The organism is Bowdeniella massiliensis (assembly GCF_023634005.1).
Classification (GTDB): domain Bacteria; phylum Actinomycetota; class Actinomycetes; order Actinomycetales; family Actinomycetaceae; genus Bowdeniella; species Bowdeniella massiliensis.
The window spans coordinates 22,706-138,048 of the sequence record NZ_JALIQR010000004.1 but is presented as its reverse complement, the minus strand read 5'-3'; the positions used below and the strand labels follow the sequence as shown (position 1 = coordinate 138,048).

At 63.7% G+C, this 115,343-nt stretch carries 104 protein-coding genes, 2 tRNA genes, 1 pseudogene and 1 CRISPR repeat array (1 of these 108 cut by a window edge); of the genes and pseudogenes, 60 read left to right on the top strand and 47 right to left on the bottom strand.

What is annotated here, in order from left to right:
- The 4 genes in view from MUN85_RS03880 to pknB are tightly spaced (at most 8 nt apart) and all read left to right on the top strand, a layout consistent with a single transcriptional unit that may run on beyond the window.
- A protein-coding gene (locus MUN85_RS03880) for an FtsW/RodA/SpoVE family cell cycle protein (RefSeq protein WP_250505462.1) crosses the window boundary here: on the top strand, positions 1-1,439 show its 3' portion. It extends 1 nt beyond the left edge of the window; 1,439 of the gene's 1,440 nt are visible here — the last part of the coding sequence; only part of the start codon is in view: it crosses the left edge, with 2 bases visible at positions 1-2; it ends in the stop codon at positions 1,437-1,439.
- A complete protein-coding gene (locus MUN85_RS03875; protein WP_284500883.1) occupies positions 1,436-2,893 on the top strand; it encodes a peptidoglycan D,D-transpeptidase FtsI family protein in 1,458 nt (485 codons plus the stop codon). Before MUN85_RS03880 ends, MUN85_RS03875 begins: the two co-directional genes overlap by 4 nt.
- Positions 2,890-3,786, top strand: coding sequence for a serine/threonine-protein kinase (locus MUN85_RS03870; RefSeq protein WP_250505461.1), 897 nt, complete (start codon positions 2,890-2,892; stop codon positions 3,784-3,786). Before MUN85_RS03875 ends, MUN85_RS03870 begins: the two co-directional genes overlap by 4 nt.
- An 8-nt stretch (positions 3,787-3,794) precedes the next feature.
- The gene (gene pknB, locus MUN85_RS03865; RefSeq protein WP_250505460.1) at positions 3,795-5,639 is read left to right on the top strand and encodes a Stk1 family PASTA domain-containing Ser/Thr kinase; all 1,845 of its coding nucleotides are present in this window, start codon (positions 3,795-3,797) and stop codon (positions 5,637-5,639) included.
- Between the two features lie 109 nt (positions 5,640-5,748).
- Here the strand turns inward: pknB and MUN85_RS03860 are convergent, their stop codons facing one another.
- The 4 genes from MUN85_RS03860 to MUN85_RS12870 are packed head-to-tail and all read right to left on the bottom strand — an operon-like array spanning position 5,749 to position 8,051.
- Positions 5,749-6,363: an anthranilate synthase component II gene (locus MUN85_RS03860; protein WP_250505459.1), complete on the bottom strand. Its 615-nt coding sequence runs from the start codon at positions 6,361-6,363 to the stop codon at positions 5,749-5,751.
- A gap of 22 nt (positions 6,364-6,385) precedes the next feature.
- On the bottom strand, positions 6,386-6,547 hold the full coding sequence (locus MUN85_RS03855) for a hypothetical protein (RefSeq protein WP_092565037.1): 162 nt from the start codon (positions 6,545-6,547) through the stop codon (positions 6,386-6,388).
- On the bottom strand, positions 6,547-7,320 hold the full coding sequence (locus tag MUN85_RS03850; RefSeq protein WP_250505458.1) for a class E sortase: 774 nt from the start codon (positions 7,318-7,320) through the stop codon (positions 6,547-6,549). The genes MUN85_RS03855 and MUN85_RS03850 overlap by 1 nt, the downstream gene beginning before the upstream one ends.
- The gene (locus tag MUN85_RS12870; protein WP_250505457.1) at positions 7,317-8,051 is read right to left on the bottom strand and encodes a DUF881 domain-containing protein; all 735 of its coding nucleotides are present in this window, start codon (positions 8,049-8,051) and stop codon (positions 7,317-7,319) included. Before MUN85_RS12870 ends, MUN85_RS03850 begins: the two co-directional genes overlap by 4 nt.
- Positions 8,052-8,142: 91 nt before the next feature.
- Between MUN85_RS12870 and MUN85_RS03840 the strand changes: the two genes are divergently transcribed.
- Together MUN85_RS03840 and MUN85_RS03835 are read left to right on the top strand one after the other, a co-directional pair.
- Entirely contained in the window at positions 8,143-8,391 is a 249-nt protein-coding gene (locus MUN85_RS03840) for a cell division protein CrgA (protein WP_250505456.1), read from the top strand.
- Positions 8,392-8,460: 69 nt separating this feature from the next.
- Entirely contained in the window at positions 8,461-9,303 is an 843-nt protein-coding gene (locus MUN85_RS03835) for an aldo/keto reductase (RefSeq protein WP_250505455.1), read from the top strand.
- Between the two features lie 89 nt (positions 9,304-9,392).
- Here the strand turns inward: MUN85_RS03835 and MUN85_RS03830 are convergent, their stop codons facing one another.
- Complete coding sequence (locus MUN85_RS03830; RefSeq protein WP_250505454.1) at positions 9,393-10,259, bottom strand: rhomboid family intramembrane serine protease; 867 nt, start codon at positions 10,257-10,259, stop codon at positions 9,393-9,395.
- 11 nt (positions 10,260-10,270) lie between these two features.
- Positions 10,271-10,792 carry a peptidylprolyl isomerase gene (locus MUN85_RS03825; RefSeq protein WP_250505453.1) on the bottom strand — a complete coding sequence of 174 codons (522 nt, stop codon included), beginning with the start codon at positions 10,790-10,792 and terminating at the stop codon, positions 10,271-10,273.
- A gap of 450 nt (positions 10,793-11,242) precedes the next feature.
- Between MUN85_RS03825 and MUN85_RS03820 the strand changes: the two genes are divergently transcribed.
- Entirely contained in the window at positions 11,243-12,223 is a 981-nt protein-coding gene (locus MUN85_RS03820) for a hypothetical protein (RefSeq protein ID WP_250505452.1), read from the top strand.
- A gap of 61 nt (positions 12,224-12,284) precedes the next feature.
- On the opposite strand, the gene MUN85_RS03815 is transcribed toward MUN85_RS03820, so the two are convergent.
- Positions 12,285-13,355, bottom strand: a complete 1,071-nt coding sequence (locus MUN85_RS03815; RefSeq protein ID WP_250505451.1) for a PQQ-dependent sugar dehydrogenase — start codon at positions 13,353-13,355, stop codon at positions 12,285-12,287.
- Positions 13,356-13,486: 131 nt separating this feature from the next.
- On the opposite strand from MUN85_RS03815, the gene MUN85_RS03810 reads away from it, so the two are divergent.
- Entirely contained in the window at positions 13,487-14,653 is a 1,167-nt protein-coding gene (locus MUN85_RS03810) for a glucose-1-phosphate adenylyltransferase family protein (protein ID WP_250505450.1), read from the top strand.
- A gap of 160 nt (positions 14,654-14,813) precedes the next feature.
- The gene (locus MUN85_RS03805; RefSeq protein WP_250505449.1) at positions 14,814-15,146 is read left to right on the top strand and encodes a class I SAM-dependent methyltransferase; all 333 of its coding nucleotides are present in this window, start codon (positions 14,814-14,816) and stop codon (positions 15,144-15,146) included.
- 10 nt (positions 15,147-15,156) lie between these two features.
- Here MUN85_RS03805 and MUN85_RS03800 read toward each other — a convergent pair whose 3' ends face one another.
- A complete protein-coding gene (locus MUN85_RS03800) occupies positions 15,157-16,857 on the bottom strand; it encodes an alpha-glucosidase (RefSeq protein ID WP_250505448.1) in 1,701 nt (566 codons plus the stop codon).
- 216 nt (positions 16,858-17,073) lie between these two features.
- Between MUN85_RS03800 and MUN85_RS03795 the strand changes: the two genes are divergently transcribed.
- A complete protein-coding gene (locus MUN85_RS03795; protein WP_250505447.1) occupies positions 17,074-18,930 on the top strand; it encodes an exo-alpha-sialidase in 1,857 nt (618 codons plus the stop codon).
- Between the two features lie 89 nt (positions 18,931-19,019).
- Here the strand turns inward: MUN85_RS03795 and MUN85_RS03790 are convergent, their stop codons facing one another.
- Together MUN85_RS03790 and MUN85_RS03785 are read right to left on the bottom strand one after the other, a co-directional pair.
- Entirely contained in the window at positions 19,020-20,021 is a 1,002-nt protein-coding gene (locus MUN85_RS03790) for a polysaccharide deacetylase family protein (RefSeq protein WP_250505446.1), read from the bottom strand.
- A gap of 46 nt (positions 20,022-20,067) precedes the next feature.
- The gene (locus MUN85_RS03785) at positions 20,068-20,262 is read right to left on the bottom strand and encodes a hypothetical protein (RefSeq protein ID WP_250505445.1); all 195 of its coding nucleotides are present in this window, start codon (positions 20,260-20,262) and stop codon (positions 20,068-20,070) included.
- Between the two features lie 100 nt (positions 20,263-20,362).
- On the opposite strand from MUN85_RS03785, the pseudogene MUN85_RS13030 reads away from it, so the two are divergent.
- Positions 20,363-20,518, top strand: a pseudogene (locus tag MUN85_RS13030) (nucleotidyltransferase domain-containing protein); the annotation flags it as partial.
- Between the two features lie 144 nt (positions 20,519-20,662).
- A complete protein-coding gene (locus MUN85_RS03780; protein ID WP_250505444.1) occupies positions 20,663-21,160 on the top strand; it encodes an aminoglycoside adenylyltransferase domain-containing protein in 498 nt (165 codons plus the stop codon).
- Positions 21,161-21,292: 132 nt separating this feature from the next.
- On the opposite strand, the gene MUN85_RS03775 is transcribed toward MUN85_RS03780, so the two are convergent.
- The gene (locus MUN85_RS03775; protein WP_092565081.1) at positions 21,293-21,814 is read right to left on the bottom strand and encodes a TetR/AcrR family transcriptional regulator; all 522 of its coding nucleotides are present in this window, start codon (positions 21,812-21,814) and stop codon (positions 21,293-21,295) included.
- A gap of 134 nt (positions 21,815-21,948) precedes the next feature.
- Here MUN85_RS03775 and MUN85_RS03770 point away from each other — a divergent pair, with 134 nt between their 5' ends.
- The gene (locus MUN85_RS03770; protein ID WP_250505442.1) at positions 21,949-23,025 is read left to right on the top strand and encodes a GNAT family N-acetyltransferase; all 1,077 of its coding nucleotides are present in this window, start codon (positions 21,949-21,951) and stop codon (positions 23,023-23,025) included.
- 111 nt (positions 23,026-23,136) lie between these two features.
- Here the strand turns inward: MUN85_RS03770 and MUN85_RS03765 are convergent.
- The 10 genes from MUN85_RS03765 to dnaA all read right to left on the bottom strand — a co-directional run bounded on the left by MUN85_RS03765 (position 23,137) and on the right by dnaA (position 33,522).
- Positions 23,137-23,209, bottom strand: a tRNA-Ala gene (locus MUN85_RS03765).
- A 14-nt stretch (positions 23,210-23,223) separates the two neighbouring features.
- Complete coding sequence (locus MUN85_RS03760; protein WP_176780778.1) at positions 23,224-23,376, bottom strand: DLW-39 family protein; 153 nt, start codon at positions 23,374-23,376, stop codon at positions 23,224-23,226.
- A 23-nt stretch (positions 23,377-23,399) separates the two neighbouring features.
- Positions 23,400-23,476: transfer RNA gene (locus MUN85_RS03755), tRNA-Ile, on the bottom strand.
- Between the two features lie 65 nt (positions 23,477-23,541).
- The gene (locus MUN85_RS03750) at positions 23,542-24,075 is read right to left on the bottom strand and encodes a DUF3566 domain-containing protein (RefSeq protein ID WP_250505441.1); all 534 of its coding nucleotides are present in this window, start codon (positions 24,073-24,075) and stop codon (positions 23,542-23,544) included.
- On the bottom strand, positions 24,075-26,540 hold the full coding sequence (gene gyrA, locus MUN85_RS03745) for a DNA gyrase subunit A (protein WP_250505529.1): 2,466 nt from the start codon (positions 26,538-26,540) through the stop codon (positions 24,075-24,077). The genes MUN85_RS03750 and gyrA overlap by 1 nt, the downstream gene beginning before the upstream one ends.
- Before the next feature lie 94 nt (positions 26,541-26,634).
- A complete protein-coding gene (gene gyrB, locus MUN85_RS03740) occupies positions 26,635-28,659 on the bottom strand; it encodes a DNA topoisomerase (ATP-hydrolyzing) subunit B (protein WP_250505440.1) in 2,025 nt (674 codons plus the stop codon).
- A 150-nt stretch (positions 28,660-28,809) separates the two neighbouring features.
- On the bottom strand, positions 28,810-29,364 hold the full coding sequence (locus MUN85_RS03735) for a DciA family protein (protein ID WP_250505439.1): 555 nt from the start codon (positions 29,362-29,364) through the stop codon (positions 28,810-28,812).
- The gene (recF, locus tag MUN85_RS03730) at positions 29,361-30,509 is read right to left on the bottom strand and encodes a DNA replication/repair protein RecF (protein WP_250505438.1); all 1,149 of its coding nucleotides are present in this window, start codon (positions 30,507-30,509) and stop codon (positions 29,361-29,363) included. The genes MUN85_RS03735 and recF overlap by 4 nt, the downstream gene beginning before the upstream one ends.
- 15 nt (positions 30,510-30,524) lie before the next feature.
- Positions 30,525-31,652, bottom strand: a complete 1,128-nt coding sequence (gene dnaN / locus MUN85_RS03725) for a DNA polymerase III subunit beta (protein WP_250505437.1) — start codon at positions 31,650-31,652, stop codon at positions 30,525-30,527.
- A gap of 391 nt (positions 31,653-32,043) precedes the next feature.
- A complete protein-coding gene (gene dnaA, locus MUN85_RS03720) occupies positions 32,044-33,522 on the bottom strand; it encodes a chromosomal replication initiator protein DnaA (RefSeq protein ID WP_250505436.1) in 1,479 nt (492 codons plus the stop codon).
- Between the two features lie 491 nt (positions 33,523-34,013).
- Between dnaA and rpmH the strand changes: the two genes are divergently transcribed.
- The 8 genes from rpmH to MUN85_RS03685 all read left to right on the top strand — a co-directional run bounded on the left by rpmH (position 34,014) and on the right by MUN85_RS03685 (position 40,025).
- The gene (rpmH, locus tag MUN85_RS03715; protein ID WP_092565554.1) at positions 34,014-34,151 is read left to right on the top strand and encodes a 50S ribosomal protein L34; all 138 of its coding nucleotides are present in this window, start codon (positions 34,014-34,016) and stop codon (positions 34,149-34,151) included.
- 14 nt (positions 34,152-34,165) lie between these two features.
- Positions 34,166-34,549: a ribonuclease P protein component gene (rnpA, locus tag MUN85_RS13025; RefSeq protein ID WP_431603542.1), complete on the top strand. Its 384-nt coding sequence runs from the start codon at positions 34,166-34,168 to the stop codon at positions 34,547-34,549.
- Positions 34,546-34,836 carry a membrane protein insertion efficiency factor YidD gene (gene yidD / locus MUN85_RS03710; protein ID WP_250505435.1) on the top strand — a complete coding sequence of 97 codons (291 nt, stop codon included), beginning with the start codon at positions 34,546-34,548 and terminating at the stop codon, positions 34,834-34,836. The genes rnpA and yidD overlap by 4 nt, the downstream gene beginning before the upstream one ends.
- Positions 34,837-34,839: 3 nt before the next feature.
- The gene (gene yidC / locus MUN85_RS03705) at positions 34,840-35,982 is read left to right on the top strand and encodes a membrane protein insertase YidC (protein ID WP_348647939.1); all 1,143 of its coding nucleotides are present in this window, start codon (positions 34,840-34,842) and stop codon (positions 35,980-35,982) included.
- A gap of 71 nt (positions 35,983-36,053) precedes the next feature.
- Positions 36,054-36,590 carry a Jag family protein gene (locus tag MUN85_RS03700; RefSeq protein WP_250505434.1) on the top strand — a complete coding sequence of 179 codons (537 nt, stop codon included), beginning with the start codon at positions 36,054-36,056 and terminating at the stop codon, positions 36,588-36,590.
- Between the two features lie 6 nt (positions 36,591-36,596).
- On the top strand, positions 36,597-37,226 hold the full coding sequence (rsmG, locus tag MUN85_RS03695) for a 16S rRNA (guanine(527)-N(7))-methyltransferase RsmG (RefSeq protein ID WP_348647938.1): 630 nt from the start codon (positions 36,597-36,599) through the stop codon (positions 37,224-37,226).
- 852 nt (positions 37,227-38,078) lie between these two features.
- Complete coding sequence (locus tag MUN85_RS03690) at positions 38,079-38,936, top strand: ParA family protein (protein WP_284500893.1); 858 nt, start codon at positions 38,079-38,081, stop codon at positions 38,934-38,936.
- Between the two features lie 3 nt (positions 38,937-38,939).
- Positions 38,940-40,025: a ParB/RepB/Spo0J family partition protein gene (locus tag MUN85_RS03685; protein ID WP_250505433.1), complete on the top strand. Its 1,086-nt coding sequence runs from the start codon at positions 38,940-38,942 to the stop codon at positions 40,023-40,025.
- On the opposite strand, the gene MUN85_RS03680 is transcribed toward MUN85_RS03685, so the two are convergent.
- The 3 genes from MUN85_RS03680 to MUN85_RS03670 all read right to left on the bottom strand — a co-directional run bounded on the left by MUN85_RS03680 (position 40,022) and on the right by MUN85_RS03670 (position 42,807).
- Entirely contained in the window at positions 40,022-40,951 is a 930-nt protein-coding gene (locus MUN85_RS03680) for a D-alanine--D-alanine ligase family protein (protein WP_250505432.1), read from the bottom strand. The two genes, MUN85_RS03685 and MUN85_RS03680, sit on opposite strands and share 4 nt — an antisense overlap.
- 12 nt (positions 40,952-40,963) lie before the next feature.
- Positions 40,964-42,220 (bottom strand): aminotransferase-like domain-containing protein, encoded by a 1,257-nt coding sequence (locus MUN85_RS03675; RefSeq protein WP_092565574.1) that lies wholly within the window; start codon positions 42,218-42,220, stop codon positions 40,964-40,966.
- A gap of 134 nt (positions 42,221-42,354) precedes the next feature.
- On the bottom strand, positions 42,355-42,807 hold the full coding sequence (locus tag MUN85_RS03670; RefSeq protein WP_250505430.1) for a nucleoside deaminase: 453 nt from the start codon (positions 42,805-42,807) through the stop codon (positions 42,355-42,357).
- A 146-nt stretch (positions 42,808-42,953) separates the two neighbouring features.
- On the opposite strand from MUN85_RS03670, the gene MUN85_RS03665 reads away from it, so the two are divergent.
- From MUN85_RS03665 to MUN85_RS03640, 6 genes are all read left to right on the top strand, one after another.
- Positions 42,954-43,643: a FadR/GntR family transcriptional regulator gene (locus tag MUN85_RS03665; RefSeq protein WP_250505429.1), complete on the top strand. Its 690-nt coding sequence runs from the start codon at positions 42,954-42,956 to the stop codon at positions 43,641-43,643.
- On the top strand, positions 43,624-44,502 hold the full coding sequence (locus tag MUN85_RS03660; protein ID WP_250505428.1) for a dihydrodipicolinate synthase family protein: 879 nt from the start codon (positions 43,624-43,626) through the stop codon (positions 44,500-44,502). The genes MUN85_RS03665 and MUN85_RS03660 overlap by 20 nt, the downstream gene beginning before the upstream one ends.
- A gap of 29 nt (positions 44,503-44,531) precedes the next feature.
- Complete coding sequence (locus MUN85_RS03655; protein WP_092565534.1) at positions 44,532-45,857, top strand: ABC transporter substrate-binding protein; 1,326 nt, start codon at positions 44,532-44,534, stop codon at positions 45,855-45,857.
- Between the two features lie 28 nt (positions 45,858-45,885).
- The gene (locus MUN85_RS03650) at positions 45,886-46,833 is read left to right on the top strand and encodes a carbohydrate ABC transporter permease (RefSeq protein WP_250505427.1); all 948 of its coding nucleotides are present in this window, start codon (positions 45,886-45,888) and stop codon (positions 46,831-46,833) included.
- Positions 46,826-47,680: a carbohydrate ABC transporter permease gene (locus MUN85_RS03645; protein WP_176780776.1), complete on the top strand. Its 855-nt coding sequence runs from the start codon at positions 46,826-46,828 to the stop codon at positions 47,678-47,680. The genes MUN85_RS03650 and MUN85_RS03645 overlap by 8 nt, the downstream gene beginning before the upstream one ends.
- Positions 47,681-47,748: 68 nt before the next feature.
- A complete protein-coding gene (locus MUN85_RS03640) occupies positions 47,749-48,882 on the top strand; it encodes a hypothetical protein (protein WP_250505426.1) in 1,134 nt (377 codons plus the stop codon).
- A gap of 4 nt (positions 48,883-48,886) precedes the next feature.
- Here the strand turns inward: MUN85_RS03640 and MUN85_RS03635 are convergent, their stop codons facing one another.
- Complete coding sequence (locus MUN85_RS03635) at positions 48,887-49,813, bottom strand: LysR family transcriptional regulator (RefSeq protein ID WP_092565526.1); 927 nt, start codon at positions 49,811-49,813, stop codon at positions 48,887-48,889.
- 72 nt (positions 49,814-49,885) lie between these two features.
- Between MUN85_RS03635 and MUN85_RS03630 the strand changes: the two genes are divergently transcribed.
- Positions 49,886-50,248: a CBU_0592 family membrane protein gene (locus MUN85_RS03630; RefSeq protein ID WP_250505425.1), complete on the top strand. Its 363-nt coding sequence runs from the start codon at positions 49,886-49,888 to the stop codon at positions 50,246-50,248.
- Between the two features lie 101 nt (positions 50,249-50,349).
- Positions 50,350-50,535 carry a hypothetical protein gene (locus MUN85_RS03625; RefSeq protein WP_092565522.1) on the top strand — a complete coding sequence of 62 codons (186 nt, stop codon included), beginning with the start codon at positions 50,350-50,352 and terminating at the stop codon, positions 50,533-50,535.
- 119 nt (positions 50,536-50,654) lie between these two features.
- On the opposite strand, the gene trxA is transcribed toward MUN85_RS03625, so the two are convergent.
- From trxA to MUN85_RS03600, 5 genes are all read right to left on the bottom strand, one after another.
- Positions 50,655-50,978 carry a thioredoxin gene (gene trxA / locus MUN85_RS03620; protein WP_092565520.1) on the bottom strand — a complete coding sequence of 108 codons (324 nt, stop codon included), beginning with the start codon at positions 50,976-50,978 and terminating at the stop codon, positions 50,655-50,657.
- 14 nt (positions 50,979-50,992) lie between these two features.
- On the bottom strand, positions 50,993-51,967 hold the full coding sequence (gene trxB / locus MUN85_RS03615) for a thioredoxin-disulfide reductase (RefSeq protein WP_092565518.1): 975 nt from the start codon (positions 51,965-51,967) through the stop codon (positions 50,993-50,995).
- A 73-nt stretch (positions 51,968-52,040) separates the two neighbouring features.
- Complete coding sequence (locus MUN85_RS03610; RefSeq protein ID WP_250505424.1) at positions 52,041-55,850, bottom strand: lipid II flippase MurJ; 3,810 nt, start codon at positions 55,848-55,850, stop codon at positions 52,041-52,043.
- Positions 55,850-57,769: a DUF6049 family protein gene (locus MUN85_RS03605; RefSeq protein WP_250505423.1), complete on the bottom strand. Its 1,920-nt coding sequence runs from the start codon at positions 57,767-57,769 to the stop codon at positions 55,850-55,852. Before MUN85_RS03605 ends, MUN85_RS03610 begins: the two co-directional genes overlap by 1 nt.
- The gene (locus MUN85_RS03600) at positions 57,766-58,284 is read right to left on the bottom strand and encodes an NUDIX hydrolase (RefSeq protein WP_250505422.1); all 519 of its coding nucleotides are present in this window, start codon (positions 58,282-58,284) and stop codon (positions 57,766-57,768) included. The genes MUN85_RS03605 and MUN85_RS03600 overlap by 4 nt, the downstream gene beginning before the upstream one ends.
- A gap of 115 nt (positions 58,285-58,399) precedes the next feature.
- Here MUN85_RS03600 and MUN85_RS03595 point away from each other — a divergent pair, with 115 nt between their 5' ends.
- The 4 genes from MUN85_RS03595 to MUN85_RS03580 all read left to right on the top strand — a co-directional run bounded on the left by MUN85_RS03595 (position 58,400) and on the right by MUN85_RS03580 (position 64,417).
- Positions 58,400-59,815 carry a CCA tRNA nucleotidyltransferase gene (locus MUN85_RS03595; RefSeq protein ID WP_250505525.1) on the top strand — a complete coding sequence of 472 codons (1,416 nt, stop codon included), beginning with the start codon at positions 58,400-58,402 and terminating at the stop codon, positions 59,813-59,815.
- A complete protein-coding gene (locus MUN85_RS03590; protein WP_250505421.1) occupies positions 59,816-61,105 on the top strand; it encodes an MFS transporter in 1,290 nt (429 codons plus the stop codon).
- 95 nt (positions 61,106-61,200) lie between these two features.
- Entirely contained in the window at positions 61,201-63,483 is a 2,283-nt protein-coding gene (locus tag MUN85_RS03585; RefSeq protein ID WP_250505420.1) for a transglycosylase domain-containing protein, read from the top strand.
- 16 nt (positions 63,484-63,499) lie between these two features.
- Complete coding sequence (locus MUN85_RS03580; RefSeq protein WP_250505419.1) at positions 63,500-64,417, top strand: NaeI family type II restriction endonuclease; 918 nt, start codon at positions 63,500-63,502, stop codon at positions 64,415-64,417.
- A 17-nt stretch (positions 64,418-64,434) separates the two neighbouring features.
- Here MUN85_RS03580 and MUN85_RS03575 read toward each other — a convergent pair whose 3' ends face one another.
- On the bottom strand, positions 64,435-65,430 hold the full coding sequence (locus MUN85_RS03575) for a DNA cytosine methyltransferase (RefSeq protein ID WP_250505418.1): 996 nt from the start codon (positions 65,428-65,430) through the stop codon (positions 64,435-64,437).
- Between the two features lie 79 nt (positions 65,431-65,509).
- On the bottom strand, positions 65,510-67,486 hold the full coding sequence (locus MUN85_RS03570; protein ID WP_250505417.1) for a thioredoxin domain-containing protein: 1,977 nt from the start codon (positions 67,484-67,486) through the stop codon (positions 65,510-65,512).
- 208 nt (positions 67,487-67,694) lie between these two features.
- Between MUN85_RS03570 and rpsF the strand changes: the two genes are divergently transcribed.
- The 4 genes from rpsF to rplI are packed head-to-tail and all read left to right on the top strand — an operon-like array spanning position 67,695 to position 69,304.
- Complete coding sequence (gene rpsF / locus MUN85_RS03565; RefSeq protein ID WP_092565500.1) at positions 67,695-67,982, top strand: 30S ribosomal protein S6; 288 nt, start codon at positions 67,695-67,697, stop codon at positions 67,980-67,982.
- Positions 67,983-68,022: 40 nt separating this feature from the next.
- Positions 68,023-68,547 (top strand): single-stranded DNA-binding protein, encoded by a 525-nt coding sequence (locus MUN85_RS03560; protein WP_092565498.1) that lies wholly within the window; start codon positions 68,023-68,025, stop codon positions 68,545-68,547.
- A 47-nt stretch (positions 68,548-68,594) separates the two neighbouring features.
- Positions 68,595-68,831: a 30S ribosomal protein S18 gene (gene rpsR, locus MUN85_RS03555; protein ID WP_092565496.1), complete on the top strand. Its 237-nt coding sequence runs from the start codon at positions 68,595-68,597 to the stop codon at positions 68,829-68,831.
- A 23-nt stretch (positions 68,832-68,854) separates the two neighbouring features.
- Positions 68,855-69,304 carry a 50S ribosomal protein L9 gene (rplI, locus tag MUN85_RS03550; protein WP_250505416.1) on the top strand — a complete coding sequence of 150 codons (450 nt, stop codon included), beginning with the start codon at positions 68,855-68,857 and terminating at the stop codon, positions 69,302-69,304.
- Positions 69,305-69,438: 134 nt separating this feature from the next.
- On the opposite strand, the gene MUN85_RS03545 is transcribed toward rplI, so the two are convergent.
- On the bottom strand, positions 69,439-70,959 hold the full coding sequence (locus MUN85_RS03545) for an ATP-binding protein (protein WP_250505415.1): 1,521 nt from the start codon (positions 70,957-70,959) through the stop codon (positions 69,439-69,441).
- 337 nt (positions 70,960-71,296) lie between these two features.
- Here MUN85_RS03545 and MUN85_RS03540 point away from each other — a divergent pair, with 337 nt between their 5' ends.
- The 9 genes from MUN85_RS03540 (at position 71,297) to MUN85_RS03500 (ending at position 79,810) form a co-directional block, all read left to right on the top strand.
- A complete protein-coding gene (locus MUN85_RS03540) occupies positions 71,297-72,208 on the top strand; it encodes an alpha/beta fold hydrolase (protein ID WP_092565490.1) in 912 nt (303 codons plus the stop codon).
- A gap of 5 nt (positions 72,209-72,213) precedes the next feature.
- Entirely contained in the window at positions 72,214-73,944 is a 1,731-nt protein-coding gene (mhpA, locus tag MUN85_RS03535; RefSeq protein WP_250505414.1) for a bifunctional 3-(3-hydroxy-phenyl)propionate/3-hydroxycinnamic acid hydroxylase MhpA, read from the top strand.
- Between the two features lie 10 nt (positions 73,945-73,954).
- A complete protein-coding gene (locus MUN85_RS03530) occupies positions 73,955-74,905 on the top strand; it encodes a 3-carboxyethylcatechol 2,3-dioxygenase (protein WP_250505413.1) in 951 nt (316 codons plus the stop codon).
- Positions 74,906-75,748, top strand: a complete 843-nt coding sequence (locus tag MUN85_RS03525) for a 2-keto-4-pentenoate hydratase (protein WP_250505412.1) — start codon at positions 74,906-74,908, stop codon at positions 75,746-75,748. It abuts the gene before it with no gap.
- Between the two features lie 2 nt (positions 75,749-75,750).
- Entirely contained in the window at positions 75,751-76,680 is a 930-nt protein-coding gene (locus MUN85_RS03520) for an acetaldehyde dehydrogenase (acetylating) (RefSeq protein WP_250505411.1), read from the top strand.
- Between the two features lies 1 nt (position 76,681).
- On the top strand, positions 76,682-77,698 hold the full coding sequence (dmpG, locus tag MUN85_RS03515) for a 4-hydroxy-2-oxovalerate aldolase (RefSeq protein WP_092565482.1): 1,017 nt from the start codon (positions 76,682-76,684) through the stop codon (positions 77,696-77,698).
- 14 nt (positions 77,699-77,712) lie between these two features.
- Entirely contained in the window at positions 77,713-78,336 is a 624-nt protein-coding gene (locus MUN85_RS03510; RefSeq protein ID WP_250505410.1) for a cysteine hydrolase family protein, read from the top strand.
- Positions 78,333-79,094, top strand: a complete 762-nt coding sequence (locus tag MUN85_RS03505; protein ID WP_250505409.1) for an SDR family NAD(P)-dependent oxidoreductase — start codon at positions 78,333-78,335, stop codon at positions 79,092-79,094. Before MUN85_RS03510 ends, MUN85_RS03505 begins: the two co-directional genes overlap by 4 nt.
- 74 nt (positions 79,095-79,168) lie before the next feature.
- Positions 79,169-79,810, top strand: a complete 642-nt coding sequence (locus MUN85_RS03500; RefSeq protein ID WP_250505408.1) for a VOC family protein — start codon at positions 79,169-79,171, stop codon at positions 79,808-79,810.
- A gap of 14 nt (positions 79,811-79,824) precedes the next feature.
- On the opposite strand, the gene MUN85_RS03495 is transcribed toward MUN85_RS03500, so the two are convergent.
- The 3 genes from MUN85_RS03495 to MUN85_RS03485 form a co-directional block, all read right to left on the bottom strand.
- Complete coding sequence (locus MUN85_RS03495; RefSeq protein WP_250505407.1) at positions 79,825-81,249, bottom strand: ATP-binding protein; 1,425 nt, start codon at positions 81,247-81,249, stop codon at positions 79,825-79,827.
- A gap of 377 nt (positions 81,250-81,626) precedes the next feature.
- Positions 81,627-82,007 carry a hypothetical protein gene (locus tag MUN85_RS03490; RefSeq protein WP_250505406.1) on the bottom strand — a complete coding sequence of 127 codons (381 nt, stop codon included), beginning with the start codon at positions 82,005-82,007 and terminating at the stop codon, positions 81,627-81,629.
- Between the two features lie 21 nt (positions 82,008-82,028).
- Positions 82,029-82,397, bottom strand: a complete 369-nt coding sequence (locus MUN85_RS03485) for a hypothetical protein (protein WP_250505405.1) — start codon at positions 82,395-82,397, stop codon at positions 82,029-82,031.
- A 246-nt stretch (positions 82,398-82,643) separates the two neighbouring features.
- Between MUN85_RS03485 and MUN85_RS03480 the strand changes: the two genes are divergently transcribed.
- Together MUN85_RS03480 and MUN85_RS03475 are read left to right on the top strand one after the other, a co-directional pair.
- Entirely contained in the window at positions 82,644-83,342 is a 699-nt protein-coding gene (locus MUN85_RS03480) for an SDR family oxidoreductase (protein WP_250505404.1), read from the top strand.
- A gap of 4 nt (positions 83,343-83,346) precedes the next feature.
- Positions 83,347-84,273 (top strand): ribokinase, encoded by a 927-nt coding sequence (locus MUN85_RS03475; RefSeq protein WP_250505403.1) that lies wholly within the window; start codon positions 83,347-83,349, stop codon positions 84,271-84,273.
- On the opposite strand, the gene MUN85_RS03470 is transcribed toward MUN85_RS03475, so the two are convergent.
- From MUN85_RS03470 to MUN85_RS03425, 10 genes are all read right to left on the bottom strand, one after another.
- The gene (locus MUN85_RS03470) at positions 84,270-84,992 is read right to left on the bottom strand and encodes an aminoglycoside 3'-phosphotransferase (protein ID WP_250505402.1); all 723 of its coding nucleotides are present in this window, start codon (positions 84,990-84,992) and stop codon (positions 84,270-84,272) included. The two genes, MUN85_RS03475 and MUN85_RS03470, sit on opposite strands and share 4 nt — an antisense overlap.
- Entirely contained in the window at positions 84,973-86,433 is a 1,461-nt protein-coding gene (locus MUN85_RS03465) for an MFS transporter (RefSeq protein ID WP_250505401.1), read from the bottom strand. The genes MUN85_RS03470 and MUN85_RS03465 overlap by 20 nt, the downstream gene beginning before the upstream one ends.
- 197 nt (positions 86,434-86,630) lie before the next feature.
- Positions 86,631-87,065: a PaaI family thioesterase gene (locus MUN85_RS03460; protein WP_250505400.1), complete on the bottom strand. Its 435-nt coding sequence runs from the start codon at positions 87,063-87,065 to the stop codon at positions 86,631-86,633.
- A gap of 9 nt (positions 87,066-87,074) precedes the next feature.
- Complete coding sequence (locus tag MUN85_RS03455; protein ID WP_250505399.1) at positions 87,075-87,539, bottom strand: hypothetical protein; 465 nt, start codon at positions 87,537-87,539, stop codon at positions 87,075-87,077.
- Positions 87,540-87,551: 12 nt separating this feature from the next.
- A complete protein-coding gene (locus MUN85_RS03450) occupies positions 87,552-89,159 on the bottom strand; it encodes an acyl-CoA synthetase (RefSeq protein ID WP_250505398.1) in 1,608 nt (535 codons plus the stop codon).
- Positions 89,156-89,965 (bottom strand): SDR family NAD(P)-dependent oxidoreductase, encoded by an 810-nt coding sequence (locus MUN85_RS03445; protein WP_250505397.1) that lies wholly within the window; start codon positions 89,963-89,965, stop codon positions 89,156-89,158. Before MUN85_RS03445 ends, MUN85_RS03450 begins: the two co-directional genes overlap by 4 nt.
- 3 nt (positions 89,966-89,968) lie before the next feature.
- Positions 89,969-90,550, bottom strand: a complete 582-nt coding sequence (locus MUN85_RS03440) for an aromatic-ring-hydroxylating dioxygenase subunit beta (RefSeq protein ID WP_092565458.1) — start codon at positions 90,548-90,550, stop codon at positions 89,969-89,971.
- 18 nt (positions 90,551-90,568) lie between these two features.
- The gene (locus tag MUN85_RS03435) at positions 90,569-91,798 is read right to left on the bottom strand and encodes an NAD(P)/FAD-dependent oxidoreductase (RefSeq protein ID WP_176780775.1); all 1,230 of its coding nucleotides are present in this window, start codon (positions 91,796-91,798) and stop codon (positions 90,569-90,571) included.
- A 3-nt stretch (positions 91,799-91,801) separates the two neighbouring features.
- Complete coding sequence (locus tag MUN85_RS03430) at positions 91,802-92,146, bottom strand: bifunctional 3-phenylpropionate/cinnamic acid dioxygenase ferredoxin subunit (protein ID WP_250505396.1); 345 nt, start codon at positions 92,144-92,146, stop codon at positions 91,802-91,804.
- Positions 92,147-92,148: 2 nt separating this feature from the next.
- Positions 92,149-93,510: an aromatic ring-hydroxylating dioxygenase subunit alpha gene (locus MUN85_RS03425; RefSeq protein WP_250505395.1), complete on the bottom strand. Its 1,362-nt coding sequence runs from the start codon at positions 93,508-93,510 to the stop codon at positions 92,149-92,151.
- Positions 93,511-93,702: 192 nt separating this feature from the next.
- On the opposite strand from MUN85_RS03425, the gene MUN85_RS03420 reads away from it, so the two are divergent.
- The gene (locus tag MUN85_RS03420) at positions 93,703-94,677 is read left to right on the top strand and encodes a zinc-binding dehydrogenase (RefSeq protein ID WP_250505394.1); all 975 of its coding nucleotides are present in this window, start codon (positions 93,703-93,705) and stop codon (positions 94,675-94,677) included.
- Here the strand turns inward: MUN85_RS03420 and MUN85_RS03415 are convergent.
- Positions 94,674-95,408 (bottom strand): hypothetical protein, encoded by a 735-nt coding sequence (locus MUN85_RS03415; protein ID WP_092565450.1) that lies wholly within the window; start codon positions 95,406-95,408, stop codon positions 94,674-94,676. The genes MUN85_RS03420 and MUN85_RS03415 overlap by 4 nt on opposite strands.
- Before the next feature lie 146 nt (positions 95,409-95,554).
- On the opposite strand from MUN85_RS03415, the gene MUN85_RS03410 reads away from it, so the two are divergent.
- From MUN85_RS03410 to cas2e, 11 genes are all read left to right on the top strand, one after another.
- The gene (locus MUN85_RS03410; RefSeq protein WP_250505393.1) at positions 95,555-96,430 is read left to right on the top strand and encodes a formate/nitrite transporter family protein; all 876 of its coding nucleotides are present in this window, start codon (positions 95,555-95,557) and stop codon (positions 96,428-96,430) included.
- A 30-nt stretch (positions 96,431-96,460) separates the two neighbouring features.
- The gene (locus MUN85_RS03405) at positions 96,461-96,964 is read left to right on the top strand and encodes a hypothetical protein (RefSeq protein ID WP_250505392.1); all 504 of its coding nucleotides are present in this window, start codon (positions 96,461-96,463) and stop codon (positions 96,962-96,964) included.
- Between the two features lie 3 nt (positions 96,965-96,967).
- On the top strand, positions 96,968-97,456 hold the full coding sequence (locus MUN85_RS03400; RefSeq protein WP_250505391.1) for a GNAT family N-acetyltransferase: 489 nt from the start codon (positions 96,968-96,970) through the stop codon (positions 97,454-97,456).
- 106 nt (positions 97,457-97,562) lie between these two features.
- Positions 97,563-100,433, top strand: a complete 2,871-nt coding sequence (locus MUN85_RS03395; protein WP_092565442.1) for a CRISPR-associated helicase/endonuclease Cas3 — start codon at positions 97,563-97,565, stop codon at positions 100,431-100,433.
- The gene (gene casA, locus MUN85_RS03390; RefSeq protein ID WP_284500889.1) at positions 100,426-102,081 is read left to right on the top strand and encodes a type I-E CRISPR-associated protein Cse1/CasA; all 1,656 of its coding nucleotides are present in this window, start codon (positions 100,426-100,428) and stop codon (positions 102,079-102,081) included. Before MUN85_RS03395 ends, casA begins: the two co-directional genes overlap by 8 nt.
- Positions 102,032-102,682: a type I-E CRISPR-associated protein Cse2/CasB gene (gene casB / locus MUN85_RS13020; protein WP_092565438.1), complete on the top strand. Its 651-nt coding sequence runs from the start codon at positions 102,032-102,034 to the stop codon at positions 102,680-102,682. The genes casA and casB overlap by 50 nt, the downstream gene beginning before the upstream one ends.
- Positions 102,679-103,806, top strand: coding sequence for a type I-E CRISPR-associated protein Cas7/Cse4/CasC (cas7e, locus tag MUN85_RS03385; protein ID WP_250505389.1), 1,128 nt, complete (start codon positions 102,679-102,681; stop codon positions 103,804-103,806). Before casB ends, cas7e begins: the two co-directional genes overlap by 4 nt.
- The gene (cas5e, locus tag MUN85_RS03380; RefSeq protein ID WP_250505388.1) at positions 103,803-104,510 is read left to right on the top strand and encodes a type I-E CRISPR-associated protein Cas5/CasD; all 708 of its coding nucleotides are present in this window, start codon (positions 103,803-103,805) and stop codon (positions 104,508-104,510) included. Before cas7e ends, cas5e begins: the two co-directional genes overlap by 4 nt.
- Positions 104,510-105,169, top strand: coding sequence for a type I-E CRISPR-associated protein Cas6/Cse3/CasE (gene cas6e, locus MUN85_RS03375; protein ID WP_250505387.1), 660 nt, complete (start codon positions 104,510-104,512; stop codon positions 105,167-105,169). The genes cas5e and cas6e overlap by 1 nt, the downstream gene beginning before the upstream one ends.
- Before the next feature lie 9 nt (positions 105,170-105,178).
- Positions 105,179-106,105: a type I-E CRISPR-associated endonuclease Cas1e gene (cas1e, locus tag MUN85_RS03370; protein WP_250505386.1), complete on the top strand. Its 927-nt coding sequence runs from the start codon at positions 105,179-105,181 to the stop codon at positions 106,103-106,105.
- Positions 106,093-106,473, top strand: coding sequence for a type I-E CRISPR-associated endoribonuclease Cas2e (gene cas2e, locus MUN85_RS03365; RefSeq protein ID WP_092565428.1), 381 nt, complete (start codon positions 106,093-106,095; stop codon positions 106,471-106,473). The genes cas1e and cas2e overlap by 13 nt, the downstream gene beginning before the upstream one ends.
- Positions 106,474-106,542: 69 nt before the next feature.
- Positions 106,543-115,306: a CRISPR direct-repeat array (repeat unit 29 nt; unit sequence GTGCTCCCCGCGTGAGCGGGGATGATCCG).
- Positions 115,307-115,343 lie beyond the last annotated feature (37 nt).

Sequence of the window (115,343 nt, the reverse complement as noted above, 5' to 3'; positions counted from 1 at the left end):
TGGCTACCGTCGCGATGCGTCCGGCCCGCTCCGGCCGGCTGACCGAGCTCCTGCTGCTGCTCCCGGCACTCGCGCTCGGGCTATACGCCTACGTCCAGGTCGGGCTCGCCGTCGACGGCGCCGTGCCCGCGCGGCTGACGACGTATGCCGCGGGATTTAGCGTCCTCGCGATCATCACGCACCTCGTCGTGCGGTGGCGGGCGCCCTATGCCGATCCGGTCATCTTGCCCATCGCCGTCGCGCTCAACGGGATCGGGCTCGCGATGATCGCCCGGCTCGACATCGCCTACAAGGCGAAGGACCCGAACGCGCACGCCTTTGCCTCGGGCCAGCTGCAATGGACGATCCTCGGGATCGCGCTCGGCCTTGCCGTCATCCTGCTGCTACGCGATCACCGCACGCTGCGGCGCTTCACCTACCTCTCGCTCATCGGCGGCCTCATCATGCTGCTGCTGCCGCTCGTGCCGGGCCTCGGCAAGACGATCAACGGCTCGCGCATCTGGATCGGCGTTTCCAGTTTCTCCTTCCAGCCCGGCGAGATCGCCAAAATCCTGCTCGCGATCTTCTTCGCCGGCTACCTCGCAACCCAGCGCGATAACCTCTCGCTCGCCGGCCCGAAGATCCTCGGGCTGCAACTGCCGCGGATCCGCGATTTCGGCCCGATCCTCATCGCGTGGGGCGTCGCGATCGCCGTGCTCGTCTTCGAAAAAGACCTCGGCTCCTCGCTGCTGTTCTTCGGGCTGTTCGTCGCGATGCTCTACGTCGCGACCGAGCGCGTCTCCTGGATCATCATCGGGCTCGGCATGTTCCTCGCCGGCGTCATCCTCGCCGGCAACCTTTTCAGCCACGTCTACGCCCGCTACGAAATCTGGCGCGACCCGCTATCCACCGAGCTGTACAACCGCAGCCCGGGCGGCTCCTTCCAGCTCGTCCAGGGCCTGTTCGGCATGGCGCAGGGCGGCCTCATGGGCACCGGCTGGGGCTATGGCCACCCCGAACTCGTCTACGCCGCGCACTCCGATTCCATTACGGCCTCCCTCGGCGAGGAACTGGGGCTGACCGGCCTCATCGCGATCCTGCTGCTCTACCTCATCCTCGCGCTGCGTGCGATCCGCATCGGGCTCAACATCCGCGACGCATTCGGCAAGCTGCTGTGCGGCGGCCTCGGCTTCATCCTCGCCTTCCAGGTCTTCGTCGTCGTCGGAGGCATCACGCGCGTCATCCCGCTGACGGGCCTGACCCTGCCGTTCCTCGCGCAGGGCGGTTCCTCGCTCATCGCGAACTGGATGATCATCGGGCTGCTGCTGCGGATGTCGAACGGCGCGCGCCAGCCCGGCATGAGCTCGCCGACCCCGCAGATCGTCGACGGCCCGCTGCCGCCCACCATCGGCGACCTGTCCGATGACCAGCAGCGAACCGAGGAGGTGCGGCTGCGATGAACACCCCCCTGCGCCGCCTGTCGATCGTCATGATGGCGATGTTCGCCGCGCTACTCATCTCCACCACCGCGATCCAGTTCTTCCAGGCGCCCGCCCTGAACGCCGACGCCCGCAACGTTCGCGAAATCTACCGCGAGTACGGCCGCGACCGCGGCCCGATCATCGTCGGCGGCGAGGCGATCGCCACCTCCGTGCCCGCCGACGACGTCTACCGCTTCCAGCGCACCTACGCCGACGGCCCGCTGTATGCGCACGCCACCGGCTACTTCGCGACGGCCTTCAACTCGGCGACGGGAATCGAGCGCGCCGAGTCCCAGGTGCTGAACGGCACCGCCGATTCGCTCCTCATCTCACGCATGCAGGACCTCATCACCGGCAAGCAGCCCAAGGGCGGCTCCGTCGAACTCACGCTCGACCCGGCCGCGCAGAAGGCCGCCGCCGAGGCGCTCGGCAACCAGAGCGGCGCCGTCGTCGCGCTGCGGCCCACAACCGGCGAGATCCTGGCGATGGTCTCCACCCCGAGCTTCGATCCGAACGCGCTCGCCACCCATGTAACGAAGGACGCCCGGGCGGCCTGGGAGACGCTGTCGAAGGATCCGGCCAAGCCGCTGACGAACCGCGCGCTCGGGCCCGACACCTTCGCGCCCGGCTCCGTCTTCAAGGTCATCACCGCCGCGGCCTACCTGGAGGAACACGGCGGCGACGCCGCCCAAGAGGTCCCCACGCAGGCGACGTTCCAACTGCCCGGCTCCTCCCACATCCTGCACAACCCCGGGCGCGGATCGTGCGGCAGCGGCGACGTCGGCCCGCTCAGTTACGCCTTCGCCCACTCGTGCAACACAACGTTCGCCCAGCTCGCGATGGACGTCGGAACCGAGGCGCTGACCGCCCAGGCCAAAGCCTTCGGCTTCACCGACTCGCTCGAGGTCCCCATGCGCGCCGCCCCCGGCACGCTCGGCACCATCGGCGATAACGCGCAGCTCGCCCTATCCGGCATCGGCCAATTCGAGGTCCGCGCAACGCCGCTGCACATGGCGATGGTCGCCTCCGCCGTCGCCAACAACGGCAGCCTCATGCGCCCCTACCTCGTCAAAACCATCCGCGACGCTGACCTCGCTGCCATCTCCGAGACGAGCCCCAGCCAGTACTCCCAGCCCATCTCGGCGCAGACCGCCGCAACGCTGAAGGACCTCATGCGCTCCGTCGTCACCGACGGCACGGGTGGGCCCGCCGCCATCTCGGGCGTGCAGGTCGCGGCCAAGACGGGCACCGCGCAAACCGGCAACGAGTCCCACCAGCACGCGTGGATCGTGGGCTTCGCCCCCGCCGACGACCCGCAGGTCGCCGTCGCCGTCTTCGTCCAAAACGGCGGCGACGCGGGCTCCGCGGCCGACGGCGGCCGCACCGCCGGCCCCATCGCCAAGCGCGTCATGGAGGCGGTGATCGCCAAGTGATCGCCTCCCGCACGCTCATCCACCCCGGCCGCATCCTCGCCGGACGCTTCCGGCTCGATTCCCCCATCGCCAGCGGCGGCATGGGCGAGGTCTGGCGCGGCTTCGACCTTGACGAGCCCGACCGCGAGCGCCGCACCGTCGCGATCAAGATCCTGCGGCCGGACCTGCGCTGCGAGACGGTGTTCCTGCGCCGCCTCGCCGCCGAAGCCACCCACCTGGCCGCCCTCGATCACCCATCGATCGCGCGCTTCGTCGCGCACGGCCACAGCGGTAACGTCGACTACCTCGCGATGCAGTTCGTGCCGGGCGTGCCGCTGCACACCCTGAGCGAGGCGGGCCTCGTGAGCTTTCCGGACGTCGCGCGCATCCTCGGTAAAGTCGCCGACGCCCTCGCTCACGCCCACAATCGCGGCGTGGTGCACCGGGACGTCAAGCCCGCCAATATCCTCGTCGACGCACCCACCGGGGGCGTCTGGGTGACGGACTTCGGCATCTCCTTTGGCTCCGGCTCCTCCAATCTGACCGAGGTCGGGCGCGTCATGGGCACGGCGGAATACCTCGCGCCCGAGCGCGTCAAGGGCGCTGCCTCCTCCCCCGCGACTGACCTGTACGCCCTCGGCGTCACGGCCTTCGAGGTCGTTGCCGGCTACCGGCCCTACGACGGCCCCAATCCGCTTGCTATCGCGATGAAGCACGTCTCCGATCCGATCCCGCGCCTGCCGGCCCGCGTGCCGCCCACCTTTGCGCGCGTCATCACTCGGCTGCTTGCCAAAGATCCGGCCGCCCGGCCCGCGAGCGCCGCGGCACTCGCCGCCGAGTTCTTCGCCCTTGATACTGTTGCACATCCAACCCCACCTGAGCCGCCGGCCCCGCCGGCGCCAGCGGCCCTATAGGAGGACACGTGGTAGATCGAGCCCCGCAGATGCTGGCGGGCCGTTACGAGATCGGTGAGTTGATCGGCCGTGGCGGCATGGCCGAAGTTCACATCGGGTACGACACGCGCCTATCGCGGCGCGTGGCGATCAAGCTGCTGCGCGAAGACCTCGCCCGTGATCCCGTCTTCCTCGCCCGCTTCCGCCGCGAGGCCCAATCCTCCGCGGCCCTGAATAACGCCGCCATCGTCGCGGTCTATGACACCGGCGAGGAAGAGGTCATCTCCCCGCGCTCGGGCGAAAAGGTCGCGCTGCCCTACATCATCATGGAGTACGTCGAGGGCCACACGGTGCGCGACCTGCTCAAGGACGGCACCGCCGTACCGATTAACGAGGCCGTCGAGATCGTCGACGGCGTCCTCATCGCCCTCGAATACGCCCACCGCGCCGGCATCGTCCACCGGGACATCAAGCCCGGCAACATCATGCTCACACCGCAGGGCGACGTGAAGGTGATGGACTTCGGCATCGCGCGCGCGATGGCGGACTCGCAGGCGACGATGACGCAGGCCAATGCCGTTGTCGGCACCGCGCAGTACCTCAGCCCGGAGCAGGCCCGCGGCGAGGTCGTGGACGTCCGCTCCGATCTGTACTCCACCGGCTGTCTGCTCTTCGAGCTGCTGACCGGCCAGCCCCCGTTCACCGGGGATAGCGCGGTCGCGATCGCCTACCAGCACGTGCGCGAGACCCCGCGCACCCCATCATCAATCGCCTCGGATATTCCGGAGGCCCTCGATCGGGTCGTGCTGAAGTCGCTCGCCAAGGATCGCGATCAGCGGTACACGGACGCCGCCCAGATGCGCAAAGACCTCCTCGCCTCGGTGCGCGGCGGCACGGTCAGCGCGCCATCCACCGCCGTGTGGGGCGTCGCGGGCGGCATCGCCCCCGGCGCTACGACCGCCATGGCGAGCCCAGTCCCGCCGCCCACGCAGACGATGCCGCGCGACCCGGGCACCTCCACCCAGCCCGCGATCGCCACCCAGCAGCGCAGCTCCAAGGGCTGGCTGTGGGGCCTCCTAGCGTTCCTCGTCGTCGTGCTATCGGTCGCTGCCGCCTACCTCATCATGAATCGGGATACGGCACCGCCCGAAACCCCCAAGGTCGAAGTCCCCGTCCTTACGGACATGAACCAAAACGGCGTCCGCGTCGCCCTCGAAGCGGTCGGCCTGTCCATGGTGATCGGCGACGACGTTCCGCACGATTCGATCGAAGCCGGCCTCTTCGTCTCCTCCGAGCCGCCCGCTGGCACCTCGGTCGATAAGGGCAGCGACGTCACCGTGCACTTCTCCTCCGGGCCGGGCGAGGTCGAAGTCCCCGACGTTACGGACCAAACCCAGGAGCGCGCCCGCGAAGCCCTCGAAGCCGCCGGGCTGAAGGTTTCCAACGTCTCGACGGAGGACGCCCCCGGCAAGCAAAAGGACGTCGTCCTCAGCACCGATCCGAAGGCCGGCTCGAAGGTCCCCAAGGACTCGAGCGTCACGATCGTGGTCGCCTCGGGCTTCGTGAACGTGCCGGACCTGAAGAACAAGACGCTCGAGGAAGCGACGAAGATCCTGCAAGAGGACCTCAAGCTGACGCTGCGTATCAAGGAACAGGAAACGGGCGACGTTGATCCGGGCCTCGTCATGAGCCAATCGGACTCCGGCAAGGTGGAAGTTGGCTCGACGATCGAGCTCGTCATCTCCAAGGAAGCGCCCGCCATCATCGTCCCGACGGAAACTCCTTCGCCGACGGACGGCATCACGCCGAACCCGACGGGCACCCCGAGCGAAGGCAACGAACTGCCCTCCCCGCCCAAGGACGACAACAACTAGCGCCGCGCAAGCCGCCGGCCGGCGGCCTAACCCACATATAACCGCCCCCATCCCGACCAAAACCGGAAATGGGGGCGGTTATGGAGGCTTAGGTAGGCAGCCCCCAGCCCTAACTCTCCCTAGCGTCACCGTTCGCTCCACCAACGCGGGACGGCACGGATGCGAGCCAGTTAGCAAGGAGCGTAGCCCCGCCCTCGGTGAGGACGGACTCGGGGTGAAACTGCACGCCCACGAGCGGCAGCTCGCGGTGTTCGATCGCCATGATCGTGCCGGACGGCGTCGTCCCAGTGACGCGCAGCTCGCCGGGCACGGAGTCCGCTGCGATCGCGAGCGAGTGGTAGCGCGCCACCGGCAGCGGGCTGGCAAGCCCCGCGAAGATGCTGCAGCCATCGTGCTCAACAACGTCCGCCTTGCCGTGCATGAGTTCGGGCGCATGGGTGACGCGCGCCCCGAAGACGGCGCCCAGGGCCTGATGGCCCAGGCACACCCCGAGCATCGGAACCGCATAGCGCGCGCACTGCCGGATCGCCGCCATGGAGACGCCAGCGTCTTCGGGCGTGCCGGGCCCCGGGGAGACGACCACGGCGTCCACGTCGCGCGGGTCGGTGGGCGCGCGATCGGCTCGCACGACCTGAACGTCAGCGCCAAGCTCACGCAGGTAGGACACGATCGTGTAAACGAAGGAGTCGAAGTTGTCGATCATTCGGACGCGCACGGGGTTCACGTCCACATCGTAATGGGAGCGGCTACTCGATATCGACGGCGTCCTGCTGGAAGGGCATGTACGGCTCGATCACGGGGAAGACGAACTCGAACAGGACGTAGATGACGGCCGCGAGCAGCAGCAGCGCCAGGATGGCCCGCAGCCAGGTGGGGCCGGGCAGGATTCGCCAGATTGCGCCGTACATTACTGCGCCTCCAAGATTGCCTCGGGCATGCCCGCATCGCGCGGGATCCAGTAGTCGAGCGTCGTGTAGACGATGTAGCGCTCGCGGGTGGACATGAGCGGGTGGCACGTCGTGAGCGTCAGCATCGCCTCGGTGGCCTCCACGCCCGGCTGATGCGGCACGGGGTAGAGCACTTCGCCCGCATCGGGCAGGACGATCTCGTGGCTCTTGACCTTAAACACCATCCACGCCTTATCCGTCTCGACGATGACCTCATCGCCGTCTTGCAGCGTATCGATGTGCTGGAAGACGGAGCCGCGCGTCATCCGGTGCGCGGCGAGGCCCGCGTTGCCGATCTCGCCGATCAGCGATGTTTGCGGATAGTGACCGATGAGCCCGTGGTTGAGCACCTCGGAGTAGCTCAGCCCCTCCGCGATGCCGACTTTGTAGTCCGAGCCCCACCGCGGCACGTACAGCGTCGCAAAGCCCTGGTTTTTGCCGACGGGCTCGGCGGCGGGCGGCAGGTCGGTGCGGCGTTGTTCGGGCTCGACGGTCTTTTCGACGCGCGGCTGGAACTTCTCTTCGATGACGGCGACGGCCTGCTCATTGTTCGCCGACGCCTCAAAGTTCGTGTACCACATCTGCCACAGCAGGAAGAGGCCGATAAACGCGCCGGCGGTAAACAGCAGTTCGCCGATCACGAGGGTGATGATGTCGCCGGCGCTGCGCCGCCGCTTGGCGGTGCGACGTGCCCGCCGCGTCGGGGGCAGCGGGGGCGAGGTGTCGTGCGTCATCCAGTGCCTTCCAGGATCTTGGCGTAGTTCAGCTCGATTGTGCCTTCATAGGCGGGCATTGTCACGGACGCCTTGTCGGTCACGGATAGTCCTAGTCCGGCAGCGGCGACGTATTGCCGGTAAATATGCACCTGCGGGGAGTCGTCCAGCGCGGCCTTGAGCCGCGCTGGATCGCCGATCGCCGTGATGACGTAGGGCGGGGAGAAGCGTTGATCGTGCACGAGCAGCACGTTGCCGACGCAGCGCACACCGGAGGTCGCCGCGAGCCGCTGACCCTGCACCGTCATCGCCTCCGCGCCCCCGGACCACAGCGCGTTCATGACGGCCTCGACGTCCTGCTGGTGGACGACGAGCTGGTTCGGATCCCACTGACCGGATTCGGCGATCGTCTTCGGCGCATCCCACAACTGAACCTCGAGCGCCGCACCGGTCATCTCCTTGTCGAGGTAGCCGAAGATATTGGGCGTTTCCTCCGCGGGCGTCTCGGTCTCGCCCGCCTGCAGGATCGCTTGATCGACGCGCTCGCGCAGCGCGGAGACGGCCTTTTCCCGGCTCTCAAGCTTTTGCGTTTCGACCTGGACGAGCTCGACGAGGTTTTGCGGCGTGCGGTATTCGCGATCCTCAAAAAGTTGCGCGTTTGCGGCAAACAGCAGCCCGGCACCGACGGCGACGAGCCCCACGGACAGCGAGGAGCCCTGGGGATGCCACCACGGGTACGTGCGCTTTGTCACGCGCAACATTTCCTTTCGGCCAATTTAGGTCACGTTCTTGCTCCAGACTAAGCTAAGAGAAGTTGTCCTGCCTATCCCCGTGGAGGATGTCGTGCCGAAGTCACGCAATCGTAAGAAGCCTGGAGCAACCCCGTCCGCTACCCCGCGCAAGACCGGCGCGATCGAGTCCCCCAGTTGGTGGGCTCCGGTGATGGTGGGCCTCATGATTTTTGGCCTGGCCTGGATCGTCGTGACGTACCTGATGGGCGGGCGCTGGCCGCTTCCGATCGGCAACTGGAACCTCGCCGTCGGCATCGGCCTCATGATGTCCGGCTTCCTCATGACGATCAATTGGCGATAACGCGCGAACTGCCTACGCTGGTACGTAACAGCCCGAATCGTTGGTCCTGACAAGCTTAAAGGAGCGGCTATGCCGAACGTACCTGACATCACCCTGCGCGATGGCGCAATCATTCCCCAGCTGGGCTTCGGCGTCTGGCAGGTCGAGGACGACGTCGCCGAAACGGCCGTAACCCAGGCCCTTTCCGACGGCTACCGCCTGATCGATACCGCCCGCATCTACGGCAACGAGGAGGGCGTCGGCCGCGCGATTGCCGCGAGCGATGTCGCCCGCGAGGATGTCTACCTCACGACGAAGCTGTGGAACAAGGACCAGGGGCGCGATAAGGCGCTGCGGGCCTTTGACGCCTCGCTTGAGCGCCTCGGCACCGATTACGTCGATCTCTACCTCATCCACTGGCCATGCCCGAAGGATGACCTGTACGTCGAGACCTGGAAGGCGCTCATCGAGATCCGCGCCTCCGGCCGCGCCAAGTCGATTGGCGTCTCGAACTTCCTGCCGCATCACCTGCAGCGCATCATCGACGAAACCGGCGAGATCCCGGTCCTGAACCAGATCGAGCTGCACCCCTACCACCAGCGCGCGGACCTGCGCGAGCTGCACCACGAGTACGACATCGCCACCGAGGCCTGGTCCCCGCTGTCCTCGGGCCACGGTCTGCTCGACGACGAGGTCGTCGCAGCGGTCGCGAAGGAGGCGGGCGTCACGCCTGCACAAGCCGTGCTCGCCTGGCACCTCGCGATCGGCAACGTCGTCATCCCGAAGTCCGTGACACCGGAGCGCATTACCGAAAACCTTGCCGCCGTCGACGTCGAGCTTACGCCCGACCAGATCGCCGCGATCAGCGGCCTGGAGCGCGGCGCCGCCACCGGCGCCAACCCGGACGAGGTCTACATCGATCTGTGGGGCTAGGCGCTCCCAGTAACGACGAAAACTCCCGCACCCCGCTTTCGCGGCAGGGTGCGGGAGTTTTCCACATGGTTATCCCCAATTGGGGATAATTACACGAGTGTAAGACCGACCGATGAGTACTTCACGATGATGGCCGCGACGAGCGCGACGAAGACGACGGCGCTCGTGGCCCACGCGCCCCAGTGCCACTTGCGCTGAGCGCTTGTAATGAAGCCGTAGGCCAGGGTCGCTCCGGTGATGAGGCCGCCCAGGTGGGCCTGCCAGGAGATCCCGGCGACGAAGAACCCGTAGGCGAGGTTGATCGCGATGAGGATCGTGATCGCCCGCATGTCCGCCTTGGCCTTCTTGTTCAGCACGAACAGCGCCCCGAACATGCCGAAGATCGCGCCCGATGCGCCCACGGCCCCGGTGTACCAGTCCATGCTCGTGGTTGAAGCCAGCAGCAGCACGAAGACGGAGCCGCCGAACGCGCTCAGCAGATAGAGCAGGATGTAGCGCACCTTGCCGAGCACCGGCTCGAGCCCCTGGCCGATCATCCACAGCGCCAGCATGTTGAGCGCGAGATGCCACAGCCCGCCGTGCACGAATGCGCTCGTGATGAAGCGCCACGGCTCGTCCGGTCCGAGTGCCGGCACGAACATCAGCGCGCGCGGCAGGGCTGAGAAGATCCATGCAAGCACCTGCATGCCGACGCACAGGTAGATCAGCCACATCGTCACCGTGGTGGTGCCGGTAAAGCGGCCGACCTTGGCGCCGCCGAGCGTTCGAGCGACGGGTGCGCGCTTGGAAAACTCCCGCGCGCAATCCACGCACCGCACGCCGACGGGCGCCTGCACCTGGCATTTCGCGCAGGTCGGGCGCCCGCAGCGCTGGCAGGACACATACGTCACCTGGTCCGGGTGGCGCGGACACGTCGGCTGGTTCTCGGGCGAGTGCTCCCCGTAGGAGGCAGTCATAAGAGAGGTTCTTACTCCTGGTCGATGGTGATGGAGGAAATGACGACGTCGCTGACGGGCCGCGACTGGTTCGTCTTGACCGCCGAGATCTTGTCGACGACCTCGCGCGAGGCCCCGTCGGTGACCTTGCCGAAGATCGTGTGCTTGCCCTGCAGCCACGGGGTGGGCACGGTCGTGATGAAGAACTGCGAGCCATTGGTGCCACGGCCGCCGCGCTTGCCGGCGTTGGCCATGGCGAGCAGGTAGGTGTCGTTGAAGGTCAGCTCGGGGTGGATCTCGTCATCGAACATGTAGCCGGGCCCGCCGGTGCCGGTGCCCAGCGGGTCACCGCCCTGGATCATGAAGTCCGGGATGACGCGGTGGAAGATGACATCTTCGTACAGCGGGCGGTTGGTCGGCTCGCCGGTTTCCGGATCGGTCCACTCCTGCTCGCCCGTGGCGAGGCCAACGAAGTTTTTGACCGTGACCGGTGCGTGGTTTTCAAACAGCTCGACGTTGATGTCGCCTTCTGAGGTATGGATTGTCGCTCTCATGAGCTTTAGTGTTCCACGTTCGGGGCGGCTCTGCCCAGACGGCGGCCCACAGTGGGCCACCAGTGAACACCGCGGCGCACAAGCCGCGTTCCGTCACGGCCTGCCGCCAGGACATAAGGAAGGGTTGATCCCGCTTTCCGCCAGTTCTACCAAACAAACAACCAATCCACGAAAGGTCCACGTGGGACGAATCGACGGGACAAGAAGGATGCAGAAAATGGGACCAACCCTCAGCTGGGATTCTATCCCAGTAAACGGCCTTCCGGATCGTCGTGAGCGCCTCGCTGCCACTCCTTCGTCATATAGTGAAACCTCAATGGCCGTAAGATGACCAAATACGTCGAAGTCCGCACTGCGACGAACTGCGCGTGCGCGGCAAACAGGGCAAGATAGATACCAGCAGCCACGCATCACAGGCGTGGTGGGAATCAACAAGAATGAGGAGTCCCCATGGCGATCAGCTGCAAGAAGAAGAAGATCGAGAAGAAATCGGCTCTCGCCGCCAAGAGTGCGCGCTCTGCTGCCAAGGATGCGGGATCCCTGGTGTCGGAAGGCGCGAGCGACCTGACGAAGCGTGCCGCCGAGTTCTTTGGCCAGGCTCAGGATTGGGCCGAGCCACGCGTCAAGGATGCCCTGGATTCAGGCAAGGATGCCTACGCCAAGGCCCGCAAGGAGACGGTGAAGTTCGCGGCTCCGAAGATTGAGCATGCCACGGAGGCCGTCCGCCCGCGCGTGGATCACGCCTACGAGGCCATCAGCGAGGACTACCTGCCGCGCATCCAGAAGGCCATGCACGACGCCGCGAAGGCCGCGCAGTCCGGCAAGCCGCTGGACAAAAAGGCCAAGAAGGCCGGCAAGGCTGCCCGCAAGGCGCTGACGACGAAGACCAAGAAGAACACCGCCGCCAAGACCTTCGGCTGGATCATCGTCGGATCCGTCGCTGCCGGCGCAGGCTACCTGCTGTGGCGTCGCACTCAGCCGATCGAGGATCCCTGGGCCGAGGAGTACTGGAACGAGGCCGAGGCCACCTCGGCGCGCGCCGTACCCCAGCACAAGGAGTCCCCGCTCGTGGAAAAGGCGAAGGAAGCCGCCGAGAATGTCAAGGAAGGCGCCAAGAAGGCTGCCGACGCGGTGGCGACCAAGGCCGAAGACCTGAAGGACAAGGCCGAGGACCTCAAGGACAAGGTCACCGGTACGGGCGAGGCCGCTGGCGCGACGGGCGTTGGCGCGCAGGGCAACGTCAAGGTCGATAAGGACGTCGCGAAGGACCTGAAGGATGCCAAGCCCGCGGGCTCGGTTTCCACGACCCCGGCCGATGAGAAGATCGGCGAGGTTCGCAAGGATCTGAAGGACGCCTCCAAGGACATCAAGGAGGCGGCCGACAAGGCTAAGGCCTCTGCCGACAAGAAGATCGACGATCTGAAGAAGTAGCTCGATCACGTAGACGCAGGCGGCGGGACCATCTGGTCCCGCCGCTTCGTCGTTGCCTGGGCTAGTCGTCGACGTCGAGGCGCAGCAGCCGGTCGTCATCCGGGCCAGGATCGCCCCGCCCGTCGGTGTTGTTCGTCAGCACCCAGACCTCACCCGTGGGGCTGACCGCGACGTCGCGAAACCGCGTGTTCTCTTCGTCAAGGTAGAGCTGCTGCTTGCTCGGATCGGCGAGGTTTACGCGCCGGATCGACCGGCCGCGCAGGTTGGCGATGAAGACGTCCTCGCCGCGGATCGCTATCCCGCTGGGGCTCGCCTCGCTCGTCGCCCACTGGGCGACGGGATCGAGGAAGGCGCCGCCCGAATCGCCCTCGGCTTCGGGCCAGCCGTAGTTTCCGCCGGGCTCGATGCGGTTAAGTTCGTCGAACGTTGATGCGCCGAACTCCGAGGCGTACATAGTGCCGTCGGCCGTCCACGCAAGCCCTTGAACGTTGCGGTGGCCGTAGCTGTAGACGAACGAGCCGTCGAAGGGATTATCGGCCGGGCGGCTGCCGTCGGGGTTGAGGCGCAGGATCTTGCCGGCAAGCGAGTCGAGATCCTGGGAGAGCTCGCGTTGGCCTGCGTCGCCGGTGCCGACGTAAAGCTTGCCGTCGGGGCCGAAGGCGATACGGCCGCCGTTATGGTTGCCCGCGGCGGGGATGCCCTCAAGGATCGTCTCCGGTTCGCTGAGGCGGAGCTGGCCGCCGTCGTCTGTCAGGCCGTAGCGCTGAACGCGATTGCCGTCCTCGGCGGTGGAGTAGACGAAGAGGTCGTCGCCGGTGACGGCGAGCCCGAGTAGGCCGCCCTCGCCGCCGTGCTGGACACCCTCGATCGTCGCGACCTCGGTGAGGAGGCCATCGCGCAGGGCGAGGATTCGGCCGGTGTCGCGTTCGCTGATGAGGGGGACGTCGCGGTAGAACGCGATCGACCAGGGCGCCTTGAGTTCGCTGGCGAGGGCCGCGCCGTCCTCGGCGTTTTCGGCGCTCGCGCTCTGCGAGGCGCTCGGCGAGGCGGCGGGCGGCGCGGGAGAGCTACAGCTCGCAACAGCGAGCGCCGCGATGAGAGCTAGCGTACTGGCCCGGTGTTTTGGCGTCATGTTCTTCCCTCGGTTGCCCCATTCCCGCTGGCTTCGACCTTGCGGCCGATCGCGCGCGACGGCGGGAGCGAGCATGGCGCCATTGTTGCACTGATCGCGCGCGAGGGGGCGGGCCGTGGTGGGATGGAGCCATGAACGAACCGAGCGTGCTCGCCATCATTCTCGCCGGCGGCAAGGGCTCGCGCCTCGGCGCACTCACCGACACGCGCGTCAAACCCGCGCTCCCGATGGGCGGCAGCTACCGGCTGATCGACGTCTCGCTCTCCAACCTCGTGCACAGCCGAATCCGCGATATTTGGCTCATCGAGCAGTACCTGCCGCATTCGCTCAACGAGCATCTCTCGCACGGTCGCCCGTGGGATTTGGACCGCAATTACGGCGGTCTCATCCTCTCGCCACCGTTCGAGGGCGGACACGGCGAGGGGTTTGCGACCGGCAATTCCGACGCGCTTTACCGCCACCGCGAGCGCCTGGCGGAAGCGAGCGCCGACCTCGTCCTCGTGCTGTCCGCCGACCAGCTCTACACGCTCGACTTCCGCGACGTCATCGCCACCCACCTTGCAGCGGACGCCGAGCTCACAATGGTCACGACGCGCATCGCCGATGACTGCTCGCGCTATGGGGTCGTGACCGCCGATGAGGACGGTCGCGTCACGGCCTTTGACTACAAACCCGAGAAGCCCGCGGGCAACCTCATCACCGCCGAGATCTTCTGCTACTCGCGCACCGCACTCATCGACGCCCTCGACGAGCTGCACGCCGCGCATGGCGAACTCGGGGATTACGGCGAAGACCTCGTGCCGCATTTCGTGTCCCGCGGCAGCGCCGTCGAACACCGCATGAGCGGGTACTGGATGGACATGGGCACGCTGCAGTCCTACTGGACGGCCCACCTGCAGCTCATCGACGGCGACGGCGCCATCCTCGACGCGCCGCAGTGGTCGATCTACACCGCGGCGCCGCAATTCATGCCCGCGCGCGTGGACGGCGACGTCTCGGCTTCGCTTATCGCCGCGGGCGCGTGCGTTTCTGGCACCGTCGAGCACAGCGTCATCGGCCCGGGCGCGAGCATCGAAGCCGGCGCGATCATCCGCGATAGCGTCGTCCTGAACGGCGCCACGATCGGCGCGGGCGTCGAACTCACGAACTGCATCGTCGACCTCGACGCGCACGTCACGGGCGGCGGGCCGCGCGGCAGCGAGGGCGTCGTCACGCTCATCGGCGCCGATGGCCTCATCGCCGAGCGCCAGCCCTTCGATACCGGCGCCGCACTCCCCCGCGGGTTCGGCGGCGCGTAGGCTCGTCGCATGCCCCGGCTGTTTCTTGGCCAGCGGCTCTTCGACGCCGCCATGGCGCCGCTGACGCTGCTGCGCCGCGAGGCCCTGTTCGCGAGCCTGCTCGATACCTCCGGGGTGCGCGCCGACGAGCACGCGGCGCGGCAGCAGTATCGAGCGTTTCGTGCAAGGCGACATTCGAGCCATTCCAGCGACGAACGACGCTGCCGATCGCGTCATCTCCTCGCTCGTCATTCACCACGTCCAGCCGGACGAGCACGCGGCCACGTTCGCGGAGCTCGCGCGCGTGCTGCGCCCCGGCGGGACACTCTTCGTCATCGAGATCGCGCGGCCGACGACGCGCTGGGCGCGCCTGGCTTTCGGGTGGCACAGCTGTGTGCGCGCAGCCCTACCCGAGGCACGGCTGCGCGAGCTCGCCCGCGACGCCGGATTCACCTGCATCGCCACGGCAGCGACGGCCCCCTGGGTGCGCTGGCTGCGGGCTACAAAGCCCTAGCGCCTCGCCGCTAGTGCCGCAGGTAGACGACCTGCCAGCCGCGCAGCTGCCCGGCGGTGACGTCCTCGCTCGCGAGGACGACCTCGGCTCCGGCCGGCCACCACTGCTCGGGTACGTCGACGTCCTCACGCGAGAAGTTCGCGAGCGCCGTCAGCCGCTCCTCCTCCAGGGTGCGCCGCACCGCCCACACGGTGGGCCGCTCGGCATCGATAAGTGCCGGTGAGAGCAGCTCGAAGTCGCCTGCCACGAGGACGGGCAGCTCCCTGCGCAGCGCGATGAGCTCGCGGTAGAACTCGAAGACGGAGCCCGCCACGCCCACCTGCGCCGCCGCGTTGATCTCGCGTGCCGCCGGATTAATCGCAAGCCACGGCTCACCGGTCGTGAACCCCGCGCCCGGCTCGTCGCTCCACTGCATGGGCGTGCGCGCATTATCGCGATTCACCCGCGCGATACCGGGCAGGAGCTCGGCGAAACTGCGTCCCTCGGCGGCCCGCGCGGCAACGTAGTTCAGCACCTCGAGATCGCGGAACTCGCTGAGGTCGGCCCACGGGACGTTGATCATCCCGAGTTCCTGGCCCTGGTAGACGTAGGGCGTGCCGCGGTGCGCGTGCAGCATGCCCGCGAGCGCCTTCGCGGATTTCGCCCGCCACTCCTCCGCCTCATCGCCCCACCGGCTCACCGAGCGCGGCTGGTCATGATTCTCGAAGTACAGCGAGTTCCAGCCGACCTCGCCCATGCCCTCCTGCCACGCCGCAAGATTGCCCGCGAGGTCCGCGAGCCGCATCTCGGGCCGCTCGACGGCGAACTTATCGGCGGGATTGTTATCGAGGCCGACGTGCTCGAACTGGAAGACCATGTCGACTTCCCGCCGCGCCGGATCCGAGCATTTCAGCGCATCATCCAGCCCAATTCCGGGCGTTTCGCCGACGGTTAAGAATGTGCGATCCGGGTAGGCGTCGAAGACCTCGCGGTGCATCTCTGCCAAAAACTCGTGGAACCGCGGCCCGTTCGCGCACGCCTCGAAGCAGGAGCCGCGCCCCGTCGGCCCGACGGGCCCATCCGGCAGTCCCTCAACCTTCGAAATGAGGTTGATGACATCCATCCGGAACCCGTCCACCCCGCGCTGAAGCCACCACCGCATCATCGCGTAGATCGCCTGCCGCACCTGCGGGTTCTCCCAGTTCAAATCCGGCTGCTTGCGCGAGAACAAATGCAGGTAGTACTGCCCACTGGCCTCATCCAACTGCCACGTCGACCCGGAGAAAAACGACTCCCAGTTGTTCGGCTCGCTGCCATCGGGCTTCGGATCCCGCCAGATGTACCAGTCGCGCTTGGCCGAATCGCGCCCGCTCGCCGATTCGACGAACCACGGGTGTTCATCGGAAGTGTGATTGACGACGAGATCCATCACCAGCCGGATATCGCGCTCGTGCAGCGCCGCCACCAGCTCATCGAAGTCCGCAAGCGTCCCGAAGGTGGGATCGATCGCCTGATAGTCGGAGATGTCGTAGCCATTATCGTCCTGCGGCGACTCGTAGATCGGCGAGAGCCACACGACCCCGACGCCGAGCTCCGCCAGGTGATCGACCCGCTCGATGATCCCGCGCAGATCGCCAATGCCATCCCCGTTCGAATCCGCGAAGGAGCGCGGATAGATCTGATAGACGACGCGATCGCGCCACCACTGGTTCAGCTGCGGTTTGGTGTTCACAGCTCTACCGTAGGCATAGTTTCGCGGAAGTCCCACATCTGTAGTACGAGTGTCTCAAGTCGCCAGCCAGACCTTCATTTAGCCTGAGTAGGAAGACGAATCCCTTCAGACTGTCACCCACTACGCAGTAAATTCATCGCTTTACGGTTGAGCGAGACCGTGCTAGCTTGTCTGTTGTCTGACGTCTGATCAGACGTACCAGTCGAAGGAGACGTGATGAGAAAATCTCGCCGCCTAACATTAGGCGCTGCTGCAACCGCCATATTTCTCGCCCTGCCGATTTCTGCCCAGGCCGCGGACGACTATGACGCCGATCCGCTGTGGACGGGCCAAAAGCCCTTCTACACCGAACAGACCCTCGCCATGGGCGGCGACGGCCTCTTCCCCAATTACCGGATCCCCGCCCTGACGGTCACAAACGAGGGCACCGTCCTCGCCTCTTACGACGGCCGCCCCACGGGCATCGACGCTCCCGGCCCCAACTCGATCCTGCAACGCGCCTCCAGCGATAACGGCGCCACCTGGGGCGAGCAGACCGTCGTGAACGCCGGCAAGGCCAGCCACCCGAAGGAAGGCTATTCCGATCCGAGCTACCTCGTCGATCGCGAAACGGGCACGATCTTCAACTTCCACGTCAAGTCCTACGATCAGGGCTTCTTCGGCTCGAAGCCCGGCGTCGATCCGAGCGACCGCAACGTCCTGCACGCCGTCGTCGCCGAGTCCCATGACGACGGCGCGACGTGGACGACGCGCAACATCACCGCCGACATCACGCCCGACCTCTCGGTCAAAGCGCGCTTCGCCTCCTCCGGCCAGGGCATCCAGCTGAAGTACGGCAAGTACGCCGGTCGCCTCATCCAGCAGTACGCGATCCTGCCCGCCCAGGGCAGCCCGCTCGCCGTCTCGATCTACTCCGACGATCATGGCAAGACCTGGCAGGCCGGCGAGCCCTTTGGCCCCGCGATGGACGAGAACAAGACGGTCGAGCTCTCCGATGGCACGATCATGTTGAACTCGCGCGATTTCGACGCCCAGAGCTACCGCAAGGTCGCCTACTCCACCGACGGCGGCCACACCTACGGCCCCTGGACGCTGGATAAGAACCTCATCGATCCGCGCAACAACGCCTCCATCGTGCGGGCGTACCCGAACGCCGAGGAAGGCAGCGACAAGGCCAAGGTCCTGCTGTTTTCCAACGCCGCATCCAAGACCTCGCGCAGCAATGGCACGGTCCGCGTTTCCTGCGACGACGGCCAGACCTGGCCGGTGTCCAAGGTCTTTACCACGGGCGCAATGGCGTACTCGACGCTCGCGACCCTGCCCGACGGCACCATCGGCCTGCTGTGGGAACCGGGGCATAACGGCATCGTCTTTTCCAAGTTCAACATGGCCTGGCTCGAAGGCGTCTGCGCCCCGATGACCGCCGACGAAACGACGATCGAGCGCGGCACCTCCGAAACGGTCGAGGTCACGATGCAAAACCAGCTCGGCCCGGTCCTGAAGATCGATTCGATCACCGCGAACGCCCCCGAGGGCTGGAGCGTCGACGTCGATGCCCCCAAGCGCGTGCAGCCGCACCGCTCCACGAGCTTCGACGTGAGCATCACCGTGCCCGCGAGCGCCGCCGGCGGAACCTACGAGATCCCGCTAACGCTCACGACCAACAAGGGCCGCACCTCCCAGGGCGTCCTGACGGTCATCGTGCCACGGACCGCCGACGAGGTCGATGGCCGGATTTCGGTCAAGGCGACGCACACGAACCCGAAGTCGGGCCCGTACGCGATCGGCGAGGTCCTGCGCTTCAACTTCGAGGTCACCAACCTCTCCAGCGCCACCACCACGGTCGTGCCGACGGGCAACCTGGAGAACCTCGACCCGAATAACGCGCGGCAAAACTGCCGCTACCGTCAGCTCGGCGGGAACGCATCCTACACCTGCACATTCCCTTTCCACGTGGTGACGCAGGCGGACCTCGACGCGGGTTCCTTCACCCCGAACACGAGCTGGGTCTCGACCTCCGGTAGTGACGTCACGACGGTGAATCTGTCCGAACCCACCGTGACGCTCAAGTAGCCTCGCCAAACCGGCCGCCGCCCCAGTCTCCCGGGGCGGCGGCCCTACAACACCAGAGCCGTGGCCGACCTCGTCACCAAGGCGACGCGTCACGGGTGAGCCGGCTGGGCTAGCAACGCCTTCAGCACCTCGGGGTCCTGCAGCTCCATCCACGCGATGACGTCCTGGTAGGTCGTGCAGTAGGTCTCCTCTTTGCCGCACGTGTCCGCCATAAAGGAGGCCACGGCCGGATTGAAGGCGTTGCCGGACCAGTTATTGAAGTGGTTGCCGATGACGAGCGGCGCCCGGTTGCCGCCGAACGCCTGCTCGTACATGTAGTCATAGGTCTGGCGCGCGGCGCGCGTCATCTCCGCCGTCTTGGACTTATCGTCCTTGCCGCCATTGAACTTGATCCAGAAGTTGTAGTCCATCGCCATGACGGTGGGCGACTTATAACCCGGTTTGTCGAAGGCCGGAGAGTTCACGACGGGCATCTGGAACTCCCAGATCCCGTCGATCTTTTCCGGCCACGACAGCCCATTGGACAGCACCATCGACGTGTCATAGGTGAAGCCGGCATCCTTCCACGCCGGGATCATCGCCTCGAGCTTTCCCTCCAGGCACGGCGTGCGCCCACCCTTGATGTGCTCGACGGGCACCTTCAGCTCCGGAAACGAGTCGTCGTAGCCGTTGATCGCCTTGTGCTCGGTGAGGAACTTCTTGAACTGCCCGATCTCATTCTTCCAATCGGCGGTGGACCAATCATTGCCCGACGGGCCGGCCCCGGCGCAGAAGTGGCCATTATAGTGCGTGCCGATTTCGTGGCCCGCGGCATACGCCTCGTTCAGGTCATTGACGAGCGTCGCGATCCGGTGCGAATCGCCACCGAATCCCACCGACGACTTGCCGGCCTTGTGCCCCGGTCCCTGGTAAGCGGTCTTGTGCTGGTCGTCGATGAAGTACGTGCCAGTCACGAACCCGACGAAGCGGGCGTCGGTCTTTTTGGCGACGGCCATGAACTCTTGCCACTTGGCGTGTGAGCCCGCGCCATCGAATGACACGATGATGAACTGCGGCGCCTTCTCGCCCGGTTTCAGCTTCTCCATCGGCACGTTGCTCGCCTTGCGGCCCGGCGGATTAGGCGTCGCGCTCGGCTGCTCAGATTCGCTCGGGCTCGGATCGGGCGAGGTCGTCTCGGTAGGCGAAGCGGCGGGTGGAGGCGTCGTTGCGGACGGCGAGCTGTCGTTCGGCGCCGGATTGCTGGGTGTACAGGCCGCGATCGCCAGGACGAGACAGGCACTGGCCGCTGCGGCGCGGGTCGATCGATTCATGGTGGAGCCCCCTGTCGTCCATCGATCACTCGATCCTACTCCGCATTGAGGAGATGTCACGGCCTCTGCGGGGCGCGCGCATCAAAAACAACTCACGTGGCACCGCTTGAGACAATGACACCGTGGGGTACAACGAAGAGTGGCATGCGCAAGTGGCTCCTGTGGTGCAGCACGTCGAGCGAACGAAACCTGGCGATGTTCTAGGGCTCTACGTGTTCGGCTCAACTGTGTCGAGTGGGTTGCGACCGGATAGCGACATTGACTTACTCATGATCACTAGGCGTTCGCTGTCTTGCGCTGAACGGCGTGATGTAGTGAGTCTTCTCCTTGCCTGCTCCGGATGGCGCGGTCATGCTGCGCGATTCCCTGAAGCCCAAGATCGGCGTCCGATTGAACTAACCAGCGTGGTGAGAGCGGAGACCGTGAACTGGGAGGAAGTCCCGGCACGCGATTTTCAATATGGTGAGTGGCTGCGGCATCACTATGTCGAAGGCGAGCTCCCGGTCGCATCGACTGATCCGGATGTCACCGTGCTGACAGCTACCGCGCAGCAAGCTAACCAAGTGTTGCTAGGTCCGCCTCTGACATCATTACTGCCCACAGTTCCGACTCAGGTCCTGCGTCGTGCTGTAGCCGATTGTGTCGAGGAGGTCGTGGCCGGGGTCGAAGGAGACGAGTGCAATGTTCTCCTTACTCTTGCGCGAATTCTGGTGACACTCGAAACCGGAAAGATCGTTCCGAAAGATGAGGCGGTGGGCCAGATCGGAGCGATGCTCTCGGATGCGGACCGTGCTGTGTTGGAGCGCGCTCGAGACCGCTACCTCGGAATTGATGGTGTTCGGTGGACTGTGGGAACTGAGGCCAGCACTGAGCTAGCGCATCGGCTCGCAAAGATGGCCTCGCGCTACGTTGTTGAATGACAGGGGCAATGACATGGACCAGGGGCCAAGCACGCCCTGCTCTCGAGACCAGCTCCAATGCGCCCATCATTCTCACGCAGACAAACCTGTGGCAATCTGCATCGCAAGGCAGCCCCGAAGCAGAAGAGTCCCTTACGGCAAGAGTGCCTTTATTCCGTTAGCAAGGATCTCTTGCGGACTGATGTGGTGCGTCGCGTGGAGTCGCGCGTACGTGGGGGCTTGCTCAGGGTCGATAGTGACTCGCTTTTCGTCGGGTGCCATGGGTGCGGTCAGGGAAGAACCGATCACCAGGTTGGACAATCGGTAGGCAGTTCCCAGCGGATCCGGCGCGCCCGCTTGTTCGAGCAGGACGCACATCCGCTCGGATAGGGCCAGGTAGGCGGGGCCCCTGGGTGCGCGCATGCCAATGACCAGACCGGCCCAGCGGTGGGTGGTGAGGTGCGCGAAGAAGGCTTGCATCAGGGAGGGCAGGTCGGCCTTGCGGATCGCCTCGGACATCAAGGGATCGTCTGCGAGCGCTGTGTCGAGAGCGAGGTCAAACAGATCGTCGACTGATTCCACCCGCGAGTAGAGGCTAGCTGGGGCGACGCCGACCTGTTGCGCCACGGATCGCAGAGTGAGGGCCCTCAATCCGCCTTCGTCCAGCAGTCTCACGGACGCCCTCGCAACCTTCACGATGTCCACTGCACGGAGACGTTGCACAGGTTTGCAGTGTTCCCAGTAGCTCACCGCACCACCCTAACCGAACATGCTTCAGTTAGCTATCCAATCTATGTTAGGTTAAGAGGATGCTGGATGCCACCACCCTCCCAATCACCTTTAAGAACACTCGCCTACGTCCCCTGTCCGAGCTGGACGCGGAAGCATATGCAGCCGGCACCAAGGACGAGGCTGTGGGGCAGTTCGGTCACCTTCCCAAACCGGAATACAGCCCCGAGTCCGTGCGGCGGATGATCCAAGACGAGGTCGCAGCAGGTCTGTCATCGGGTAGGTTGGCAGTCCTCGCAGTTGCCGATGCAGAGACGGACCGGTTCGTAGGGTCCGTGGTGCTTTTCGGCGTCAGCTCCGAGGCTGCGGAGGTCGGGTTCTGGATTCATCCCGATGCACGGGGAGCAGGGCATGCTCGTCGAGCGTTGGAACTGGCATCGCGTTTGGCAGACAACAGTGGTCTTCGATTCCTGACTGCACGCACGCTCCCGGAGAACCGAGCCTCGCAGCGCTGCTTGACGGCCGCGGGGTTCCGTTTGGTTGAGCAACGCGTCGGGACTACGCCTGCAGGACGCTCCGAGGAGTTGTTTCACTACCGACGCGACCTTGCGCCTAGCGTTCAGTGGCCCTTGGCGACGGAGCGATTGCGCCTCCGTCTGCATAACGCAGACGATGCCGGATGGCTTCACGAGCTGTACTCGCAACCAGATGTTGCCCGTTACCTGCTGGACGAACCGTGGACCGCGGAAGTCGCCCGTGACAAGCTCGCCGAGCGCCTGGGCAAGACCGGCCTCGATGGTGAGAGTGGTTCGCTTGCGCTGGTCATCGAGCTTGAGGGCGTCGCGATCGGGGATGTAGTTCTGTGGCTCACCAATGACGAGCACGACCAAGGCGAAATTGGGTGGGTCCTCGACCCGAGACACGGTGGAAGAGGTTTCGCCAGCGAGGCTGTGCAGGCAGTGCTCGCTCTCGGGTTCGACCACTACAAGCTTCACCGCATCACCGCACAGATGGATGCTCGCAATAGCGCCTCCGCAGCACTGGCCAGCCGCGTAGGAATGAGGCTCGAAGCACATCACGTTCAGGACTGGTTTAGTAAGGGCGAATGGACCGACACCCTCGTCTATGCGCGACTTGCTTCTGAGAACGCGCGCTAAGAATCGGGAGCCAGACTTTCGAGCTCCCTGATACGCGGTGGGCTTAGAAAAGCTACAAGGCCCGAACCGAAACCATCAACGATGGCAAGGGTTCGAGCCTTGTGGATCGAGTGGAGCCAAGGGGACTCGAACCCCTAACCCCCTGCTTGCAAAGCAGGTGCGCTACCAATTGCGCCATGGCCCCTAGTGCGAAACAGTCTACTTCTGCAGCGCGATGAGATCTTCGGGAGTCTCGCCGAAGCTGTCGGTGACCTCGGCCCAGATGTCGCGCTCTTCGCGCTCTTGCTGGATCCGAACCCACAGGGCGTAACCGGCGATGGAAGCTGCGGCGATTGCCAGAATCTTCTTCACGTTGCCCTCCTTAGGCGAGTACGTGGTGGGCCTAGCTGGACTCGAACCAGCGACCTCTTCCTTATCAGGGAAGCGCTCTAACCGACTGAGCTATAGGCCCGTGACCGAATGAGAATATCCCATTTTGTCGGTCAATCCCAAACCGGGATGTGGTGTTCCCGCTCACTACTCCTCGACGAGGGTGACGTGGATGCCACCGACGAGGGACGCGACGATGTTGTAAAGGAACGCGCCGATAGTCATGAGGGCTGTCAGCAGGATCGTGTTCGCGATCGCGACGATCGTGGCCAGCGAGATGACCTTATCGAAGTGCAGGTAGCCGAGCAGCTTGGAGAACTCCCCGGAGGAGGTATCGATCTCGCCGATGATCTTGGTGATCTGGGCGAAGACCTGGAAGGAGTCGAGCAGCAGCCAGGACAGCGCGGCAGCGATGACTGTCATGATGCCGATCGCGATCGATAGCAGGAAGCCGAGCTTCATGACCGACCACGGATCGACGCGCTGGATGATGCGGTAATCGACTGCCAGGCCCGTGGTTTCGCCCGTGCCGCGGCGCGCAAAGAAGCCGGTGCGCGGCTCATCGACCTCGGCGGGCTCACGGACGTCGCCTGCCTCGTCGTAGGTGAGGACATCGTCCTCGCTCGGGGGCGGCGGGGAGACGAGTCGCGGGCGATCCTCGTTGGTGTTGTCCTGGCTCATTAGGCCTCCTCAGCCGACTCGGCGTCGTCTTCGTCGTCGGTCTCGTTGTTCAAAGTGATCGCGATGATGCGATCGCCCTTGTCCGGTTTGGCGAACGTCACGCCCTGGGTGTTGCGTCCGGTGCGGTTAACCTCCGCAACCTTTGTACGCACGATCTTGCCACGTTCCATGATGACGAGGACCTCATCATCGTCGTGAGTCACCAATGCGCCGATCAAATCGCCGCGGGCGTCGACGAGGTTGGCGACCTTCACGCCCATGCCACCGCGGCCCTGGACCCGGTATTCGGACAGACGCGTGCGCTTGGCGAAGCCGCCCTCCGTGACGACGAAGAGGTCGGCGTCGTCTTCCACGACGTCCATGGTGAGTAGCTCATCACCGTCACGGAAGCGCATGCCGCGTACGCCGGAGGTTGCGCGGCCCATCGGGCGCAGGGCCTCGTCGGTGGCGGTGAAGCGTAGCGACTGGCCCTTCTTGGAGACGAGGATGAGATCGTCGCCGACGCAGGCCAGGCGGGCGGAGACGAGCTGATCGGCGTTGCCGTCCTCGTCCTCGCGCAACCGGATGGCGATGACGCCGCCGCTGCGGTTGGAGTCGTACTCGGTGAGGTAGGTCTTTTTCACGAGGCCTTCGCGCGTGGCGAGGACGAGGAAATCGGCCTGCTCGTAGTCCTTGATCGCGAGCACCTCGGCGATGTGCTCCTCGGGCTGGAATGCGAGGAGGTTCGCGACGTGCTGGCCCTTGGCATCGCGCCCGCCCTCGGGCAGCTCATAGGCCTTGGCGCGGTAGACGCGCCCGAGGTTGGTGAAGAACAACAGCCAGTGGTGCGTCGTCGTGGTGAAGAAGTGCTCGACGATGTCGTCTTCGCGCAAGGCGGCGCCACGCACGCCCTTGCCGCCGCGGCGCTGGGAGCGGTAGTTGTCGATGCGGGTGCGCTTGGCGTAGCCACCGCGCGTGATAGTGACGACGACGTCTTCTTCGGGGATGAGGTCTTCCATCCGCATTTCGCCGTCGAAGGGCAGGATCGTTGTGCGGCGTTCATCGCCGTATTTCTCGACGAGGGCTTCGAGCTCTTCGCCGACGATGACGCGCTGGCGTTCCGGCTTGGCGATGATGTCCTCGAAGTCGAGGATCTGTGCCTTGAGGTCCTCGTATTCCTGCTGGATCTTTAGGCGTTCCAGGGCAGCGAGGCGGCGCAGCTGCATGGACAGGATCGCCTCGGCTTGGACCTCGTCGATGCCGAGCAGTTCCATGAGGCCGCTGCGCGCGTCCTCGGTGGTGCGCGAGGCGCGGATGAGGGCGATGACTTCGTCGAGGGCGTCGAGCGCCTTCATGTAGCCCTCGAGCAGGTGCATCCGTTCCTGCGCCTTGCGCAGCAGGTAGCGCGTGCGGCGGACGATGACCTCGAGCTGGTGGTTGACCCAGTGGCGGATGAAGCCGTCGAGCGAGAGGGTTCGCGGAACGCCGTCTACGAGCGCCAGCATGTTTGCCGGGAAGTTCGCCTGCATCGCGGTGTGCTTATACAGGTTGTTGAGCACGACCTTCGCAACGGCGTCGCGCTTGAGCACGATGACGAGGCGCTGGCCGGTGCGGCCGGAGGATTCGTCGCGGATATCGGCGATGCCAGGCAGGCGGCCTTCGTTGACGCCTTCGGCGATGCGCTTGAGCAGGCGGTCGGGGTTGACCTGGTAGGGAAGTTCGGTCACGACGAGGCAGGTGCGACCGTTGATCTCGTCGACCTCGACGATCGCGCGCTGCGTGATCGAGCCGCGGCCCGTGCGGTAGGCCTCCTCGATGCCGCGGTAGCCGAGGATCTGCGCGCCAGTCGGGAAGTCGGGGCCCTTGATGCGCTGCAGCAGCGCTTCGAGCAGCTCTTCCTTCTCCGCTTCGGGGTGCTCGAGCAGCCACTTCACGCCGTCGGCGACTTCGCGCAGATTGTGCGGCGGGATGCGGGTGGCCATGCCGACGGCGATGCCCTCGGAGCCGTTGACGAGGAGATTCGGGAAGCGCGCGGGCAGCACGACGGGCTCGAGCGAGCGGCCGTCGTAGTTTTCCTGGAAGTCGACCGTCTCGCGGTCGATGTCGCGCACCATCTCCATCGCGAGCGGCGCCATCTTGGCCTCGGTGTACCGCGGGGCGGCGGCGCCCTGATCGCCGGCGGAACCAAAGTTGCCCTGGCCGGTGACGAGCGGGTAGCGCATCGACCATGGTTGGACGAGGCGGACGAGGGTGTCGTAGATCGCCGAGTCGCCGTGCGGGTGGTAGTGACCCATGACGTCGCCGACGATACGCGCAGACTTGGAAAATGCGCTGTCGGGCCGGTAGCCACCGTCGTACATCGCGTAAAGAACGCGGCGGTGGACGGGCTTAAGGCCGTCGCGAACATCGGGCAGGGCTCGGCCCACGATGACGGACATCGCGTAGTCGAGGTAGGACCGCTTCATCTCGGTCTTCAGGTCGACCATTTCGATGCGGTCGCGGCCCTCGGTTACGACATCCAGCTCGTCGTTGGTCTGCTCATCGCTCACAGTGATACTTCTTTCGCGTCGTTAGTTCCGGCTAGATGTCGAGGAACCGGACGTCCTTGGCGTTTCGGTGAATAAAGCTGCGTCGGGATTCGACGTCTTCGCCCATGAGGATCGAGAAGATCTCGTCGGCCGCGGCAGCTTCACCGATCGTGACCTGTCGCAACGTGCGGGTCTCGGGGTTCATCGTGGTTTCCCACAGTTCGTGGTCGTTCATCTCGCCCAGACCCTTGTAGCGCTGGATCGCACTGTCCTTGGGCAGGCGGTTCCCGGCCGCGCGGCCCTCCTCGATCGCGGCGTCACGCTCGCGATCGGAGTAGACGTACTGGTGCGGCGCGTTCGTCCACTTGATGCGATACAGCGGGGGCTGCGCGAGGTAGACGTGCCCGTTTTCGACGAGCGGCTTCATGTAGCGGAAGAGAAGGGTCAGTAGCAGCGTCGAAATGTGCTGGCCATCGACGTCGGCGTCAGCCATGAGGATGATCTTGAAGTAGCGCAGACGATCGAGGTCGAATTCTTCGCCGATGCCGGTACCGAAAGCCGTGATGAGCGCACGCACTTCCTCGTTGGATAGCGCGCGATCCAGGCGAGCCTTCTCCACGTTCAGGATCTTGCCTCGCAGGGGCAGAATTGCCTGGGTTTCCGGGTCGCGGCCCTGCACGGCCGAGCCGCCTGCGGAGTCACCCTCGACGATGAAGATCTCGCACTTCGTCGCATCGCGCGAGGTGCAGTCCTTGAGCTTGCCGGGCATCGACGCCGACTCGAGTGCACCCTTGCGTCGCGTGGCTTCGCGCGCCTTGCGGGCTGCCATGCGGGCTGCGGCCGCTTGCTGCGACTTGCGAATAATGTCGCGAGCTTCCGAGGGATGCGCGTCAAACCAGTCGCCAAGCTTGGCGTATAGCTGCTGCTGGACGAAAGTCCGCGCTTCGGTGTTGCCGAGCTTGGTCTTCGTCTGGCCCTCGAACTGCGGCTCTCCCAGTTTGATCGAGATGACAGCGGTCAGGCCCTCGCGAATATCGTCGCCCGTGAGGTTGTCGTCCTTGTCCTTCAGCAGGCCCTTGTCCTTGGCGTACTTGTTGACGAGCGAGGTCAGCGCCGAGCGGAAACCCTCTTCGTGGGTGCCGCCTTCGGAAGTGTTGATCGTATTCGCGTAGGTGTGGACGGCCTCGGAGTATCCGTTCGTCCACTGCATGGCGATCTCTAGGGAGATCTTGCGCTCGGGATCTTCCGCGGAAAAATCGATGACGTCGGCGTGCACGGGCTCGACGCGCTTCGCTGAATTCAGGTATTCGACGAAGTCGTACAGGCCGCGTTCGTACAGGTAGGTCACCTCGCGGTGGCCGGCTACCGGATCGTTTTCGGTGCCTTCGTCATCGCCGGTGATCTCGTCGCCCGCGTCCGTTGCTTCATCGCGCTCATCGGTGAGCGTAATCTTGAGGCCCTTGTTCAAAAACGCCATCTGCTGGAAGCGTGCCCGCAGCGTTTCAAAGTCGAAGTCGACCGTTTCGAAAATTTCGGGATCCGGATAGAACGTCTGGCTCGTGCCGGTCTCGTCCGTCGGTTCACCCTTGCGGAGCTCACCGACCGGCTTTCCGCCGTCGGCAAAGGACTGGTACCAGGTGTAACCCTGGCGCTTGACGACGGTTTCGACCCTCGTCGACAGGGCGTTCACGACCGAGACACCCACACCATGCAGACCGCCGGATACGGCGTAGGAGTCGCCGCCGAACTTGCCGCCCGCGTGCAGAATCGTCATGGCTACCTGGACCGTCGGGATGCCTTCGGTCGGGTGAATGTCCACCGGAATACCGCGGCCATCATCATCAACGCGTAACCCGCCGTCGTTTTGGATCGTCACCTCGATGTGGGTGCAGTAACCGGCTAGAGCCTCATCAACAGCGTTATCGACGACCTCATAGACCATGTGGTGTAAGCCGCGCTCACCGGTGGAGCCTATGTACATGCCCGGGCGTTTGCGGACTGCTTCAAGCCCTTCGAGGACGGTAATACTGCTAGCACCGTAGTCAGGCCGATCCTCGGCGCTCGTTGCGTCAGCCACGATAGCGGTGTCTCCTTCAAGGCACGGGTACAGCCCGGCAACTCACGCTGACGTCGCACGACACCGAGGCGTTTTTCGCACGGGCTCTGAACTTGACCAGTCTACCGGAAATCCGACAAACCCGAAGTTACACACAGCCTGTGGATAGCTCTAGTTGTAGGTGTCACGCGGACCTCGACCCTTGACAACTCGAGGCCCTTTTTTCCAACTCGGTGCCGCCGGTCCAACAATCTTGATCTCGGTGACGATGCCATCGCCCGCCTCTTCCGCGATGCGGCGTTCGATTTGAGGCAACAACAGCTTGAGCTGCGTCGCCCACGCTGTCGATGACGTCCGAATCGTCAGGAGGCCGTCCTTGAATGACTCGGCTGAGCAGTGTTGAGCCGTCTGCGGACCGACGATCTCCGCCCAGTTGCCAAGGACAGCACCAACGCCAACCTCAGAAAACCAATCCCGCATCCGAACGAAGCGTTCGGCCACATCGGCGACCGGCTGCGGATCGCGCCGCGAGCGTTTCGCACCTGAACCGACGTCGCCCAGCCCCGGTCCCCCCAGCGGAACTGCATCCATCTCCTCGACGAGATCGTCCGCGTGAATCTGCCGCTGTCTCGCAGACCGGCCCCGACGGTAGACGTGTCCTCGCGTCATGCGTCGCGCCCGCTGATAGGCCATGAGCGCGGCTTCGTCGCTTATGTCATCGCTCATGATTCGTCTTTGCTGACCACTGAGTTTGCGACGGTGTAACGCTGGGCGTCGAGTTCCTCGGGTACATCCGAGGGCACCGCTGCCGTAACAAAAACCTGTTCGGCGCCTGCAACCATGGCTGCGAGTCGGCGCTGGCGCGAGGCGTCGAGTTCGGCGAAAACATCGTCCAAAATCAGGATCGGACTCGTGCGCCCATCGCTGTCGTTTCGGGCTCGAAGAAGCTCATAGGATGCCAAGCGCAACGCAAGCGCGAAAGACCACGACTCACCATGGGAGGCATAGCCGCGAGCGGGCAGCTCATTCAAGGTGAGCACGAGGTCATCGCGATGCGGCCCCGCCAATGTCAATCCGCGTTCAATCTCCCGAGCGCGATTATCGACGAGCGCCGACGCCAGGCGTTGTCTCATCTGGTCAAGATCTCGAAGCTCATCGAGCGGGACCTCCCCGAGCGAGGACTTGATCGAGATGGCCGCGGTGGACTGGCCGCTGGCAACTTCGTCGTACGCGGCCTCGACCAGGGGTTGTAACTCGGCGACCATATCCGCGCGCGCAACGATGATCTGCGCGCCCAGATCCGCAATTTGTTCATCCCAGACGTCGAGCGTTGACAGGTCGGGGCTACGGCCGGCGCGCTGCTGACCAAACGCACTCTTCAACAGCGCCGAGCGCTGCCTGAGAACTCGGTCGTAATCGGTCTTGACGCCACCCAGCCGCGGCGAGAACTGCACGAGGAGGTCATCGAGGAATCGGCGCCGATCGGAGGGATCACCCTTGACCAAAATGAGGTCTTCGGGCGCAAAAATCACGCAATGCACGATCCCGAGCAGTTCGCGCGTCTTTACCGGGGTGCGGTTCAGCCGGGCGCGATTGGCCTTGCCAGCAAGAATCTCAACTTCCAGCATGAGGCTGCGATCGCCGTCTTGGACCTTCGCCCTGATGACCGCTGCCGACTCTCCCGCCTTCACCAATGCCGTATCGGCTGCCACCCGGTGCGACGAGAACGTCGCGAGGTAGGCAATGGCCTCGACGAGATTGGTTTTTCCCTGGCCGTTCAGCCCGATCAGAGCCTGAGCACCCGTTGCGAACTGGACGACCTGGTGGTCGTAGGAACGAAACTGGTCTAGCGCTAGATCCGAGATGAACACGGTTGACTTAGGGAGCTAGATCCCCACCCGGAGGGGCATCAGCAGGTAGCGGAAGCTCTTGTCGTCATCACCGTCGAGCTTCTCCTGTCCCGTCAACGCCGCAGGCTTTGAAGGGTGAGTGAAGGAGAAACGAACGTACGGGGTGTGAATGACCGAAAGCCCATCCAGCAGGTACGGCGGGTTGTAAGCCGTGACGAGATCTTCTCCGACGAGGCTGGCTTGAACCGCTTCCGACGCCTGAGCGTTTTCGCCCTGGCCGGCCTCCAAGGCCAGTTCGCCGTCGGTAAACGTCAAACGAATGGGAGCATTGCGCTCGGCTACGAGTGCCACACGCTTGACAGCTTCGGTAAGGGCCGCGGTGTCGACGACCGCATGGGTCGGCATGGAATCAGGGAAGAGGCGACGCACCTTGGGGTAGTCACCCTCAACCAGCTGGGATGTTGTGTGCTTGCCGCCGGCTTCGAAACCAATGAGAGAGCCTTCGCCTTCGGCATCCAGCGTGATCTGGACATCCTCACCGGAGGTCATGGATCGAGCAACATCGGTAAGCGTCCGAGCGCGGACAAGAGCCGAGGTCGAAATCTCGGGATCCGTGGGGATCCAGGTCAGTTCGCGCAGCGCCAACCGGTACCGGTCGGTCGCCATCATGGTGATCTTTTCACCCTCGATCTCGACCAGAACACCGGTCAGCAAGGGCAGGGTGTCGTCACGCGAGGCCGCAATGGACACCTGGTTGACGGCATCGGTGAAGACCGCGGGCTCGACCTGGCCTGCAAGGCTCGGCATGTTCGGCAGAGCCGGGTAGTCCTCTAGTGGCATCGTCAGCAGGTTGAATCGGGAGGCTCCGCAGGTGAGCGACACATTCTGTTCATCCGATTCGATCGTGACCGGCTTGTTTGGAAGCGACTTACAAATATCTGCGAGCAGTCGCCCAAGAACGAGAACTTCGCCGTCATCGTCGATCTCGGCGGGTAGCTCACACTTGGCGGACACCTCGTAGTCGAACGAGGACAGCGTCAGTGCACCATCGCGAGCTGAAATCCGCACACCCGCAAGGACGGGAACTGCAGGACGGGTAGGCAGTGACCGAGCCGTCCACGTTACGGCTTCCGTCAACACATCACGATCAACCCTGAACTTCACGATCTCTCTCTTCTTCCGGTTGGCACTTCCCGGATCCTACCCAGGTTTCCTACGACTTAGAATCTCACGAATCGAGCTCCGACAGGACCATCCCCAGGTTTGGATCGGCCACATCCCGCCCGCCACAAGCCCAAGTACTTCGAGCTTTTGTCATTTCGCTTTTATAAGTAGTCATCATCATAGGGGGTGTTAATCCTGTGGAAAGGCCAAGTTTTTGGCGTGATCCCGCGGAGTTATCATGTGCATGGATTGTGGATAGTTTCAGGAGAAGTGGCGTCGTGCTGTGAGGAGCTCGTTGTCATCACCAAGCTATCCGCAACCGCCGAGCACGTTGTCCACGACAAATCGCCCTCACTCACAGCTGGTTAACAACTGCTGTGAATGAGAAGAACTACTGCCCTCCGCGCAGCGCGTGCTGGCGGATTCCCGTCGTGAGGTCCTTGACCTGCTGGTAGATGGTCGGCTCTTGAGCCAGCTGTGCGGTGATTTTCCGGCACGCATGCATGACGGTCGTATGGTCACGTCCGAAAGCATCGCCGATCTTCGGCAACGATAGGTCCGTCAGTTCGCGGCATAGATACATCGCGATTTGGCGAGCGGATGCGACGCTCTTGGAACGGTCGGGTGAGCGAAGGGTCTCGATAGAGATATCAAAGTGCTTCGCGGTTTGGGTCATGATCATCGTAGGAGTGATCTCCTGACCATTCGGGTCCGTGATGATGTCCTTCAACACGAGCTCAGCAAGACTGAGATTGACCGGCGTGCGGTTGAGATTCGCAAAGGCTGTGACACGGATCAGTGCGCCTTCGAGTTCACGGATGTTCGTGACGATCCGGGTAGCGATGTACTCCAGAACGTCGGACTCGACCTCAAGCTTTTCTGCTTGGGCCTTCTTGCGGAGAATTGCGATACGTGTTTCCAGATCCGGCGGCTGGACATCTGTCAGCAAGCCCATCTCGAAACGAGAAATCAGGCGATCGCCAAAGCCCTTGAGTTGTTTGGGCGGAATGTCGGAGGTGATGACGACCTGCTTGGAATTGTTATACAGCGTGTTGAACGTGTGGAAGAACTCCTCGACCGTCTGCTCCTTGCCCCCAAGGAACTGGATGTCATCGATCAGTAGCACGTCGACGTTGCGGTAACGGCGTTGGAAGTTCTCGGCTTTGTCGTCACGAATCGAGTTGATGAAATCGTTGGTGAACTCTTCGGAATTCACGTATTTTACTCGGATTCCCGGGAAGAGATGACGGGCATAGTGACCGATGGCGTGTAGCAGGTGTGTCTTACCAAGGCCCGATCCGCCGTAGATGAACAGTGGGTTGTATGCCTTGGCGGGAGATTCGGCGACCGCGGTAGCCGCTGCCTGCGCGAACCGGTTGGATGGTCCCGTCACGAATGTTTCGAATACGTACTTGGGATTCAGTCGTGCGGGATCCTCTTCGACGGGAAGGGCAGCGGTCGAAGCAAACGAACGAGTAGGAACCTCGGTAGGCGAGGATTCGGTGTCTCCGAAATCTGCTTGGATCACGTTGTCTGGCGCTGATTGTTCTGAGGAAGTGACAGCAGGAGCTGAGGTGGAAGGCTCTGGTGTCGCCGGAGAATTGATGGGGACAGAATTCAGTTCCGGATTAACGGCGAACAGGATGGAAAGCTTCTTGCCCGAGACATCCTCCACGGCCTGGTGCAACGGATCCCGCAGGAGTGTTTCCAAGTGATCACGAGCGATCCCAGAGGGAACCTCGACGATGAGGTGTTGGTCAGTCTCGGCGGTTGGGCGGGCCATGAAAGCGAAAGCCATGGATACCCGGGGGGTGCTGGAGTCCTGTTGAAGGCGGGCTAAGACCCCATCCCACAGTTCCGTTAAATCCATGACACTCCTCGAGACACGACATTGGTAGCGGCAAGCGAACTCAAGTCTGCCAGATCTGGATCGCTCACCGTCTGCTTAGTATGCCTCAGGATCCACTTATCCACACAGCTATCCACAGATTGTGGGCAAGTGTCTTTCGCAGCATGATCGTGCGAATCTGGAACTACACGCTTGTAGTTTCACACAGCTTTTTCTTGGTCTTCCACAGCTGTTCACAATGGTTGTACCCAAGCTTGAAGGTTCATCGCCAGTGGTATGACGCTTTGGCGGACATTAGCCGCAGGATTGCCGGCCATTTGGTGTGGGTAACATCATGCGTGCTCGGCGCAGCCGCCCTTGACCCGCAGGCTCCAGTTCACGTAGCGTTGTGTGGCTGTCACTGTGCTGTTTTCGCATGCCATAACCTCGCGAAATTTCTCAGTGGCCACCTGACATTGCTTGGCTCGATGACCTCGAGTCAAGAAACACACCGAAATACTGGGAGAATTGCTGTGAGCAAGCGGACTTTTCAGCCGAACAACCGCCGTCGCGCCAAGGTGCACGGTTTCCGTCTGCGCATGCGTACGCGCGCCGGCCGCGCCATCCTGTCTGCGCGTCGTCGCAAGGGTCGCGCAAAGCTGTCGGCCTAGATCAAGCCGGCTAGGTGTTGCCGCGTAATAATCGGCTGACCCAATCGGAGGACTTTCGAAAGGTCTTTCGCAAGGGTCGCGCTAGTGGTGGCACCTATGTCGTTTTGCACTGGCTTCGGGGTTCCGACTCATCGGACGATCCACAGCTGCGCGAATCTGCGTGTGAGACAACTCGGATCGGTTTCATCGCCTCGAAGAAGGTGGGAAATGCTGTGATGCGGCACCGGGTCAAGCGACAACTTCGTCATCTGATGCGCGAGCGCCTCGGGGAGTTCCCCGCGGGCGCTCGTGTTGTTGTGCGTTCCTTACCAGCAGCAGCCGGAGTGTCCTCAAAGGACCTCGCAGAGGATCTCGACGGCGTGATTAGTCGGGGCTTGAAGAGGGTGGGTTCACGGTGAATCCCCTGTCGTGGATCCTGACGAAGCTGGTGCGCTTCTATCAAGTGGCGATTTCTCCACTTACTCCCCAATCGTGCAAGTATTACCCGTCGTGCTCGACCTATGCGATCGAGGCGATAAGAGTCAATGGAGCGATCAAAGGCGTGGCTCTCGCCGCTTGGCGGTTGTTGCGTTGCAATCCGTGGTCTGATGGTGGCGTCGATTTCCCACCAAATTCAGACATGGAAGTTCCGATCCCTCCAGATCCAGAAGACCTGGATCATTCCGTAGATATGAAGGCGAGCTAAGCAGTGGGCTGGTTTGATAGTTTTCTCTACCCGATCAAGGTAGCGGTCGCATGGATCATGGTCATGATCCACAACGGACTCGTTGCGATTGGAGTTGACTCGGAGAACGGTCTTGCCTGGGTCCTGTCGATCGTCGGGTTGACCATCGTTATCCGAATTATCTTGATTCCGCTCTTCTTCAAGCAGATCAAGGCATCGCGCGGGATGCAGATTATGCAGCCTGAGCTGCAGGCGCTGCAAAAGAAGTACAAGGGTAAGACTGATCCGGCCTCGCGCCAGGCTCAGCAGCAAGAAATGATGGCCCTGTACAAGAAGCACGGAACGAACCCGTTCTCTTCGTGTATGCCGATCTTGCTGCAGATGCCGATCTTCTTCGCGCTCTTCCGGGTGCTCGCCTCGCTCCCTGAGCTCGCTCGGGGCACCTATCCCAAAGCGAGCATTGGTCCGCTCACTCAGGAACTCGCGCAGCAAGCCGAAGCATCGACGCTTTTTGGTGCGCGCCTTTCCGATACCTTCATGCAGACGACAGAGCTCACGCCGAAGATCGTGACGCTCATCCTTATCGCGTTGATGTCTATTACGACCTTCATTACTACGCGACAGCTGACGATGAAGAACATGTCTGCGGCGGCGCTCGATAACCCTATGGCACGCCAGCAGAAGATGATGATGTATCTCTTCCCCGTCATCTTCGCCGTAACAGGCGTCAACTTCCCGATCGGTGTGCTGATCTACTGGACGACGACAAACCTGTGGTCCATGGGCCAGCAGTTCTACACCATTCACAAGCATCCGGCCCCCGGTTCTGAGGCCGAGAGGAAGAAGATCGAGCGCGAAAACCAAAAGCGAGTGGCTAAGGGTTTACCCACGATCGAGGAAGAAGAGCGGCAAAAGAGACTTGAAGCTGCCCTGGAGGAAGAGCCCAAGGGTCAGCGCCAACAACCTGTTCGCAAGGATCGGGCCGGTCGCGGCAAGACTTCCCGCGACATTCTCCACTCTGACGAGACTCAGCCAGAAGAAGAGCCCGGTGTTATTGGTGGAGACGGTCTGACACCGGAACAGCGAGCACAGCAGGAATACGAGCGTCGGCGCCAACAGCGCGCTAAGGCTCGTCGCCAGCAAAAGAAGAGGAAGAAGCGCCGCTAACCGCTTCCCCATTTTTCAAGGTGAAGACCCCGGGAATCCAGCTCGGGTTCACCGATAAGGAAGGACACTCCATGGCAACGGACTCGAGCAGAATCAAGCAGCTCGAAGAGGAAGGCGATGTCGCCGCTGATTACCTCGAAGGGCTGCTCGACATCGCAGACTTCGATGGTGACATCGATATTGACGTCGAGCATGGTCGGGCGTCAGTTTCAGTCTTCTGCGAAGATGACGATAACCGTCACCTGTCAACTCTCGTCGGACACGACGGTGAAGTTCTTGACGCACTGCAAGAGCTCACTCGATTGGCTGTCCAGACTAAGACGGGAGAACGTTCCCGCCTCATGGTTGACATCGCGAATTTCCGGGCGGACCTGAAGTCCCAGCTGCAGGAGCAGGGCCGTGAGGCTATCGAGACCATGCGCAAGGACAATCTCGATGAATATGAATTTGAGTCCATGAACCCGTTCGAACGCAAGGTACTGCACGACGTTGCGGCTGCCGAGGGTCTCGCATCGGAGTCAGCGGGCGTAGAACCGGATCGCTACGTTGTGTATTCCTTTTCCAGTGCTGCAGCGTCCGAAGAAGACTCGGTCACGGAAGAGGCCTAGTTCCCGATGGGTGACATTGAGGAGATGCCCCCGGTAGTTAAGGAAAGGTTTCCTGAAACCTGGGGGCAACTCGCTCTCTTTACGCAGTTTCTGGCCGACGAGGGCGAGAAAAGGGGCCTGATTGGGCCGCGTGAGCTACCGCGACTCTGGTCGCGTCACATACTGAACTGCACCGCGATCAATGAGTTTATTCCTGAAGGAGCCACGGTCGCGGATATCGGATCTGGTGCGGGTCTTCCCGGTGTTGTTCTCGCTATCACAAGGCCGGACGTCCACGTGACGCTGGTCGAGCCGATGGAACGTCGCATCGAATGGCTTTATGACGTTACTGAAGCAATCAACCTTGAGAATGCTTGGATTGTGCGCGCTCGTGCGGAAGAACTACACGATCAGGATGAGTTTCAAGTAGTGACCGCGCGCGCCGTAGCTGCTCTCGACAAGCTCATGCGTTGGACAATGCCATTGGTTGCTGACGGAGGAAAGCTGCTGGCACTGAAGGGAGAGCGTGCCAAAGAGGAAGTCGACGCTGCACTGAAGGTCAGGCGGAAGTTCAAAGTCGCGTCCACCAGCGTTGTAGAAGTCCCCTCTCTCGTCCCAGAGGAATCGCCAACTAACGTAGTGATCGTCGAGCGCTGAGAAGCTCGACCTAATCAGATGGCTCCGAGAGAGTCGCCCACCCGGTCTTCAGCTAAGTTCTGAAACCGGGTGGTTCTGTCTATCCTCTGACGCTATCGGTCGAGTTCCCGTCACATTGCACGCTAATAGAGATGCGGCTCCGCCTATAGTGGCCGGCCGAAGCGTCTTCGGTAGTTGTCTGATACTGACCGACCGTGTTAGGTCAGCTCGATTTCTCTCAGGCGGCGTTGCTGGGCGTCCCTGTGGCGGGTTGGCGAGGATTCCATTTTTGAAGGGCTGGGAATCCTAATTCGCTGCGCAAACCCGCGCCGGCCTTATCGTCTCAATCGTCTTGCGGATTCACCGGGATATCCCTCTGCCGGCGGCGCACGCGGTGTTGCGCGGGACAGCAGTACGGAAAGTCTGTCACCTACGTCTGGTTGTTCCACGTGAAACGGCCGGTTTAGGGCAGGGATCTGATCTTTGTCATCCACGATATTCGGGCTCGCAGTCAGCTTTGGGTGGTTGCCAATAGGTTTCACGTGAAACCAAAACAGACTTCGATGATATCGGCACGGAGTTCCGATGCCTACACATTCCACTTGCACGGTTTCACGTGAAACGAACTCCGAAAAGGTATCTCACTCCACTAATTCGTTGAGCTACGTTCTGCGGAGAACTCACCAAGAAGTCGGTTCGCTCCAAAAAGTGTTTCACGTGAAACCATCATCCACAGGCGGTGTCTGGGCCCACTTCCCTCCGCTAGACTGAGTTCCTAGGCGAAACTTAGGAGAAAACCTGGTGGCGAAAAAAAATTCTCGCAGCAGAGACGACCTACTTAAAGCAATAAACGACGTAGATCCCGGGACTCCCCTGGCAAACGAAGTAGCAGCCGATAGCGTGTTAAAGAGGGAACTCGCTGGTGCTGAATTTCCTGCCCCAACGCGAACTCGTGTCTTAACGGTCTCGAACCAAAAGGGAGGCGTCGGGAAAACCACGACAGCCGTCAATCTGGCTGCAGCGCTGGCGAGCGAAGGGCTGAAGGTACTTGTTATCGACTCTGATGCGCAGGGAAATGCGTCGACTGCTTTGAATGTTCCACATGGACAGGGAACGCCTTCGGTCTACGACTGTCTTGTGGACAAAACCCCTCTGGATCAAGTTATTGCTAAATGCCCGGACGTTCCTAACCTCTGGGTCGCGCCCGCCACTATTGATCTCGCTGGAGCGGAGATCGAGCTTGTATCTGAAGACGATCGGGCCTACCGGCTGCGGGATAGCCTGGAGGCGTTCCTAGCAACGCAGGACACACAGTTCGACTACGTCTTCATTGACTGCCCACCAAGCCTCGGCCTTCTCACATTGAACGCCTTCGTTGCAGCGGAAGAGGTATTGATTCCGATCCAGACCGAGTACTACGCTCTGGAAGGCCTAAGCCAGCTCATGAGCAACATCGATCGCATTAGAGACGCGCTCAATCCGAAGCTGCACATTTCGACGATCCTGCTGACGATGAATGACCGCCGAACCAATCTATCAAGGCAAGTGGCCGAAGAAGTGCGGAAGTATTTCAAGAATGAGACCCTGAGAACGACTATTCCGCGCTCGGTACGGATTTCAGAAGCGCCTTCGTTCGGGCAGACAGTGATCACCTACGACAGAACTAATAGCGGCGCGCTGGCGTATCGCGTCGCCGCAAAAGAAATTGCAGACCGGGGAACGGAGAAATAGGGAATGGCCGAAAAGCGTAGAGGACTTGGGCGCGGTATCGAAGCGCTGATTCCGAGCGCTCGGACATCCGAGCGCCCCAGCGACATCTTTTTCCCGGCAGCGCCTGCTGAGAGCTCAGGTGCAGCCGAACAAGACCAAGAACCTGCCAAACCGCAGCCAAAGAAGAAGACCACCAAGACCGCGGAAAAGCAGACTCCGGTGGTACGAGGAAGTGTTCGTGACGATGCAGCGGCTGACAATCTCGAGCCGGTCCCAGGCCTAACCGTCGCAGAACTTAAACTAGATGATATTTCACCTAATACGCGTCAGCCCCGCGATGTCTTTGACGAGGATGATCTAGAAGAGCTCGCATCCTCGATCCGTGAGGTTGGTCTGCTACAGCCCATCGTCGTGCGCCCCGGTGGCGAAGGTGTTGATACGCCCTATGAACTCATCATGGGTGAACGGCGCTGGCGGGCTAGCCGGCTCGCTGGAAATGACACCATTCCGGCGATCATTAAGGCGACCGAGGACGAGGATCTGCTGCGAGACGCGCTGCTGGAAAACCTCCATCGCGCGAACCTCAACCCGCTGGAAGAGGCTTCCGCCTATCGGCAGCTGCTCGATGATTTCGCGTGCACGCACGATGAGCTGGCAAGGCGGATTGCTCGCTCGCGACCTCAGATCTCGAATACGTTGCGGCTGCTGAAGCTTCCGCCGCTCGTCCAGCGCCGGGTGGCCGCCGGGGTGCTGTCGGCTGGGCACGCCCGGGCACTTCTCGGGCTATCGGATCCCGCGGCAATGGAGCGCTTGGCTCAGCGGATCATCGCTGAGGGGCTCTCGGTGCGCGCGACAGAGGAGACCATCGCGCTTGGCGATGAGCCGCTGCATCCCGAGCGACGCCGCCGGCCGATTCACCATCCTGCGGCGCCCGCCCTGGACGAGCTTGCGTTGAAGCTCGCCGATCGCTTTGACACCAAGGTGAAAGTGGCGATGGGTCAGCGCAAGGGGCGGATCACCGTCGAGTTTGCTGGGCTGGAGGACCTGGATCGGATCCTGCAGGTGTTGGCACCAGGCGAGGCTGGGCTCGACCTGCCGCGCGAGAGTTAGGGGAGCGCGGCGCGCACGAGGTCCGCGTAGATCTCGACGCCCGGGCCGCTGGCTGCGGCCTGGGGGAAGAGCGAGGTTTCTGTCATCCCGGGAGCGACGTTAATGTCGAGGACCCAGGGCGTGCCCTCGGCATCGACGATGAGATCGATGCGGGAGACGTGCCGCAGCCCGAGCACCTCGTGGACGTCCACGGCCGTAGCCTGAACGCGCTCAGTGACGTCCTCGGGTAGGCGTGCGGGCGTGAAGTACTCGGTGCGACCGGCGTTGTAGCGGGCGTCGTAGTCGTAGGGGCCGTCGGTCACGATCTCGACGGCAGGCAGGGCGCGCGGCCCGTCGCCGGTGTCGATCACGGAGACGGCGACTTCGGTACCGTCGACGGCCTGCTCGATGAGCGCGTAATCGGAGTAGGCGAAGCAGGCGACCATGGCGGCGGGCAGCTCGGAGGCCTCGCGCACGATGGTGACGCCGAGGGCGCTGCCGCCGTCGTCGGGTTTGACGGCGAGCGGGAGGCCGAGGGAATGCTCGACAGCGGACAGGATGCCGCTGGCGCCGAGCTGGCGAAAGAGCATTTGTGGGAGCAGCGCGAACTCGGGGGTGGCGATGCCGTGGGCTTTGAGGATCGATTTGGCGACGGATTTGCGCGAGGCGAGGCGGCAACCGTCGGCGTCGGTGCCGACGAAGGGCAGATCGAGGAGTTCGAGCAAATCCTGCAGTGAGCCGTCTTCGCCGGCGGCGCCGTGCACGAGCGGCCAGACGACGTCGGGCTTGAGGTCGGTGAGCTTGGCCAGGAGGTTGGCGTCGACGTCGGTGACGGTGACGTCGAAACCGGCGTCGGTGAGGAACTGGCCGATCCGGCGGCCGGAGCGGAGCGAAACGTCGCGTTCGTGGGACAAACCGCCGGCAAGGACAACCACAGAGGTGGGCATGAAGGACTCCTGTCAGACCTGATCGGGGGTGGGCGTATCGATGCGGCCGTTACCGCCCTCGCGCGGGGGCGCCTCGGCGTCGGGGCGGATGTTTGTGCCGAAGAGTTCGACGGTCTCGAGCTCGGAGCGTACGACCTGGGAGAGGCGGCGCACGCCTTCGCGGATGGCTTCGGGCGTGGGGTAGCAGAAGGACAGGCGCATGTGGTCCCCGCCCTGGCCGTCGGTGTAAAACGCGGTGCCCGAGACGTAGGCGACGAGGTTTTTGACCGCGCGCGGCAGCATCGCTTTGGCGTCGAGACCGTCGGGCAGGGTGACCCAGGTGTAGAAACCGCCTTCGGGTTTCGTCCACTCGCACATGGGCAGATATTCGCTCAGCGCGCTCATCATGGCCTCGGCGCGGGTGCGGTATTCGCCGCGGTACTGCTTGACCTGTCCGTACCAGTCCCAGGTGTTGAGGTACTCGACGATGGAGAGTTGGCCGAGCTGGGAGGGACACAAAATCGCGGATTCGGAGGCGAGGACGAGCTTTTCGCGCACGGCGTGCGGGGCTGCGGCCCAGCCGATGCGGTAGCCCGGCCCGAACATTTTGGAAAACGAACCGAGGTAGATGACGCCGTCCGGATCGAAGGATTTTAGGGCGGGCATCGGGTCGGAGTGGAAGCCGAGGAGGCCGTAGGGGTTGTCTTCCAAAATGAGGACGTGGTGCTTGCGGCAGATCTCGACGATCTGCGGGCGGCGCTCCAGGCTCAACGTGACGCCCGCGGGGTTGTGGTAGTTCGGGACGGTGTAGAGCAGTTTCACGCGCCGGCCCTCGGACTTCAGGCGCGTCAGGGTGGCGTCGAGCTCCTCGGGAATGAGGCCATCGTCGTCCATCGGGGTGTGGACGACGTCGGCCTGGTAAGCGCGGAAGACGCCGAGCGCGCCGACGTAGGAGGGGGCCTCGGCGACGATGACGTCGCCCGGGTCGATGAAGATCTCGGTGACGAGGTCGAGGGCCTGCTGGGAGCCCGTCGTGACGACGACGTCGTCGGGATGGACGCGGATCGAGTCGTACTGCATGACGTCGAGGATGGCTTCGCGCGTCTCGACTTCGCCCTGACCGGAGCCGTACTGCAGTGCGCGGGTGCCGCGATCGCGCAGGAGACGCGCGGAGATCTCGGCGATGTGGTCCATCGGCAGCGAGGACAGGTTGGGCATGCCGCCGGCGAGGGAGACAACTTCGGGGCGGGAGGCGACGGCGAACAGGGCACGGATCTCGGACGAGCGCATGCCGTGAGCTCGCTCGGCGTAACTGTCGAACCAGGGGTCGAGCCGTGTGCCGTGCGAGGGTGTACTCACGAAGTGTCCTTCCTAAAAAAGATGAACGCGAGGTGCGCTCTACGGCTTAGTCTGCCACTTCTTTGCTAGGACCCGGCTTTGCTCCAGAATTCGTCGCACTCGGCGCGGCCGGGAACGTGGACCTCGATGATGGCGGAATCGTCGCGCCCGGCGAGGTAGTCGCGGACGTGGACATCGGAGTAGCCGCGCTCGTGGGCGAGTGCGGCGGGCGTCGCGTAGTAGACCGTCGGGATGCCTGCCCAGATCATGGCGGCGGTGCACATGGGGCACGGCTGGCCGGTGGCGTACACGAAGCAGTCGGATAGATCGAGCGTGCCGAGCTTCTTCGCTCCTTTACGCACCGCGAGAAGTTCGGCGTGCGCCGTCGGGTCGGTGTCGGCGGCCATCGAGTTGGCGCATGCGACGACGATCTCGCCATTTCTTACGAGCGCCGCTCCAAACGGCTGGTCAGAGCCGGCGGCGAGGGCCTCGCGCGTGACGTCGGCGGCGGCGCGAAAGAAGCGGTCGTGGTCGCTCATAGAGACTCCTTTAGATCCAAGGCTTGTTCCGACCATACCTCTAGCGAGCAATGCGCGAGCAGTAAAACCCTGATGGTTAAAAGGGTCTTCCACACCTATCAGATATCTGATAGGCTGACGGCAAGAAGGTCCACGAAGGAGTGTCCATGAGACCTACACTCAGAGCCGAGATCGATCACAACATTCGCCAGCTCATCCGCGATAAGGAGCTCCTGCCAGGCGATCCGCTCCCGTCGGAATCTGAACTCGCGGCAATGTTTAAGGTGTCTAAGCCGACGGTGAGAGAGTCGGTACGACGGCTCGAAGTTCTCGGGCACGTTCAGGTGCGGCGTGGCGTGGGACTACAAGTAGGGGATTTCGACTTCCGGCATGTCGTCGACTCACTGCCCTATGAGTACCTCACGACCGGCGATGTCCTGCTCGATCTCCTCGAGGTTCGCGCCGTACTGGAGGAGGGCTTCTTACGTCGTGCGTTGAACCAGTATCAACCGATCCACCTCGCACGGCTACAGCGCATCGTGGAGCGAATGGAAAAGGAATCCCAGATCGGAGAGATCAACGCTAATACTGATCGGGAGTTCCACCTCGCGCTGTACGAACCGCTAAAGAACTCCATGGTGGAGCAGGTCATCGAGACTTTCTGGGCGCTGTTCGAGAATGCCCGCTCGGCGCTCGCGCTGACGGTCAATGTGCGAAGCGTGGATGACCACCGTCGGATCCTCGAAGAGATTGTCGCAGGCCGCGAGGATGCTGCAGTGAAGGCACTCCACTCGCACTTCCAACCGGCTTTCCAGGATATTCGCGCGGAGGTGGAACGTGTTCAAAGCGCACAGTAACGCCATCCCGGCGCTCGTCACCGCCTTTGATGACTCGGGTGGTTACGCTCCCGAACTCCAGAAGGACCTGGTCAACCTGCTCAACACGCAAGGTGCAGACGGGTACTTTGTCGCCGGAACTTCGGGCGAGTGCTACCACCTTTCACTGTCCGAGAAGCGATCGCTCTGCCAGGATGTCGCCGAGCTCGCAGGCGGCAGGCAAGTCGTCCTGCACGTCTCGTCGGCTGATCCGCGCGAGACTCAGGCGCTCACCCGCGAAGCGGATATTCTCGGCGCGACTGCGATTGCCGTTGGTGCCCCGCCGTATTTCGTCTACGACGAGAAGCAAATGTGGGATTACTTGGTGAGCCTGAAGAACCTCACCCAGCTGCCGGTCTTCTATTACTTCATCCCATCGCTCGGGGGACCACTGCTGCCGCACCAATTCTTGGAGCGGGCCTTTGATGAGGGGATTGTGCAGGGCGTGAAGTACAGCGACACTGATCTTCTGACCATGTCGCGGCTCATCGCCGCCCGCCCGAGCTTCAAGGTTTTCGTGGGCTCAGACGACTTGGTTCTTGCTGGCTGTGCGATGGGAGCCGTGGGTGCGGTGGGCTCAGGCTTCAACGTCGCCCTGCCGCTCGTGGTCTCACTTTTTGATGCGTTGGATGACGGAGATCTTGACCGCGCCCGCGCAGCCCAGCAACGCTTGTGCAAACTCACGACCCTCATGGAGGGCTTCGAGTTCATCACTTTTCTTAAAGCTCTGCTCCGTCATCAGGGCCTCAATGTCGGGCAAGCTCGACCCCCTATACGAACAACGCCGCCGGATGCATCCGTTCTGACGGCCGCATCCGAACTCATCACCGACTCGATTTAAGCTCGATCCCACTCAACGAGGAGAATGACATGAAGCAGACATCGGGACGTCAGTTCCCCGACATGGACCGGCGATCACTCTTAAAGTTCACGGGCGCTCTCGGAGCAATGGCAGCGTTGGCTGCCTGCACGCCCAAGGAAAGTGACTCGACGGATACCACCGGCTCGCAGACGGCGAAGCTGGAATTCCTGTGGCCCGGCACCTCCGATCCGGAAACTGCCGTCGCCAATGACTTCAAGACGACGATTGCCGATAAAGGCATCGATCTCGAATACAACTTCCTGTCCTGGGCCGACATGCAAAAGCAGATTTCGGTTCGCGTCCAGGCGCAGGATCCGCCCGACTTGACGATGACGCAAGATGTCTCCGACTGGGTTCGCATGGGCGCCCTGGCTGATTTGAGCGACCGATTCGGTTCGCTCAATATCGACCGAGGCCAGTTCCGCCCGGGCAGCCTCGAGTACTCCGAGATCGACGGCAAGCTCTATGCGCTGCCCTACTCCGCACAGTCGTGGACGCTCGTCGTCAACGAGGAACTCCTCGGCCAGGCGGGCATCGATATCGCCTCGCTGGAAACGTATGCCGGTATGCAAGAGGCGGCGGAAAAGCTCACCGGGGATGGCAAGTATGGCTTTTGCATCCCGATGCAAAATCCGCGCTTCTCCTTCCGAACCTTCGCCACGGCCGCGTACGCCAACGGCTTCCAGCCGGGCGACTACGAGAATCCCGATGTCGCGAAGTGGGTGGAGACCCTCGAACACCTCAAGGCCTTCAATGATCTACGGCCGCCGGCCGACAAGGCCTGGGCGTATCCCGAAATGTTCCGCGCCTTTGCCAATGGCGAGGTCGCAATGGTGGCGGCCGGTTCGTTCTTCACCGCCAACGTCTACGAGCTCAACCCGGAGATCGTTGGCAAGAGTGTCCAGCTCGCCTACCCCAAGGGACCCCAGGGCAGCGACAAGCGCGTGCCCATCTCGAACGCCGGATTCGCCGCCTTTGCCGGCAGCAAGAACATCGATAAGGGGTGGGAGGCGCTCAGCCAGTTGATGGACAAGGAGTGGATGGCTCGACTGACGGCCGTCGCTCACGCTCCCGCGCTCACGTCCGTGACAACCGAGGACCTCAAGCCGTGGGTCGAAAAGTACTATCCCAAGGCGGTTGAGGGTCACCTCAAGCAGTGTGAGAGCCAAGCCAAGATCGCCGACGACAACGGGGTGGAACTGCAAAAGATCGCCGGGCAGCCGGCAATCGAGCCGGAGTTCCAGCAGATCTTCTCCGAATACCTGGCTGGATCGATGAGCGCCGAAGACACGGTGACTCGGATGAGTGAACGCTTCGCCGCGGTAGCCCAGTAGGAAGCAGGAGAGCCTAGGAGGGCACAACATGGCACGCGCATCCGTTGCGACCAGGGCCTCACAGCGCAGCAGATCGGACAAAATCCGATGGTGGTATAACTCCACCGGGTTCTGGCTGCTGCTCATGGCGCCGGTTCTCTTGGTGCTGGCGGTGCTCCAGTTCTACCCGTTCTTGGACACCATCCGGTTGGGGTTCACCGACTCGAGCGCCACCCCCGGGACGGGGTCGTTCATTGGACTCAAGAACTTCCGGTTCCTCACCACCGATGACCCGCACTTTTGGCTCATCGTGCGCAACTCCTTCGTCTGGGTGATTGCCTCGGTCATCCTGCAACTCGTGATCGGAACGCTGGCAGCTCTCGTGTTGAACATGAACCTCCGGTTCCGCTATCTGTGGCGCGGACTCCTCATGGTCCCCTGGGTGACGCCGACCGTCGTCGTCGGCCTTATCTGGCGGTGGATCTTTGAAGGGTCACAGGGCGGATTAGCGAACTACACGTTGGAAACGCTGGGCGTCATCGACGATCCGATCGTCTATTTGGCGTCGAATTTCTGGGTGTGGCCAGTCTTGCTGCTGGCCTCGACATGGAAAGGCGTACCCTTCGTGGCCCTCCTTGTGCTCGCCTCACTGCAGGGCGTCTCCGATGACCTGCACGAGGCGGCCAAGGTCGATGGCGCTAACCGGTGGCAGCGATTCTGGGCGGTGACGATTCCCCACCTGCGTCCCACGCTGTTTGCCGTCGGAATGATCTCCCTGGTGACGACGTGGTTCAAGTTTGAGCTCATCTGGGCGCTAACCAAGGGCGGGCCAGGATATGCGACGTCCATTCTTCCGACCTACGTCTATACCTGGGCATTCGAGCGCTTCAAGTACGGAACGGCGGGCGCCGTGGCGACGCTCGCGATGATCATCATTTTGGCTGCGGCGGGCCTGTACGCCTGGCTGCTACGAGAAAAGGATGAGCAGCATGCGTAAAAAGTCCCTGTGGGCAGTCCTTCGTTCGTGGCTCGTGCGATACGGGCTGTTGTTGGTTCTTATGTCCTTCCTGCTGCTACCCGCCGCATGGATGGCCCTCAGCTCGTTTCGGTCGAATCACGACCTGTTCGGCCCCACGCCGAACCTCGCGCTTACGGGTTTTACCCTCGATAACTATCGGTGGGCGATGCAGCCTGACGGGCTTGCGATGGGCCAGCTCCTGCAAAACACCTTCGCGACCAACGCGATGAGCGCCGTGCTGACGACCGCGTTCTGCGCGATCGCTGGCTACGGGCTAGCGCGCTATCGCGGCGGACTTGCCAAGGCCATCATCTTCTTCCTCATCTTGGCTCAAATGATCCAAGGGCCGATGATCATGGTGCCCTGGTACAACATTGCCGCGAGCCTCAACCTCGTCAACACGCGCGAAGTCCTCGTCCTTATCTATCAGACCCTGACGATCCCGGCGGCAGTGTGGCTCATGGCCGGCTTCTATCGGGCCATCCCTCGTGAGCTTGAAGAGGCCGCCGCCGTCGACGGCTCGGGACGGATCAGAACGTTCTTCTCGGTGATCCTGCCGCTGTCGCTACCCGGCCTGTCAGCGATCGCGCTCTACTCTTTCATCCTCGGGTGGAACGACTACCAGTACGCCCTGATTTTGACGAGTTCGAAGTACTCGAAGACGCTTCAGATCGGAATCGCCCAGCAGATGGAGTCCATTGGTGCGACGAACTGGGGCGGCATTCTCGCCGCGGGAACGATCGCCGTCATCCCGGCAGTCATTATCTTCTCGCTCGTCCAAAAAACCCTGATCCAAGGCCTGACGGCAGGAAGCGTCAAGGGCTAAGGCGGCCAGCCTACAGACACGCTGTATGGCCCGAAATCCTGCGCCTTTTGGGGAGCGCTAGGCTGTCGGTGTCACATTCGTTTCTCGTGATTGGTGAACTCCCCGTGGACATCCCTGAACTCGTGTCCGTTGCGATCTCTTCGACCGAACGCCTTGCGCGTGACCTACCCGAAGGACTCACGCCGTACTACTCCAAGGACGGCTCAATGATCGCCGGCTCCTGGCCGGACACGCATCCGATTCCGTGGACTGTCGCGTTTTGGCTCGGCAGACTGCGGGCGATCGAGGAGGTCTCGGGAAGTGACGTCGTGCGGGAGCGTCGGGTGTATGAACAAGAGCGCCTTATTGCCTCGCTGCAATCCGATCTGCAGTACTACAACCACGATCTTGGGTTCATCGGGATTCTCGGTTTCACCGGCAATGAGCAGACGCTGATCGGCGGTGCGGCTGAGGCGCGCGAGATTTGCCGCGAGGGTCTTATGTCGCTCGTGCATGTGCCGAGCGGCATGGTCGATACGCACGGCGGCGACGCCGATGGTGAAGCCAAGGCGATCGTCGACTCGTTCATGAATGTGCCGCTGCTTTTCAGCGGGGAAGCGAGCGAGGAGCAGCGGGCAACGGGGATCGCGCACGAGCGCCGGCTGTGGACGCACCTGCGGGTGCGTCCGGGGCACTGGTTCCAGGGCGGGATGTTCGCGGCCAACGGCGCCTTCGACCGGCCGTTTACTAAGCAGGGCCACGCCCCCGATTCGACCGGCTGGACGCGCGGGCTGTCGTGGGTGACCTACGGCCTGCGGATCGCAGTAGCGCAGGGCGTTCATGGCAGCGAGCATGCCGAGATCGATGAGGAGATCCGTGCGCTCGATGACCGGCTGCTTGTGCCCGGAGCATCCTCGCTCGTGCCATGGGACCTGGAAGCAGCGCACACCGAGGCGAAGGACTCCGGGGCGCTCGCGATCGCGCTTGCTGGCGCGATGCAATTCGGTGGCAGCACAGACCTGCTGGCCGCAAACTTGCAGGTTCTTGAGTCGGCGGGAGCGATTGAAACCGAGGATGAATCCGGTGGCCTGCTGAGCTTGTCGACCTATCACGTCCCGCACAACATCGGTATCGACGCGCACACCACGTGGGGAGATTACTTCTACCTCGAGGCGCTGCTCGCCCCGAGCGGGTTCGTCTCCCCCTACCGTCGGCTCGGCTGACTCGTTACTGGTCGATCGATCCGGCGCCGGGCAGGCCCACGATGGATGCCGTCTCCACCAGGAGCTGGAGGACGGCTTCATGGGCGGGCTCTAGCCCACCGGCTGCCTCCCGGTGTCGGATCACGAGCTGGCGAACGCCAAGGCCGGGAAGGCGCGTGATCTGGATGCCCTCGGTATCGATGTTGGACACTGCCAAGCGGGGAAGGACCGTCGAACCAAGGCCCGCCCGAATCATGTCGAGGGCGACGTCGTAATCGGCGTAACGGTGGATCGAGATCTCTGGGTCGGGCAGCGCGGACTGAAGGCGCTCGATAGCTTGGGCCGAGGCCGCCGCCGGCTCAACACCGAGCCACGTCGTCGTCGTGAGGTCCGAGATGGAGGAGGGGCGGGCATCACCGCTCGGTTGGACGAGTAGCCACGGCTCATCGGCGTAGGGAACATCGCGCATGCCGCGCGGCACGACCGCCTGCTTTTCGAAGTCTCGTTCCATGATGAGCAGGTCGACGATGCCCGAGCGCAGCTCGCGCATGCCCTGCTTTTCCACCACTTCCCGAATGGAGACCTGCACGCCCGGGAGCTGATCGCTGACGCGAGGCAAGAGCGGGATAAGGATGTTGCGGATGGCGGTCTGGAAGCCGCCGATGACGACACTACCGGTGACCTGACCAGCCAAGCCGGCCAGCGATCGGGAGGCCTTGAACGACTCGGTTTCGATCGTTTCGGCGAGATCCGCAAGGATTCGACCCGCCGGAGTCAGGATGGACCCGTGGGGCGTACGCTCGATGACGGCGACGCCAACCTCCCGCTCGAGCTGCTGAATTTGCTGCGAGACTGCAGACGGTGACATGTGAAGCGAATCGGCCGCGGAGACCACGCCACCGTCGCGGTGGATGGCCAGCAGTATGCCGAGACGACGTGAGTTCAGGTCCATGAAGTAAAACTGTACAGCATGTACAGATAGCTTCAATTGATTCGAACCACTGCGAGTGCCACCATAGGCGTCGTGAACGAATTCTTGGTTGCAGCAATTGGTGCACTGGGGTGGGTCGGATGCCTCATGTGCCTCACGGGATACTTTCTCGTCTCCTCGCGTCGCATCATGGGGGACTCTCTGCGCTACCACGCCCTCAACATGGGCGGGGCAAGCCTGTTGGCTATGGCCTGCGTCACCACGGGCGCATGGCCGTCGTTCTTCTCGAATTTCATCTTCATCATCATCGGCTCGTGGGTGGTGTTCACCACAAAGCGCGCCTACGTCCGAGCGAAAATTTCCGCTGCCGTCAAGCGAGGTTCAAATCCTGAGACAAACTGGGCTCCGCGCCCCAATGAATCGTCAAGTGTACTTGAACTTGCCTCTATGAAGTAAAACTTCACTGGCATTGCAGATAACTTTGATTGAACCTAATTCGGACAACTGAGACACTTGTACCGAAGGGGAAGAGATCAAGCAGGGAAGGAAACACAATCGTGATCGTTGTTGCCGCCATCGTCTTTGTTGCGATTGCTGCGTGGGCCATCATGGCCTCGATCCGTGTGGACCTTAACTCGCGCGTGGAGGAGTCCTACGTCGAGCGTCTGGTTCATGGGGATCTGGAAGCCGCTTGCCGGAGCGCGGAGTACGCGCTGCAGGCTCGCGAGCAGCTGGTTCGCTAGCGCGCCATCGTCCTGGCCCGAAGAGAGGTTGCCTCTTTTCGGGCCTTTCGTATGCCAGCGCACAAAGGAGCCGCGACCAGATGTGGTCGCGGCTCCTGTGGTTGGTAGGGGATTAGCCCTTAGAGGTGCGGATCGATTTCCTTCAGCAGGTCCTTCTTCGGGCGGCCACCAATTACCTGGGCGACGGCGCGGCCTTCCTTGAACAGGATGAACGTCGGGATCGAGACGATGCCGTAGTTGCCAGCGGTCTCGGGGTTGGCGTCGGTGTCGAGCTTGACGACCTTGAGGGCCTCACCCTTCTCGTTCGCGATCTCGTCGATGATGGGAGCCATCATGCGGCAGGGCGGGCACCAGGTGGCCCAGAAGTCGACGAGGACGGGCTTGCTGGACTGCAGGACCTCCTCGGTGAAGTTCTTGTCGGTGACATCTGCAACGTTGCTCATTTTTCCTCCAGGTTCTAGTTCCACGATTCGGTGAGCTGTTCATCGACCGGGGAATCGGAGAGGTCGACGAGGTAGCGCTCGGCATCCAGGGCGGCCGCGCAACCGGTTCCGGCTGCGGTAATCGCCTGGCGGTAGGTGTGGTCCACGACGTCGCCGCAAGCGAAGACGCCGGGGATGTTGGTGCGGGTGGACGGGGAGTCGACGAGGATGTAGCCCTCGTCATCGACGTCCACCTGACCGGTAACGATTCCGGTGCGGGGTTCGTGGCCGATGGCAATGAACATGCCGGAGGCCTCGATGGTGCGCTCTTCGCCCGTAACAGTGTCCTTGACGACGAGGCCTTCCATCATGTTCTCGCCGACGACGCGCACCGGAGTGGAGTTCCAGGCGAATTCGATCTTGGGATCGTTCATCGCGCGGTCGGCCATGATCTTGGAGGCGCGCAGTTCGTCGCGGCGGTGCACGACGGTGACCTTAGAGGCAAACCGGGTGAGGAAGGTGGCTTCCTGCATCGCTGAGTCGCCGCCGCCGATGACGATGATGGGCTTATCGCGGAAGAAGAAGCCGTCGCAGGTGGCACACCAGGACACGCCCTTGCCGGACAGCGCTTCTTCTCCCTCGATACCGAGCTTCTTGTATTCCGAGCCGAGCGCGAGGATGACGGCGCGGCCGGCGAAGGTCTCATCGTCGTCGTTGGTCACAGTCTTGATGTCGCCGGTCAGGTCCACGGCGGTGATGTCCTCAAAGCGGATCTGCGCGCCGAAACGCTCGGCCTGGGTGCGCATCTGCTCCATGAGGTCCGGGCCTTGGACACCGTCGGGGAATCCGGGGAAGTTCTCGACCTCCGTCGTCGTCATGAGGGCGCCTCCGGCACTAATAGCGCCGGCGAAGACGACGGGCTTGAGGCCCGCGCGCGCGGCGTAGATGGCGGCGGTGTAGCCCGCCGGGCCGGAGCCGACGACGATGACATCGTATGGGGTGTCGGTCATGAATTCCTCTTCTCTTTCAGTCAGCGACTCGTCTAGGCTAACGGTAATGCCCCCTGGGGTATTCCCGTGGCTGTTATTCGAGGGAGATTTCTGCGAGTTCCACACGGTTCTTGCCATCGGATGCCGCCGTCGGCAACGAGGTGAACCACAGGATGATCGTGTCAGTTTCGACCGGGTCGAAACTGATCTTCGTCGATTCTGTCATGTCCGCTTCGGCGATGACAGCTCCGCCAACCGGGTCGCCGGCGTCGGTCTTGACCTGGACGTGGCCGCCCGAGCCGTGCAGCGTGAGCGTGAGGCCAGCGACCTGCGTCTTCTCGGCGAGCGTCAGCTGCAGGCCGATGCCGGATTTCATGCCGTAGGCGGGATTGCGGTAGGAGCGCGAGCGCCAGTAGCTGGCCGGATCGCCGTCGAAGGCGCGAGGCGTGAGGTCCTGGTTCTCGGCTCCATCGCCCTCCGGATCGAGGACGGTGATGGCGGAGATCGTCGGGGGCACCGCGGGTGCTTCCGTCGTCTCCTCAGGGGTCGGGGAGGCCGTTTCTTCCGGCGTGGGCGAGGCCTCGTCGGTCGGCTGGGCGGCGGTCGTCGTGGGCGCCGGGGGCGGGCTCACCGTGCCCGGGCTGCGCAGGTTGGACAGCGCCAGGATGAGGACGAGGACGAGCAGACCCGCAAAGACCGTGAGAATGAGCGGGCTCGGATCGATCCGGCGGCGCGAAAGCGGGGTGGAAGCGTCGTACTTCTCGACTTCGCCGGGCAGGTTGATCGAGTGCTTGGCGGCGAAGCCGTCGAGCTTGGTGACGAGGCCCTCGATGCGCATCGTCGTGACGTCGGCCTGGCGGCGGGAGGCTTGGCGCGCCTTATCCGCGGCGATACGCGCCTTCTCGGCCGTTTCCAGCGCCTTGGCGGTCGCGGCATCGGCGCTCGCGCCCGAGAGGATCGCGTCCTTGGTCTTGCCCGCGGCTTCCAGGCGCCGGCGGCGGCGCTCCTCGCGCGTGATGGTGCCGTCATCGCCCGGGCGCTGCGCGCGCGTGATCGGCGGCGGGACCGGCATCGGGGCCGGGTCGGAATGCTCCTCGGCTGCGGGCGGGGCCGGGGGAACGTCGGCCGGGATCTCCTCGGTCACCGGGTCGGTCGCCGGCGCGTCCTCGGCCAGCGGTTCGTCGCTGGGGGACTCCTCGACGGGAGGCTCCTCGGACGCGGTGGCCGGCTCGCCCTTGCCGGCCGCGTGGGACGGCGGCGCGGGGGCGATCTCGGAGGGATCGAGGTTCAAAATCTCGGTGAAGTCGGGACCCGGATCCGGGTCCGCGAGGCTCGACTCGGCGAACGTCGGCCGCCACTGCAGCGGCGGCGCCGGGGGCGCGGCCGGGATATCGGGATTCGGCGGTGGCGGAGTCTGCCGTACACGCATCCAGGCGGGAGCGCCCGCGTGGCGATTGATGGCGAGGGCATCGAGCGCGGAATCGAAATCGAAAGTCGTCCACCCGGCGAGCGCGGCGGCGACGTCGGCGGCGGAGCGGGACTCGGCGAGCGATTGGGAGCCCGCCTCGCCGCTGAGCTCGGTGTAAAGCTCGTGCAGCGCGGCGGCGTCCTGCTCGGAGGCGAGCAGCGAGCGCTCGACCGCGTCGCCCTCGTCGTCGAATTCCACGAGCGCGCCGTCGATGCCGAGGCCGACGATGACGAGGTCGCCCGCGGGCGTAAAGCGCACATGGGCGGGGCTGAGGGCAAGGTGGTGAACGCCGCGGGTGCGGGCGCCATCGAGCGCTCTCGCGACCTGGGCGACGATCGCTTGCGCCTCGCCCGGGCGCAGCTGGGCGCCGGCCAGGCTCGTCTCGGGCAGCGGCTCGGTCACGACGTAGGCGCGGTTGGTCTCCTCGTCGGTCGCGACGTCGGTGATGGCCGGGAAGGGGTCGTCGTCGATGAGGTAGGCGCGGCGCGCCGAATCGATGATCGGGGCCGGGTCGGCATCCGCGCGCGACACGAAGATCGCGACGGGACGCTCCAGGACGGTATCGGTGCCGAGGTACCAGGAACCGGCGTGGCTGGCGGGGATCGAGGTGGCCTCATCCACCCGGTAGCGCCCACCGACGACGTGGCCCGTCACGGCCTCCTGGTTTGTCACGTCCGGTCCATCCTTAGTCGTTGAAATACTCCCCTTACCAGTATTGTCCACGATGCCGCGGCCAGCACGCGCGGATCCTGGAACGTGGACGGGAATTCTCGGCCCGATAATGGGGATGCGGCGCCCGACTTTCAAGGCGAGCCGAATGACTTGGGACAGCATCCGGTTGATGTCTTCGACGCCGAGCAGGCGCGCGATGGCGATGTAGACAACAGCCATGATCGAGCCGAGCAGCGCGACGAGGAAGACGGAATGCGTGAAGGATCTGACCGCAGACGTCTCACCCGGCATGCCGAGGAAGCGCAGGCCAGCGAGCGCGACGAGTCCGGCGGCGCCTGCTGCGATCGCGAGGCGCAGCGCGACTCCGAGGATTGCTCCGTGATCGACGCTCGGCAGCTTGCGACCGAGTTTTACGTAGCCGATCGCGGCGCCGAGCAGCATCGAGACCGCTGTTGAGCCCGCGGCGATCGGCACCCAGTACAGCGGGGGCGCGAGCAGCCAGCCGAGCAGCGAGATCGCGATCTGCGCGATCGCCATCGGGATCTGGATGAAGAACTGGGTGCGCGCATCTTCGTAGGCGAAAAATGCGCGCTGCACGACGGACCACGCCCCCTGGAAGGGGATGCCGAGGGCGAGTGGCAGCAGGACGAGGGCGACGTTGCGCGCCTCATCGGCGGTAACGGACGGCAGCACGACGTGGGCCGTTGGGATGGCGAGCACGGCGAGGGCGACCGCGGCAAACATCGTGAACGTCGCGGTGATGCGCAGCGCGAGGCCGAAGTCGGCGGCGACGCCGGCGTGGTTGCCGGCCGCGGCCTTGTCGCTCATGCGCGGGAAAAGCGCGGTGATGAGGGAGGTCGTAAACAGCGACTGCGGCAGCATATAGATGAGGAACGCATTGTTATACGTCTGGTTCGCCGGCAGCAGGATGTCGCTCGTGGCCGCGGCACCATTGGCGGCGGCCGCCACGTTGGTGACCGCGAGGAAGCCCAGCTGGCCGACGGCGAGCCCCGCAAAGGACCACATCGCCATGCGGGAGGCACCGCCCAGGCCCGCCACTCCGAGGCGCCAGCGGAAGCTAAAGCCCGTCTTTTTTAGCGCGATGATGAGCACGCCCGCCTGCACGGCGACGCCGAGGGTCGCGAAGCCGGCGAGCAGGGCGATCCGGCCGCCGGTCCAATCGGCGGGGTTTGCGCCCGAGCCGTCGCGGGCAAAGCCAAAGATCCACAGGTATATGACTAGGCCGATGATCGCGACGATATTGTTGGCGACGGGCGCCCACATATAGGGGCCGAAAGAGCCCTTGGCGTTGAGCACCTGGCCGAGCAGCGTGTAGACGCCGTAGAAGAAGATTTGGGGCAGACACCAGATCGCGAATGCGATCGCCAGGTCGAACCAGGCCGGATCGAGCTGGGAGGCGTATAGCGTCACGATGATCGAGCTGCCGATCGTCGCGATAAACGTGAGCACGAACAGCCCAAGGCCGGCGACGGTCAGCAGCCGGTTGACGTATTCGTCGCCGTCCTTGCGGCGCAGCGCCCGCACGACCTGCGGCACGAGCACGGCGTTGAGGACGCCGCCGGCCAGCAGGTTGTAGATGATGTTTGGCAGCGTGTTGGCCACCGCAAACGGGTCGGCCTGGCCGGCGCTCGCGCCGATCGCTGCCACGAGCAGCGCGTTGCGCAGCAGACCAAGGATCCGCGAGACGAGCGTCCCGGAGAACATGAGGGCGGAGGAGCCTGCAAGGCCTCGCTCTCGTACCATTACTTCTCCTTGAGGCTCGGCGCCGTATCCGCGGGCGGCACGTGCCCGCGGCCTCGCACGCCGCGTTGACGATTTCGGGCGATGGTCCGGATGATACCGCCGACGACGAGCAGCGCGAGCGCCGCCGCGGCGATCGCCGTGCCCACATTCTCCCAATCGGCGCGCACGCGCACGTCGAAGGGCGCCGAGGAGGCGATTTCCTGGCCGTCGGCGCTCATGACGCGCACCCGCACCTTTAAGTCGCCCGATCCTACGGCGTTGACCGGCATCGCGACGGTCGTGCGCGCGCCGGGCGTCAGCGTCGCCTCGACGACGCCCGGAGTTTGCAGACGCGGATCCTGGGCGACGAGATCGACGACGACGTCGGCGGGGGCGCTGAGCGCCGAGTTGATGTGGATGGGTATATCCGGCTGATCGGAAATGAGCAGCAGCGAGGAGGCCGTCTCCACCGTGATTGCGCCCGCGAGCGAGGCCGCGCGCTGCTCGATCGCATCGAGCACGCGCATGCGCTCCCCGCGCGATTCGGCGAGCGCGGTTGACCACAGGTGGCGCTCGGCGATCCGCAGGTCGCTCACGAGGCTGTCGCCGTTGCTCGTCGTGCTCGCGATCGCCGAGGCCCGCGCGATCGCCTCGCTCGCGCGCTGGTTGATCGCGGTTTCTGGCGCGGCGGGCGACTGCTCGGCGACCGCCCACGTGGCGGGGCGCCGGCCGTCGGTCTGCACAAAGGCGCCATCGGCAACGGGCGGCACCGTGCCGGGCATCGTAAACGGCGCGCCGGTCAGCGCCGCGACGCCCGCCGCGGCGGCCTCGGCATCAACGTCACGCGGCAGCGCGAGGACGAAGGTGCGCGGATCGTTCGGGCGCTCGCGGATGGTGGCGGCGGCGTGCGCGAGCAGCGCCTGGCGATGGGCGATCGGTTCATCGCGCGCGGCCAGGTGGGCGCTCATCTTCGTATCGATAACGAGCGCGGGCGCGCCGGAGACCGTCGCGATGCCCGACGGCGTGTAATACGTCGCGGCCGGTTTGCGCACCTGGTCATCGCGCACGACGAGCACGGCGTCCTTGGGCCGCAGCGCGAGCGCCTCCTTGCTTACCTCCCTCGGCCACCAAAGCAGCGGCAGCGAGGACGGGGCCGCGCGCAGCGATTCGGCCAGGCGCGCCCGCCCGGCATCGAAGCTCGCGAGCGCCGAGATGTCCGGGTCGCCCGCAGGCAGCGTCAGCATGGGGGTCGCCTCCAGGCCGCGCAGCGCGGGATCACCCACCAGCGTCACGCCGGCCGAAGCGAGCGTGGCGATCGCGGTCTTGCGTTCGGGCGTGGCCGCATCGCTCATCGGATCGGCGAGGATGTCGCGGCTGGAGGCGCTCGCGGTGCCGAGGATGAGGAAGTTCGATGCCGGCAGCGAGGTATCGGGCCAGTTAACGACGTAGGAGCGGGCGTTGCCCGCCTCGGGCGGCGCCGCGCTGCCCGCATCGCCTGCACCATCGCTGAGGCCGGCGGCCGCCACTCGCACGAGGATGCCGCGCGGCCCGCGCGAGATCGTCGGCAGGTCCTCCTTGGGCACCGTCAGGCTCGCCTCGGCGCTCGCGCCCGCGCCGAGCTCATTCAGGGTCGTCGTCGTCAGTGGCGTGGAGGAATTATCGTCGCGCCCGCCGAGCCAATCATCGAGGCGCTCGCGGGCGACGGGCGTCCACGTCTGCAGCCGCACCTCGGCCACGGGTTCGGGGATCGGCGTCGAGCTCTCGTTGGTGACGCGCACGCGCAGCGTGATGTCGCTCGGGCCGGCGAGCACGGCGGGCGCCTGGTCGATGATCTCGACGCGCAGGCTGCCAGCCGCGCTCGCGCCCGGCAGGGCGGGCAGCCACGCCGCCGCGAGGGAGCACAGCAGGGCGAGAATGGAAACGAGCCGGGCGCGGCTCATGCGCGGCCTATCAGCACATCCCGCGCGGTGGCAATCACGCGCCGCTCGTTGGGGTAGGCGAGCCGGCTTGCCGCCTCCTCCAGGGTTAGCCACGCGACGTCCTCCGCCTCCTGATCCGGATCATTGTCGACGGTGAGATAGCCGCCGATCGCTTCCAGAAGATAATGATGGACTACTTTATGGACTCGACGATCATCGCCCGCGAACCAGTAGTCAATCGTGGCGAGGTGGCGCAATACTCGGGACTTGATCCCCGTCTCCTCATAGATCTCCCGCACCGCGGCCTCGGGGGCCGTCTCGGCCCCTTCTAAGTGGCCCTTGGGCAAACACCACTCGAGCCGGCCACCGCGGTTGCGCCGCGCAATGACGGCGACGTAGGCCCTGCCGCCCACGACGTCGATCGTCACGCCACCGGCCGAGGTTTCGTCGACGGTCGGCAGGATTCTGCGCACAGCGTACGCCCGGCGACGCGGCGGCGCGGGCACGCGGCGGCGAGGACTGGGCGTAACGGACATGCCATCCAGCTTAGTCAAGCCAGCGCCGCGTTGGGCCGTGGTGAGAAATGCGCGCCCGACGTGAGAAAGTAAGGACGTGCCCACTTCCGAGAATTCCGCCCTGAGCGTCAGCCAGCTGCGCAAGATCGCCTCCTACCAGCTCGACCAGCTGCCCGCTGTCGTCATCGAGCTCGGTGAGGTGTTCGCGAACGCGGGTTTCGAACTCGCGCTCGTCGGCGGCCCGGTGCGCGACCTCTTCCTCGCCCGCCCGACCCACGATCTGGACTTCGCGACCTCGGCGCACCCGGACGATACCGAGCGCCTTCTTGCCGCCTGGGGCGATACCCACTGGGCGATCGGCAAGGAGTTTGGCACGATCGGCGCGAAAAAGGGCGAGACGATCGTCGAGGTGACGACGTACCGCACCGATGAATACGATCCGTCGAGCCGCAAACCGCTCGTGCAATACGGCGACACGCTCGAGGGCGACCTCACGCGCCGCGATTTCACCGTTAACGCCATGGCCGTGCGCCTGCCTTCGCGCGAGTTCGTCGACCCGTGCGGCGGCCTACCCGACCTTGCCGCGATGGTGTTGCGCACTCCCATCGAGCCCGAACGCTCCTTCGACGACGATCCGCTGCGCATCATGCGTGCCGCGCGGTTTGCCGCCCAGCTCGGTTTCGACGTCGAGCCGCACACGATGGCGGCGATGGAGAAGCTCGCGCCGCGCTTGGCGATCGTCTCCCCGGAGCGCATCCAGGCCGAGCTCACGCGCCTCATGACCGCGACGTGGCCGCGCCGCGGCCTGGAGCTCATGGTCTACACAGGCGTCGCGGACCTCGTGCTGCCCGAGCTCGCCAACCTGCGCCAAACCCAGGACGAGCACAACCGCCACAAGGACGTCTACGAGCACACGCTGACCGTGCTCGATCAGGCGATCGCGCTCGAAACCGGCCCCGAGGGCCCGGTACCGGGGCCCGATTTCGTGTTGCGCTTTGCCGCGCTCATGCACGACGTCGGCAAGCCCGCGACGCGGCGCTTTGAGCCCGGCGGGCAGGTCAGCTTCCACCACCACGAGGTCGTCGGCGCAAAGATGACGCGCAAGCGGATGCGCGAGCTGCGCTTCGATAAGCAGACGACGAAGGACGTCTCGCGCCTCGTCGAGCTGCACCTGCGCTTCCACGGCTATGGCGATCAGGCCTGGACGGATTCGGCCGTGCGGCGCTACGTCACCGACGCCGGCCCGCTGCTCGAGCGCCTGCACCGCCTGACCCGCGCCGACTGCACGACGCGCAACCGTCGCAAGGCCAACCGCCTCGCGGCCGCCTACGACGATCTCGAGCGCCGCATCGACGAGCTCGCCAAGGCCGAGGAGCTCGCCAAGATCCGCCCCGACCTCACCGGCAACGACATCATGGCGATCCTCGGGATCCCGCCGGGGCGCGAGGTGGGCGCCGCCTACAAGTTCCTGCTCAACCACCGCATGGAGCACGGGCCGATGAGCCGCGAGGACGCCGAGAAAACGCTGCGGGCCTGGTGGGAGGCGCGCTAGGTGCGCCTCATCGCCGACCTCAAGACCCTCACGGGCTACGCGGGTTTCCGCAAACTGCTGGCGATCCGCCTGGTGAGCCAGACGGGCGACGGACTCGTGCAGGCGGGCCTGGCCTCCCTGTTCTTCTTCTCGCCCGAGCGCCTGACGACCGCCGGGGACGTCGCCATTGCGTTTGCGGTGCTGCTGCTGCCCTTCACCGTCGTCGGCCCGTTCGCCGGCCCACTGCTCGATCGCTGGCGCCGCCGCCAGGTGCTGCTCTACGGCAACGCCGTGCGAGCCGTCCTCGCGGTCATCATCGGCCTCTGCCTCGTCCAGCTCGGCATCGGCCCAGCGGTCTACGCGCTCGCGCTGCTCATCCTGGGCGTCAACCGCTTCCTGCTGTCCGCACTGTCGGCCGGGCTGCCGCTCGTCGTGCCGCGCCATCTGCTCCTCATGGCGAACTCGATCACGCCGACGCTCGGTGCCGGCGCCGCGGTGCTCGGGGCCGTCATCGGTTTCGGCCTCGGGATCGTCCTGCCGACGGGCGCGGTGCGCGACTTCGGGCTGCTCGCCGCCGCCGGCCTCGTCTTCGCGGCCGCTGCCGCCCTCGCGCTGCGCCTGGCCCCGAGCGAACTCGGCCCCGACGGTTCGGGTGAGCGTCGCCGCTCGATCTTTGCCGTCTTTGGCGAGCTCGCGGCCGCGGCCCGCTACCTGACGGCCCGCCGCACCCCCGGCGCGGCGCTCGCGGTCATGGCGACCCACCGGTTTTTCTACGGCGTGAACTTCCTCGTCCTCATCCTCGCCTCGCGCAACCTCCTCGTGGATCCGACGAACGCCGCGGCCGGGCTCGCGCTGTTCGCCACCCTGTCGGGCATCTCCTTTGCCGGCTCGGGTCTCGCGATCATCGCGACGCCCATCGCCCACGAGCGGCTCTCCCCGCAGCAGTGGATCCTCGCGTGTTTGGGGATTGGCGCCCTCTCCCAGCTCGTGGCCGCTACCGCCCCCGCGGTGCCCGTCATCGCGAGCGCCGCCTTCCTCCTCGGGCTATCCGTCCAGGGCGCGAAGATCGCCGTCGACACAATCGTCCAGCGCGATACCGCCGACGCCTACCGCGGCCGCGCCTTCGCGCTGTATGACGTGATGTTCAACGCCGCGTTCGTGGGAGCCGCCGGGCTCGCGGCCGCCATCCTGCCCGATACCGGGTGGTCGCGCGGCGTCTTCCTCGTGCTCGCCGCCGCCTTCGCGCTGCTCGCCGCGGCCTACCGCCTGAGCCCCGCCGAACCCGCCGACGTTGCCTCTACTCGCGTGTGATCCGCCACGTTCGGGGGTGAGTTAGCTCGCTCGGCTCTGTTATCCGTGTGGCTGGTGGGGCCATACTGGAGGGTACTGATCTGGAAGGACTGGGTGTGAACGAGCATCAGGGCAAACCCGTGACGCGCCGAAGCCTGCGCGAATCACGCAACGCGGCTCCGCCGAAGCCGCCCAAGGGCCGTACCCGCACGCTCAGTGCGACCAAACCCAACGGCAAGCGCCGGCGCTACCCGCGCCCGAACAAGGGCCCGATCCTGCGCTGGCTGCCGGGCTGGAAACTGGTCCTCGGCCTCTTCGCGTTCCTCATCGCCTCCGGCGCGGGCCTATTCGCGCTCGCCTACTCGATGATCGACGTGCCGCAGCCGGGCGACTTCGCCCAGGCCCAGACGACGACGGTCTACTACGCCGATGGCGAGACCCAGCTCGGAACGTTCTCCGAATACGATCGCAAATCGGTCGCGCTATCCTCCCTGCCCGAGCACGTCGGCCACGCCGTCGTCGCCTCCGAGGACCGGCGCTTCTACACCAACCCCGGCATTGACCTGCGCGGTATTGCGCGCGCCACGTGGAACAACCTGCGCGGCAACCCGCTGCAGGGCGCCTCCACCCTCACCCAGCAGTACGTCGAGCGCTATTACGTCGGCGATACCAAGGACGTCGTCGGCAAGGCGAAGGAAGCGATCCTCGCGCTGAAGATCGACCAGCAGCAGTCCAAGGAAGAAATCCTCGAAAACTACCTCAACACCATCTACTTTGGCCGCGGCGCCTATGGCATCGAGGTCGCCGCGGAGCACTACTTCGGCAAGAGCGCCACGGACCTGTCGATCTCGGAGTCCGCGCTCCTGGCCGGCCTCATTCCGGCGCCCTCAAAGTGGGACCCGGCCGTCATGCCCGAGCGCGCCGAACAGCGCTGGAACCGAGTTCTGGACATCATGGTCGCCGACGGCTGGATCACCCAGCAGGAGCGCGATCAGCAGACCTTCCCGAAGACGATCGACTACAAGCCGGTCAACGCCCTGAAGGGCCCAAACGGGTACCTGCTCGACATGGTGAAAAACGAGGTCGTCAACAAAGCGGAGATCTCCGAGGACGAGCTGAACACGCGCGGGCTCGCCATCGTCTCCACGATCCAAAAGCCCCGCCAGGACGCCGCCGTCGAGGCCGTCAACGCGCTGCCGGAAGACCGGCCCGAAAACAACCGCGTGGGCCTGGCCTCCATGGATCCGCGCACCGGCGCGCTCGTCGCCGTCTACGGTGGCCCGGATTTCGTCAGCCAGCCGCGCAACGCTGTCACGCAGGACCGGGCTCAGGCGGGTTCGACCTTCAAGGTCTGGACGCTCATCGGCGCGCTGGAGGAGGGCTACTCGCTCTACGACACGTTCCAGTCCTACAACAACATGGAGATCGAGGGCTTCGACAAGCCCGTGCGCAACTACGACCGCGTCAACCGCGGGCGCATCAACCTCGTGAAATCGACCGAGGACTCGGTCAACACCCCCTACGCCCAGCTCAACGTCGAAATCGGTCCGCAGCTAACGCTCGACACCGCGGTGAAGGCCGGCATCCCGAAGGACACGCCGGGCCTGGCCCCCGTGCCCTCCAACGTGCTCGGCCCGGCCTCGCTGCGCCCGCTCGATCAGGTCCGCGCTTATGGCACGATCGCCGCGCAGGGTGTGAAGCACGAGCCGTTCATCGTCTCCGAGATTAAGGACGGGCGCGACAACGCCATCTACAAGGCGGGCACCGACGGCGAGCAGGTCTTCGACGCCGATGTCATGGCCGATGCGACCTACGCAATGCAGCAGGTGACCCGCACGGGCACCGCGCACTACGTCGGCTCGCACCTTGGCCGCCCCGCCGCGGGCAAGACGGGCTCATCGAATGACTACAAGTCGGCGTGGTTTGCGGGCTTCACGCCTCAGCTCGTGACCGTGGTCGACATGTACCAGGTCGGTCCGGACGGGCAGGAAGAAGAGCTCACCGGCTTTGGCGGGATCCGCACGGTCGCCGGCGGCACCTATCCGACCCAGATCTGGACGAACTATATGAAGGCCGCGCTCGAGGGCGAAGAGGTCATCCCGTTCCCGGAGCCGACGGCGAAGAAGGCCACGAAGCATCCGATGCCGGTGCCGACGCGCACGCAGGCCCCGACGCAGGCTCCGAGCGAGGAGCCGACGGAAGAGCCGACTGAGGAACCCACCGAGGAGCCCACGGAAGAGCCGACCGAGGAGCCGACGGAGCAACCCACCGAGCAGCCGACGGAGACGCCGAACCCCACCGAGACTCCGACGAAGCCGGGCAACAATAAGCCGGGCAGGCCGGGTCAGCCGGATAAACCCGCGCCACCGGGCCGCGGCAACGGCGGCGGAAACAACTAACAGGAGGGGAGTGTCTGTGTGCTCCGAGTCTGTCAGCAATCAACCAGATCACGAGATCGATGCAGTTGCAGCTGCAATCCTGAGGTTGGACCCGTCAGGTGAGCGGATTGCTAGGGTTTTTCGGCGGACCTTCGACCAGGCCTATGACGGTCTCAATACAGGTCGATATAAGCTCGGTCAGCTATACAAAACCGAAAAAACTCATTTTGGCACCCAGTTTGAGATCAATCTACAACGTGAGCTGGACTTCGAGGACGGGGTCATTCTCGACTACTGTATCGCCGGAATTGAGGTGGATTGCAAGTACTCGCACACGGGGCAATGGATGCTCCCAATTGAATCGTTCAATCATCTCGTGTTGGTAGCGCAAGCCGACGACTTGAGATCGTACTGGAGACTCGGAGTGGTCCGTGTTAGCGAGGAGAATCGTCGAACAAGTGAGAACAGAGATCGAAAGACCGGCCTGAATAAGCTCGGTAGATCGCGGATCAGGTGGTTGTTTTTCGACGCGAACTTGCCGCCTAACGCATTGCTTCAGCTCCCCGAGTCAGAAGTCGAGCGAGTGATGGCTCTTAGAAGCGGACAGCGTCGGATCAACGAGCTCTTGCGAACGGCGCAGAACCAGAGGATTAGCAGAAACATCATCGCGACAGTTGCACAGCAGAGTGATTACATGAAGCGAGTGCGAGGCAATGGGGGCGCTCGGAGCGCATTACGGAACGAAGGTATCGTGATTCTTGGGGGCGACTACAAAGCTCAGCAAAGAATCGCTCGCGAACTGGGTGCTGAGGTTCCCGAGCGCGGCGAGGTCGTAGCGGTACGCGTCGTCCCTTCTATGCCTGGAGTAGGTGTAGAAATCTCAGAGACTTGGTGGCGGCTTGCCCTGCCGGGTGAGGATACACCCGCGCCGGCGCCGATTATTCCCTACGCATAATGATGAGTCGCAGAGTTCTAGCCGATTGCGCGGAGTTCTTCACCGCTACTGGTCTCGCGTGTCACTCCAGCTCCTAATGCCGTCTTGATTGATTCGCCGATCGCGGCTGCAACCGGTGGGGGGAAGGCGTTACCAATCTGACGGTAGATTGACGTTTTGCGCCCTGCGAACTCCCAATCCGGAGAGAATCCTTGAACTCTCGCTACCATCGGATTGGTGAGACGCGGAATGTATGTTTCAGGCATTTCAGGACCGGGAGCTTCATTTGCGATTCCTTTGCCGTCCACGCCGAGTCGCAGCCAAGCCTCTTTCGCTCTCGTGGGCCCGAGATCCGCGCCGCCGTGTTTCTTCGATCCGCCGACTACGGTCGGAGCGATACTGTTTGCTCGTTTTGCCCAAGACGAAGCTCCCAGCCAGCCACGTTCTCCCATCATTCTTTCGAGAGTCTGACCAACCGTAGGAGGTGTTCCGACTGGCCGGGGCCATTCGAAGTTTCGGAAGTGTGGTCGCCTGAGCGCGACGAGAATGAAACGAGGCCGGAGCTGAGGAACGCCATACTCACTTGAATAAAGTAGTTGCCAATCAGTGTCATATCCGCAGCGATCAAGTTCCCGAAGGATCGATTCGCGATAGGTGGAGAACCGGGCGGAAGCGAGCCCTCGAACGTTTTCTAGCATTACAGCAGTCGGACGGGCTTCCCTTACAAGCCGGAGAGCTTCAGGGAACAGATCGCGTTCATCGTCGGAACCGAGCTGCTTTCCGGCGATACTGAACGGCGGGCACGGCACGCCACCGGCAATCAAATCGATTCCACGGAACTGGCGTCCATCTATAGAGCGAACATCGGCTTCAAGGACTTGCCAACTCGGGCGGTTGCGGCGAAGTGTCTCAGCGGCATCATGATCGATTTCGACCGCCAGCTCGTGATGGAAGCCAGCATGCTCTAAGCCAGAAGACTGTCCCCCGGCTCCCGCACAAATCTCCAGGACATGCATGTCGTTCGACCTCTTCATTCCTTCATTGTTTCACTTAGGGCAACTGGGGCAGCTTCCCAGGTCCATGAAGCGTCTCACGAACCTGTGACATGCTCCTTCAAGGACGTTGTTCCAAGGTTTCTCTCAGGCTATCGCGTGTCGTAATGGGCGCTGAGCAGACCTGGCCGTGGCACACGTAGGCCGCCGCCCGGCCCGTGACGGGTCCGCGGCCCTGCAGCAGGGTAGCGGCGTCGCGCTCACCCACGATGATCATGGCGCCCGGCGAGGCGAGCTCGCGAGCCGTCCGGGCGAGGTCTGCAGCGCCCTCGCCGGCCGCGATCGCCACCTGCAGCGGACCGGAGGCAAGGTCCTCGGCAACGCAGAGCGCCCAGCCCGCGAATCGTGGCGCCTCGCGCATCACTCCCGCGAGCAAGCTCAGGCTCTCTCGACCCGCCGCCACATACTCTGGCGAGCCCGCGACCGTGCCGTAGCGAATAAGGGCGCCCGCGAGCGCCGAGGAGCCCGACGGCTCCGCATTATCGCTCTCGCCGCGCGGCCGTACATACAGCTCGGTGTCGGCGGCGACGTCATAGATGAGCCCATCGGCGTCCCGAAAACGCTGGCTCGCCGCATCCAGGAGCTGGCGGGCGCGCTCCAGCCAGCGCGGCTCGGCGGTCGCGAGATGCAGCGCCACGAAGCCCTCCGCTACATCGCCGTAGTCCTCGGCGACGCCGGGCGCCTGGCCCACAGCGCCATCCCTTGAGGTGCGGCGCAGTTCGCCGTCGACGAGGTGTGTCTCCCACAGCGCGTCGGCGCAGGTGATGGCCGCTTCCAGCCACGACGGTTCGTCAAGCGCCATCGCCGCATCGGCCAGGGCCGCGATCGCGAGGCCGTTCCAGGCAGCGATCACGGCGCCGTGGCGATCGGGCTGCGGGCGCCGGCTGCGCGCCGCAAGGAGGCGCTCGCGGACGGGAAGCCACCAGTCCCAGTCGATATCGCCGAGCAGCTGCAGCGTCGAGGTACCGTGCTCGAACGTCCCCGCTTCGGTGACGCCAAGGGCCCGCGCGGCACGCGCGCCGTCGGCCTCACCGAGGACATCGATCAGTTCGCGGGGCGTCCACACGTAGGTGGCGCCCTCCGTGCCATCGGTGTCGGCGTCGAAGGAGGAGGCGAACATGCCCTCGCGCGTGCGCAGATCTCGCAGCAGAAACTCCGCAGTGCCGCGGGCGCTATGCAGTGCGAGTGTGCGCAGCGGCTCATCGGCGCGGATCGCCACGTGCGCGAAATGCCGCAGCAGCAGGGCGTTGTCGTAGAGCATCTTTTCGAAGTGCGGGACCACCCAGGCGCGGTCGACCGCGTAGCGCGCAAAGCCCCCGGCGAGCTGATCGCACATACCGGAGCGGGCAATAGCATCGGCGGTGTGTGCGACCATGACGAGCGCCGATTCGTCGCCGGTGCGGATCGCGTGCCGCAGCAGAAAGTCGAGCGCCATCGTCGGCGGGAACTTCGGCGCGGACCCAAAGCCCCCGAACTCGGCGTCGTAGCTGCGCGCGAGCATGCTCGCTGCCTCGGCCAGGTCCTCCTCGGAGATCACCTCGTGCGAACCTCCGGCTTGGGCGTCGCGCAGCATCGAGGCAACATGCGCGCCGCTCGCCCGGGCCTCATCGCGCTGGTCCTGCCACACCCGCACCATTTGGGTCAGCAGCTGCATGAATTGTGGTTTCGTCAGATAGGTGCCGCACCACAGCGGAGTGCCGTCGGGGGTAAGGAGGCAGGTCATGGGCCAGCCGCCGGATCCCGTCATCGCTTGGGTTGCCGCCATGTAGGCCGCATCGACGTCGGGCCGCTCCTCCCGGTCCACTTTGATGGGGACGAAGTGTTCATTCAGGAGGGCAGCGACCTCGGCATCCTCGAATGACTCGTGCGCCATGACGTGGCACCAGTGGCACGCCGCATAACCGACCGACAGCAGGATCGGAATGTCGTGCTCGCGAGCATGCGCGAGGGTCTCATCGGTCCACTCCTGCCAGGCGACGGGATTGTCGGCGTGCTGGCGGAGGTAGGGGGATGCGGCAGAACCAAGAATGTTCTTCATCTTCCAACCGTAGGCGACGCGGCAAGCGGAAGACCGGCGTTCGTCACAGCTGCCGATAACGCCTAGATACACGCGGAGGCCTGCACTATAGTGGGAGATTGTGCTGTCGGCACCGGCAGAAATCTGCTGGCCGTCGATACTCACACGCATCACCCTCCTGTCACGGAGAGACCGTGACCGACTAGACCACAGGAGGTGGGGTTAACGAATGCGTAACTATGAACTCATGATCATCCTCGATCCCGAGGTGGATGAGCGTTCCGTAGGGACCACGCTGGACAAGTTCCTCGAGGTCATCACCAAGTCCGGTGGCACCGTGGACGTCGATATCTGGGGCAAGCGTCGTCTTGCTTATGACATCAACAAGCGTTCCGAGGGCATCTACGCGGTCGTCAACATGACCACGACGCCTGAAAGCGCCAAGGAGCTCGATCGCGTGCTCGGTCTTTCCGAAGCCGTCATGCGCACCAAGCTCATCCGTCCGGACGCGCACTAAGCGCATCCGAGCCCGTCGTCACTGAGAACAGGAAGCAATCATGGCAGGCGAAACCCTTATCACCATCGTTGGCAATCTCATCGCCGATCCCGAACTCCGGTTCACCAATTCTGGTGCACCCGTCGCGAATTTCACCGTGGCGTCGACCCCGCGGAACTTTGACCGCGAGACCCGCGAATGGAAGGACGGCGAAACGCTGTTCATGCGCTGTTCGGTCTGGCGCGACTACGCCGAAAACGTCGCTGAGTCCCTCACCAAGGGCATGCGCGTGATGGTTCAGGGCCGCCTCGTGCAGCGCAACTGGGAAACTCCCCAGGGCGAAAAGCGCTCCACCGTGGAACTGCAGGTCGACGAAGTCGGCCCCGTGCTGCGCTTTGCGACCGCTAAGGTCCAGCGCTCCCAGCGCGGCGGATCCAGCTATGGCGGCGGCCAGGGTGGCGGCCAGTCCTACTACCAGGGTGGCCAGCAGTCCTCCGGCGCGGACTACAACGCACCGGCCGGTGGCTCTCAGAACGACCCGTGGGGAACCGGCGGCTCGAGCTTCGATAACGAGCCCCCGTTCTAACCCGAACACCGAACGCTTTTTCACACTTTTATTTCGAGGAGACAACCATGGCGAAGCCTCAACTTCGCAAGCCGAAGAAGAAGATCAGCCCACTGAAGACCGTCAAGGTCGGAAACGTGGACTACAAGGACACCGCTCTGCTGCGTAAGTTCATCTCGGACCGCGGCAAGATCCGCGCCCGCCGCGTGACCGGCGTGTCCGTCCAGGAACAGCGCGCCATCGCGAAGGCCGTCAAGAACGCCCGCGAAATGGCCCTGCTGCCCTACACCAGCTCGAACCGCTAACAGCTAAGGGAGGAGAGAACTAGATGAAGCTCATTCTTACCCACGAGGTCTCCAACCTTGGCACTGCCGGCGACGTCGTCGAGGTCAAGGACGGCTACGGCCGTAACTTCCTGCTGTCGCGCGGCCTGGCCACTCCGTGGACCAAGGGCGCCCAGAAGCAGATCGACCAGATGAAGGCCGCCCGCAAGGCCCGCGAGATCGCCTCCGTTGAGGACGCCCGCGCCCTGCGCGACGCCCTGCAGGCCAACTCCGTCACCATCGAAGAGCGCGCCGGCGAGTCCGGTCGCCTCTTCGGCGCTGTCTCCACCAAGGAGATCGCGGACGCGGTTGAGTCCCAGCTCGACAAGAAGATCGATCGCCGCACCATCGAGATCGGTAACCCGATCAAGTCGGTTGGCGAGTACAAGGTTTCCGTGAAGGTGCACCCCGAGGTCCAGGCCACCCTGGATGTCGTGGTCAAGGCCGCCAAGTAAGGCCCACCCACCAAACCACGTCACGGCCGGTCCAAGGAGCAATCTTTGGACCGGCCGTTTCGCATACCAGCGTTGGCGGGGATCCCTACTTTCGGCCTAACCTAACCGAACCTAACCGGGAGGTAGGTTGATGGTTAGGTAGATTTAGAGATTCTCTCCCCTTTAGAACTGCCCTGGGGAACAAGGCGGTATCGGCGCCGCGGGCTATACGTCGCGTCAGTCGCTTCGATCTTTCCCTCCGCAATCAAGTCATTCAGGTGACGAACTATAGTTGTTCTGCTCAAGCCAGAGGCGTCTATAAGGTCGGAAGACGACAGTGACTTCCCCTGCGAAAGAGCATGCATGATGGCACCTCTCGTGCTGCGAATGCCCTTGCTCTCCTGCTCCGCAGGAGTAAGACGTCGTCTAAACATCGTGATTTTGAAATGGGTGGGAGAGTCCGTGGGAATCGGATCTTGCATAAGCGCTTTGCGTAGAGCTTCCGCGATAATCGCGTATCCAGTCCCACGATTCTCTGCCACCGCTCCTCCATCTACCGATTGCACGTCTTCCAGGAGCCTTGAAAGGCTGGCGTTCCGGGACGATGAAGTTCCTGCCCGGCCGAGTGAATCAACTGTTATATTTCCGAAGAGTCCACCGGGATTAATGATCTCCATGCGATCCACATACATGTCGACTTGAACTGGAGTGCCTCTAGACATAGGAGAATAGTCGCGATGCATGAGCGCGTTGGTGATGGCTTCTCGTACAGCTTCAAGTGGATAGTCTGGTAGGTCTTTTCGGAAGGCGCCCTCGATCAATCCGCCGGTGCGCATGTTTCGGCTAACCGCTGCGACTGTATCCTCGACCATTTCCGGAATTGAGCCGTCAATGGAACGAGAATCAAGCAGCCTAGCTCCTCCGGAAAGCACGTCCGCCTTGGTAGTGCCGGGATAGACCGCAAACGCTACATTCAGTCGGGGGAAAAATTCCTGTGGGTAATCGCCGAGAGCGAGAAGACCCGCAAGGGTGGGGTGGTCAGTCTCGCCAGTATCCCTGCCGATTACGTGGAGCCTGCGTAGCGCTACTTCGCGTCCGCCCTTGACTGCACGAGGCTTAGTTGTTTGTAGGCGCGCTAAGAGGTTGGCGACTGCGCGCCCGTCTAGGTCGGATAGGTCCGCATCGATGACGGTTTCGCGATCGAAAAGAGGTTGGGAGCGATTCTCGCTCATGCGGTCGATCTCATAGGGAGTGAGTAAGCGGTTTCCGTCGTGTGACCTTATATAGCTACCACCGTACTTTCCTTGGCTTGTGACGAAACACGGGCGCTCCGCGGGCGGAAGTGCCACCACCTTGGCGACGACAACAGCTCCCTCCTCAAAGGGAATTATCGATATCGGAAACCGAAGGGCTGGAGAGAGATCATTGGCCGCAATCCCCGTTAGAGTATCTGCCCCAGCCTTAGCATCAAATCCCTGAACTGGGATAAAGCCTTCTTGCTCGTTCAACCCGAGGATAAGTGTTCCGCCGTTGCCATTGGCGAAAGCGGACATCGTTGCGCGAAGATCTTTTGGTATTCCTCTGGCCGCAGTCTTCACCTCGACCGATTCTGTATCAGTTCCGATTTTGCGCAGAGCTTGGATCAGCTTCCGCACATCCGCTTCGGCGTCCGTCATCCCTAGCCTCTTTCGAAGAACCTCACGCGTGCCCTACATCGTACCTAACCAGGAGAAAAGTAGGTGGTTAAGTTGTGAAAGGGGTGTCGGGTCAGTGGTTTTGTCTTGTATTCGTGCGGGGCTTACTTGTGTAAAGGGTTCCTTGTAGCTACTTCCAGACACCTAACCTAACCGAACCTAACCAGGAGAAAGGTAGATGGTTAGGTTGGTGTAAGGTTTACCACCAGGCGGCACAAAACTGCTCATGTTTCACGCGATGGAACAGTTCCCCGACGCTGGGGCACGCGCGCTCGTACAGTCAAAGTAAGGCACGCAATATCCGAGCAAAGGAGCAGTAATGTCTCAGCAGGTTATCGAATCCGACGGCAGCATCAACGGCCGGCCGTACACCTCGGTGTGGGACGATCTCGCGGAAGTCGAGTTCTCTCAGGGCTACCTGCAGGCCGGGCCTTATAAGACCCGCTACCTGCACGCCGGCTCGGACGACAAGCCGCTGCTGCTCCTGCTGCACGGCGTCACTGGCCACGCCGAAGCCTACGCCCGTAACCTGGCGGCACACGCCGAGCACTTCAACGTTTACGCGATCGACTTCATCGGTCACGGTTACTCCGCCAAGCCCGAGCATCCGCTGGAGATCAAGCACTACGTCGACCAGGTCCTCGCCGTCATCGAGGCCCTCGGCTACGACAAGGCCTACCTGTCTGGCGAGTCCCTCGGCGGCTGGACCGCCGCCCGCCTCGCCCAGCTACACCCCGACAAGGTTGAGCGCGTCGTCCTCAACACCATGGGTGGCACGATGGCCAACCCCAAGGTCATGGAGCGCCTGTACACGCTGTCAATGGAGGCGGCAAAGGACCCGTCCTGGGAACGTGTGAAGGCCCGCCTGGAATGGCTCATGGCCGACCCGACCATGGTCACCCCCGACCTCATCCGTACCCGTCAGCGCATCTTCCAGCAGCCCGACTGGCCCATGGCGTGCGAGATGAACATGGCGCTGCAGGACCTGGAGACCCGCAAGCGCAACATGCTCTCCGACGACGACCTGCGCGAGATCCAGGCACCCGCGATGGTGCTGTGGACGACGAAGGACCCCTCGGGCCCCGTTGATGAGGGCGCACGCATCGCGGACCTCATCCCGAACGGCCACCTGCAGGTGATGGAAAACTGCGGACACTGGCCGCAGTACGAAGACACCGAGACCTTCAACAAGCTCCACCTGGACTTCCTGCTCGGCAAGGCGGAGGCCTAAGGACCATGGCTGAGGAGAGCAATCGCGAGGATGTTGATGTCCTCATCGTCGGCGCCGGGCCCGTCGGCCTGACCCTGGCGAACCTGCTCGGTGGCTACGGCGTCTCGGTGCTGCTCGCCGAGGCGCGCAGCGACCTCATCGACTACCCGCGCGGCGTCGGACTGGATGACGAGTCCTACCGCACGATCCAGGCGATGGGGCTCATCGAGCCCGTGCGGCCGCACACCAACCCGAACCACATCGTCAAGATCGTCAACGGCAAGGGCCGCGTCCTGACCGCGAACAATCCCACGAGCGAACCCTTCGGGTTTGCGCGCAAGCACGGCTTCATCCAGCCGCTCGTGGACCGCGCCTTCTTCGAGGGCCTGGATCGCTATGAGCACGTGAACGTCGCTTTCGAGCACATGCTCATCGGCTTGGAGGAGTCGGGCGACTTCGTCACGGCGACGCTCGAAGTCGGCCCGCGCGACATGGACGGCACGACCGGCCCGCTGCCGGGCACGAGCCCGACCACGCGCCAGGTGCGCGCAAAGTTCGTCGTCGGCTGCGAGGGTGGACGCTCCTTTACCCGCAAGTGGCTGGGCGCGACCTTCGTCGGCGAATCGCCCTCGACTCGCTGGCTCGTCGTCGATGTGGAAAACGACCCCGTCGGCACGCCCGGCGTGTACCTCGGGGCCGATCCGAAGCGGCCGTATGTCTCGATCGGGCTGCCGCACGCGGTGCGGCGCTGGGAGTTCATGCTGCACGAGGATGAGCCCTCCGATGCGAGCGAGGATGACGCCTTCGTGCACGGTCTGCTCACCCCGCACGTGCCGGATCCGACGAGCCTGCAGGTCATTCGTCGCCGCGTCTTTACCCACCACGGCCGCGTCGCGGACACCTTCCGCTCCGGCCGCGTCATCATCGCGGGCGATGCCGCCCACCTCATGCCCGTGTGGATGGGGCAGGGCTTTAACTCGGGCCTGCGCGATGCGACCAACCTCGCGTGGAAGATCGCGACGCTCACCCGCGGCCAGGCGGGCCTCGACCTGCTCGATACTTACGACGCGGAGCGGCGCGAACACGCCAAGGCCATGGTCGACCTATCGATGACCATGGGCAATTTCATCAAGCAGCAGGACAAGCGCGTGGCGCTTGTGCGCGATTCCGTCTCGACCGCGCTCGGGGCCGTGCCGCAGATCAAGTCCTACTTCTCCGAGATGCGCTTCAAGCCGATGCCGCGCTACACCCGCGGCGTGCTCGTCGATCCCAATACGCTCGCCCCCGGCCGCGCGGCCCCGAAAATCACGCGCGATCTCATCCCCGTCGCGACGGCCGAGAACTGCGATTCGCCCGTCGGCGTCCAGTTCATCCAGCCGCGCGTGAGCGTCGCGGGCCAGGACGGCCCGATTCTGCTCGACGATGCGCTCGGCCCGTGGTGGGCGATCGCCGCGTGGGGCAATGACCCCCGGCGCCACCTCGCGCCCGAACTGCTCGACAAGGCACGCGAGCTCGGCATGAGATTTGCGTGCATCGTTCCCGAAACCCAGCGCCCCTGGGCCGAAGCCGCCTACGAGGCCGCCGATGACTTCGTCGTCATCGGCGATCACACCGGTGCGCTCAAGAGATGGTACGACGACCGTCCCGTCTCCGTTGTGTTCATCCGTCCCGACCGGTTCGTGGCCGCGGCGGTGCTCGCGCAGGAGGCCTCTCCTGCGTTCCGGTCCCTGCTCGCCGCACTCTCGTCCACGATCTAAGGAGCCCATCATGCCCGTTGCCCTGCTCACGATGTCCCACTCGCCGCTGCTCGAACACGCCAACCCGCCCGAAGAGGTCGCCGAGGCCGTCCAGGGCGCATTCGCCGAGGCGCGCGAGTTCGTCACAGCATTCGATCCCGACCTCATTATCAACTTCGGCCCGGACCACTACAACGGCTTCTTCTACGACCTCATGCCGCCGTTTTGCGTCGGCTTTGCGGCCGTCGGCACCGGCGACTACAACTCCTTCGACGGCGAGCTGAACGTCCCGACGGAGATCGCCCAGGATCTCGCGCAGTACATCATCGACCAGGACCTGGACACCGCGATCTCGCGTCGCATGGAGGTCGACCACGGCGCCGTGCAGCCGATCGAGATCATGTTCGGCGAGCGAGTCGCGGAGCTGTCGGTCATTCCCGTCTTCGTCAACGGACTTGCCAAGCCCTTCATGCGGATGGCGCGTGTGCGCAAGCTGGGGGACGCCGTCGGCGCCTTTGTGAAGGAGCACCTGGCCGACAAGAAGGTGCTGTTCATCGGCTCCGGTGGCCTGTCCCACGAGCCGCCGGTTCCGCAGTGGGCGACCGCGACCGAGGAACAGCGCAAGTTCCTGCTCGAGGGCCGCCACCCCACCCCCGAGGCACGCGCCGCCCGCGAGGCCAACACGATCGCCGTCGCGAAGGCCTTCGCCGCCGGTGAGGCCGACATTCGCGACCTCAACCCCGAGTGGGACGCCGCCTTCATGGACATTTGCCGCTCCGGCGAGCTCGAGCGCTTCGATGCCTTCACCGCGGAGGACATGGCCGAAGAGGCCGGGCGTTCCTCGCACGAAACCCGCACCTGGGTCGCGGCATTCTCCGCGCTGCGCGCGGCCGCCGGCAACTACGACGTCACCTACGAGTTCTACCGGCCGATCCGCGAATACATTGCGGGCTTCGGCGTCATGACGGCCAAGGAGGCCTAAGTGGACGGCAAGGACATCACAGACGGGGACGATACCCCGACGTCTCGCACGGCCCAGCTGGCCGAGGCCTCGCGCGACGTGCTCGAGGCCTACGCGACGGGCGTGCCGATCGCCCCGCTGCGCGAGACGATCGAGGGCCTGAGCCTGGATGAGGCCTACGAGATCCAGCTGCTGCAAGAAGAGCAGGCGCTCGCGGAAGGGCGAAAGGTCGTCGGTCGCAAGATTGGGCTGACCTCGCTCGCGATGCAGCGCCAGCTCGGCGTCGACTCGCCCGATTTCGGTTTCTTTACCGACGACGTCGTTTTCTACGACGACGCCGAAATCCCCGTCGAGCATTTCATCTCGCCGAAGGTCGAACCCGAGTTTGGCTTCTACCTCGGCGCGGACCTCACGGGCGAGGTGAGCCTGGATGAGGCGATCGAGGCGATCGCCTCGGTGCACGCCGCGATCGAGATTATCGATTCTCGCATCCGCGACTGGGACATCCGCCTCGTCGACACCGTCGCTGATAACGCCTCGCTCGGCGCCGTCGCCGTCTCGCGCGAACCGCTCGACCTCGACATCGCCGATCTCGCGAGCACCCGCTGCGCGCTGCTGATCGACGATGAGGAGGTCGGGGCCGGCACTGGCGCCGACGTCATGGGACACCCCGCGGCCCCGCTCGCGTGGCTCGCGACGACGCTCAGCAAGCGCGGCGTGCACCTGAAGAAGGGCGACCTCGTGATCCCCGGGTCCTTCTGTGCGGCACACGCGGTTGAAGCGGGATCGCGCGCCACCGCAGACTTTGGTCAGGCCGGCGCGCTCACCATCACCTTCGGCGCGGGCCCCACAGTTAAGGAGTAGGCATGAGCCAGAAAAAGTACACGGCGGCGATCGTCGGACCGGGCAACATCGGGACCGACCTCATGTTCAAGCTCATGCGCCGCTCCGAGTGGATCGAACCCGTCTACATGGTGGGCGTCAAGGACTCCGAGGGCCTGCGCCGCGCCGCGAAGCTCGGCCTGGAGACGAGCGCCGAGGGCGTGGACTGGCTGCTGGAGCAGTCCGACCTGCCCGACTTCGTCTTTGAAGCCACGAGCGCCAAGGCGCACCTGGCAAACGCGCCGCTCTACCGCGAGGTCGGGATGCGCGCGATCGATCTGACGCCCGCCGCGATCGGCCCCTACGTCTGCCCGCCGGTGAATCTGGAGTCGATGCCCGACGTCATGAACGTCAACATGATTACGTGCGGAGGCCAGGCCACGACGCCGATCGTCGCCGCCGTCTCCGACGTCGTCCCCGTCGAATACGCCGAGATCGTTGCCTCGATCGCGTCCAAGTCGGCCGGGCCCGGCACCCGTGCCAACATCGATGAGTTCACCGAGACGACGGCCGCCGCGCTGCGCGTGGTCTCGCGCGCCAAGCAGTCCAAGGCGATCATCATCCTGAACCCCGTCGAGCCGCCGATGCTCATGCGCAACACGGTCTACTGCTCGCTGCCCGCCGAGGCCGCCGCCCCCGGCGCCCTGCAGGATCAGGTCAACGAGTCGATCGCGCGCATGGTCGAGCGCGTCCAGGAATACGTCCCCGGCTACCACCTGACGGCGGACCCGCAGTTCGATGAGGCCCGCGAGGATTGGCGTGGCTGGGGCCGCGTCACCGTCCTCATCGAGGTCAAGGGCGCCGCGAACTTCCTGCCGGAATACGCCGGCAACCTCGACATCATCACCGCCGCCGCCGCGCGCACCGGTGATCTGATGGCCGAGCGGATGAGCTCCGCTCAGAAGGGAGCCTGACATGGCCCAGTACAAGGTTCGCCTGACGGACACCACCCTGCGCGATGGCTCGCACGCGATGCGCCACCGCTTCACCGAGGACCAGGTCCGCAAGGTCGTGCGGGCCCTCGATGACGCGAACATGCCCGTCATCGAGGTCACCCACGGGGACGGCCTCGCCGGCTCCTCCTTCAACTACGGGTTTTCCGCCGTCGACGAGATGGTCCTCATCCAGGCCGCGGCCGAGGAGTCCAAGAACGCGAAGATCGCCGTCCTCATGCTCCCGGGCCTCGGCACGATCACCGAGATGAAGGAAGCGCACCTGCGCGGCGCGAAGGTCGTGCGCATCGCCACGCACTGCACCGAGGCGGACGTCTCGATCGAGCATTTCCACGCCGCGCGCGAGCTCGGCCTGGAAACGGTCGGCTTCCTCATGCTCTCGCACCGCATCTCCCCGAGCGAGCTCGCCGCCCAGGCGCGCATCATGGCCGACGCTGGCTGCCAGTGCGTCTACGTCGTCGATTCCGCGGGCCACATGATCATGGAGGACGCCTACGACCGCGTGGACGCCCTCGTCCAGGAACTCGCGGGCGACGCCGAAGTGGGCTTCCACGGCCACCAGAACCTGTCCTTTGGCGTGACGAACTCCGTGTACGCCGTGCGGGCGGGCGCCACCCAGATCGACGGCACCCTGCGCGGCCTGGGCGCCGGCGCGGGCAACTCCCCGACGGAGGTGCTCGCCGCGGCCTTCGAACGCCTCGACATCGAAACTGGCGTGGACGTCAACGCCCTCATGTTCGCCTCCGAAGAGGTGCTGCGCCCGATGATCACGCGCATGCCGGTCATGGACCGCGCCTCGATCATGCAGGGCAAGGTGGGCGTGTACAACTCCTTCCTGCTGCACGCCGAGCGTGCCGCCGAACGCTACGGGCTCGCCGCCCACGACATCCTGGAGGAAGTCGGGCGCCGCGGCTACGTCGGTGGGCAGGAAGACATGATCATCGACGTCGCGGTTTGGCTGCAGGGCCAGTCCCGCTAGCCGATGATGGTGTCATGACGAGAGACCCGAACGAACGCCTCACCCTCGTCGGCCCCGGGCTCGCGCTCGTGATCGTGCACATGCAGCACGATATCGTCGACGCCGACCGTCCCTTCGGCGCGCTCTTTGCGCCCGAAATCGAGGCGAAGAACGTTGTCGCCGCCTGCGCCCGCGCCGCCGATGCGGTGCGGGCCGCCGGCGGCCTCGTGATCTTCGCGCGCATCGCCTTTGACCCAAGCGGGGATGACCTGCACGCCAACATCCCGCTGCTCGCCATGGCCAAGGACGCCGGCTGCCTCATCGACGGCACCCCCGGCGCCGAGATCATCGAGCAGTTGGACGTCACGGACGATGACGTCGTCCTCACGCACACCCGCCCGGGCCCATTCACCGGCACCGAGCTGGAAAAGATCCTGCACGATCAGGCGATCCGCGACGTCGCCGTCGCCGGCGTAGCGACGAACGCCTCCGTCGAGGCCACGATCCGCCAGGCCGGCGATCTCGGCTTCTCACCATTCGTGCTATCAGACGCCTGCGCCGCGGCCGATGACGCCCAGCACGAGGCCTCGCTTGCCACCATGGGCGGCCTGTTCGCCTCGGTCATCACCGTCGAGCAAATGACGGAGGCCCTGCCATGAGCGTCGCCGTCATCACCGGTGCCGCCTCCCCGCACGGGATCGGCTTCGCCATCGCCAAGCGCCTGGCCGCCCGCGGCCTCGATCTCGTCCTGATCGACCTCTCCGAGGACGTCACCGCGCGCGCCGACGAGCTCGCCGGCCAAGGGGTTCGCGCCCTCAGCCTCACCTGCGACCTAACCGATGAGGAAATGGTGACGAGCGCCGTCTCCGCCGCGACGGAGTTTGCCGTTGCGGGCGGCGGCCACGTCGAGGTCCTCGTCAACAACGCCGGGATCGCCTCGCCCACCCGGATCGCGGACATCACCCACGACGAGTGGCACACCCTCATGGACGTCAACCTCACCGGGATGTTCCTGCTGACGCAGGCCTTCGGCGTCGCAATGCGCGAGCGCGGCGGCGGCGCGATCATCAACATGTCCTCGATCTCCGCCCAGCAGGGCGGCGGCAACTTCGCGGGCGCCCACTACGCCGCGAGCAAGGCGGCCGTCCTCGGCTTCACCAAGGCCGCCGCCCGCGAACTCGCGCCCGGGGGAGTCGCGGTCAATGCCGTCGCGCCCGGCCTCATCGACACCGACATCACCTCGGCCGTGCTGCGCGAAGCCGAGGAGTCCGGCGAGACGAAGTTCGTCGCCGGGATCCCCGCCGGGCGGCCCGGCACGCCGGATGACGTCGCAAGCGCCGTCGAGTTCTTGGCGCTGGACGCCGGATTCGTCGTCGGCCAGGTCATCTCCGTCAACGGCGGCGCCTACCTGCCGTAGCCCTTGATCAGGACAGGACAAATCGAACCCCGTAGGGTTGAACCAGTTCTGACATCGAAGGGGAAGCCTCGAACATGAGCCGCGTCGATCACCTCGTTATCTCCGTTCCCGACATCGATACCGCAGCCCAGGAGTGGGACGAGGTGGGCCTGCCCTCCTCTCCCGGCGGCACCCACCCAGGTGGCACCGTCAACGTCCTCATCCGCGGCTCACAGCACGCCTACGTCGAACTCATCGCCGCCCCCGAAGGTGCCGACAACATCTGGTCGGAACGCGTGCGCAATACGCTCGGCCCGCTGTCGTGGGCAATTTGCGTGCCCGATATCGAAGCCGCCTGCCGAGCCGTGACGGAAGCCGGCTTCGAGCCCGGTGACATCCGCGACGGCGCCCGAACCACGGAGTCCGGCGAGGAGTTGTCCTGGCGCATGGTGGACCTCGGCGAGCAGCCGTTCGACGCGAAGCTGCCCTTCTTGATCGAGTGGATCAAACCGATGAGCGACGGTCCCGCCCACGGGCCCGTCCTGATCGGCATGTGCGTCGAAGTGGAGCATCCCTCCGAGCTCGAAAAACTCTTAGACGCCCTCGACTTTGACGACAAGGACGTGACCGTCGCGCTCGCCGAGGGCGACCGCGGACTCGTCTCAGCCACATTCAGAACTCAAGAGCCAGTCGCCGAAGTTGCCGAGCTTAACGGGCTGACAGTCAACCTGCACTGAGGCCGCCGAATGGCCTAAGAATGAGAGATGCTCCAGGTGGCTCGGGGGTCAGTCTCTGATTTGCCCGACCAGGTTACGAGTCCTTCTTCCCGGAGTTTCGTCAAACAGCTTCGAGCCGTCGGATTACTAACTCCCGCATAGGAAGCGATGTCACCTGTCCCACCGGCCCCGCCTAAGCTTCGGAGGGCATGCAGGACTTGCTCCGCTCGAGCAGGCAATCGTCGACGTTGATCTTCCGTAATCCGCGAAACGAAAGGAAGTGTCAGTGTGATATGCATGGGCTTCTGTTGATACATAGGTTTAGCTCGCCCAGCTTGTTCCATTTCGTCGAAAATGCGTCGGATCCCTTCGCCGAGTTCTTGAGCCAATCCCAGATCGGTGCATGTTCTTGCGATTCGAGGGTTGCGCGCGTAGCGCGGAATATTAAGCGGATTATCGAGCGAAGAAGAATGGTAGAACTTGCCGGGGTTGGTTATCTCCATGCGGTCGTCGAAAATCTCCACCCGGGTGTGGTCGCCGCCAAGACTGTATGACCGATGGATTGCGGCGTTGACTATCGCCTCCAACCAAGCATCGCGAGGAACGGGGCTCGTCGCCTGGAACTTTCCGTCTTCCCCAAGCGCTTTGCGTACCGGCAAGTTAGCCTCGACCCAGGCAGAAGCCGTCTCGATTGCGTCCGAGATCGGTCCGTCAGTTCGCTGATCAAAGGTGATGTTCTGGCTAGCACCGGTTTGTCGTAACGTTCCCTGAAATCGACAGACTCGGATAAAGGCTCCAGGCACTATTTGGGTTGGATTAGTGGAGAAGAGAAGAGCAGCCGCCACCGTGACCCCTCCGTCTAAATTGGTCAGACCACGAGACTTCAGTAGGTGAGCGAGTTCTCGGCTAGCGCCAGAACGCTCATAAAAGTCATCAAGGGTATGGCTGTCCAGATCACCTACCGTGAGCCCTGGAATGACTGTTGCTTCATAGTCTTCTACACCACGTTCATATTCGAACTCTGTTAGCTCTTTCCGGTTGAGCTTATGGTTGGAATCTCCTGTGCGTCGGTAGCATGTCCCGTCGGTTAAATAATGAACGGCGGCACTAGGGTGCACGATAAAGACAAGTAGAGAAGCCTGTTCGCCATCGTCGTCAATGACATCGACCTCCTGGACTTCGCAAGCGAGGGGAGGTTCGATGTGGTGACGGGGGGCTTGGCGGAGTGAGTTACTCCGCACAGTGAAGTCCGGTCGGTGTTGAATTTTCTTGTTCTCGATTCCTACAACGACTATTCCACCTTCGGCATTTGCGAACGCCGTAAGGGTCTCCGCGAGCTTTTTTGGCGCGATGCTGAGGGACTTACGGTCGAACCATTGGTCTTCGGGTCTTTCGCTCAACTCGAGACCTCGTTGCTCGGGCCGCTCTTCGAGTACGGCTTCAACGCTAAGGCGTGGCATACCGCTAGTGTATCGCAGGCCACTCGCTGTTACTCGAAAATTTTGGAGTAGTTTTCTAGTAGGCGTGGGGGTCTTGAGGCTTGTGGGTGTGGAGTCCGCATGATTTCGCAGGTGCCCCGTCAGGACGGAGCATGGTGCTACTCGAAAACTGCTTTCGAGTAGATTTTCTAGTAGCCGGGCTCGGCGCCGTGTTTTCCGCGCAGTCTTGCGGGTTTTCGCCTGTCTGGCGGCTACTCGAAAATTTTGGAGTAGTTTTCTAGTAGGCGTGGGGGTCTTGAGGCTTGTGGGTGTGGAGTCCGCATGATTTCGCAGGTGCCCCGTCAGGACGGAGCATGGTGCTACTCGAAAACTGCTTTCGAGTAGATTTTCTAGTAGAACTAGCTGCTCAGTCCGAAAGTCTTCAGCAACCGCGGCCGGGCCTCGCGGAACCAGGCGAGGAATTCGCGAGCTAGCGGGTGGGAGCGTGCTTGCGTGACGGCGATGACGAGACTATCTCTGATGGCCTGTTGCTGCTCACGTAAGGGGAGTTTCGCTAGCTCCGTATAACGCTCGGCTGCTTCCTTGGAGGCGGTGGCGGCCTCAGTGCGCCAGCGCCCGTCAAACCACCCGACCATGGGACAGAACTGCGTGGTAGGGGAGCCTTCGGGGCACGACTGCGCCTCGGGGGACCACGTTTCCGGGTCTTCCGGTTCATAGAGTTTTGAATCGGCGTCAATCGCTGCTTGCTTCAGGTGGTCGAGTGGTTCCGGAAAATCCACGGTCTTGTAGTAGGAGGCGAGTTAGATCCGGAAATACTGCTGGAGTTCGATGATCTGGTCCTCGGGCCCCATAGCGGTCAGGACGTCGAGTTCGTCGTGGGGTTGGGCATCGCCTGAGGTTCCCATCTCGGGATCCTTGGAGGCAGCTTTGCGGGATTCCTCTGCGGCTTCGATGAGGGAGTTGTGTTCCTGTCCGGGTTCGCTCCAGCCTCGATAAGGACACAGTGTTGCGCCGGGCAGGCTCACACACTCGAGGAAGTCGCGAAGTTCGAAGCCTGACAGGCGATCCGGTTGCTTCTTGATGTCCTCGAGATCAGCGATGAGGTCAAACAGGGGCTTAGTAGCATCGCTTCCAATGGCATCGGACAGCGATGGAGCGGTACCGCTCATGGTTTAAGTGACGGCGAGCGACTGAACGTGAGAGGGGTGCCGGGAGTCGGCTTCACTGCGAGCCTTCGTGAGTTCCTTGATGAGGAGCTGGAGTTGGTGGCTCGCGCCGAACCGCTGCAGGCGACGGACCTTGTACGTGGTGGTGTTATCTCGAGGCTAACGAGCAGCATTCGTCGATAGAACCGCCTGCGGTTGGATTACGGTTCAACCTCGCGACTGACAGTAGGGCCCGCATAGGCTGGGGGTATGACGAATTCTCGCCCCACTGCACTGATCACCGGAGCTTCGCGCGGGATTGGCCGCGCCATCGCCATCGAACTGTCGACGACGCACGACCTCATTGTCGGAGCCTCGAGCGACGACTCCCTCGTCGACCTCATCGCCGAGATCCCCGGATCCCGCTCCTTTGTCGCCAACCTGACGAGCCCCAAGGATATTGCTCGGGCCGTTTCCGAGCTTCGCCTCGAGCGACTCGACGTGCTCGTTCATTCCGCCGGCGTCGTGGGCGGTGAACACGTCGCGGAGACGCCCTGGTCCGAATACGATCGGGTGTTTTCGATCAACGTCTATGCCGTTGCCGAGTTGACCCGGCTCCTCCTGCCAGCGCTGCGCGAAGCAGGCGGTCAGGTGATCGCGATCAATTCCGGGTCCGGATTCCGCTCTGGGCCGGGAAGCGCCGTCTACTCGGGATCGAAGTTCGCACTGCGAGCGCTGACCGATGCGCTGCGGGAAGAAGAGCGCGGAAAGGTTCGCGTCAGCTCCATCCATCCCGGTCGCGTCGATACTGACATGCAGGTCGAGCTGCAAGAAGCAGCGGGAAATACGAACTATGACGGATCGATCTACCTCAGGCCTGAGTCCGTTGCGGCGGCTGTCCGGCTCGCCGTGGATGCGACGGACGAGGCGACGATCGAAGAGCTGTCTATTCGGCCCGTGAAGCAGTAGCTCGATGGCTGGGTCAGTTGTCGTCGTCGGATCGATCAATTGCGACTCCTATGTCGAGGTGAGCGAGCATCCGAAGCCGGGTGAGACGATCCTCGGGCTGGCCTCCTCACGCAGCTCGGGCGGTAAGGGCGCAAACCAGGCCGCGGCCGCCACGATTTTTGGGGCCCCGGTGGGGATGCTCGGTGCTGTCGGGCAGGACGACGATGGCGAGTTCGTTGTGGGTGAGCTCGGCAAGCGGGAGGTTGATACCTCGCACGTGGCGGTGGTCGGGGAGCCGACGGGGCGGGCGCTCGTCACCGTGGACTCGCGCGGGGAGAACACCGTCATCGTGCTGCCGGGCGCTAATGCGACGGTGACGCCGAGCTCGCTCGCGGACCGCGAGGCGATTATCGCTGGCGCCGATGTCGTCGTAACGCAGGGCGAGATCCCCGCCGATACGATCGAATGGCTCGCTGGTGTCGTGACCGGGCGGCTCGTGTGCAATCTCGCTCCGGTGGTCGAGGTCTCAAAGGAGACGCTTGCTCGCTTCGATCCGCTCATCGTCAACGAGCACGAGGCAATGGACCTGCTGCGGCAACTCGGGCGCGATGGCGAGGTCAGCCAAGGCGGCGAGGCCGAGCAGATCGGGTGGGAGCTGGTGGAACGGCTGAGCGAACTCGAGTTGTCGAGCATCGTCGTGACGCTGGGCGATGAGGGCGCGATCTGGGCGGATCACACCGGCCGCGCGCACGTACCCTCGGTCCCGGTGAAGGCCGTCGATACGACGGGTGCGGGCGACTGCTTCGTCGGGGTCCTTGCCGGGGCGCTCGCGGACGGCCAGACTCTAGCTGAGGCGACCGAGCTTGCCGCGCGTGCCGGCGCCTTTGCCTGCCAGGCGATGGGGGCGCAGCCCTCCTACCCGAAGAGCCTCGTGGACCTCGAGGCGCTCTAGGTCGCCTCCCACAGCGCCTCGTAGTAATCGAGGCGCTCGTGGTCGGGCTCCAGCCCATAGGACTCGATAAACAGCTCGCGGTAGCCGGGCCCGTAATTCCACGTCGTTGCGAGCGCACCGACGGCAATGTCTGCCCACCGGTCGGCCACGCCGAGCGCACCGAAGTCGACGAATCCCGCGAGCGATCCGTCATCGAGCAGCAGCGTGTTCGGGCTGCAGGGATCGCCGTGGCAGACGACGGGCCGGTCGATCTCAGGGGCATGGTCAAAATCGGGTGGCACCTCGATGCCGCGTTCGCGCGCGTTGCGGATCCGGGCCGGCGCGGACCACTGCCAGCGGCACGATTCCACCGGAAGCGAGTCGTGCAGAAAGCGCAGCGACCGGCCAAGCGCGCGCACCGCGGCCTCGGGCTGTTCGATCCAGAACGGGTCGACAGCGCTGCGACCGGGCAGCGCGCGAGTGACCAGCCACTCGTGCGTCCAATCCTCTCCGGTATCGAGCACCTCGGGGCAGGGGACGTAGGCGCCAGCCCAGCGCAGTCGCTCGGCCTCGCGCGCCATGGAGGTTTCCAGATTCTTCGGACCCCACGTGATGAAGCGCTCGCCGGCCGAAAAGGTCAGGCCGCCGAGCTCATTCGTCCACACGCATCGCACCTCGTCGCTGCCTGCCAGCTCCATAACGATTGGCGGAGCAGCGACGTCATCCGTAGGAATCGACATGTTGCCAGGTTAGTCGCAGACGCGAAGCGGCGGCGGCCGAAAGGATCCGACCGCCGCCACTTACTGGCATGGAGTTAGCCGCGCATGGCCCCTCACGCGCCAGACGGGGGTGGGTTTCCTTGGAGAAGGCCACCGCCGCGCCGGAGATCGCGAACAGGATGACGAGGTAGATACCAACGCTCCAGATGCCGTCGGTGTTGTACACGTCGCCGGACTGCAGGAAGCGGTTGGCCACCAGCGGGATGAGGCCGGCGCCGAGGACCGAGCCCATCTGGAAGGTGAGGGAGGAGCCGGTGTAGCGGGCGTTGGTCTCGAACTTTTCGGACAGGAACGCGCCGATCGGGCCGTACATGGAGGCCTGGATGATCGGGTTACCGAGGATGAAGGCCATGCCGACGAGGATCGGCTTGCCCGAGGAGAACATGAGGAACATGGGCCAGATCGCGATCATCGAGAACAGCGCGCCGGCGAGCATGACGGGCTTGCGGCCGACCTTATCTGAGACCCAGGCGAAGAACGGGATCGTGAAGATGTGCAGCACAGAGGACACGGTCAGCATGAACAGGGCCGAGTCGCGGGTGATAGCGCCCTCGGAGGCTTGCACGACGTAGGGGACCATGACGACCATGAGCAGGGCCTGAACTGCGAGGGGAGCAGCGCCGGCCAGAGAGCCCGTGATGACTTCCTTGGGGTACTTGGTGAACATCTGCTTCAGCGGCGTCGCGCGCTCGGTGAAGCCATGGTGCTTAGCCTCTTCGAAGTCCGGGGACTCGGTTACGCGCAGACGCAGGTACAGGCCGATCAGCACGATGACGGCTGACAGCAGGAAGGGTACGCGCCAGCCCCAGGAGAAGAATTGCTCATCGGGCAGGGTGGCGAACAGGCCGAGCATGAGGGTGGAGAGCACGGCGCCGGTCGGGCCACCGGTCACGGCGATTGAGGCGCCGAAGCCACGGGACTTCTTGGTGGAGTGTTCCATCGCCATGAGGGTGGCGCCCGCCCATTCGCCGCCGACGGCAAAGCCCTGGGTGATGCGCAGGAAGACGAGTGTCAGCGGGGCTGCGACGCCGATGGCGCCATAGGTCGGCAGCAGGCCGATCCCGATGGAAACGATACCCATCACCATGAGGGTAATGAACAGCATGTTCTTCCGGCCGAAGCGGTCACCGAAGTGGCCAAAGAGCAGACCGCCGATGGGGCGGGAGATGTAGCCGGTGAACAGGATGACGTAGGACAGGAAGGTGCCCATCGCCGGGTCGAGTTCGGAGAAGAACAGCGGCGGGAAGACGATGCCGGCCGCGGCACCGTACAAAAGGAAGTCGTAGTATTCGACGGTCGATCCGAGGAAGGAGGAGACCAGCGCGCGGCGTGACTCCTTCTTGTGCTCAGCACTCCCCTCAGGGGCGCGGCCGACCTTCGTGGTAGCGGTGGTATCTGACATGGTCTCTCCCGGTGCAGGGGCCCTTCGCTGGGCCGATGTCGATTGTGGGGGTGACCTGATTCTTCGGTTGACGCCGATGGTCGCGCTGAGGCTGTTCCACCTAGCGGAACGTGACCGGGGTCATAGAGATGGTATACAGCGCGTAAAAAACGGCCGGGCAACCCTCGCGCGAGGATTGCCCGGTCGGCTGCAGCGTTTTAGCGCTGCGTGACCACGTAGGTCGTCACGACGTTGGTCAAAAGCTTGCCATGTTCGTCGCAAACTTTGGTATCGGTGACGATGAGGGTGCGCCCGGCGCGCACGATCGTGGCGGTGGCCGTTACGTCCCCGGACTTCGTGTTGGACACGACGTTGATCGAGGATTGCACGGCCAGCGGGAAGACGCCCTCGGCGACGTTGAGCATGGCGAGCCAGGTGCCGGTGACGTCGGCGAGCCCGAACATCGCGGGCGCCGAATACATCCCGGCGGGCTGGGTGACCTCGCGGCGCAGCGGCATCCCGACGACCACTTCTTCCGGGGTTCCGGACACGGGGTAGAGGGCGAGCGTCGCGGCGACGTCGTCGACGCCCTCGTAAAACTCGTTCCAGCGTTCGATGAAGGGATCGCCCGCGGGGTTGTCAACGACGGTCATTGCAGCCTCCTAGTGGCCGGCGCGCGTTTCGATCGCGCGCGGTTCCTTCAGCACCCACTCGGGCTCTGCCACGAGCAGCGAGAGCTCGATATCGCCCGGAATCTCGACGTCGACGACATAGCGGTAGCCGGCCCGCTCGCCGAAGTCGATCGCCGGAATATCGCCCGCATTCGTGGCGAGCACGATCCGGCGGCAGGCGCTATCGTGCTCGAAGATCTCGTGCGTGGCGGCCCACAGGGCCTGCGGATCCTCCGTGTGGACCTCGACCTCCAGGTCGCGGGCGCCGACGGGGTAGGCCTCCGACAGGCGGCCCGTCAGCGTGTGGCGCACGGCCACCGAGCCCAGGTCCGCGCCCTCGCGCGTGACCTGATAGGAGGTTTCCCAGCCCTCGGGGCCCGGCGCGGTGCTCACCTCGAATTCGTCGCCGGGGCGGTCATCGGAGTAGAGAATTCCGGGTAGCTCTTGGCGCGTCATTGCGGGTCCTTCCTAACCTTGGATCTCGGTGGCCCCCGAGGCCACCATGTCACGGATCGAGCGCTTGTCGAGCTTGCCCGAGGAGTTTCGCGGGACGGCGTCGACGAGCACGAGTTTCTTCGGCAGCTTGTAGCGGGCGAGGTGGCGGTCGCAGAACTCGCGCACCTGCTCAATGGTGGGCTCGGCGCCGCCCTCCATCGCCATGACGGCGACGACGTTCTCGCCCCACTTCGGGTCCTTTTGACCGACGACGGCGACGTCGGAGCAGCCGGGGTATTCGATGAGGACGCGCTCGACCTCGGCGGGGTAGACGTTCTCGCCGCCGGTGATGATCATGTCCTTGAGGCGATCGACGATGAAGAGGTAGCCGTCCTCGTCGGCGTAGCCGATGTCCCCGGAGCGGAACCAGCCCTCGTGGAAGGCGGCCTCGTTGGCCTCGGGCGCGTTCCAGTAACCGGGGGTCACGTTCGGGCCGCGTACCCACATTTCGCCGGTTTCGCCGGGCGTCGTCACGTCCTCGAGCATGACGGGATCGACGAGCTTGACCTCGGTGTGCAGCATCGAGATGCCGCAGGAGCCCGTTTTCTCCTTCGTCATGGCCGCGGGCAGGTAGGTAGCAAACGGCGAGGTCTCCGTCAGGCCCCACGCCTGCTGGACGTCCACGCCCTTTTCCGAATACTTCGCGATGATGACGGGCGGCACGGGCGCGCCCGCGCAGATTGTTGCGCGCATGGAGGTGAGGTCCGCGCCCTCGAACTCGGCCTGGTTGCTCATGACAAGCAGCTGGGCGGGCACGACGAAGGCGGAGTTGATGGCGAAGTCCTCGATGTCCTTCAGCGTGCGCACGGGATCGAACGCGCGGCGCACGACGGTCGTGTTGCCGCGCTCAAAGGCCCGGATCGTGAAGGAGTTGAGTGCGCCGATGTGGAACATCGGCGCCACGGCGAGGTTCATGTCCCCGACGCGGGTATCGACCGAGGTATCGACGTTGACGGAGTTCCACCAGATATTGCCGAACGTCAGCTGCACGCCCTTCGGTACGCCCGTCGTGCCCGAGGTGAACAGCAGCAGCGCGAGATCGCGCATCCCGGCCTGCTTGGGGGCGGGCAGATCCTCGCTGACGTCGCTAAAGACCTCCGAGGCGCGATGCCAGTAGGGCGGGGCGCCCGCGGCGGCCTCGACGGCCGGGTCGTTGTCGATGAGGAAGATGTGGTGGCGCTGGGCGCCGTAGACGTGGGAGAGGACCTCGGCGTGGGAGGATTCGACGATGATCGAGTGCGGGGTGCCGCGCACGAGCAGCTCGGAGATTTCGGCGGGCGCGAGGCGGAAGTTCAGCGGCGTGAAGACGGCGCCGAGCCACCAGGTGGCGAACATCGTTTCGAGGAACGCGGCCGAGTTCATGCCGAGGTAGAGGATGCGGTCGCCGTCCTTGACGCCCGAGGCGCGCAGCCGCGAGGCGATCGCCTTGACGTTGCGCGTGAACTCGGCGTAGGTCAGCTCCTGATCTTCGTAGATTAGCGCGAGTTTATTCGGCGTGAAATGCGCGTTGCGGGCGAGGAAGCTCGCGGGGTTGAGGTCGATCTCGTCGATCGAGGCCGTAAGCGAGTGATCGATCTTCATTGCTGATCTCCTTGGGCGGCGGAATAAAACCCTCGGGCGGAAATGCCGCCGTCGGCGCGGATGATGGAGCCGGTGATCATGGCCGATTCCTCGCGGGCGGCGAGCATGACGTACGGCGAGGTAAACGCTTGCGGATCCGTGGGCGAATCGTGCAGCGGGATGTAGGGGTTGGGCCCGGGCCCGCGCCGATCGAAGGAATCGGCGAGCGAGCGGTCATCGAGCCCGAGGGTAGCGGGGCCCGACAATCCGGTGCGCACCCCACCGATCGCGACGCCGTTGACGCGCACGCGAGGGGCGAATTCGTGGGCGAGCTGGATGACGAGGCCGCGGGCCGCGAACTTCGAGGCGGTATAGAGCGCGCCCCCGCCCGCGGCGTAGAACGAGGCGTTGGACAGCGTCATGACGATCGCGCCGAGGGAGGCCTGCAGCGCGGCGGCCGCGGCCTGGGCGGCGAGCAGATAGCCGAGGACGTTGATCCGCATGATCTCGTCGAAGGCGTCGGAAAGCTCGGCGGCGCTCAGGCGGGTCAGGCGGCGCTGGTAGTCCCAGATGCCGGCGTTCGGCACGAGGACGTCGAGGCCGCCGAAACGCGCCTCGCACATCGCGACCGCGTCGGCCAGGGCCGCGCCATCGCGCACGTCGGCCTCATAGGTGACGAGGCGCTCGCGGGGGGCGATCGCGCTCGTGTCGCGGTCCAGGGCCAGGACGGAGGCGCCTTCGGCAAGGAAGCGCTCGGTGATCGCGGCGCCCAGCCCGGACGCCGCCCCCGTGACGAGGGCGGCAGTAGCAGGCAGGCGCGGGCTCATGGGCTAGAAGAACGTCGAGATGTTCTTGACCATGAGGACGTTGACATCGAACAGGATCCGGCGCTTGGCGACCTTGAAGGAGCCGTCCTCACCGATACGCACGACGTCGCGGCGCTCCCCGGCGTACCAGTCCTGTTCGCGCTCCAGGCGGGAGCGCCACACGATGAAGTTGGTGCGCGCGGTCAGCTCGCCCTCGCCGCTGTGGCGGGCGGTGAGGTTGGAGATGAGGTGGCGCGTGCGCGAGGGCGGATCCTCGGCCCAGGCCATGCCGGAGTCGAAGCGGCGGATACGCCAGGCCAGCGAGTCCTTCGTCTCGTCGTAAAACGCGGCCTCGTTTTCCTTCGCGATCGACAGCGCCTGCTGGCGACGCATCCGGTTGGAGCGGGTGGGCGCCCAATAGTGCAGGTCCTCGTCGAAGAGTTCCAGCCAGTCGGCGAAGCGGCCGTCGTCGAGCAGTTCGGCCTCGTAGAAGTAGAACTGCTGGAGGCGGTACCACGTCTCGAGATCGACGAGGCTGCCTTCCAGGTCATCGGTGGCGACCGCACCGGCGGCGCCGACCACGTGTTCGTTGGGCTGGGACGTCATGATGCTGCTCCTAGGGGGTTAACGTGCCAATTTCTTAACGTCGATGTCGGGGTTGGCGAGGTCCGCGGGATCGACGATCTTGCCGCGGTCGATGATGCGGCGGGCGGCGCGGACGGCCATGCCGCCATCGATCGCGACGGCGCCGATGACGCGGCCGTCGTCGGCCACGCGGAATGCGAGCTGGGGGCGGCCCTCGACTTCGCGGATAACCGTCGTACCGGGCTCGCTCATGAGGCCGATGCCCTCGACGTGCACGCCGTGGCGGTCGGACCAGAACCAGGAGGAGCCAAATTTCGGCAGCTCGGCGCCCAGGATGGAGGCCGCGGCGGCCTTACCATCGTTGGCGGCGGACTCCCAGTGTTCGTGGCGCCGGGCGAGCGAGCCGTCCTCGTTGCGCAGTCGCGCGACGTCGCCGATCGCCCAGATCCGTTCGTTGCTGGTGCGCCCGCCGGCGTCGACGAGGACGCCGCCCTCCTGCTCGAGTTCGGCGGAGGCCGCGAGCGGGCAGTAGGTGTCGATGCCGATGGCGACGAGGACGACGTCGGCCGCGATCATCGTCTTGCCTTCGGTATCGTGCGCGCCGTCGAGATCGATCGCGAAGGCCTCGCCGTCGTGCGTGATCTCGGTGGGCAGGCCGGTAAAGCAGGTGATGCCGTGCTCGGCGTGCATCGCGTGCAACGCCTCGGCGATCTCGGGGCCGACGGCCGGCACCAGCGGGATCGGCGCCGGATCGATGAGCGTGACCTCGCAGCCGTTCTTCGCGGCCGTGGAGGCGACCTCGGCGCCGATGAGACCGGCGCCGATGATCGCGACGCGAGCGCCCGGAACCAACCGCTCCTTCAGCGCGAGCGAGTCGGCCTTGGTGCGCAGCGTCAGGATGCCGGGCAGGTCCCCGCCGGGGATCGCCAGGCGCCGCGCGCTGCCGCCGGTAGCAAGGACGATGGCATCGGGCTGCAGCGCGTCGCCGGATTCGAGCACGATGCGCCCGGTATCGGGTTCGATGCGATCGGCGCGGTCGGTGACAATCGCGACGTCGTTGTCCTCATACCAGCTGGCGGGCGCCAGAAGCGTGTCATCGGTGGCGAACTCTCCCGTCAGCAGTTCCTTGGACAGCGGCGGGCGGTCATAGGGCAGGCCTTCGGGATCGACGATCGTGAGGCTGCCGGTAAAGCCGCCGGCGCGCAGTTCGCGGGCGCAGGAGAAGCCGGAGATTCCCCCGCCAATAATGACGACCGATGACACGCTCATGGCTCAGTCGCCTTCCGCGGGGGTGCCGGGGAAGAGGTAGACGTCCTCGCCGCGCACCTCGACCTTATGGGTGCGCATGTCCTCGGTGGCGGGCATGCACAGCACCTTGCCCGTGCGCAGGCAGAAGCGCGCCGTGTGCATCGGGCACTCGACCTCCTCGCCTTCGATCCAGCCATCGGCGAGCGAGGCGTCGGCGTGGGTGCACGTGTCATCGAGGGCGTACCACTCGTCGTTATCGGAATGGAAGACCGCGATCTTGGCTTCGAAGCCGGATTCCTCCGGTTCGACGACGATCGCCTCGCCTTCCTCGACATCGTCGATGGATGCGACCTTGATTCCGTCACTCATGGTTAGTTGCCTTCCTTTTCATGCCATGCCGGGGTCGACATGAGTTCACGCCACTTACGGTAGAACGAACGACCGGCCGCGTCCGAAAAGAGTTCGGAGGTGGTGCCGGGGTAGTCGGGATCTTCCTTCTCGGTTCCGATGCCCATCTGGTAGTTCAGGGCGACGCGGTTAGTAATGAAGCCGCCCGCAATCGACTGGCATTCCGACCAGTTTTCGCCGTCGTCCTGCTCGAAGATGCCCGAGGGGCCGAAGGTTCGCAGGTTGTGCAGGCGCTGGGCCTCGCGGACCTCTTCCGGCATCGACTTATCCAGCACCGTCCAGGCCCACACCTCCATCTTGTTCGGACCCTTGGGGTGCCACACGCGGATGGAGCCGTTGACGGGCAAGTAGCTAAAGGAGGGGAAGACGGTGGCGTGCCCGTTGGTCATCGGGCCGGTCACGCGCTTGTCGCCCAGGCGCTCGCGCAGCGCGTCGTAGTCGTAGTAGTCGTGCACGACGGAGTTATCGAAGCGGTTGCGCTCGTGCACCGGGAAGCCGGCGCCGTGGCCGTTGGGGGAGACGAACTGCTTGCCGGGGCGCTCCGCGATCTCCTTCTTCGGGCCGCGGCCCGTCGGGCTCATGACCATGAGCGCGGAGGCGTGCGACATGTTGACGTGGTACCAGTCGGTCGCGAACTGTTCGGCCGCGAGTTTCCAGTTGCCGTCAAGGACCCACTTCATGACACCGCCGACGACGGTCGTGCCCTCCGGATCGCGGTCGATGAACGCATCGAGGTACCAGCGCAGATCGCCGAGCGCGTCCTCCAGCGGGATCGCGTTCGGGTCCCAGTTGCCGAAGATCAGGCCCTTGTAGGACTGGACGTTCGGGACCTCGACGAGGCCCCAGTCCTTCTTATCGAAGCCCTCGCCGTAGGCGTACTCGTTCGGGACGTTGGCGAGATTGCCGTCGAGGTCAAAGGACCAGCCGTGGTAGGTGCAGGTGAAGTTCTTCGTCGTGCCGAAATCCGCGCGGCAGACGCGGGCGCCGCGGTGGCGGCAGGAGTTCAAGAACGCCTTGATCTCCTTCTTGCGGTTCATCGAGACGAGGATCGGATCCTCGCCCATGAAGGTCTGGAAGAAGTCGCCGGGGCGCTTGAACTGATCCTCGTGGGCCAAAAACAGCCAGGAGCGCGCGAAGATGCGTTTCATCTCCTGCTTGTAGACCGCCTCTTCGGTGAAAATGCCGCGATCGACGAGGCCGCCGTCGGGATCCACCATGGTTGAAACGTCCAGTGTCGTGGCGAGGTTATCTGGCCGCTCGAGCTTTCCGATGGGCGGGGTTTTGACCTCTGGTGCCTCAGCAGTTTCGTCGGTTGGTGCAGTCATGCGAACTCAACTCCTTCGTCGGGGGCAACGGCTCAGTGATGCGCTGGCTGCCTCCAGCTTTTCACCGTTCCGCGCGCCCGGTCACGCTTTCGTGCCAAACGATGAAAAGCACCGCCAGTCAACCGCTGTTCCACCTGGCAGCACGCGGCACATTCTCACCTAGAGGGCAGATCCGGCTCATATGATGAGCCCATGCGTGCTGCCGTAGTCACCTCCCACCGCCCCGATGACATCCTCGCTGCGCTCGAGATCACCGACGTCGCCGAGCGCGACCTGCCGCCCGGCTGGGCGCGCGTGCACATGCGGGCCGCTTCGCTCAATATGCACGACGTGTGGACGCTGCGCGGCGTCGGCCAGGATCCGGCCGTGCTGCCCCTGATCCTCGGCTGCGATGGCGCCGGTGTCACCGATGACGGCCGGGAGGTCATGATCCTGCCGGTCATTGCCGACGCGGATCGCGGCGCAGGCGACGAGACGCTCGACCCCAAGCGGGCGCTGCTATCCGAACGCCACGACGGCACCTTCGCCGAGGTGTTGCACGTGCCCGAGCGCTGCCTCATCGACAAGCCCGCGCACCTGTCCTTCGCCGAAGCCGCGTGCGTGCCCGTCGCGTGGGGGACCGCCTATCGGATGCTGCGCCGCGCGGGCCTCGGGCCCGGCCAGAGCCTGCTCGTGCAGGGCGCGACGGGCGGGGTCAACTCGGCCGCGATCGCGCTCGGCGCCGCGATGGGCGCGCGCGTCTGGGCGACGAGCCGCACCGCCGACAAGCGCGCCACCGCCCTCGAGCTCGGCGCGAGCGCCGCCTTCGAATCGGGCGAGAAACTGCCCGAGCGCGTGGACGTCGTCGTCGATAACGTGGGCGCTGCGACGTGGCGGCACTCGCTGCGCTGCTTAAAGCCCGGCGGCACGATCGTCACGTGCGGCGCGACGACCGGCGGCAATGTCGACGCCGAACTGCACCGGATCTTCTTCCAGCAACTCTCGATTATCGGCTCGACGGGCTGCACCCGCGCCGAGCTCGTGGAACTTGGCCGCCTCATGGAACAGGCCGAGCTGCGCCCGCTGATCGACCGCAAGATTACGCTGTCTCAGCTGCCCGAGGCGATCACCGACATGGCCGACGGCGCCATCGAAGGCAAGGTCGTCATCACCGACTTTTCGGGCTAGAGCTCGCGCGCGAGGGAAAGCGCCCGGGTCCAGGAGCCGAAGGTGATCCGCAGCGTCGAGACGCTCGGATGCAGCCGCCCGGCGTCCAGCTCGGTTCCGGCCCAGCCCTTATAGCGTGCCTGCGCGGGCCGCGCCCCGATCGCATCGCAGTGCTTGAGGTACTGGGCGAGCGACTCCAGGTACGCCGTGCGGTAGTCGTCATCGAGCAGCGGCGCGGCGGGCGGTAACGGCTCGACGGGCTCGACGGGATCCCAACCGGCCGAGACCTTTACGTCCTCCCAGCTCGGCCCGAAGTGGTTGAGCTGGGTTTGCAGCGGCGGCGGCCAATGCGGGCGCGAGTCGAGCATCGGCGGCAAGAACCGCGTCGTGATGATCGTGCGCCACCGCTCATATTCGGAGGACGAGAACGCCAGGTGCGGATCCTCGGCGACGAGCTGCCAACCGGCCGCGATCCCGTGGCGAATGTGGGTCGGCGTCATCGCCGTCTCCCCAACGTTCACGAGCAGCGGTTCGGTCTGCTCCCAGGCGTGCCGGATGAAATCGTGGACGTGCTCGGGCAGGTTGACCGGGGGCGTGAGCCGCAGCGGCGTCCCGAGCGGCGGTAGGTCGATGATCCCCTCGAACTCGAGTTCCTCACGCGCCGCGACGATATAGAACAGGGCAGCGTGATACGAGGCCGAGCGGTCCTTCGGGAACTTCACGACCGGGGCACGGGAGCTGTCCTCCATCATGCCTCCCCTCCGGGTGTTCGATAGGGGCCGTGCTCGCGACACTGGCCCCTGCTGGTCAAGAATAAGGCACAATGGCGTCTCTGTGTGATCTGGGGCACCACGAAGGAAGTGGAAGTGGAGAAATTAGCCGCTCTAGGCTGGTAGGTATGATCCCCTCGCCATCCGAAATCGCCGACATCGCCGAAGCGGGCCTCATCAAAAAGGCAACGACGCCCTGGCGCACGACCTTCGTCTCCGCGATGTTTGCCGGCGCCCTCATCGCGATCGGCTTTGTGTTCTATACGACGAGCCAGGTCGGCGCCGATCAGCTGCCCTATGGCGTCGCGCGCGTGCTCGGCGGCGTCGTATTTTCCACCGGCCTCGCGCTCGTCATCATCCTGGGTGCGGACCTGTTTACCTCGACGACGATGACGCTGCTGCCCGGCATGGACAAGAAACTCCCGGCCGGCCGCCTGCTCGCGCACTGGGGCGTCGTCTACCTCGGCAACTTTGCTGGATCGCTGCTCGTTGCCCTCACGATCTTCCTGTCGGGAACCCACCACAATTCCGCCGGCGGCTGGGGCGCCGTCGTCATCGAGTCCTCCGTCGCCAAGGTCAGCCACACGTTCGTCCAGGCCTTCTTCCTCGGCATCCTGTGTAACGTCCTCGTCTGCCTCGCCGTGTGGGCCGGCTTCGCGGGCAAATCAGTAACGGACAAGATGGTGGCGATCACCCTGCCGATCGCGCTGTTCGTCGCGACCAGCTTCGAGCACTCCGTCGCCAACATGTTCATGATCCCGCTGGGTCTCATGATCAAGGCCGAGGGCGCCACCGACGTTATGGCCGCGGTGAGCTCATCCGCGAGCGTCGATGCGCTCACGATCCCCGCCTTCTTCCTCGACAACCTGCTGCCGGTGACCCTCGGCAACATCGTCGGCGGCGGTGTGTTCATCGGTCTCGGCATGTTTATCTGGCACCGCCGCGGCGCCTACCGGCAGACCGCCGCCGCTGCCGCGAAGTTCAAAGCTCCGCGCGCGGACTAGCGTGTCCGAGCCGGCGCGTACAGTGTGCCCATGACAGATACGACGGCTCACCTCTCGAGCTACCTGCAGCGCCGCGGGCTTGCCGGGCCCACCAGCAACGATGCCGCGGCCGTTGCGGCCCACCTGCGCAGTGTCGTCGCCGATGCTCTGCCACGCGAGACCATCGAGTACCTGACGGTAACGAAGGCCGCCGAGCACGCGGGCGTGAAACGCTCGGCCTTCCAGTGGCACCCGCTGCCGCGGCCCGATGCCACCTTCGGCGAGGGATTCGAGGGCTGGCTGCCGGAGACGATCGATTGGTGGAGCGCTGAACGCGAAAACGACGGCGCAATCCTTGGCGGTGAGGCCATCGAGTACTGGGGTCCCTTCGACGTCGCGGACTTTCTCGATATCGACCGCACGACGCTCGCGCGCTACCGCATGCCCGCCCCCGACGGGAGAGTCGGCCGCCGCTCCGGATGGCTCCCCGGCACGATCGTCGCCTGGAACCTCATTCGCGAGAGCATCAAGGACCCGATCGCGGAGCAGATCTAGCCGATGGCTACCGGCTCCCAGGTTGAGGTCCGGCGTATCTCGCCCGATGACTGGCAGGCATGGCGGGAACTACGCCTTGCTGCCCTGCAGCAATCACCAGAAGCCTTCGGCTCTCGCTATGACGACTGGGTGAACGCGAGCGAAGTGGCGTGGCGGCGACGCCTGAGCGACGGCCCGATGTTCGTGATCGCGAGCGTAGCTGGCGAGCCGTGCGGGCTCGCAGCAGGACACATCGATGACGCGAGCGGCCAGCGTTTTCTCATCTCGCTTTGGGTGCGCCCGTCCTGCCGGAGGAAAGGTGTAGCCGAGGCGCTCATTGGCGCCGTCGCACAGTGGGCAAAAGTTGAGAGCGACCATCTTTACCTGAATGTTAGGGCCGATAATGATGCCGCTCGGAGCCTGTACGAGAAGCTCGGGTTTCTCGTTGTTGGTCCCGCGCCGCACGAGGAGGATGAACCGCCCGAGCTCGTCATGCGCGCAGTGCTCGGATAGATCAGGCTCAGCGTCGGCGATAACGCAAACGGGTAATCGGCCCATACCTGATTTGTAGTGATGTGGACTACAATGTGGAGAGGCATCGCAGCTTTAGGAGTAGTCAATGGTCGGATGGTCAAAGTCATGGCCAATGACAGGTTTTGTTGAGCAATGGCTGCCTCTGACCACACACCTACGTGACGCCGAAGCTGCGATGGAGTTTCTCCTTGATAGCTGGGTTGGACCGTCGGTTAAAACTGCGGCCGAATCTGCTTTTGGTTCGATTGACCAATCTGGTGAGGGACGTGACGCATGGCAAAGGTTCCGCTCGCTGTGCATCTTTTGCGCCGGGACACACGATATCGGGAAGCTTGCGCCGAGTTTCGCCGGAAAGGTCGAAGCGCTACGGAGTCGTTTCGAAGATGAAGGTTTAACTATTCCGCCGTCAGATACGAACACACGGTCGCTTGCGCCCCACGGGTTGGTCTCCGCGGTACTGGTAGACCGGTATTTCGCAGAAGAGGGCTTGAGACAGCTACGTCCACTCGCTTCAGTTGTGGGAGCCCATCACGGATTCCCGGTAGAGCGTCGCAGCATGAGCGTGGTCCAACACTTCACAGAACTTATTGGGGACGACACCTGGTGGATACGGCAGCGCGAGATAATTGACGACGCAGCGAAGAGAGCCTCAATCGATCAAGTAATTCCGCAGGGTTTTCGCTGGCCGCAGCCGATCCTTGTGCTGATTCTTGCCTTGGTAGAGGTGGCAGATTGGCTATCGTCCAATCCAGAGTACTTTCCGCTGATTGGCATCGACGATTCCGGTCGCCGGCTGGGGGAGCCGGACAGCATGAGAACCCGCGCCGACTCGGCAATCACGAGGTTTGAGCTGCCGCCACCGTGGAATCCGAAGGACTCGAGAGATTCGGCCTCCGATGCTTTGAAGTCGAGATTTGGATTTCCCGACTCTGCACAGGCAACGATCGCTCAACAGGAATTGGTTGAACAGGCTCGGACGGTAGGAACGTCGGGCTGTCTCCTCATCCTCGAAGATGCGACAGGTTCGGGTAAGACCGAAGCTGCGCTGTTAGCAGCAGAGGTGTTAGCGGCACGGACCGGAAGATCAGGCGTGTTGTTCGCGCTGCCAACTCAGGCGACAACAAACGCGATGTTCCGGCGGATGATGAACTGGCTCGAGCGGACCAGCGCTGTCTACGGGGAAGGCGTTTATGCCGCCTCACTCCAACATGGAAAACAGAGCTTGGAATCTTCAGCCGATCGGCTTCGACGCGTCGGTTGGCAAATTCATGATGACCTTATGGGCCGGTTGCCCTCACTCGATGAACCGGTCGATATGGGGCGCGACGTGCACAGCGCTGCGCGAAGAATTGCGATCTTGCCGTGGCTGTCGGGACGTCGGAAGTCTGTACTCGCCGACTTTGTAGCTTCGACCATCGATCACGTCCTGTTTGCCGCACTGAAGTCTAGGTTTGTTGAGCTCAGGCATCTTGGCCTCTCGAGAAAAGTTGTCGTTCTCGACGAGGTCCATGCCTTCTCCTCCTACATGAATGTCTTTCTTGAGCGAGCACTATCGTGGCTGGGAGCTCATGCCGTGCCGGTCATTATGCTCTCCGCGACACTGTCACAGCCGACGCGACAGAGATTTGTTGAGGCGTACCAGCGTGGCGCGATTACGGCAGGTCACTTCCGGCAGACAGAAGAATCTGCGAATGAACGTGAGGATGTTCCGTATCCATCAATCACAACATGCGACGACTCTGGTCTGCGACATCTCGCCCTCGACAGAGGAGATGCGATTCCGGCCAGAACACAACTGTGTGCTTCCAACGCCGATGATAATCTCGAGGATCTCCTGAGTTCACTATTGGTTGACGGCGGGTGCGCGTTGGTCATCAGGAACACCGTTAAACGAGCTCAAGACACCTACGACTTTCTGTCCCAGGCTTTTCCGAACGACGTCACCCTCATGCATTCGAGATTTACAGTTCGGGACCGCCAGAATCGAGATCGTGAACTACTGGAGAAGTTTGGTAAAAGCGCCGGCGATCACCGCCCTCATCGCGCAATAGTCGTGGCCACTCAAGTTGTCGAGCAATCACTCGACGTCGATTTTGATGTTCTTGTCACGGATCTTGCCCCAATCGATTTGCTGATCCAGCGTATTGGCAGAATCCACAGGCACCCCGGGCGCGAGCGACCCAAACGCCTATCCAACCCCACCTGTTATGTCGCAGGGACGGGCACAGACGACACCCGACCATTTCCGCTCGAGCCGGGTTCGCGAGCCATCTACTCGCCAGGAGAACTCATTCGAACAGCAGCATCAATCCTTCCCTTGCTGCATGAGGGGCGACCGCTTGCCGTTCCGGATGATGTATCGAGATTGATGGAAGACGTCTACGGCCCGAGGGAGATCAAGCTGTCTAATCCCTGGCAAGAAATGCTAGTTCGTTGGCAAACGCGCTACGAAAAGTCGCTGGAGACGAGACTCCGGGCCGCCAATACGTTTGCGCTGGAAGAACCTAGAACTCCAACCGCACGAACTTCTCTCTTCGATTGGCACACAATGGACGTATCGTCAGAGGAGTCTGACGGATATCGAGCTCAAGTAGCCGTCCGAGATGGACAGGAAGCCATAGAGGTGATTCTCATCGACGTCGATGACAAGAGGGTGCTTCGCACCCTCCCACATCTAGGGGGTGAAGAGATCCCGACGATGGAATGTCCACCGCATCGGTTGGCACGCACGCTTGCAGAGTCGATGGTTCGACTTCCTCCCGCATTCGGTTGGAGTGATCGAATAGATCAGGTCCTCGACGAACTCGAACGAAATAGTCGATACGCCACATGGCAAGAGTCTCCGATTCTTCGGGGCCAGCTGGTACTGCCGTTGTATTCCGGAGAATGCACACTCGTGGGACGACGTTTGAGGTACAGCGTTGAACGAGGACTGGAGGAAGTTCCACATGAATGAGCGGCCAACATTCGATCTCTTGACGGAACCGTGGATTCGTGTCATGACAGTGGATGATGAGGTAAGGGAGGTCGGACTCCTGGAACTGTTCCAGTCTGCTGAGCGGATCGCTAGGTTATCGGGGGACTTGCCAACACAGGACGTCGCCATCCTCAGGCTCTGTCTTGCGATCATGCATCGTGCAGTTGAGGGACCAACGGATATTGACCACTGGTACGAGATCTTCACTGATCCGCAAGCGACATTAGAAACGGTCAGCCTCTACTTGGAGGACCACCGCGAGAGATTCGATCTTCGAGATCCGGTTAAACCCTTCTTCCAAGTCGCAGACCTGCGAACAAAGAGTGGAGAGTTCAAAGGCATCGAGGCCGTCCTGCAGGATGTTCCTGCAAGCGAGAAGTTCTTTACGCTGCGCAGAGGAAAAGGCTTAGAAACGATGAGTTGGGCGGAAGCTGCTCGCTGGCTAGTGGCTTGCCACGCATACGATATCTCTGGAATCCACTCTGGGGCAGTAGGCGACCCTCGGGTAAAGGGTGGAAGAGGATATGGAATCGGAACCGGGTGGGCAGGGCAGCTGGGCATCGTATACGTTGTGGGCTCGACTCTCTGGGAGACGCTTCTTTATAACCTCGTGGCACGGGATCACGATGGATCGGGACTTACTGATTGGGACCTAGCCCGTGATCTTCCACCATGGGAACGGGAGCCAGACGATCAGACCACAGCCGACGTCGACGGCATAAGCCCGACTGGCCCGGTCAATACTTACACGTGGCAATCCCGCCGGATTCGACTCCATGGGGCCGAGTCAGTTACGGGAGTTCTCGTGTGCCAGGGAGATCGTATTACTCCGCAGAACCGCCAGACCGTTGAGCCGATGACCGCGTGGAGGTATTCAAAGCCTCAAAGCGATAAGCACAAGGCAGATGTGTACATGCCGCAGAAGTTCTCGGCACAACAGGTGATGTGGCGGGGGCTACGGGCACTCCTTCCGCAAATCGCTGGAGAGACACCGAGGCGTTCAGGTGGATCTGGGGCCGCCATGCTCCCAGCCGGAACGCTGTCATGGTTCAGTCAGCTCGCCCAAGAGTTTGAAGAACTCTCAGCGCACCAGCTCATCTACCCGGTCTCGATTCTGACTATGGAGTACGGATCAAACGAAGCGGTGTTCGACGACCTTGTCGTGGACGAGATAGCGCTTCCGCTTTCGGCCCTTACAGGTGACCCGCAGCTGATCCTTGCCATCAAAGTGGCACTCGATGCCACGACAGAAACGGCATACCTCGTAGGAAGATTCGCGGCCAATATTGCGCAGGCAGCTGGCGCGGAGCCTGACAAGGCAGGGGCCATTCGAGACGAATCCCGGCGGGAATTCTTGTACGAACTCGAGCCGGAGTTCAGGGAATGGCTCGCACAAGATAGCGCGGATCGGGTCACGCGAACAATCAGCTGGCAACGGCATTTGCGAGCTCGAGCAACAGCAGCGGGCGAAACGATATTCGCCAGAGCGCCGTTGGCAGCGCTGCGAGGAAATAGTTCCGGTGATGCGGGAAGGGCAAATGCGTGGTTCCATGCAGCTTTGAAGAAGACGCTTCCCGATGCCTATCCAAAGAACGAAGACAGTGAGGTTGGACATGACAGTAAGTGATCGAGCGCCGACGTATTCACGTCGCTCCCAAATTCGCCACCTCGTGGCGGGACGGGTATTACGCCTACAGGAAGGTTACTTATCCGGTGGTTCATCGGAACGAGGCGCATTAGCTGCTCTGCGCAAGGGATTCGCGCTGGGCCCGGGTCAAAACCCGGAAGTATGGGAGTTGACATCAGTGCCTGCTGACGCCGACGTTCCATTTGATACACCCACGTGGAGCGAGCGCGCAGTACATGATGCTTTGACACTGTATTCGTGGCATCAACAATCACGGAACGACCCGATGCACACGCAAAAGCGAACACTGTCGCGCGCAGTTGGTGAACTCGCCTATCGAAAGCGTGACAACGAGGGCCAAAGCAAAGCGGTCCGGCGGCGATTTGATGCAGCCGTTACCGCGACGACCGAGCGAGAACTTGTCCACCATCTGCGTGGACTCATTGGTCAGCTCCGGTCGGAAGGAATCGCTTTCGACTACGGGGAGTTAGCAAGCGATCTCTACCAATTCCAAGCTCCGGGAGGGGCCTCAACCGTGCGTCTAAAGTGGGCGCGCCAGTTTGCCGGACTTCCGGCAGGGGAGAAGGAAAAACTGTCATGAGTACGTTCATCGATTTCCACATTGTCCAGGATGCTCCGCCAAGCTGTATCAACCGCGACGACAACGGTTCGCCGAAGAGTGCCTTTTATGGCGGCGTAGCGCGCCTTCGCGTCTCGAGCCAAGCGTGGAAGCGCGCTACGCGCGAGAAATTCGAGGCGGTCATCGACCGACGTGAGAGGGGAACGCGAACTGCTCAGGCAGTGGAGTTGGTCGAGAAGTCAATCAACGAGCAGGCAGATGACCTAACTGATCGCGCCGAGGAACTGGCCGAAGAGGTAGTTAAAGCCACAGGTATCAAGATCGGGTTGCCGCGAGGGAGAAAGGAGGGTGAAGCCAAGAAGGTAACGGGGTATTTGCTCTTCCTGTCGAATGCTCAGATCGATCTCCTTGCGAAAGAAGCCATCGACTCGGTCCGTGAAGAACGAGAGATTGACAAGAAGACCGCGAAAGCTGTCTTGAGGGCCGATAACTCCATCGATCTTGCACTGTTCGGTCGCATGGTTGCGGATTGGCCGGACGGGAACGTTGATGCGGCGTGCCAGGTGGCGCACGCGATCTCAACTCATCCCGCAGAGACGGAGTTTGACTTCTTCACCGCAGTCGACGACGTCAAGGCTCAAGCGGAAGATGCCGACGCAGGCGCAGGCATGATGGGCACAGTGGAGTTTGCTTCGGCAACTCTCTACCGTTATGCCACCATTAACATGGACCAGCTAGTTGAGAATCTCGGCACGACTGATTCAGCAATCGCTGCGGTCAAGGCATTCGCGGAGGCCTTCATCACCTCAATGCCGACAGGCAAGGTGAACACGTTCGCAAACTTCACGCTCCCTGCAGCAGTGATTGTTACGGTCCGTTCTTCGCAGCCGATTTCCTATGTGGGGGCCTTTGAGACGCCCGTTCGCGCGACCACGCAGTCGGGCTACACCGAAAAGTCTGTATCAGCAATCGCGAGTTTCGCTAAGGAGATCGAATCTACCTACCGAATGACTCCAGAAGCTTCGTTCGTAGTAACGCTCGACACCCATGCCGAAGCGTTAGCAGAGCTAGGTGAGAGGGTCTCGTTCCCAGAGCTTGCCGAGAAACTCACAACCACCCTCGGAAGCTCAGATATTGCGTCATGAGCATACTGCTTCTGAAGCTAGCGGGACCTCTCCAATCGTGGGGAGTGAGCTCACGGTTCAATGTCCGGGAAACCCGTAACTATCCATCAAAAAGCGGCATTCTAGGCCTCATAGCTGCCGCAGAAGGGCGACGACGGAGTGATCCTCTAGAAGACCTTCTCGATCTCCAGTTAGCGGTGAGGGTGGACAAGCCAGGAAAACTCGTGCGCGATTTTCATACCGCCCATAATCGAGCGGGCCGCTCGATGCCACTGTCCCACCGCTACTACCTGTCTGATGCCGTGTTCGTGGCCGGAATCGAGGGTCCTGATGGCCTCATCGAGGGGATAAAGGCTGCGGTGGAATCACCGGTCTTCACCCTGTTTCTCGGACGACGATCATGCCCACCGGCATTCCCGCTGAGCCTAGGACTTAGGGACGGACCTCTCGGAGACGTCATCGAGGGTGAACCCTGGCACGCACCGACCTGGTTCCAACAGCAGTGTGGCCGGCAGCAAGGTTACCGAGCGCGGATCATCGCTGACCAAGGAGTAGCCACCAGGACATCTGGAATAGATACCGAGCTGGTCCAAGATGTGCCGCGGTCATTCGATCCCGCTAATCGTCAATACGACTGGCGTCGAACCACGTCGTGGACAATCTCGTTGCTAGATGCACCTTCAGACAGGCATGACCCCATGTCATTGACCGTAGGAGGACACTGATGTTTCTGACGCGGCTCTACCTCAATGCGGCGCGTCGAGGGGCTCGGAAACTCATTGGATCACCGCAGGCCATGCATGCGGCTGTCATGGCGAGTTTCTCACCTCAAGTACATGATGAAACGAGGGGGAGGCCCTTATGGCGGCTAGATCCTCGCCCCAACTCGCCTGCGCTTTATATCGTTTCAGCCGCGATGCCGGACTTGACGCACATTGTTGAGCAGGCAGGCTGGCCCACCACGAGCGAATGGGAAACCCGAGACTACTCGCCCATTTTGAACTCCTTGACTGCGGGACAGAGATTCTCCTTCCGACTTGCGGCAAATCCAGTTCGACGCTCAATGTCAGACGCGAGTCAGGGCCGAGGCAAGGTCTATGCGCATGTGACGGCGGAACAGCAACGCCAGTGGTTGATCGATCGCCAAGAAGCGATCGGTATTAGCTTTCTGGAGTCGCTGGACGCGATGCCCAACGTACAGGTGACTCAGCGGGAACGGATGGTGTTTCACAGAAAGGGAGCGCGGGTCACAATCGCTAAGGCCGTTTTTGAAGGGTCGTTCGAAGTGAGAGACGCCGACATGCTCAGGGAAGCACTGACGCGTGGCATCGGAAGGGCGAAAGCTTACGGGTGTGGGCTCATGACGTTAGCGCAACGAAACTAACGAGCTGGCATGCCTAGATTGCCTCCAGTCCCCCTACAAGCACTCCCTCGTATCGAGGACCGGCTCACGTTTCTCTATCTTGAACACTGCGTCGTTCATCGAGAAGATGGGGCTGTAACCGCCAGAAACGCAGAGGGCACGACGTACATCCCCGCGGCTACTCTCTCAGTCTTGATGCTCGGTCCAGGTACATCAATCAGTCATCAGGCAATGGTCCTGTTGGCGGAATGTGGCACCACTACGGTTTGGGTTGGCGAAAGAGGAGTTCGGTACTACGCCCATGGTCGAAGCCTTGCTGCAACCTCTCGGTTAGCTGAGGCGCAGGCGAAGGCAGCCACTAACAAGAATGAGCGACTCCAAGTTGCAAGACGGATGTATCTGAAGCGATTCGGTGGGGAGCACGTTGGCTCTCTGACAATGCAGCAGCTGCGAGGTCGTGAAGGCGCCCGCATGTCCCGCCTGTATCGGTCATTGGCAAAGCAGTTCGAAGTCCGGTGGGATGGCAGAAGCTACGAAGCTGACGACTTCGATGCAGCAGATCCAATCAATGCCGCAATCTCGGCGGCAAATGCCTCGTTGTACGGGCTAGTTCACGCGGTGGTTGTCGGACTGGGGTGCAGCCCGGGGCTTGGAATCGTTCACTCGGGTCACGCACGGTCGTTCGTCTACGACATTGCTGACCTATACAAGGCTGAAGTCTCCCTGCCACTGGCCTTCAGATTGGTGAGTGAGGAGGTCCCGGATTTGCTCCGCGAAGTCCGACGGCAGATGCGGGAGCTGATGCATGAACGTCGATTGATTCCGGTAATTGTCCGGGATATCCAGGAGTGCCTTGGAACGAACATTGTCGCTGATGCGACGATAGTTTCGCTTTGGGACTATCAGCAAGGCGCAGTTGCTGGTGGAGCAAATTGGTCGGACCCATGGGACACGTAACGTTAGTCTTGACGGCAGCTCCTAGTTCACTGCGTGGCGAGCTAACGAGATGGTTCTTGGAGATAGCCCCGGGCGTGTACGTCGGAGATGTCTCACGACGGGTACGGGAGCAGATCTGGCAATTGATCGAGGACCACCTCGGGAGTGGTCGTGCGATTATTTCGTTCAGCGACACGTCTGAACAGGGCTATGGTTTCGACGTTCTGGGGCACGACAAGATCCCGGTCGATGTAGACGGACTTACCCTCATCCGTCAGCCCTTCGCGGCAGGATTAACAGCCTCACCAGGAGCTGACCGTTCACCGCCAGAGTCCTGGAGTATCGCGGCCCGTCGACGCAGGTATGGGCGGAAACCGATCGGAAAATGAGAATGGTTCGCGCCTAAGGACTGAACGGAATAGGCAATTAGGAGAGGGTTTTTCACTATAATCGCGAGTGTGCTCCCCGCGTGAGCGGGGATGATCCGGGAGGGAGATTATAAAATCAATAACGCAACTAGTGCTCCCCGCGTGAGCGGGGATGATCCGGCGGTTAGGCGCGCCGACAATCTCTCCCGAGTGTGCTCCCCGCGTGAGCGGGGATGATCCGAGATCAAGGCGCGGTTGTCCGCGTGGAACGGTGTGCTCCCCGCGTGAGCGGGGATGATCCGGATCTTCAAGCCCCGCACCGCTGCCATGTAGAGTGCTCCCCGCGTGAGCGGGGATGATCCTTCGGGGGACTGCTGACGCATGACCGCGAGGATGTGCTCCCCGCGTGAGCGGGGATGATCCGGGACGGATACGCTCGCGGATCTCGCCGAAAAGGTGCTCCCCGCGTGAGCGGGGATGATCCGAACGGTGGCATCGCCCCGGGGGCCATCCTCGCGTGCTCCCCGCGTGAGCGGGGATGATCCGGTCAGCCCCTCGCGCGCCAGGTCGGCCATTAGGTGCTCCCCGCGTGAGCGGGGATGATCCGAGCGACGACTTTCCGCGCCGTCACTGTTTGACGTGCTCCCCGCGTGAGCGGGGATGATCCGCAGCCGTTATGCCAACACACACGTTCATCGCCGTGCTCCCCGCGTGAGCGGGGATGATCCGGCGTCACGCGCCCCGCCGTTGAAACCCTGGTCGTGCTCCCCGCGTGAGCGGGGATGATCCGTCGGGGATTCCCCACACGGCGGTGGCGAGGATGTGCTCCCCGCGTGAGCGGGGATGATCCGTTACCGACCCTGGCTTATACATCACGAACTATGTGCTCCCCGCGTGAGCGGGGATGATCCGGACGCGGCCCGCGAAAAGCGCCTCACCATCCCGTGCTCCCCGCGTGAGCGGGGATGATCCGGAGGCTGCGCCGGTGGAGAGTTCAGCCACCGCGGTGCTCCCCGCGTGAGCGGGGATGATCCTGGTCTTGACGTACAGGACCACGCACAGGATGAGTGCTCCCCGCGTGAGCGGGGATGATCCGCCGAGCTTCGCGCCTGCAGCGTCGGTGAAGGGGTGCTCCCCGCGTGAGCGGGGATGATCCGGCCCCGCTTCTGGTGCGAGTAGCGGGGGGGTCGTGCTCCCCGCGTGAGCGGGGATGATCCGAAGGTCTTGCAGGCCACGCTACGCGCCATTGAGTGCTCCCCGCGTGAGCGGGGATGATCCGGGACGGTACCCGCGCCCACCGCACCCGGTCACGTGCTCCCCGCGTGAGCGGGGATGATCCGAACGGTGGCATCGCCCCGGGGGCCATCCTCGCGTGCTCCCCGCGTGAGCGGGGATGATCCGCTGTCAGCGAACGCATGGAACGCCAGCGCGGTGTGCTCCCCGCGTGAGCGGGGATGATCCAGGGTGGCAATTCCACGACTGGGATAAGTACCAGTGTGCTCCCCGCGTGAGCGGGGATGATCCGCCGCCACCATCACCACCACCCTCGACACCATCGTGCTCCCCGCGTGAGCGGGGATGATCCTTGAGACTTCCGAATTGACGTAGGTTTGAGACTGGTGCTCCCCGCGTGAGCGGGGATGATCCGACCCGTCGAGGCTAGGCCGTGCTCACGGATGAGTGCTCCCCGCGTGAGCGGGGATGATCCGACCGGATTCTCTTCGGTAACGTCACGGGCGCAGGTGCTCCCCGCGTGAGCGGGGATGATCCAGAGTCGCCCTTCCGTGCAGGAACAACGAGAGTCGTGCTCCCCGCGTGAGCGGGGATGATCCGTTTGAGGGGATGCGCGTGGTTACGCGGCTTTCGTGCTCCCCGCGTGAGCGGGGATGATCCGGCGTCGCCTCGGCAACGAAAACCGCTGCCGAAGTGCTCCCCGCGTGAGCGGGGATGATCCGAAGTCTCATAACTCAATAGGGTGAGGTGGTGGGTGCTCCCCGCGTGAGCGGGGATGATCCGCGCTCCACTTTATTCATGTCCGCAGCCCTCGCGTGCTCCCCGCGTGAGCGGGGATGATCCGTTCATGCTGATTCCCTCATTTCGTGGCGCATGGTGCTCCCCGCGTGAGCGGGGATGATCCGCACTCCACCTCACAGCCACCATCACCGGGCAGCGTGCTCCCCGCGTGAGCGGGGATGATCCGCGTTTGTCTTCCTCGTTCCGCCATTCGACCCAGTGCTCCCCGCGTGAGCGGGGATGATCCGTCCGACGAGGGACTTCGGGAGGTGGGTTTCGGGTGCTCCCCGCGTGAGCGGGGATGATCCGTTTGAGGGGATGCGCGTGGTTACGCGGCTTTCGTGCTCCCCGCGTGAGCGGGGATGATCCGTTGCAGCCAGAGCCCGCGATGATGGGCTTGGTGTGCTCCCCGCGTGAGCGGGGATGATCCTTGGCGACCTAGCGGCGGGCAAAACTCGCCGACGTGCTCCCCGCGTGAGCGGGGATGATCCGGCGCCCTACCCGCGACCTTCATGTCGCTAGCGGTGCTCCCCGCGTGAGCGGGGATGATCCAGGGTTGGCCGACCTTCACGACTACTGGAGCGAGCGTGCTCCCCGCGTGAGCGGGGATGATCCGGAGGAGAAGGATGCGTGGAGCATTAGGCCGTAGTGCTCCCCGCGTGAGCGGGGATGATCCGGGAAGCGGTGATGCGTAGGTCGTACCGGCGCTGTGCTCCCCGCGTGAGCGGGGATGATCCGTGGACTTACACCCGGCATTGGAGACGCTCCACGTGCTCCCCGCGTGAGCGGGGATGATCCGGTAGCGGATCGATTGAAGAAGAAGGGAAGCGGGTGCTCCCCGCGTGAGCGGGGATGATCCGGACCTCACGAAGGAAGAAGCCGCGTTCGTGATGTGCTCCCCGCGTGAGCGGGGATGATCCGGCGGTTTCTTTGTAGATGCCGCTCTTGGTGGTGTGCTCCCCGCGTGAGCGGGGATGATCCGCGCGCGCCCTCCACGGGCCTGGTGTCGCTGCGGTGCTCCCCGCGTGAGCGGGGATGATCCGGTTTCGAAGGTCGAATCGGCCTGAGTATGTGTGTGCTCCCCGCGTGAGCGGGGATGATCCGTGGCTCGGCCTGCTCGCGTGTCAGGACCTCGAGTGCTCCCCGCGTGAGCGGGGATGATCCGCTGCTGGCGTTAAATCTCATCAGTTCGAACGAGTGCTCCCCGCGTGAGCGGGGATGATCCGATCAAACGAGGCGAAACAGTTCGATGCGTTCGGTGCTCCCCGCGTGAGCGGGGATGATCCGCGGCCTGGAAGGACTCGGGCCACCAGGGGCGCGTGCTCCCCGCGTGAGCGGGGATGATCCGTTCATTTGGTGTCTCTTGCCGCCGAACGACGGGTGCTCCCCGCGTGAGCGGGGATGATCCGACTTGGCACCACCGACGCAAGGGCATGTTCCGGTGCTCCCCGCGTGAGCGGGGATGATCCGTTTACACGAGACAAGGGAGGATGTAAAGTGGAGTGCTCCCCGCGTGAGCGGGGATGATCCGCGGGCCAGCCCGAGGCCGTGAGCGCGACCGTGGTGCTCCCCGCGTGAGCGGGGATGATCCGCTCGAGTCAAACATTTTGTCGTCTTGCTGGTCGTGCTCCCCGCGTGAGCGGGGATGATCCGTGGCCGCGAATGAAATATTGTCCGGGTCGAGGGTGCTCCCCGCGTGAGCGGGGATGATCCGTTCAATTCCGCCTGCCCGCTGAACTTGCAGCGGTGCTCCCCGCGTGAGCGGGGATGATCCGGTCGGGGTCCTCGGGCAGGGCCTCCAGGGCAGGTGCTCCCCGCGTGAGCGGGGATGATCCGGTGGAGGCGGAGTAACCGGATTGGTGGACGATGTGCTCCCCGCGTGAGCGGGGATGATCCGTTCACGGACGCACTCAAGAAGATCAGCATCGAGTGCTCCCCGCGTGAGCGGGGATGATCCGGAACCCACATGTTCAGGATCAACGCCGCGCAGGTGCTCCCCGCGTGAGCGGGGATGATCCGTCCGTGTGGGACGCGATCCAAACCGTCTACACGTGCTCCCCGCGTGAGCGGGGATGATCCGCTGCTGGCGTTAAATCTCATCAGTTCGAACGAGTGCTCCCCGCGTGAGCGGGGATGATCCGGACACCGTTCAGGAAATCTTCAACCAAACCGCGTGCTCCCCGCGTGAGCGGGGATGATCCGGGTGAGTTCTACCCCTGCAAGCCCGACATCTTGTGCTCCCCGCGTGAGCGGGGATGATCCGAATGGTCACCTTGTCGCCGCGCTCGAGGGTTAGTGCTCCCCGCGTGAGCGGGGATGATCCGTTTCGCGGTTCGGGTACCATTCGGCGGCTTTTGTGCTCCCCGCGTGAGCGGGGATGATCCGGATCGTCATTCGTTCGTCGAGCTCGTGGCGGCGTGCTCCCCGCGTGAGCGGGGATGATCCGGTGGACACCATCGTGTCACTGTGCCGCGATACGTGCTCCCCGCGTGAGCGGGGATGATCCGAAGTGAAGATCAGGTTGCGGCAAGTGACCGCGAGTGCTCCCCGCGTGAGCGGGGATGATCCGTCGATCGTGGCGAGTGGTGGTGTGATCATGGCGTGCTCCCCGCGTGAGCGGGGATGATCCGTCGGGGATTCCCCACACGGCGGTGGCGAGAATGTGCTCCCCGCGTGAGCGGGGATGATCCGGCTGTCAGCGAACGCATGGAACGCCAGCGCGGGTGCTCCCCGCGTGAGCGGGGATGATCCGACGTATATGAGTGGGCGTACACGATCGTCGTCGTGCTCCCCGCGTGAGCGGGGATGATCCGGGGGAGGCTAGCTAATGCCACTCTGGACTGATGTGCTCCCCGCGTGAGCGGGGATGATCCGCCGAGAAATTCCGGTTCTACGACGCGGTCCGTGTGCTCCCCGCGTGAGCGGGGATGATCCGCTGTGTTTCAACCCCAGCTTCACGCAGCGCGAGTGCTCCCCGCGTGAGCGGGGATGATCCGGCTTCTAGCATAGGTTCGCACCGCGAGACATAGTGCTCCCCGCGTGAGCGGGGATGATCCGTTGCTTGCGTCCCGGGTCTCGTACCGGATCCCGTGCTCCCCGCGTGAGCGGGGATGATCCGGGAGGGCGGGGGATATGGCAATGTTGCTCGGCGTGCTCCCCGCGTGAGCGGGGATGATCCGAGGAGCCGGTCCCAAACGTGCGAGACCTCGTGGTGCTCCCCGCGTGAGCGGGGATGATCCGGCGCTGGAGCAACTTGGTAAGTACTTGGTACGGTGCTCCCCGCGTGAGCGGGGATGATCCAGCGGCCCTGAAGGCCACTGTTCGGCACCAAACCGTGCTCCCCGCGTGAGCGGGGATGATCCGGGCAGATAGCCTAAGCAACCGGGCCGAAGCGGGTGCTCCCCGCGTGAGCGGGGATGATCCGGGTGGAAGTCGCCGCACGACTCGCAGGCGACGGTGCTCCCCGCGTGAGCGGGGATGATCCGTCAACAACGCCATCGGCAACGTACTCGCCAACGTGCTCCCCGCGTGAGCGGGGATGATCCGGAGAACCCAGTGAGTGATCTCGCCTACCCAGAGTGCTCCCCGCGTGAGCGGGGATGATCCGCCGCATACGAGTGGGCCCTCACCATCGTCGTCGTGCTCCCCGCGTGAGCGGGGATGATCCGTAATCGTCTGGCGCTGTCCAAAACTGCGGATCGTGCTCCCCGCGTGAGCGGGGATGATCCGGCACGTCTGATTCGCAACCCAGGCCGAGGCGAGTGCTCCCCGCGTGAGCGGGGATGATCCGTCGCGCTGCACGATCGAGCGCAGCACGGGCGAGTGCTCCCCGCGTGAGCGGGGATGATCCGGCACTCGAAGCCGCCACGCAAGCGGAGTGGGAGTGCTCCCCGCGTGAGCGGGGATGATCCGCCGTCGCGGTCCTTGATGAATGCGGCAGCGTCGTGCTCCCCGCGTGAGCGGGGATGATCCGGGGTTCGACGGGCTGCGTAAGCGCCTCGTCGGGTGCTCCCCGCGTGAGCGGGGATGATCCGTAGCCGGGACGCTCGGCGCTAACCGTGCGTTCGTGCTCCCCGCGTGAGCGGGGATGATCCGGCGTGCTTCCCAGTCCACAGATGCGATTGTTTGTGCTCCCCGCGTGAGCGGGGATGATCCGAACGGTGAACCGATCGATCCTCTATCGATTCTGTGCTCCCCGCGTGAGCGGGGATGATCCGGCGTGCGATCGCCTCCGAGTGCGGTCGGCGGCGTGCTCCCCGCGTGAGCGGGGATGATCCGTTGAGAAATGGTGATGAGTACTCCCGGCTCGCGTGCTCCCCGCGTGAGCGGGGATGATCCGCGCCGCCCCATCGACGAGTTGACGATCGCGGCGTGCTCCCCGCGTGAGCGGGGATGATCCGGGGTTCGACGGGCTGCGTAAGCGCCTCGTCGGGTGCTCCCCGCGTGAGCGGGGATGATCCGTAGCCGGGACGCTCGGCGCTAACCGTGCGTTCGTGCTCCCCGCGTGAGCGGGGATGATCCGGCGTGCTTCCCAGTCCACAGATGCGATTGTTTGTGCTCCCCGCGTGAGCGGGGATGATCCGAACGGTGAACCGATCGATCCTCTATCGATTCTGTGCTCCCCGCGTGAGCGGGGATGATCCGGCGTGCGATCGCCTCCGAGTGCGGTCGGCGGCGTGCTCCCCGCGTGAGCGGGGATGATCCGTTGAGAAATGGTGATGAGTACTCCCGGCTCGCGTGCTCCCCGCGTGAGCGGGGATGATCCGCGCCGCCCCATCGACGAGTTGACGATCGCGGCGTGCTCCCCGCGTGAGCGGGGATGATCCGAACCTCATTGACGTTCACCATACGGTCCAGCGGTGCTCCCCGCGTGAGCGGGGATGATCCGGTTCGAGGCACTGCCAGTGCTGCGAGATGGAGGTGCTCCCCGCGTGAGCGGGGATGATCCGGCCGCCTAACCCGAAAGGACCAGAACATGGCTGTGCTCCCCGCGTGAGCGGGGATGATCCGCCGGTATGGCCAATCGATCTCGTATACGGTGCGTGCTCCCCGCGTGAGCGGGGATGATCCGCCTCGCGAGAGTGTCGCGCCTGGAACAGGGGAGTGCTCCCCGCGTGAGCGGGGATGATCCGTAACCATCGTGGACGAGTTCCTCACCCTCGAAGTGCTCCCCGCGTGAGCGGGGATGATCCGACTCGAGGCCTTTGAGAACAAGGCGCGCTTCCGTGCTCCCCGCGTGAGCGGGGATGATCCGTACTCTCGGTCCACAATCAAACGCGACGACATGTGCTCCCCGCGTGAGCGGGGATGATCCTTGATTCGTTGTACTCGAAAGTGCCGTCAGGACGGTGCTCCCCGCGTGAGCGGGGATGATCCGCGCACGGCCCCGGCGCACACGCACTCGTAGACGTGCTCCCCGCGTGAGCGGGGATGATCCGAGACATGAAAACGAACATGACGGCAGAGCACCGTGCTCCCCGCGTGAGCGGGGATGATCCGCGGATGATACTACGCGCGCAGCTATCGCTCAGGTGCTCCCCGCGTGAGCGGGGATGATCCGGGCTCATTGCCGTTAGGCAGCCAGCATAAAGTGTGCTCCCCGCGTGAGCGGGGATGATCCGGCTGTCGCGTTCCTCGCCCCCATGTCGAAGGAGTGCTCCCCGCGTGAGCGGGGATGATCCGAACGGCACCATGCAACTCGCGCCCCGATTCGTGTGCTCCGCGCGTGAGCGGGGATGATCCGTCATCACCGGCCTTCAGCAGGCGCACGGCCTTGTGCTCCCCGCGTGAGCGGGGATGATCCGTATACTGGAGGGCATGAACGTGAGTATGTTGGGTGCTCCCCGCGTGAGCGGGGATGATCCGACCTCGATCGCGGTCCACCGGATGATTGGTCGGTGCTCCCCGCGTGAGCGGGGATGATCCGATCAACCTCGGCTATATCCAGGTGCCTGTCACGTGCTCCCCGCGTGAGCGGGGATGATCCGGAAGAACAAGGTCCACGCACTCCCCACGACTAGTGCTCCCCGCGTGAGCGGGGATGATCCGAAGCTCGAGGCGATCAGTCACTCGCCCTAGGAGTGCTCCCCGCGTGAGCGGGGATGATCCGGGCGCGAAGACCGTCGCATGGGTTGAGCACTCGTGCTCCCCGCGTGAGCGGGGATGATCCGGATGAGTGCCGATAGACGTACTCCCGCCGAGTGTGCTCCCCGCGTGAGCGGGGATGATCCGTGGTCAGCGTGTCAATTTCAGCTTTCGTCATTGTGCTCCCCGCGTGAGCGGGGATGATCCGCTCCACTCGGCAGGCGTGCTAAGTGACCTCGCGTGCTCCCCGCGTGAGCGGGGATGATCCGTGGACAAGATGACGGAGACGCAGGTGCAGGAGGTGCTCCCCGCGTGAGCGGGGATGATCCGCCTCCCACGGTGGTCGCGTAGTCTTAGCCCTCGTGCTCCCCGCGTGAGCGGGGATGATCCGCCAAACCGGTGAGAGCCTGTCAGGTCGCCCTCGTGCTCCCCGCGTGAGCGGGGATGATCCGCTGGGCGCGCGCCTCATCCTCACCTCTTGGGCGTGCTCCCCGCGTGAGCGGGGATGATCCGCCACGCGGGGATGTCCTCAGCTGGGAGCGGGAGTGCTCCCCGCGTGAGCGGGGATGATCCGCCGATCCGCTGCCCTGGCCGCTTCGAGAGCAAGTGCTCCCCGCGTGAGCGGGGATGATCCGCATTCCCGACCTATTTCTGGGTCGATGTCGTCGTGCTCCCCGCGTGAGCGGGGATGATCCGTTGATTGCTGCCGAGAGCTCGATGGTCTTGGTGTGCTCCCCGCGTGAGCGGGGATGATCCGTGCATCGGGTGGTCGAGGAGTTCGCCTGCGAAGTGCT

Bases quoted from the DNA above. Each gene is read 5' to 3' on its own strand.
- MUN85_RS03610 (WP_250505424.1), bottom strand. From the start codon at position 55,850: ATGGTACGAGAGCGAGGCCTTGCAGGCTCCTCCGCCCTCATGTTCTCC.
- cas2e (WP_092565428.1), top strand. From the start codon at position 106,093: ATGGGACACGTAACGTTAGTCTTGACGGCAGCTCCTAGTTCACTGCGT.
- MUN85_RS03685 (WP_250505433.1), top strand. From the start codon at position 38,940: ATGGCCGAAAAGCGTAGAGGACTTGGGCGCGGTATCGAAGCGCTGATT.
- cas1e (WP_250505386.1), top strand. From the start codon at position 105,179: ATGCCTAGATTGCCTCCAGTCCCCCTACAAGCACTCCCTCGTATCGAG.
- trxA (WP_092565520.1), bottom strand. From the start codon at position 50,978: ATGAGCAACGTTGCAGATGTCACCGACAAGAACTTCACCGAGGAGGTC.
- dnaA (WP_250505436.1), bottom strand. From the start codon at position 33,522: ATGGATTTAACGGAACTGTGGGATGGGGTCTTAGCCCGCCTTCAACAG.
- rpsR (WP_092565496.1), top strand. From the start codon at position 68,595: ATGGCGAAGCCTCAACTTCGCAAGCCGAAGAAGAAGATCAGCCCACTG.
- MUN85_RS03455 (WP_250505399.1), bottom strand. From the start codon at position 87,539: ATGACGCGCCAAGAGCTACCCGGAATTCTCTACTCCGATGACCGCCCC.
- MUN85_RS03670 (WP_250505430.1), bottom strand. From the start codon at position 42,807: ATGAGCGACCACGACCGCTTCTTTCGCGCCGCCGCCGACGTCACGCGC.
- MUN85_RS03410 (WP_250505393.1), top strand. From the start codon at position 95,555: ATGATCCCCTCGCCATCCGAAATCGCCGACATCGCCGAAGCGGGCCTC.
- MUN85_RS03530 (WP_250505413.1), top strand. From the start codon at position 73,955: ATGCCCGTTGCCCTGCTCACGATGTCCCACTCGCCGCTGCTCGAACAC.
- MUN85_RS03570 (WP_250505417.1), bottom strand. From the start codon at position 67,486: ATGAAGAACATTCTTGGTTCTGCCGCATCCCCCTACCTCCGCCAGCAC.
- MUN85_RS03480 (WP_250505404.1), top strand. From the start codon at position 82,644: ATGACGAATTCTCGCCCCACTGCACTGATCACCGGAGCTTCGCGCGGG.
- MUN85_RS03400 (WP_250505391.1), top strand. From the start codon at position 96,968: ATGGCTACCGGCTCCCAGGTTGAGGTCCGGCGTATCTCGCCCGATGAC.
- gyrA (WP_250505529.1), bottom strand. From the start codon at position 26,540: ATGGTCGACCTGAAGACCGAGATGAAGCGGTCCTACCTCGACTACGCG.
- MUN85_RS03485 (WP_250505405.1), bottom strand. From the start codon at position 82,397: ATGAGCGGTACCGCTCCATCGCTGTCCGATGCCATTGGAAGCGATGCT.
- MUN85_RS03435 (WP_176780775.1), bottom strand. From the start codon at position 91,798: ATGAGCGTGTCATCGGTCGTCATTATTGGCGGGGGAATCTCCGGCTTC.
- MUN85_RS03645 (WP_176780776.1), top strand. From the start codon at position 46,826: ATGCGTAAAAAGTCCCTGTGGGCAGTCCTTCGTTCGTGGCTCGTGCGA.
- casA (WP_284500889.1), top strand. From the start codon at position 100,426: ATGAATGAGCGGCCAACATTCGATCTCTTGACGGAACCGTGGATTCGT.
- MUN85_RS03510 (WP_250505410.1), top strand. From the start codon at position 77,713: ATGACGAGAGACCCGAACGAACGCCTCACCCTCGTCGGCCCCGGGCTC.
- MUN85_RS03835 (WP_250505455.1), top strand. From the start codon at position 8,461: ATGCCGAACGTACCTGACATCACCCTGCGCGATGGCGCAATCATTCCC.
- casB (WP_092565438.1), top strand. From the start codon at position 102,032: ATGCCTATCCAAAGAACGAAGACAGTGAGGTTGGACATGACAGTAAGT.
- MUN85_RS03680 (WP_250505432.1), bottom strand. From the start codon at position 40,951: ATGCCCACCTCTGTGGTTGTCCTTGCCGGCGGTTTGTCCCACGAACGC.
- rplI (WP_250505416.1), top strand. From the start codon at position 68,855: ATGAAGCTCATTCTTACCCACGAGGTCTCCAACCTTGGCACTGCCGGC.
- MUN85_RS03605 (WP_250505423.1), bottom strand. From the start codon at position 57,769: ATGAGCCGCGCCCGGCTCGTTTCCATTCTCGCCCTGCTGTGCTCCCTC.
- MUN85_RS03450 (WP_250505398.1), bottom strand. From the start codon at position 89,159: ATGAAGATCGATCACTCGCTTACGGCCTCGATCGACGAGATCGACCTC.
- mhpA (WP_250505414.1), top strand. From the start codon at position 72,214: ATGGCTGAGGAGAGCAATCGCGAGGATGTTGATGTCCTCATCGTCGGC.
- cas6e (WP_250505387.1), top strand. From the start codon at position 104,510: ATGTTTCTGACGCGGCTCTACCTCAATGCGGCGCGTCGAGGGGCTCGG.
- MUN85_RS03520 (WP_250505411.1), top strand. From the start codon at position 75,751: ATGAGCCAGAAAAAGTACACGGCGGCGATCGTCGGACCGGGCAACATC.
- MUN85_RS03405 (WP_250505392.1), top strand. From the start codon at position 96,461: ATGACAGATACGACGGCTCACCTCTCGAGCTACCTGCAGCGCCGCGGG.
- MUN85_RS03820 (WP_250505452.1), top strand. From the start codon at position 11,243: ATGGCGATCAGCTGCAAGAAGAAGAAGATCGAGAAGAAATCGGCTCTC.
- MUN85_RS03465 (WP_250505401.1), bottom strand. From the start codon at position 86,433: ATGTCAGATACCACCGCTACCACGAAGGTCGGCCGCGCCCCTGAGGGG.
- MUN85_RS03425 (WP_250505395.1), bottom strand. From the start codon at position 93,510: ATGACTGCACCAACCGACGAAACTGCTGAGGCACCAGAGGTCAAAACC.
- cas5e (WP_250505388.1), top strand. From the start codon at position 103,803: ATGAGCATACTGCTTCTGAAGCTAGCGGGACCTCTCCAATCGTGGGGA.
- MUN85_RS03810 (WP_250505450.1), top strand. From the start codon at position 13,487: ATGAACGAACCGAGCGTGCTCGCCATCATTCTCGCCGGCGGCAAGGGC.
- MUN85_RS03540 (WP_092565490.1), top strand. From the start codon at position 71,297: ATGTCTCAGCAGGTTATCGAATCCGACGGCAGCATCAACGGCCGGCCG.
- rpsF (WP_092565500.1), top strand. From the start codon at position 67,695: ATGCGTAACTATGAACTCATGATCATCCTCGATCCCGAGGTGGATGAG.
- MUN85_RS03470 (WP_250505402.1), bottom strand. From the start codon at position 84,992: ATGTCGATTCCTACGGATGACGTCGCTGCTCCGCCAATCGTTATGGAG.
- MUN85_RS03460 (WP_250505400.1), bottom strand. From the start codon at position 87,065: ATGACCGTCGTTGACAACCCCGCGGGCGATCCCTTCATCGAACGCTGG.
- MUN85_RS03700 (WP_250505434.1), top strand. From the start codon at position 36,054: ATGGCAACGGACTCGAGCAGAATCAAGCAGCTCGAAGAGGAAGGCGAT.
- MUN85_RS03655 (WP_092565534.1), top strand. From the start codon at position 44,532: ATGAAGCAGACATCGGGACGTCAGTTCCCCGACATGGACCGGCGATCA.
- MUN85_RS03815 (WP_250505451.1), bottom strand. From the start codon at position 13,355: ATGACGCCAAAACACCGGGCCAGTACGCTAGCTCTCATCGCGGCGCTC.
- MUN85_RS03600 (WP_250505422.1), bottom strand. From the start codon at position 58,284: ATGTCCGTTACGCCCAGTCCTCGCCGCCGCGTGCCCGCGCCGCCGCGT.
- MUN85_RS03650 (WP_250505427.1), top strand. From the start codon at position 45,886: ATGGCACGCGCATCCGTTGCGACCAGGGCCTCACAGCGCAGCAGATCG.
- MUN85_RS03440 (WP_092565458.1), bottom strand. From the start codon at position 90,550: ATGACGTCCCAGCCCAACGAACACGTGGTCGGCGCCGCCGGTGCGGTC.
- MUN85_RS03665 (WP_250505429.1), top strand. From the start codon at position 42,954: ATGAGACCTACACTCAGAGCCGAGATCGATCACAACATTCGCCAGCTC.
- MUN85_RS03875 (WP_284500883.1), top strand. From the start codon at position 1,436: ATGAACACCCCCCTGCGCCGCCTGTCGATCGTCATGATGGCGATGTTC.
- MUN85_RS03770 (WP_250505442.1), top strand. From the start codon at position 21,949: ATGCTGGATGCCACCACCCTCCCAATCACCTTTAAGAACACTCGCCTA.
- MUN85_RS03420 (WP_250505394.1), top strand. From the start codon at position 93,703: ATGCGTGCTGCCGTAGTCACCTCCCACCGCCCCGATGACATCCTCGCT.
- cas7e (WP_250505389.1), top strand. From the start codon at position 102,679: ATGAGTACGTTCATCGATTTCCACATTGTCCAGGATGCTCCGCCAAGC.
- MUN85_RS03675 (WP_092565574.1), bottom strand. From the start codon at position 42,220: ATGCGCTCGTCCGAGATCCGTGCCCTGTTCGCCGTCGCCTCCCGCCCC.
- MUN85_RS03785 (WP_250505445.1), bottom strand. From the start codon at position 20,262: ATGGACGACAGGGGGCTCCACCATGAATCGATCGACCCGCGCCGCAGC.
- rsmG (WP_348647938.1), top strand. From the start codon at position 36,597: ATGGGTGACATTGAGGAGATGCCCCCGGTAGTTAAGGAAAGGTTTCCT.
- MUN85_RS03545 (WP_250505415.1), bottom strand. From the start codon at position 70,959: ATGACGGACGCCGAAGCGGATGTGCGGAAGCTGATCCAAGCTCTGCGC.
- MUN85_RS03475 (WP_250505403.1), top strand. From the start codon at position 83,347: ATGGCTGGGTCAGTTGTCGTCGTCGGATCGATCAATTGCGACTCCTAT.
- MUN85_RS03825 (WP_250505453.1), bottom strand. From the start codon at position 10,792: ATGAGAGCGACAATCCATACCTCAGAAGGCGACATCAACGTCGAGCTG.
- MUN85_RS03855 (WP_092565037.1), bottom strand. From the start codon at position 6,547: ATGTACGGCGCAATCTGGCGAATCCTGCCCGGCCCCACCTGGCTGCGG.
- MUN85_RS03430 (WP_250505396.1), bottom strand. From the start codon at position 92,146: ATGAGTGACGGAATCAAGGTCGCATCCATCGACGATGTCGAGGAAGGC.
- MUN85_RS03635 (WP_092565526.1), bottom strand. From the start codon at position 49,813: ATGGACCTGAACTCACGTCGTCTCGGCATACTGCTGGCCATCCACCGC.
- MUN85_RS03445 (WP_250505397.1), bottom strand. From the start codon at position 89,965: ATGAGCCCGCGCCTGCCTGCTACTGCCGCCCTCGTCACGGGGGCGGCG.
- MUN85_RS03415 (WP_092565450.1), bottom strand. From the start codon at position 95,408: ATGATGGAGGACAGCTCCCGTGCCCCGGTCGTGAAGTTCCCGAAGGAC.
- MUN85_RS03750 (WP_250505441.1), bottom strand. From the start codon at position 24,075: ATGAGCCAGGACAACACCAACGAGGATCGCCCGCGACTCGTCTCCCCG.
- MUN85_RS03735 (WP_250505439.1), bottom strand. From the start codon at position 29,364: ATGAGCGATGACATAAGCGACGAAGCCGCGCTCATGGCCTATCAGCGG.
- MUN85_RS03830 (WP_250505454.1), bottom strand. From the start codon at position 10,259: ATGACTGCCTCCTACGGGGAGCACTCGCCCGAGAACCAGCCGACGTGT.
- MUN85_RS03500 (WP_250505408.1), top strand. From the start codon at position 79,169: ATGAGCCGCGTCGATCACCTCGTTATCTCCGTTCCCGACATCGATACC.
- MUN85_RS03495 (WP_250505407.1), bottom strand. From the start codon at position 81,249: ATGCCACGCCTTAGCGTTGAAGCCGTACTCGAAGAGCGGCCCGAGCAA.
- MUN85_RS03575 (WP_250505418.1), bottom strand. From the start codon at position 65,430: ATGAAGAGGTCGAACGACATGCATGTCCTGGAGATTTGTGCGGGAGCC.
- MUN85_RS03505 (WP_250505409.1), top strand. From the start codon at position 78,333: ATGAGCGTCGCCGTCATCACCGGTGCCGCCTCCCCGCACGGGATCGGC.
- trxB (WP_092565518.1), bottom strand. From the start codon at position 51,967: ATGACCGACACCCCATACGATGTCATCGTCGTCGGCTCCGGCCCGGCG.
- MUN85_RS03850 (WP_250505458.1), bottom strand. From the start codon at position 7,320: ATGACGCACGACACCTCGCCCCCGCTGCCCCCGACGCGGCGGGCACGT.
- dmpG (WP_092565482.1), top strand. From the start codon at position 76,682: ATGGCCCAGTACAAGGTTCGCCTGACGGACACCACCCTGCGCGATGGC.
- MUN85_RS03795 (WP_250505447.1), top strand. From the start codon at position 17,074: ATGAGAAAATCTCGCCGCCTAACATTAGGCGCTGCTGCAACCGCCATA.
- MUN85_RS03560 (WP_092565498.1), top strand. From the start codon at position 68,023: ATGGCAGGCGAAACCCTTATCACCATCGTTGGCAATCTCATCGCCGAT.
- MUN85_RS03395 (WP_092565442.1), top strand. From the start codon at position 97,563: ATGGTCGGATGGTCAAAGTCATGGCCAATGACAGGTTTTGTTGAGCAA.